The organism is Brevibacillus sp. SIMBA_040 (assembly GCF_046535075.1).
Taxonomy (GTDB): domain Bacteria; phylum Bacillota; class Bacilli; order Brevibacillales; family Brevibacillaceae; genus Brevibacillus.
Genome location: NZ_JAWRXI010000005.1, coordinates 112,875 through 228,217 on the forward strand (window position 1 = coordinate 112,875; position 115,343 = coordinate 228,217).

The 115,343-nt window shown below is 47.6% G+C and carries 116 protein-coding genes, 1 riboswitch and 1 other annotated feature (1 of these 118 only partly in view); of the genes, 91 read left to right on the plus strand and 25 right to left on the minus strand.

Features of this window, described 5'->3' with window-relative positions; translation table 11 throughout:
• The first annotated feature begins 76 nt into the window (after nucleotides 1-76).
• The 5 genes from dapD (at nucleotide 77) to SB752_RS10370 (ending at nucleotide 4,507) form a co-directional block, all read left to right on the plus strand.
• Nucleotides 77-787: a 2,3,4,5-tetrahydropyridine-2,6-dicarboxylate N-acetyltransferase gene (dapD, locus tag SB752_RS10350; protein ID WP_103107743.1), complete on the plus strand. Its 711-nt coding sequence runs from the start codon at nucleotides 77-79 to the stop codon at nucleotides 785-787.
• Between the two features lie 14 nt (nucleotides 788-801).
• On the plus strand, nucleotides 802-2,016 hold the full coding sequence (locus tag SB752_RS10355; protein WP_410715585.1) for an aspartate aminotransferase family protein: 1,215 nt from the start codon (nucleotides 802-804) through the stop codon (nucleotides 2,014-2,016).
• A gap of 3 nt (nucleotides 2,017-2,019) precedes the next feature.
• Entirely contained in the window at nucleotides 2,020-3,153 is a 1,134-nt protein-coding gene (locus SB752_RS10360; protein ID WP_410715791.1) for an N-acetyldiaminopimelate deacetylase, read from the plus strand.
• 282 nt (nucleotides 3,154-3,435) lie between these two features.
• Nucleotides 3,436-4,032 carry a hypothetical protein gene (locus SB752_RS10365; RefSeq protein WP_410715586.1) on the plus strand — a complete coding sequence of 199 codons (597 nt, stop codon included), beginning with the start codon at nucleotides 3,436-3,438 and terminating at the stop codon, nucleotides 4,030-4,032.
• A gap of 112 nt (nucleotides 4,033-4,144) precedes the next feature.
• A complete protein-coding gene (locus SB752_RS10370) occupies nucleotides 4,145-4,507 on the plus strand; it encodes a DUF4912 domain-containing protein (protein WP_213022773.1) in 363 nt (120 codons plus the stop codon).
• Between the two features lie 193 nt (nucleotides 4,508-4,700).
• Here the strand turns inward: SB752_RS10370 and SB752_RS10375 are convergent, their stop codons facing one another.
• Complete coding sequence (locus SB752_RS10375) at nucleotides 4,701-5,339, minus strand: glycoside hydrolase family 73 protein (RefSeq protein WP_410715587.1); 639 nt, start codon at nucleotides 5,337-5,339, stop codon at nucleotides 4,701-4,703.
• Between the two features lie 114 nt (nucleotides 5,340-5,453).
• Nucleotides 5,454-5,882, minus strand: coding sequence for a DUF1885 family protein (locus SB752_RS10380; protein ID WP_410715588.1), 429 nt, complete (start codon nucleotides 5,880-5,882; stop codon nucleotides 5,454-5,456).
• Nucleotides 5,883-6,061: 179 nt separating this feature from the next.
• Here SB752_RS10380 and SB752_RS10385 point away from each other — a divergent pair, with 179 nt between their 5' ends.
• The 5 genes from SB752_RS10385 (at nucleotide 6,062) to SB752_RS10405 (ending at nucleotide 10,391) form a co-directional block, all read left to right on the plus strand.
• Entirely contained in the window at nucleotides 6,062-6,586 is a 525-nt protein-coding gene (locus tag SB752_RS10385) for a MarR family winged helix-turn-helix transcriptional regulator (protein WP_049738459.1), read from the plus strand.
• Nucleotides 6,587-6,693: 107 nt separating this feature from the next.
• Nucleotides 6,694-6,993, plus strand: a complete 300-nt coding sequence (locus SB752_RS10390; RefSeq protein ID WP_410715589.1) for a DUF3055 domain-containing protein — start codon at nucleotides 6,694-6,696, stop codon at nucleotides 6,991-6,993.
• A 77-nt stretch (nucleotides 6,994-7,070) separates the two neighbouring features.
• Nucleotides 7,071-7,868, plus strand: a complete 798-nt coding sequence (locus tag SB752_RS10395; protein WP_410715590.1) for an alpha/beta hydrolase — start codon at nucleotides 7,071-7,073, stop codon at nucleotides 7,866-7,868.
• Nucleotides 7,869-8,008: 140 nt separating this feature from the next.
• The gene (locus SB752_RS10400; protein WP_103107735.1) at nucleotides 8,009-8,134 is read left to right on the plus strand and encodes a GapA-binding peptide SR1P; all 126 of its coding nucleotides are present in this window, start codon (nucleotides 8,009-8,011) and stop codon (nucleotides 8,132-8,134) included.
• Between the two features lie 109 nt (nucleotides 8,135-8,243).
• Nucleotides 8,244-10,391, plus strand: coding sequence for a hypothetical protein (locus SB752_RS10405; protein WP_410715591.1), 2,148 nt, complete (start codon nucleotides 8,244-8,246; stop codon nucleotides 10,389-10,391).
• Between the two features lie 53 nt (nucleotides 10,392-10,444).
• Here SB752_RS10405 and SB752_RS10410 read toward each other — a convergent pair whose 3' ends face one another.
• Nucleotides 10,445-12,409 (minus strand): dihydroorotate dehydrogenase, encoded by a 1,965-nt coding sequence (locus tag SB752_RS10410; protein WP_410715592.1) that lies wholly within the window; start codon nucleotides 12,407-12,409, stop codon nucleotides 10,445-10,447.
• Nucleotides 12,410-12,563: 154 nt separating this feature from the next.
• Entirely contained in the window at nucleotides 12,564-14,036 is a 1,473-nt protein-coding gene (locus SB752_RS10415) for an aminotransferase class I/II-fold pyridoxal phosphate-dependent enzyme (protein WP_410715593.1), read from the minus strand.
• Nucleotides 14,037-14,203: 167 nt separating this feature from the next.
• Between SB752_RS10415 and SB752_RS10420 the strand changes: the two genes are divergently transcribed.
• Entirely contained in the window at nucleotides 14,204-15,169 is a 966-nt protein-coding gene (locus SB752_RS10420) for an NAD(P)H-dependent flavin oxidoreductase (protein ID WP_410715594.1), read from the plus strand.
• 163 nt (nucleotides 15,170-15,332) lie between these two features.
• Here SB752_RS10420 and SB752_RS10425 read toward each other — a convergent pair whose 3' ends face one another.
• Nucleotides 15,333-15,983 carry a YktB family protein gene (locus tag SB752_RS10425; RefSeq protein WP_410715595.1) on the minus strand — a complete coding sequence of 217 codons (651 nt, stop codon included), beginning with the start codon at nucleotides 15,981-15,983 and terminating at the stop codon, nucleotides 15,333-15,335.
• A gap of 224 nt (nucleotides 15,984-16,207) precedes the next feature.
• Between SB752_RS10425 and SB752_RS10430 the strand changes: the two genes are divergently transcribed.
• From SB752_RS10430 to speD, 4 genes are all read left to right on the plus strand, one after another.
• Nucleotides 16,208-16,807, plus strand: coding sequence for a hypothetical protein (locus SB752_RS10430; protein ID WP_410715596.1), 600 nt, complete (start codon nucleotides 16,208-16,210; stop codon nucleotides 16,805-16,807).
• Between the two features lie 198 nt (nucleotides 16,808-17,005).
• Nucleotides 17,006-17,512: a DUF4446 family protein gene (locus SB752_RS10435; RefSeq protein ID WP_410715597.1), complete on the plus strand. Its 507-nt coding sequence runs from the start codon at nucleotides 17,006-17,008 to the stop codon at nucleotides 17,510-17,512.
• A 347-nt stretch (nucleotides 17,513-17,859) separates the two neighbouring features.
• Nucleotides 17,860-18,456 carry a hypothetical protein gene (locus SB752_RS10440; RefSeq protein WP_410715598.1) on the plus strand — a complete coding sequence of 199 codons (597 nt, stop codon included), beginning with the start codon at nucleotides 17,860-17,862 and terminating at the stop codon, nucleotides 18,454-18,456.
• Between the two features lie 235 nt (nucleotides 18,457-18,691).
• Nucleotides 18,692-19,096 (plus strand): adenosylmethionine decarboxylase, encoded by a 405-nt coding sequence (speD, locus tag SB752_RS10445; protein ID WP_410715599.1) that lies wholly within the window; start codon nucleotides 18,692-18,694, stop codon nucleotides 19,094-19,096.
• A gap of 84 nt (nucleotides 19,097-19,180) precedes the next feature.
• Here the strand turns inward: speD and SB752_RS10450 are convergent, their stop codons facing one another.
• Nucleotides 19,181-19,768: a YhcN/YlaJ family sporulation lipoprotein gene (locus SB752_RS10450; protein WP_410715600.1), complete on the minus strand. Its 588-nt coding sequence runs from the start codon at nucleotides 19,766-19,768 to the stop codon at nucleotides 19,181-19,183.
• Nucleotides 19,769-19,903: 135 nt separating this feature from the next.
• Here SB752_RS10450 and typA point away from each other — a divergent pair, with 135 nt between their 5' ends.
• Nucleotides 19,904-21,745: a translational GTPase TypA gene (gene typA, locus SB752_RS10455; RefSeq protein WP_410715601.1), complete on the plus strand. Its 1,842-nt coding sequence runs from the start codon at nucleotides 19,904-19,906 to the stop codon at nucleotides 21,743-21,745.
• 86 nt (nucleotides 21,746-21,831) lie between these two features.
• Here the strand turns inward: typA and SB752_RS10460 are convergent, their stop codons facing one another.
• Nucleotides 21,832-22,305, minus strand: a complete 474-nt coding sequence (locus tag SB752_RS10460) for a glutathione peroxidase (RefSeq protein WP_410715602.1) — start codon at nucleotides 22,303-22,305, stop codon at nucleotides 21,832-21,834.
• Nucleotides 22,306-22,716: 411 nt separating this feature from the next.
• On the opposite strand from SB752_RS10460, the gene SB752_RS10465 reads away from it, so the two are divergent.
• From SB752_RS10465 to SB752_RS10475, 3 genes are all read left to right on the plus strand, one after another.
• Nucleotides 22,717-23,043 carry a YlaH-like family protein gene (locus SB752_RS10465; RefSeq protein WP_213022759.1) on the plus strand — a complete coding sequence of 109 codons (327 nt, stop codon included), beginning with the start codon at nucleotides 22,717-22,719 and terminating at the stop codon, nucleotides 23,041-23,043.
• Nucleotides 23,044-23,052: 9 nt separating this feature from the next.
• The gene (locus SB752_RS10470; RefSeq protein ID WP_410715603.1) at nucleotides 23,053-23,325 is read left to right on the plus strand and encodes a hypothetical protein; all 273 of its coding nucleotides are present in this window, start codon (nucleotides 23,053-23,055) and stop codon (nucleotides 23,323-23,325) included.
• A gap of 181 nt (nucleotides 23,326-23,506) precedes the next feature.
• Nucleotides 23,507-24,895 (plus strand): hypothetical protein, encoded by a 1,389-nt coding sequence (locus SB752_RS10475; RefSeq protein WP_410715604.1) that lies wholly within the window; start codon nucleotides 23,507-23,509, stop codon nucleotides 24,893-24,895.
• 94 nt (nucleotides 24,896-24,989) lie between these two features.
• Here the strand turns inward: SB752_RS10475 and SB752_RS10480 are convergent, their stop codons facing one another.
• Complete coding sequence (locus SB752_RS10480; RefSeq protein WP_213022756.1) at nucleotides 24,990-25,319, minus strand: DUF5665 domain-containing protein; 330 nt, start codon at nucleotides 25,317-25,319, stop codon at nucleotides 24,990-24,992.
• Nucleotides 25,320-25,468: 149 nt separating this feature from the next.
• Between SB752_RS10480 and SB752_RS10485 the strand changes: the two genes are divergently transcribed.
• The 3 genes from SB752_RS10485 to SB752_RS10495 all read left to right on the plus strand — a co-directional run bounded on the left by SB752_RS10485 (nucleotide 25,469) and on the right by SB752_RS10495 (nucleotide 28,576).
• Nucleotides 25,469-25,927 carry a pyridoxamine 5'-phosphate oxidase family protein gene (locus tag SB752_RS10485; RefSeq protein ID WP_410715605.1) on the plus strand — a complete coding sequence of 153 codons (459 nt, stop codon included), beginning with the start codon at nucleotides 25,469-25,471 and terminating at the stop codon, nucleotides 25,925-25,927.
• A gap of 83 nt (nucleotides 25,928-26,010) precedes the next feature.
• Nucleotides 26,011-26,134: riboswitch (SAM riboswitch) on the plus strand.
• Between the two features lie 94 nt (nucleotides 26,135-26,228).
• Nucleotides 26,229-27,392, plus strand: a complete 1,164-nt coding sequence (locus tag SB752_RS10490) for an aminotransferase class I/II-fold pyridoxal phosphate-dependent enzyme (protein WP_410715606.1) — start codon at nucleotides 26,229-26,231, stop codon at nucleotides 27,390-27,392.
• Nucleotides 27,389-28,576: a trans-sulfuration enzyme family protein gene (locus SB752_RS10495; RefSeq protein ID WP_410715607.1), complete on the plus strand. Its 1,188-nt coding sequence runs from the start codon at nucleotides 27,389-27,391 to the stop codon at nucleotides 28,574-28,576. The genes SB752_RS10490 and SB752_RS10495 overlap by 4 nt, the downstream gene beginning before the upstream one ends.
• A 190-nt stretch (nucleotides 28,577-28,766) precedes the next feature.
• Here SB752_RS10495 and SB752_RS10500 read toward each other — a convergent pair whose 3' ends face one another.
• Nucleotides 28,767-29,387, minus strand: coding sequence for a YhcN/YlaJ family sporulation lipoprotein (locus SB752_RS10500; protein WP_410715608.1), 621 nt, complete (start codon nucleotides 29,385-29,387; stop codon nucleotides 28,767-28,769).
• A 204-nt stretch (nucleotides 29,388-29,591) separates the two neighbouring features.
• On the opposite strand from SB752_RS10500, the gene SB752_RS10505 reads away from it, so the two are divergent.
• Nucleotides 29,592-30,926, plus strand: a complete 1,335-nt coding sequence (locus SB752_RS10505) for a PhoH family protein (RefSeq protein ID WP_410715609.1) — start codon at nucleotides 29,592-29,594, stop codon at nucleotides 30,924-30,926.
• 333 nt (nucleotides 30,927-31,259) lie between these two features.
• On the opposite strand, the gene SB752_RS10510 is transcribed toward SB752_RS10505, so the two are convergent.
• Nucleotides 31,260-31,739, minus strand: a complete 480-nt coding sequence (locus SB752_RS10510) for a DinB family protein (RefSeq protein WP_410715610.1) — start codon at nucleotides 31,737-31,739, stop codon at nucleotides 31,260-31,262.
• Nucleotides 31,740-31,918: 179 nt separating this feature from the next.
• Between SB752_RS10510 and SB752_RS10515 the strand changes: the two genes are divergently transcribed.
• From SB752_RS10515 to SB752_RS10545, 7 genes are all read left to right on the plus strand, one after another.
• Nucleotides 31,919-32,365 carry a hypothetical protein gene (locus tag SB752_RS10515; protein WP_410715611.1) on the plus strand — a complete coding sequence of 149 codons (447 nt, stop codon included), beginning with the start codon at nucleotides 31,919-31,921 and terminating at the stop codon, nucleotides 32,363-32,365.
• 74 nt (nucleotides 32,366-32,439) lie between these two features.
• Nucleotides 32,440-32,976: a hypothetical protein gene (locus SB752_RS10520; RefSeq protein ID WP_410715612.1), complete on the plus strand. Its 537-nt coding sequence runs from the start codon at nucleotides 32,440-32,442 to the stop codon at nucleotides 32,974-32,976.
• 409 nt (nucleotides 32,977-33,385) lie between these two features.
• The gene (locus tag SB752_RS10525; RefSeq protein WP_410715792.1) at nucleotides 33,386-34,801 is read left to right on the plus strand and encodes an ABC transporter permease; all 1,416 of its coding nucleotides are present in this window, start codon (nucleotides 33,386-33,388) and stop codon (nucleotides 34,799-34,801) included.
• Between the two features lie 13 nt (nucleotides 34,802-34,814).
• Nucleotides 34,815-36,320: an ABC transporter permease gene (locus tag SB752_RS10530; protein WP_410715613.1), complete on the plus strand. Its 1,506-nt coding sequence runs from the start codon at nucleotides 34,815-34,817 to the stop codon at nucleotides 36,318-36,320.
• A gap of 3 nt (nucleotides 36,321-36,323) precedes the next feature.
• Nucleotides 36,324-37,307: an ABC transporter ATP-binding protein gene (locus SB752_RS10535; RefSeq protein ID WP_410715614.1), complete on the plus strand. Its 984-nt coding sequence runs from the start codon at nucleotides 36,324-36,326 to the stop codon at nucleotides 37,305-37,307.
• Nucleotides 37,304-38,287 (plus strand): ABC transporter ATP-binding protein, encoded by a 984-nt coding sequence (locus tag SB752_RS10540; protein ID WP_410715615.1) that lies wholly within the window; start codon nucleotides 37,304-37,306, stop codon nucleotides 38,285-38,287. Before SB752_RS10535 ends, SB752_RS10540 begins: the two co-directional genes overlap by 4 nt.
• A gap of 24 nt (nucleotides 38,288-38,311) precedes the next feature.
• The gene (locus SB752_RS10545) at nucleotides 38,312-40,129 is read left to right on the plus strand and encodes an ABC transporter substrate-binding protein (protein ID WP_410715616.1); all 1,818 of its coding nucleotides are present in this window, start codon (nucleotides 38,312-38,314) and stop codon (nucleotides 40,127-40,129) included.
• A gap of 77 nt (nucleotides 40,130-40,206) precedes the next feature.
• Here SB752_RS10545 and SB752_RS10550 read toward each other — a convergent pair whose 3' ends face one another.
• Nucleotides 40,207-40,710 carry a hypothetical protein gene (locus SB752_RS10550; protein ID WP_410715617.1) on the minus strand — a complete coding sequence of 168 codons (504 nt, stop codon included), beginning with the start codon at nucleotides 40,708-40,710 and terminating at the stop codon, nucleotides 40,207-40,209.
• 62 nt (nucleotides 40,711-40,772) lie between these two features.
• Between SB752_RS10550 and SB752_RS10555 the strand changes: the two genes are divergently transcribed.
• Together SB752_RS10555 and SB752_RS10560 are read left to right on the plus strand one after the other, a co-directional pair.
• Complete coding sequence (locus tag SB752_RS10555) at nucleotides 40,773-41,420, plus strand: MBL fold metallo-hydrolase (RefSeq protein WP_410715618.1); 648 nt, start codon at nucleotides 40,773-40,775, stop codon at nucleotides 41,418-41,420.
• Between the two features lie 92 nt (nucleotides 41,421-41,512).
• Entirely contained in the window at nucleotides 41,513-42,772 is a 1,260-nt protein-coding gene (locus SB752_RS10560) for a CapA family protein (RefSeq protein WP_410715619.1), read from the plus strand.
• Between the two features lie 14 nt (nucleotides 42,773-42,786).
• Here SB752_RS10560 and SB752_RS10565 read toward each other — a convergent pair whose 3' ends face one another.
• Complete coding sequence (locus SB752_RS10565) at nucleotides 42,787-43,860, minus strand: coiled-coil domain-containing protein (RefSeq protein ID WP_103107792.1); 1,074 nt, start codon at nucleotides 43,858-43,860, stop codon at nucleotides 42,787-42,789.
• Nucleotides 43,861-43,991: 131 nt separating this feature from the next.
• Between SB752_RS10565 and SB752_RS10570 the strand changes: the two genes are divergently transcribed.
• Nucleotides 43,992-45,110, plus strand: a complete 1,119-nt coding sequence (locus SB752_RS10570; RefSeq protein ID WP_410715620.1) for a class I SAM-dependent methyltransferase — start codon at nucleotides 43,992-43,994, stop codon at nucleotides 45,108-45,110.
• A gap of 50 nt (nucleotides 45,111-45,160) precedes the next feature.
• Here the strand turns inward: SB752_RS10570 and SB752_RS10575 are convergent, their stop codons facing one another.
• Both SB752_RS10575 and SB752_RS10580 read right to left on the minus strand, forming a co-directional pair.
• Nucleotides 45,161-45,427 (minus strand): DUF2626 domain-containing protein, encoded by a 267-nt coding sequence (locus SB752_RS10575; RefSeq protein ID WP_410715621.1) that lies wholly within the window; start codon nucleotides 45,425-45,427, stop codon nucleotides 45,161-45,163.
• Between the two features lie 143 nt (nucleotides 45,428-45,570).
• On the minus strand, nucleotides 45,571-46,269 hold the full coding sequence (locus tag SB752_RS10580) for a helix-turn-helix transcriptional regulator (RefSeq protein WP_410715622.1): 699 nt from the start codon (nucleotides 46,267-46,269) through the stop codon (nucleotides 45,571-45,573).
• Between the two features lie 283 nt (nucleotides 46,270-46,552).
• On the opposite strand from SB752_RS10580, the gene SB752_RS10585 reads away from it, so the two are divergent.
• From SB752_RS10585 to SB752_RS10595, 3 genes are all read left to right on the plus strand, one after another.
• Nucleotides 46,553-46,930, plus strand: a complete 378-nt coding sequence (locus tag SB752_RS10585) for a Spx/MgsR family RNA polymerase-binding regulatory protein (RefSeq protein ID WP_103107702.1) — start codon at nucleotides 46,553-46,555, stop codon at nucleotides 46,928-46,930.
• Between the two features lie 320 nt (nucleotides 46,931-47,250).
• Nucleotides 47,251-48,009 (plus strand): enoyl-CoA hydratase/isomerase family protein, encoded by a 759-nt coding sequence (locus SB752_RS10590; protein ID WP_410715623.1) that lies wholly within the window; start codon nucleotides 47,251-47,253, stop codon nucleotides 48,007-48,009.
• A 142-nt stretch (nucleotides 48,010-48,151) separates the two neighbouring features.
• Nucleotides 48,152-48,790: an RsfA family transcriptional regulator gene (locus SB752_RS10595; RefSeq protein ID WP_410715624.1), complete on the plus strand. Its 639-nt coding sequence runs from the start codon at nucleotides 48,152-48,154 to the stop codon at nucleotides 48,788-48,790.
• A gap of 73 nt (nucleotides 48,791-48,863) precedes the next feature.
• Here SB752_RS10595 and SB752_RS10600 read toward each other — a convergent pair whose 3' ends face one another.
• Entirely contained in the window at nucleotides 48,864-49,331 is a 468-nt protein-coding gene (locus SB752_RS10600; protein ID WP_289141714.1) for an N-acetyltransferase, read from the minus strand.
• Nucleotides 49,332-49,631: 300 nt separating this feature from the next.
• On the opposite strand from SB752_RS10600, the gene SB752_RS10605 reads away from it, so the two are divergent.
• The 10 genes from SB752_RS10605 to SB752_RS10650 all read left to right on the plus strand — a co-directional run bounded on the left by SB752_RS10605 (nucleotide 49,632) and on the right by SB752_RS10650 (nucleotide 59,790).
• Complete coding sequence (locus tag SB752_RS10605; RefSeq protein WP_410715625.1) at nucleotides 49,632-50,969, plus strand: acetyl-CoA carboxylase biotin carboxylase subunit; 1,338 nt, start codon at nucleotides 49,632-49,634, stop codon at nucleotides 50,967-50,969.
• Nucleotides 50,970-51,007: 38 nt separating this feature from the next.
• Nucleotides 51,008-51,220: an acetyl-CoA carboxylase biotin carboxyl carrier protein subunit gene (locus SB752_RS10610; protein ID WP_410715626.1), complete on the plus strand. Its 213-nt coding sequence runs from the start codon at nucleotides 51,008-51,010 to the stop codon at nucleotides 51,218-51,220.
• Between the two features lie 50 nt (nucleotides 51,221-51,270).
• The gene (locus SB752_RS10615; RefSeq protein ID WP_410715627.1) at nucleotides 51,271-52,170 is read left to right on the plus strand and encodes a hydroxymethylglutaryl-CoA lyase; all 900 of its coding nucleotides are present in this window, start codon (nucleotides 51,271-51,273) and stop codon (nucleotides 52,168-52,170) included.
• A 28-nt stretch (nucleotides 52,171-52,198) separates the two neighbouring features.
• Nucleotides 52,199-52,972 carry an enoyl-CoA hydratase-related protein gene (locus SB752_RS10620; RefSeq protein ID WP_410715628.1) on the plus strand — a complete coding sequence of 258 codons (774 nt, stop codon included), beginning with the start codon at nucleotides 52,199-52,201 and terminating at the stop codon, nucleotides 52,970-52,972.
• Between the two features lie 14 nt (nucleotides 52,973-52,986).
• Nucleotides 52,987-54,525, plus strand: a complete 1,539-nt coding sequence (locus SB752_RS10625) for an acyl-CoA carboxylase subunit beta (RefSeq protein WP_410715629.1) — start codon at nucleotides 52,987-52,989, stop codon at nucleotides 54,523-54,525.
• Nucleotides 54,526-54,691: 166 nt separating this feature from the next.
• Nucleotides 54,692-55,657: a ketopantoate reductase family protein gene (locus SB752_RS10630; RefSeq protein WP_410715630.1), complete on the plus strand. Its 966-nt coding sequence runs from the start codon at nucleotides 54,692-54,694 to the stop codon at nucleotides 55,655-55,657.
• A complete protein-coding gene (locus SB752_RS10635; protein ID WP_410715631.1) occupies nucleotides 55,654-56,052 on the plus strand; it encodes a DUF3397 domain-containing protein in 399 nt (132 codons plus the stop codon). Before SB752_RS10630 ends, SB752_RS10635 begins: the two co-directional genes overlap by 4 nt.
• Before the next feature lie 53 nt (nucleotides 56,053-56,105).
• Nucleotides 56,106-56,663 (plus strand): helix-turn-helix domain-containing protein, encoded by a 558-nt coding sequence (locus SB752_RS10640; RefSeq protein WP_410715632.1) that lies wholly within the window; start codon nucleotides 56,106-56,108, stop codon nucleotides 56,661-56,663.
• Between the two features lie 279 nt (nucleotides 56,664-56,942).
• Complete coding sequence (gene bshC / locus SB752_RS10645; RefSeq protein WP_410715633.1) at nucleotides 56,943-58,565, plus strand: bacillithiol biosynthesis cysteine-adding enzyme BshC; 1,623 nt, start codon at nucleotides 56,943-56,945, stop codon at nucleotides 58,563-58,565.
• 169 nt (nucleotides 58,566-58,734) lie between these two features.
• Nucleotides 58,735-59,790: an S-layer homology domain-containing protein gene (locus tag SB752_RS10650; protein ID WP_410715634.1), complete on the plus strand. Its 1,056-nt coding sequence runs from the start codon at nucleotides 58,735-58,737 to the stop codon at nucleotides 59,788-59,790.
• A 43-nt stretch (nucleotides 59,791-59,833) separates the two neighbouring features.
• On the opposite strand, the gene SB752_RS10655 is transcribed toward SB752_RS10650, so the two are convergent.
• The 3 genes from SB752_RS10655 to SB752_RS10665 form a co-directional block, all read right to left on the minus strand.
• Nucleotides 59,834-61,033 (minus strand): CynX/NimT family MFS transporter, encoded by a 1,200-nt coding sequence (locus SB752_RS10655; protein WP_410715793.1) that lies wholly within the window; start codon nucleotides 61,031-61,033, stop codon nucleotides 59,834-59,836.
• Between the two features lie 11 nt (nucleotides 61,034-61,044).
• Nucleotides 61,045-61,746, minus strand: coding sequence for a FadR/GntR family transcriptional regulator (locus SB752_RS10660; protein ID WP_410715635.1), 702 nt, complete (start codon nucleotides 61,744-61,746; stop codon nucleotides 61,045-61,047).
• A 215-nt stretch (nucleotides 61,747-61,961) separates the two neighbouring features.
• Complete coding sequence (locus tag SB752_RS10665) at nucleotides 61,962-63,248, minus strand: APC family permease (RefSeq protein WP_410715636.1); 1,287 nt, start codon at nucleotides 63,246-63,248, stop codon at nucleotides 61,962-61,964.
• A 125-nt stretch (nucleotides 63,249-63,373) separates the two neighbouring features.
• On the opposite strand from SB752_RS10665, the gene SB752_RS10670 reads away from it, so the two are divergent.
• The 34 genes from SB752_RS10670 (at nucleotide 63,374) to SB752_RS10835 (ending at nucleotide 100,536) form a co-directional block, all read left to right on the plus strand.
• A complete protein-coding gene (locus SB752_RS10670) occupies nucleotides 63,374-64,315 on the plus strand; it encodes a LysR family transcriptional regulator (protein ID WP_410715637.1) in 942 nt (313 codons plus the stop codon).
• Nucleotides 64,316-64,409: 94 nt separating this feature from the next.
• Nucleotides 64,410-65,669, plus strand: a complete 1,260-nt coding sequence (locus SB752_RS10675; protein ID WP_410715638.1) for an adenosylhomocysteinase — start codon at nucleotides 64,410-64,412, stop codon at nucleotides 65,667-65,669.
• A gap of 152 nt (nucleotides 65,670-65,821) precedes the next feature.
• Nucleotides 65,822-66,253 carry a division/cell wall cluster transcriptional repressor MraZ gene (mraZ, locus tag SB752_RS10680; RefSeq protein ID WP_410715639.1) on the plus strand — a complete coding sequence of 144 codons (432 nt, stop codon included), beginning with the start codon at nucleotides 65,822-65,824 and terminating at the stop codon, nucleotides 66,251-66,253.
• Nucleotides 66,254-66,270: 17 nt separating this feature from the next.
• Nucleotides 66,271-67,215 carry a 16S rRNA (cytosine(1402)-N(4))-methyltransferase RsmH gene (gene rsmH / locus SB752_RS10685; protein ID WP_410715640.1) on the plus strand — a complete coding sequence of 315 codons (945 nt, stop codon included), beginning with the start codon at nucleotides 66,271-66,273 and terminating at the stop codon, nucleotides 67,213-67,215.
• 36 nt (nucleotides 67,216-67,251) lie between these two features.
• The gene (gene ftsL / locus SB752_RS10690; RefSeq protein ID WP_410715641.1) at nucleotides 67,252-67,674 is read left to right on the plus strand and encodes a cell division protein FtsL; all 423 of its coding nucleotides are present in this window, start codon (nucleotides 67,252-67,254) and stop codon (nucleotides 67,672-67,674) included.
• Nucleotides 67,675-67,877: 203 nt separating this feature from the next.
• Nucleotides 67,878-70,379: a penicillin-binding protein gene (locus tag SB752_RS10695; RefSeq protein ID WP_410715794.1), complete on the plus strand. Its 2,502-nt coding sequence runs from the start codon at nucleotides 67,878-67,880 to the stop codon at nucleotides 70,377-70,379.
• Between the two features lie 63 nt (nucleotides 70,380-70,442).
• Entirely contained in the window at nucleotides 70,443-72,371 is a 1,929-nt protein-coding gene (locus tag SB752_RS10700) for a stage V sporulation protein D (protein ID WP_410715642.1), read from the plus strand.
• 120 nt (nucleotides 72,372-72,491) lie between these two features.
• Nucleotides 72,492-73,970, plus strand: a complete 1,479-nt coding sequence (locus SB752_RS10705; RefSeq protein ID WP_410715643.1) for a UDP-N-acetylmuramoyl-L-alanyl-D-glutamate--2,6-diaminopimelate ligase — start codon at nucleotides 72,492-72,494, stop codon at nucleotides 73,968-73,970.
• 44 nt (nucleotides 73,971-74,014) lie between these two features.
• Nucleotides 74,015-74,986, plus strand: coding sequence for a phospho-N-acetylmuramoyl-pentapeptide-transferase (gene mraY / locus SB752_RS10710; RefSeq protein ID WP_410715644.1), 972 nt, complete (start codon nucleotides 74,015-74,017; stop codon nucleotides 74,984-74,986).
• Nucleotides 74,983-76,347 (plus strand): UDP-N-acetylmuramoyl-L-alanine--D-glutamate ligase, encoded by a 1,365-nt coding sequence (gene murD, locus SB752_RS10715; RefSeq protein ID WP_410715645.1) that lies wholly within the window; start codon nucleotides 74,983-74,985, stop codon nucleotides 76,345-76,347. Before mraY ends, murD begins: the two co-directional genes overlap by 4 nt.
• A 66-nt stretch (nucleotides 76,348-76,413) precedes the next feature.
• On the plus strand, nucleotides 76,414-77,508 hold the full coding sequence (gene spoVE / locus SB752_RS10720) for a stage V sporulation protein E (RefSeq protein ID WP_410715646.1): 1,095 nt from the start codon (nucleotides 76,414-76,416) through the stop codon (nucleotides 77,506-77,508).
• 63 nt (nucleotides 77,509-77,571) lie between these two features.
• The gene (gene murG / locus SB752_RS10725; RefSeq protein WP_410715647.1) at nucleotides 77,572-78,675 is read left to right on the plus strand and encodes an undecaprenyldiphospho-muramoylpentapeptide beta-N-acetylglucosaminyltransferase; all 1,104 of its coding nucleotides are present in this window, start codon (nucleotides 77,572-77,574) and stop codon (nucleotides 78,673-78,675) included.
• Nucleotides 78,676-78,778: 103 nt separating this feature from the next.
• Complete coding sequence (murB, locus tag SB752_RS10730) at nucleotides 78,779-79,684, plus strand: UDP-N-acetylmuramate dehydrogenase (protein WP_410715648.1); 906 nt, start codon at nucleotides 78,779-78,781, stop codon at nucleotides 79,682-79,684.
• 15 nt (nucleotides 79,685-79,699) lie between these two features.
• The gene (gene murA / locus SB752_RS10735) at nucleotides 79,700-80,956 is read left to right on the plus strand and encodes a UDP-N-acetylglucosamine 1-carboxyvinyltransferase (protein ID WP_103107674.1); all 1,257 of its coding nucleotides are present in this window, start codon (nucleotides 79,700-79,702) and stop codon (nucleotides 80,954-80,956) included.
• Between the two features lie 154 nt (nucleotides 80,957-81,110).
• Nucleotides 81,111-81,905 (plus strand): cell division protein FtsQ/DivIB, encoded by a 795-nt coding sequence (locus SB752_RS10740; protein ID WP_410715649.1) that lies wholly within the window; start codon nucleotides 81,111-81,113, stop codon nucleotides 81,903-81,905.
• A gap of 70 nt (nucleotides 81,906-81,975) precedes the next feature.
• On the plus strand, nucleotides 81,976-82,686 hold the full coding sequence (locus tag SB752_RS10745) for a DUF881 domain-containing protein (protein ID WP_410715650.1): 711 nt from the start codon (nucleotides 81,976-81,978) through the stop codon (nucleotides 82,684-82,686).
• A gap of 19 nt (nucleotides 82,687-82,705) precedes the next feature.
• On the plus strand, nucleotides 82,706-83,452 hold the full coding sequence (locus SB752_RS10750) for a DUF881 domain-containing protein (RefSeq protein ID WP_103107671.1): 747 nt from the start codon (nucleotides 82,706-82,708) through the stop codon (nucleotides 83,450-83,452).
• Between the two features lie 2 nt (nucleotides 83,453-83,454).
• Nucleotides 83,455-83,802, plus strand: a complete 348-nt coding sequence (locus SB752_RS10755) for a small basic family protein (RefSeq protein WP_049738524.1) — start codon at nucleotides 83,455-83,457, stop codon at nucleotides 83,800-83,802.
• Between the two features lie 140 nt (nucleotides 83,803-83,942).
• Nucleotides 83,943-85,211, plus strand: coding sequence for a cell division protein FtsA (gene ftsA, locus SB752_RS10760; protein WP_410715651.1), 1,269 nt, complete (start codon nucleotides 83,943-83,945; stop codon nucleotides 85,209-85,211).
• Nucleotides 85,212-85,422: 211 nt separating this feature from the next.
• On the plus strand, nucleotides 85,423-86,571 hold the full coding sequence (ftsZ, locus tag SB752_RS10765; RefSeq protein WP_213022714.1) for a cell division protein FtsZ: 1,149 nt from the start codon (nucleotides 85,423-85,425) through the stop codon (nucleotides 86,569-86,571).
• Nucleotides 86,572-86,944: 373 nt separating this feature from the next.
• Nucleotides 86,945-87,907: a sigma-E processing peptidase SpoIIGA gene (spoIIGA, locus tag SB752_RS10770; RefSeq protein ID WP_410715652.1), complete on the plus strand. Its 963-nt coding sequence runs from the start codon at nucleotides 86,945-86,947 to the stop codon at nucleotides 87,905-87,907.
• A gap of 2 nt (nucleotides 87,908-87,909) precedes the next feature.
• Nucleotides 87,910-88,632 carry an RNA polymerase sporulation sigma factor SigE gene (sigE, locus tag SB752_RS10775; protein ID WP_049738528.1) on the plus strand — a complete coding sequence of 241 codons (723 nt, stop codon included), beginning with the start codon at nucleotides 87,910-87,912 and terminating at the stop codon, nucleotides 88,630-88,632.
• Between the two features lie 148 nt (nucleotides 88,633-88,780).
• Nucleotides 88,781-89,560 carry an RNA polymerase sporulation sigma factor SigG gene (gene sigG / locus SB752_RS10780; RefSeq protein WP_049738529.1) on the plus strand — a complete coding sequence of 260 codons (780 nt, stop codon included), beginning with the start codon at nucleotides 88,781-88,783 and terminating at the stop codon, nucleotides 89,558-89,560.
• A gap of 143 nt (nucleotides 89,561-89,703) precedes the next feature.
• The gene (locus SB752_RS10785; protein ID WP_103107663.1) at nucleotides 89,704-89,988 is read left to right on the plus strand and encodes a YlmC/YmxH family sporulation protein; all 285 of its coding nucleotides are present in this window, start codon (nucleotides 89,704-89,706) and stop codon (nucleotides 89,986-89,988) included.
• A 136-nt stretch (nucleotides 89,989-90,124) separates the two neighbouring features.
• A complete protein-coding gene (pgeF, locus tag SB752_RS10790) occupies nucleotides 90,125-90,955 on the plus strand; it encodes a peptidoglycan editing factor PgeF (protein WP_410715653.1) in 831 nt (276 codons plus the stop codon).
• 19 nt (nucleotides 90,956-90,974) lie between these two features.
• Nucleotides 90,975-91,673, plus strand: coding sequence for a YggS family pyridoxal phosphate-dependent enzyme (locus tag SB752_RS10795; RefSeq protein WP_410715654.1), 699 nt, complete (start codon nucleotides 90,975-90,977; stop codon nucleotides 91,671-91,673).
• A gap of 45 nt (nucleotides 91,674-91,718) precedes the next feature.
• Nucleotides 91,719-92,144 carry a cell division protein SepF gene (locus SB752_RS10800; RefSeq protein ID WP_410715655.1) on the plus strand — a complete coding sequence of 142 codons (426 nt, stop codon included), beginning with the start codon at nucleotides 91,719-91,721 and terminating at the stop codon, nucleotides 92,142-92,144.
• Nucleotides 92,145-92,174: 30 nt separating this feature from the next.
• Entirely contained in the window at nucleotides 92,175-92,438 is a 264-nt protein-coding gene (locus tag SB752_RS10805; protein WP_410715656.1) for a YggT family protein, read from the plus strand.
• 12 nt (nucleotides 92,439-92,450) lie between these two features.
• Nucleotides 92,451-93,224 carry a YlmH family RNA-binding protein gene (locus tag SB752_RS10810; protein ID WP_410715657.1) on the plus strand — a complete coding sequence of 258 codons (774 nt, stop codon included), beginning with the start codon at nucleotides 92,451-92,453 and terminating at the stop codon, nucleotides 93,222-93,224.
• Nucleotides 93,225-93,324: 100 nt separating this feature from the next.
• Nucleotides 93,325-93,810 (plus strand): DivIVA domain-containing protein, encoded by a 486-nt coding sequence (locus tag SB752_RS10815; RefSeq protein ID WP_103107657.1) that lies wholly within the window; start codon nucleotides 93,325-93,327, stop codon nucleotides 93,808-93,810.
• A 103-nt stretch (nucleotides 93,811-93,913) separates the two neighbouring features.
• Nucleotides 93,914-94,183 (plus strand) — a binding site (T-box leader).
• Between the two features lie 55 nt (nucleotides 94,184-94,238).
• Nucleotides 94,239-97,022, plus strand: a complete 2,784-nt coding sequence (gene ileS / locus SB752_RS10820; protein ID WP_410715658.1) for an isoleucine--tRNA ligase — start codon at nucleotides 94,239-94,241, stop codon at nucleotides 97,020-97,022.
• A gap of 209 nt (nucleotides 97,023-97,231) precedes the next feature.
• Nucleotides 97,232-97,993, plus strand: a complete 762-nt coding sequence (locus tag SB752_RS10825; protein WP_410715659.1) for a TraR/DksA C4-type zinc finger protein — start codon at nucleotides 97,232-97,234, stop codon at nucleotides 97,991-97,993.
• Nucleotides 97,994-98,013: 20 nt separating this feature from the next.
• The gene (locus SB752_RS10830) at nucleotides 98,014-99,132 is read left to right on the plus strand and encodes a mandelate racemase/muconate lactonizing enzyme family protein (protein WP_410715660.1); all 1,119 of its coding nucleotides are present in this window, start codon (nucleotides 98,014-98,016) and stop codon (nucleotides 99,130-99,132) included.
• Between the two features lie 15 nt (nucleotides 99,133-99,147).
• Nucleotides 99,148-100,536, plus strand: a complete 1,389-nt coding sequence (locus SB752_RS10835; RefSeq protein ID WP_410715661.1) for an MFS transporter — start codon at nucleotides 99,148-99,150, stop codon at nucleotides 100,534-100,536.
• Between the two features lie 90 nt (nucleotides 100,537-100,626).
• On the opposite strand, the gene SB752_RS10840 is transcribed toward SB752_RS10835, so the two are convergent.
• Nucleotides 100,627-101,100, minus strand: a complete 474-nt coding sequence (locus tag SB752_RS10840) for an NUDIX domain-containing protein (RefSeq protein WP_410715662.1) — start codon at nucleotides 101,098-101,100, stop codon at nucleotides 100,627-100,629.
• A gap of 223 nt (nucleotides 101,101-101,323) precedes the next feature.
• On the opposite strand from SB752_RS10840, the gene SB752_RS10845 reads away from it, so the two are divergent.
• The gene (locus SB752_RS10845; protein WP_410715663.1) at nucleotides 101,324-102,670 is read left to right on the plus strand and encodes an LCP family protein; all 1,347 of its coding nucleotides are present in this window, start codon (nucleotides 101,324-101,326) and stop codon (nucleotides 102,668-102,670) included.
• Nucleotides 102,671-102,769: 99 nt separating this feature from the next.
• Nucleotides 102,770-103,399 carry an Hsp20/alpha crystallin family protein gene (locus tag SB752_RS10850; RefSeq protein WP_410715664.1) on the plus strand — a complete coding sequence of 210 codons (630 nt, stop codon included), beginning with the start codon at nucleotides 102,770-102,772 and terminating at the stop codon, nucleotides 103,397-103,399.
• A 98-nt stretch (nucleotides 103,400-103,497) separates the two neighbouring features.
• Here SB752_RS10850 and SB752_RS10855 read toward each other — a convergent pair whose 3' ends face one another.
• The 5 genes from SB752_RS10855 to SB752_RS10875 form a co-directional block, all read right to left on the minus strand.
• Nucleotides 103,498-103,713: a spore germination protein gene (locus tag SB752_RS10855; RefSeq protein WP_103107649.1), complete on the minus strand. Its 216-nt coding sequence runs from the start codon at nucleotides 103,711-103,713 to the stop codon at nucleotides 103,498-103,500.
• 16 nt (nucleotides 103,714-103,729) lie between these two features.
• Nucleotides 103,730-104,116: a spore germination protein GerPE gene (locus SB752_RS10860; RefSeq protein ID WP_410715665.1), complete on the minus strand. Its 387-nt coding sequence runs from the start codon at nucleotides 104,114-104,116 to the stop codon at nucleotides 103,730-103,732.
• A gap of 196 nt (nucleotides 104,117-104,312) precedes the next feature.
• A complete protein-coding gene (gene gerPC, locus SB752_RS10865) occupies nucleotides 104,313-104,948 on the minus strand; it encodes a spore germination protein GerPC (protein ID WP_410715795.1) in 636 nt (211 codons plus the stop codon).
• Nucleotides 104,949-104,970: 22 nt separating this feature from the next.
• A complete protein-coding gene (locus SB752_RS10870; RefSeq protein ID WP_410715666.1) occupies nucleotides 104,971-105,195 on the minus strand; it encodes a spore germination protein GerPB in 225 nt (74 codons plus the stop codon).
• Nucleotides 105,192-105,443, minus strand: coding sequence for a spore germination protein (locus tag SB752_RS10875; protein WP_410715667.1), 252 nt, complete (start codon nucleotides 105,441-105,443; stop codon nucleotides 105,192-105,194). The genes SB752_RS10870 and SB752_RS10875 overlap by 4 nt, the downstream gene beginning before the upstream one ends.
• A gap of 162 nt (nucleotides 105,444-105,605) precedes the next feature.
• Here SB752_RS10875 and SB752_RS10880 point away from each other — a divergent pair, with 162 nt between their 5' ends.
• On the plus strand, nucleotides 105,606-105,821 hold the full coding sequence (locus SB752_RS10880) for a hypothetical protein (RefSeq protein WP_410715668.1): 216 nt from the start codon (nucleotides 105,606-105,608) through the stop codon (nucleotides 105,819-105,821).
• On the opposite strand, the gene shc is transcribed toward SB752_RS10880, so the two are convergent.
• Nucleotides 105,818-107,722, minus strand: coding sequence for a squalene--hopene cyclase (gene shc, locus SB752_RS10885; RefSeq protein ID WP_410715669.1), 1,905 nt, complete (start codon nucleotides 107,720-107,722; stop codon nucleotides 105,818-105,820). The genes SB752_RS10880 and shc overlap by 4 nt on opposite strands.
• 46 nt (nucleotides 107,723-107,768) lie before the next feature.
• On the opposite strand from shc, the gene SB752_RS10890 reads away from it, so the two are divergent.
• From SB752_RS10890 to SB752_RS10925, 8 genes are all read left to right on the plus strand, one after another.
• Nucleotides 107,769-108,944, plus strand: coding sequence for a DUF2515 family protein (locus tag SB752_RS10890; protein ID WP_410715670.1), 1,176 nt, complete (start codon nucleotides 107,769-107,771; stop codon nucleotides 108,942-108,944).
• A gap of 112 nt (nucleotides 108,945-109,056) precedes the next feature.
• Nucleotides 109,057-111,213, plus strand: coding sequence for a DNA topoisomerase III (locus SB752_RS10895; RefSeq protein ID WP_410715671.1), 2,157 nt, complete (start codon nucleotides 109,057-109,059; stop codon nucleotides 111,211-111,213).
• A 115-nt stretch (nucleotides 111,214-111,328) separates the two neighbouring features.
• On the plus strand, nucleotides 111,329-111,994 hold the full coding sequence (locus SB752_RS10900) for a PspA/IM30 family protein (RefSeq protein ID WP_410715672.1): 666 nt from the start codon (nucleotides 111,329-111,331) through the stop codon (nucleotides 111,992-111,994).
• A gap of 80 nt (nucleotides 111,995-112,074) precedes the next feature.
• Nucleotides 112,075-112,479, plus strand: coding sequence for a DUF350 domain-containing protein (locus SB752_RS10905; protein ID WP_410715673.1), 405 nt, complete (start codon nucleotides 112,075-112,077; stop codon nucleotides 112,477-112,479).
• A 24-nt stretch (nucleotides 112,480-112,503) separates the two neighbouring features.
• Nucleotides 112,504-113,010, plus strand: a complete 507-nt coding sequence (locus SB752_RS10910; protein ID WP_410715674.1) for a DUF4178 domain-containing protein — start codon at nucleotides 112,504-112,506, stop codon at nucleotides 113,008-113,010.
• A gap of 11 nt (nucleotides 113,011-113,021) precedes the next feature.
• On the plus strand, nucleotides 113,022-113,822 hold the full coding sequence (locus SB752_RS10915; RefSeq protein ID WP_410715675.1) for a DUF4247 domain-containing protein: 801 nt from the start codon (nucleotides 113,022-113,024) through the stop codon (nucleotides 113,820-113,822).
• Nucleotides 113,823-114,279: 457 nt separating this feature from the next.
• Nucleotides 114,280-114,927: a DUF4912 domain-containing protein gene (locus tag SB752_RS10920; protein WP_410715676.1), complete on the plus strand. Its 648-nt coding sequence runs from the start codon at nucleotides 114,280-114,282 to the stop codon at nucleotides 114,925-114,927.
• Nucleotides 114,928-114,941: 14 nt separating this feature from the next.
• A protein-coding gene (locus SB752_RS10925; protein WP_410715677.1) for a 1,4-alpha-glucan branching protein domain-containing protein crosses the window boundary here: on the plus strand, nucleotides 114,942-115,343 show its start. 2,457 nt of this gene lie beyond the right edge of the window; the window shows 402 of its 2,859 coding nt (coding positions 1-402); it begins with the start codon at nucleotides 114,942-114,944; the stop codon falls past the right edge of the window.

Here is a 115,343-nt window from a genome sequence, read left to right on the forward strand (position 1 = left end):
TATATACTTCCTGATTCAGCTAGATTACCATTCCGCTAAAACTTACAAGCTTTTCAATTAAAAGGAGGACTCACCTGTGAACATGATGGATGCAAACGAAATTATCGCGTTTATTCAAAAAAGCGAAAAGAAAACACCTGTGAAAGTATATGTGAAGGGTAATCTGGAGGGAATCGACTTCGGAGCTAGTGCAAAGGCATTCATCACGGGGGGCACAGGTGTCGTATTTGGCGAATGGAAAGAAATCGAGCCTGTACTGACTGAGAACAAGGACAAGATCGAAGACTATGTAGTTGAAAGCGATCGTCGCAATTCTGCAATCCCATTGCTTGATACCAAAGGAATTCAAGCGCGTATTGAACCAGGTGCGATCATTCGTGACCAAGTAACGATTGGCAACAATGCAGTCATCATGATGGGTGCTTCTATCAACATCGGTGCTGTTATTGGTGAGGGCACGATGATTGATATGAACGTAGTTGTAGGTGGTCGTGGAACGATCGGGAAAAACTGCCATATCGGTGCAGGCTCCGTTATTGCGGGTGTAATTGAACCGCCTTCTGCTACGCCAGTAGTCATCGAAGACGATGTTGTGATCGGTGCCAACGCAGTGGTGCTTGAGGGTGTGCGCGTAGGGAAAGGTGCTGTTGTTGCAGCTGGTGCGGTTGTCATTGAAGATGTACCGCCATACGTAGTAGTAGCAGGTACTCCAGCTCGTGTCATCAAGCAAATCGACGAAAAGACTCGCTCCAAAACAGAAATCAAACAGGAACTACGTCAGCTCTAAGGGAGTGTGTGGTCATGGATTGGCGTTCGCTTGATGAACAATACATCGTCTCCACGTACAATCGTCTTCCGATAGCAATCGCCAAAGGGGAAGGCAATTATTTGTACGATACCAATGGCAAAAAATATTTGGATTTGTTTACTGGACTCGCAGTGAATGTGCTCGGTCACTCACATCCACGTATTTTGCGCGCGCTTCATGAGCAAGGAGAGCAGTTTTTGCATATATCCAACGTCTTTCTCAACCAGCCTGCGATTCGTCTGGCGCAGCGTCTGGTGGAGCAGACAATCCCGGGTAAAGTATTTTTCACCAACTCGGGTGCGGAGGCGACTGAAGCTGCCATTAAACTGATCCATAAGTGGACAAAGACGGAGGGGGCTGGACGTGAGGGGATTGTCGTTCTCAGAAATAGTTTCCACGGACGGACCCTCGGCGCTGTTCGACTGACTAGGCAAGCCCATGTCTATCAGGATTTCCCGCAGCCTGCTTTTTCGGTTTATGAGCTGGATGCAGAGGATGCGGCTGGTCTGCGCGAACTTTGCCAAAAGGTAAAGCCTGCTGCTGTTCTGATGGAGCCGGTACTTGGTTCTGGCGGAGTAGTTCCCCTGTCGGAGACATTCCTCCAAGAAGTATCAGCCATTTGCCAGGAAGAAGGCATGCTGTTTGCGATGGACGAAATTCAGACAGGTATGGGGCGAACAGGGAAGCTGTTTGCTTATCAGCACACTGCTGTCACTCCCGACCTGATACTGTTTGCCAAAGGTGTAGGTGGAGGCTTGCCACTTGGTGGTGTGATTGCTGGTACAAAGCTTATGAACCAGTTCAAGCCGGGTGATCATGGTACAACCTTTGCTCCTTCGCCACTATCAGCTGCTTTGGGGAATGCTGTCATGGATGAGCTTCTTGATCCCGCTTTTGCAAAAGGTGTGGATGAGGTGATCGCATACCTCTGGGATCAGCTGGAGGCACTACGCGAGCGTCTGGGCGATCAGCTTCAGGCATTGCGTGGGAAAGGCATGATGGTCGGTATTCCTCTTAGTGTCTCTCCTGAAGAAGCGAGTCATTTGCAGCAGCAATTGCTGGAGGAGGGTATTCTCGTCGATGTGACGCAGAAGACTATCGTTCGCCTGCTGCCGCCACTGACCCTGACAAAAGGGGATGTAGATCGGTTTTTGGATGTTTTCGCTCATTTGCTGACAACTCTCTCAGGCATGAGGGAAGGAGCGTAAATGATGGCAACTTCCACGTTTGCGCAGATCCGTCGTGATTTGCATCAAATACCCGAGCCAGGCTTTCAAGAAGTAAAAACGCAAAAATATTTGCTTGATTATCTGGAGAAGCTCCCCCAAGAGCGGCTCCAGATCAAGCTGTGGCGTACAGGGATTCTCGTCAAAATCGCAGGTACTGCTCCAAAACGGACGATCGCTTGGCGTACAGACATGGACGGTCTGCCGATCGTAGAGGAGACATCGTATCCATTCCGATCACTGCATGAGGGCTATATGCACGCATGTGGACATGATATGCACATGGCGATTGCCCTTGGTCTTTTGACGCACTTTGTGAAAAACGCGCTAGCAGATGACCTGTTGTTCCTCTTCCAGCCTGCTGAAGAAGGTCCAGGCGGAGCTCTGCCGATGATGGAGAGCGAGGAATTTGCTAGCTGGCGTCCTGATTGCATTTTTGCCCTGCATATTGCTCCCGAATATCCAGTAGGACATATCGCTACGAAGCCTGGGATTTTATTTGCGAACACATCGGAATTGTTTATTGATTTGGTCGGCAAAGGCGGTCATGCTGCGTTTCCGCACAAGGCGAACGATATGGTGGTTGCCGGAAGTCATTTAGTGACTCAGCTACAATCCGTGATTGCACGCAATATTGATCCGCTGGACTCGGCTGTTATTACCGTTGGCAAGATCGAGGGTGGAACAAAGCAAAATATTATCGCCGAAAAAGCACGGCTGGAAGGCACGATTCGGACCTTTTCCATGGAGTCCATGGCGCTTGTCAAAAGCAGAATTGAATCGCTTGTAAAAGGTGTGGAAGCCGGCTTCGAATGCTCAGCTACGATCGATTATGGCTGTGGCTATTGTCAGGTGTATAACGATGAACAGCTGACAACAGAATTTATGGATTGGGTACGTAGTGAATGCGAGGGTGTGACTCTGGTTCATTGCAAGGAAGCAATGACAGGAGAAGACTTCGGTTACTTTTTGACAGAAATCCCCGGGTTTTTATTTTGGCTAGGTGTCAATACACCCTATGGCTTGCATCATGCAAAGATTGAACCTAGTGAGGAAGCGATCGAAGTGGCAATCGATACCGTTTCCCGTTACTTCACATGGTTTTCCAAGCAGTCATAGGTTACAAATGGGATCAGAGCGGCTTATAGAGGCCGTTCTTTTTTTTTGCACTTTTTGTTATGATCATTCCTTTTAATAGGGTCAAGGGTAGGAAGTAGTTATTAACAACCTCTGTGAATAAGTCGTTTGTCCTAGGTTGTGTGTACCTGTGGATAGTGTGGATATTGTTGAAAAAACTTGTGATTTGACCACAACTATTTGCTTGTGTAGACGTATAAAGTAGTGGGAAGAAATTTCGGACAGAACAAGCGCTGTTGCGCAAACATACAGGAGGATTAAGACATGAAAAAAGCATGGTTGTCGGCCTTGTTGGCGTTGACTGTTGCAGGCGTGGGGACTGCCACTGCCTTGGGGGAAGGTGCGATGCACATTTTTCTTAGTGGTGAACAGGTAGGTAGCAATATGCCTGCTTCCAACGCTGAATCGGTAGAGGATATCGTGAACAAGATGGGTGGGTTTGTTGAATACGATCAGCAAACAGGGAAAATGGAAATCGTGAAGCCAATCGTTAACCTGTTGATCGTCGAAGGCATTCAGCAGACACGAAACAAAAATGTTGTATTCAGCAATCCGGTAAAAGGATATAGCGATAAAAACATCCCGCGTACCTTTAACGTTTTTGTTGAGGTGGATGATGCACCGGTTGCCAAAGACCTGAGAATGCAGCTTGTATTGATCGCGCCAGATGGAAAAGAAGTAGATAAAGGGAAAGAATGGAAATACTCTACACAAAATGCAAACAGCTTTTATTTCTCAGAGCCTTTTGTTTCCACGAAGTTAGATAGCTATGGCACTTATAAAATTCAAGTCCAAATGAAATCCGATAAATTCAAGTCGTACGTGGTTGTTGGAGAAAATTCATTTACAGTTGGGCGATAAAATTATAGCTTGGATGCGTTTCCACACCACCCGTTCCCATGGTATAATAGACGGAAAAGCCAATATAATTTGGTGACAGCAAGTACATGAAAGAAAGGGACGATGGGAGCGAATGGATACAAATCCCCCGCGGTCATCCACAGACGTAGAAGGCCCGAGTATATGCATTGCTTGGAAAGATGAGCAATCCATCCAAGCAGAGTGGAAAATGACGAAGGAGTTCGAGCAGGAAGTTGAAAAGAAATTTTCGATCCCCTTTGCCGAGCTGCCATTTGTCTTACGCCTTTTCGATGTGACTGACCGCAAAGAGATCCGAGATGACGGCACTGACCTTTACACTGATTTTGATATCAACCACCGTTCTTCCGAGTGGATTTTGTACGGAGTGACGCAAGGATTGGAATATTGCGTAGATCTGGGCATTCGGATGGTGGATGGAAGGTTCTATTCGCTATCGAGATCTCAAATGATTTGATCAACGTGCTCATGGTGACGGGCTTCTATTGGTTTTTGTAGAAGCTGCTCTTCTTTGACCGTAGATGTAACTGTCTAGGTGTTCTTAAGGTTTAGCAAGATTCGTCTACACGTAAGTATCCTTACTTGAAAAAAGAAAGACTCTCCAATGGAGGGTCTTTCTCTGTTTTTACGTACGTATACGCAGTCGCTTTTTACGGGGCTTGGCGCTGTTTATCCAATAATCGTAAGGCTACAGCGAGTACGGCCCAAACCGGCATTGGTTCATCCAGCTTGCTTAGCCATTCTGGGGAGGTTAATAATCCCTCCTTCAGTGCTCTTTTTCCCAGATCCAGCTTCCATTGCGGATAAGTAGAAGGCTCCTCAGGGGTAAACTGATCATATTGTGTCAGATTGTATGTGTCGATGATACGGGTCAGCTTGGCCGCATAATCAGGATCGGTGGCGTAGCCTGCTTTGGAAAGGGCTTGTGCGGCTTCATGGGGTGTGGAGGCGGTAAGTACCTTTTTGTAAGCAGGCTTTAGTAAAAACTGCGAGTGATCATCGATGGATTGCTGGTAGTTGTAATACGCCTTGAATTCGGAAGTGCGAGGCACGATTTGACCGTTCTCGACTTCATTGCTTACGATCTTCACTGAGCCAGCGGTTCCTGTCCCTTTAATTCCAAACAAATTGTAAGAAGATCGTCCTGTGACAGAATCAACGGGTACTTTTTTACCCCAGCCAGATTCGAGGATGGCCTGTGCGATCGTAACTGAAGGAAACATGTGGTAGGTGAGGTACGACTGTCTGGCGGAGCCGGCGACCAAATCAATAAAAGCCTGTTGTTCCATGAACTCCCCACTTTCCTTGTGATTACTTCTTTCGTATTTCTATGTGAATAACGGCAAAGAGGGTATTACACGAAAAAACAGCCGATGCATGTCGGCTGCTTTGGACGAGCGTATTTATGGTTTGCGTGGTTGAAAGTACTGAATGCGATTATTAAACAGATGGAGCTCGGCTTTGAAGTCGCGAGCCAGGTAACGACAATATTCGTTTGCCTTGTTTTTATCACCGTGAGTCGCCGATTCAGGTAAAGATATTTGCACATAATGCTTTTCCTTCCCGTTCTCTTCGGTAGATCCGACTCCTACAATGATGGATTTGTACATATTTGGATCTTTTCCTTTTAACAGAAACCAGGAGTTTTTTCCTTCGGGGCGTTCCTCCACTGTATAAGGAAAAGCGGCATCTGCATAAGTCCAGCCAAGCTGCTGACCTGTTTTGGATGTCATCTCCACATATCGCGTAAACTTGGCTTTCACGTCGTCAATGCTTGCATGAGTGGCTGTAGAGCCCTCTACGAAATAGATGTAGGCCGATTGCAGTTTCACAATTGCACCCTCCCAGTACCGAAAAATATCTGCGTTTAGTGTAGCATTGCTTCCACTCTTTGGCAATGCCGGTAATTTGCCACTAAAAGTAATTGCGCGTCTTTTCTGAAAAGTGTAAAATATAACTACTATTTATATAGTCGAGGAATGAAGATCAAGGATCATGGAGGAGTATACCCATGCAGGAGGCCTCAATTAGACACGTATTCGAAGCGTTGAACACGATGCGCGCCATTGATGTTGTGAACAAAGAAGACTGGGAGAAAGCAGCGAAGGAAGCTGAGTTGGATTCCTCTGTTCAGCTAAATATTCTCTGGATCATCTATTGCTATGAAGGTGTACGCGTGACTCAAATTGCGGACTGGACCTTTTGGCACCCCTCATCTATCGTCATTCATATTAAAAAATTGATGGAGAAAGGGATGGTGACGATCGAAAAATCGGAGCTGGATGGACGTGTTGTACATGTTTATCCAACTCAAAAAGGTAAGGAAGTTCTTGAGGCAAGCCGTCGGAGTGTTCCGGATATTTTTCGTTTGACGTATGCCTTGGAGAAAATGGAGGAACGCTACAGTACAGCAGTTGTTGAATTGTTCTTTGAATGTCTCTCGTTTGTTGCTCAATCGTTGCACGGAGCAGAAAAAGTGAGATGGATTCAAGAAGGCGAGGACCGGGTGTTAAACCCCAGACATTTGATAAGTTAAAATGTGAAGGGTAGCAAAAACATGGGTTTTCGCGTATACTTATTAATACTCCGAATATTTACTCAAATAGTATTCGGAGTCTAATTCAAGACGAGGAGGGATTGCTGATGGAGCATTACGACCACTTATATGACGTTTCGGAGAACGCAAATGTACGTTTTCTCGGATTTGTATCGGAGGGCACTCGCCACGACTTCGGAATTGTATTTACGCACAAGTTTTATGGAAAGCCGTTGGTGATCTGTATGCAGACAGGGCAATCAACCCTTCTCAGTTCAGAGGACGCCATTAATCCAGGATATTTGAAAAAGATATTCCGACTGAACTCAGAAAGTGAAGCGGAGGCCCTCGCTATCTTCTTCCAAGAGCATTTACCGAGCTTGTCATTAGAAGAAAATCAGTATTAAACAGCGAGCAGAAGATTTCTTCTGCTCGTTTTTCAGTATGTGGATACGAGCTTTACGTGTAAGAGGGAGAGATTAGCATGTTCAAACATAAATGGCCTGCCCAAAATCAAAGAGGCTCGGTCGTACTCATCCATGGAACTGGAGAACATCACGGGAGATATGAGCATGTGGCGGAATATCTTACTCAACAGGGATGGACGGTTTATTCGGGGGATTTGCCTGGGTGGGGGCGTACCACAGGACCCAGAGGTCATATTGATTCTTTTTCACAGTACATAGAAACCGTTCGCATCTGGACAGAAGAAGCGCTGGAAGAAGCAAAAGGCGTGTATCCGGTGTTTATAATGGGACACAGTCTGGGAGGGCTGATCGCTACGAGGTTTGTCCAGATTTTTGAACGCCGGCCGGAACTGGCTGGGCTGATTTTAACTTCGCCATGTATGCAGCTAAGGCTTGTTGTGCCAGAGTGGAAAGCGCAGGTGGCACGCTGGTTAGATCGCGTGTGGCCGACCTTAGCCATTCCGAATGGTATTACTCCAGAGATGGTTTCGCGAGATCACATGGTGCAAGCAGCCTATAAAAGTGACCCGCTCAATTATCCAAAGGTGAGTGTTAGATGGTTTCAGGAGCTAGAGCGAGCGATGGCACATGCTTGGGAAGAGAGAGGGAGGCTGGACATTCCTGCTCTGATCTTGCAGGCGGGAGACGATACGATTATCGACGCCGATGCTGTGGAGCGCTTCGCGGTTGAAATGGGGAGCCATGTCACGTTCCAGCGTTTTCCGGGCTTGCGCCATGAGATTTTGAATGAGCCGGAACGAGATCAAGTCCTGCACCAGATAGGAGCTTGGATGGGTGAAAAGGACCGAATGTGACATACTAATTGATAAACAATGAGTAAAATTACCGTATTGACTCCCAATAGTGTGTCATATTAATATGTATATAACATCACATTACCGAGAATATGACCATCACACACTGCTATAGGCGAGTGGATGCGGAGGGAACATAAATGGGAACCATCGTGTGCCAATCTTGTGGGACGATTATCGAACATTTTGAATGTAATCAGGTGAAAACGCTTTATGCTGTTTGCAGCTGTGAATGTCGCCCCCATGAAAAACAGGAAAAAGAATAGGTTGCAAAGATATCAGGCCCAGCTTTTGGGCCTGTTTTTTTTGACAACCTTTTCAAGTTGGGTGATAATGGAGAAGTGTATAAATCGTAGCAAAAGGAGGAATAGTTTCATGAAGCGAAAACCCATCCAGGGTTTGCTGGCCGCTGCTCTTTTGGTCACTTCCCTGTGGAGCGGGACGCCGGCATTTGCATACAGTATTGGCGAAGAAGTGAATTTAAGCGGTAGTCAACCAGAAATTTCACAAGCCGGGTTCGACATAGGAAAAAATTATGCGGTATGGATTAATCAGGGTGAGAAAGCAATTACCCTATACGACCTGGCAAAAAATAAAGAAACGAAGATTGGAAATAACAACTCGACGAAAACAAAACCCAAGGTAGATGGGGATTATGTGGTTTGGATTGATTCTCGTGGTTCAGGTACAGACATATACATGTACGATATTTCCAACGAAGAAGAAACAAAAATCGCTACGGGGTCTACAAACGTAGAAGAGGTTGAAATCGCAGGCAACAATATTGTGTGGTCGGATGGTAACACTAGAAGCTCAGATATTTACTTGTATAATATTGCAACGGGCGAAGAAGAAAAGGTATCAACGAGTGGAAAAGCTATTCATCCTACGGTTAGCGAGTCGTATGTAGCTTGGGAAGACAGCCGAGATGGCAATCCTGATATTTATTACTACGACATTAAAGCAAGGGAAGAAAAAGCTGCTGTCAAAACACGAGGTAGTCAAGTTAATCCAAAAATTTTTGAAGATAAAATTGCTTATGAAAATCGAGCTTCAGATAATACTGAGATATATCTGTACACGATAAATACTGAGAGAAACAAGCAATTGACTGAAGGGTCGGATGATCAAACATCGGTACATATTCACAAGAATAAATACGTATATCTAGAGGGAAGAACTTTGATGGTTGGGGATGTAAGCAAATCAACCACCTCCGCCAAAAAAGTTGAATCCTCCGTTTTTGACGGTAACGATCCGCGTATTTTTGGAGACTATGTTCTGTATGCGAAGCGAGATAACGATAGAAAACTCCATCTATTTTTATACGACATTGATGCAAAAGAAAAGGTACCGATGAGTGCAGTAGCAGGAGAACCCAGCTCCCCAGACGGCGATGACCGCTACGTGGTGTATTTATCCGAGTCCAAAAAGTCGAATTCCGTGGTACTGTTTGATACGGAAAAATTAACGAGTAAAGTCATTAGTAAAGCGAAGGCAGATCCGATTCGACCGCTTGTGAGTGGGCGATACGTCGTTTGGTATGACAATTACGCCAAAGCCCTCGTTTCTTATGATATTCGCAAGGGTGTAGAAAAACAGCTGACTGACCAAGATGAAAAACTAGAACCAAATAAAGAAATGTATGAATTGGATGGTAAACATTTGCTCTGGCTCAATGAAGGTAGAAGAATGGAGCTTATGCTGACCGATCTTTCAACCGGAAAGCATACTAATTTGATCACTTTAAAAAATGATCCGCTTAGTATTGATATTTATGATAACTACGCTTCTTGGGTAATTGAACAAAGTAGAAATAAAGCAACGATCAGTTTGTATGAAATTGACAGAGACAGAGTATCCGATATTCGTAAAAATGTTCAAATAGAAGAAGCAAAGCTTGGAGATAATATCGTCGTTTGGAGTGAATATACTAATGGTTCAAATCCGAGCTGGGATTTGTACTATTACAATATCAAGCGTGGAAAGATTGATACTCTGACAAGATATACAGAGTTAGATCAAAAAAATCCACAGGTCTCTCATAATATGGTTTTGTTCAAGGACAATCGTTTATCACGTAATTCCAAAGATTTTTATTATGAATTGTATGATGCTGAAAGTGGATCCTACGTTGATCTCTCATGGAGTGATAAAGCAGAGGCATCCGAAGTGCGTATAGGTGGCAACCGAGTCGTCTGGATTGATGACCGAGATGATACACCACAAGTATTTACAATGGCAATTGCGAGTCCGCGCGATGATGACGATGACAACGAACCAGAAGAGCCAACAAATCCTGGTGAAACCAAAGAGTATAATTTTTCAGATTTACTGGATGATGGAACGTTGGCCCAGAAGATAAAGGGAGTTCCTTTTGAGAATTTCTTTTATGTATTTTATGCGAACACGAGCGGCGAGGTAGCGATTTCCTTAGATGAAGCGCTTGATGACTCTAGTAAACTACTAAAATACTTCCGACAGGTTCCGTTTGAAGAAATCGTGATCCGTATTAAGAAGTAGGAAAAAGGCAGACGATGGATGATCCATCTGTCTGCTTTTTTCGTGGCGATCTGCTAAACTTTTTTTGTGCATAAAAATGGTCGCGTCAATACCAGCCCAGTCAAAAACAGCAAAGCTGCGACATAAGCAGGAAACAGATGCAGAAAATCTACATATCCAACAGCAAAATGAATACCGATCCCGGACACAAACCCAGGAATCCCGGCGAGCAGCAATGTCCACCATACCCAGCTCGCTCCTCGTCGAAAGCCCCAGAGGCTAATCAGGAGGACAGCAATGCCATCAGATACGAGTGCACCGCCAAATCCCGCCCGATCATGGGCGATCAGCGGAATCAAGCGATCATTATAGGCTTGCAACGCTTCAGCAGAAGCACAGAGGAAGACCAGATCTGACGGGACAAACACGCCTGTCACGCCAATAATCGATATGATGATGCCTGCACCAGTTAACCCACATCCTATAATGACAAAAAGGAGCTGCCCCCATAAGGCATTCTTCCAGTCGCGATTATTGGTCAGATCGATTGGGAGAGGGAGTAGCTGATTGTTTACGGGCTCACGTATCGCCAGCAGAAACAGTGGAAACAGCACCAGGGCCAAAATAGCATGCAAGTAGTCAAAGTAACCATAGCCAACAAACAAAAAGAAGCTGGCAAATCCGACTGCTCCAGAAGCGAGTAAAACAGTGCGCGCCCAATGCAGGCCATTTTTCAAGCCGTGACGTGACAGCTGGAAGTAAATCACGCCGATGGAGAGCATAGTGCCAGCAAGGCTGATCCGATCGTGAGACATAAATGAAAGGAGCTGGGCGTTTACCAGTTCTAATTCTGTGGCGCGTACCCCTAAAAAACGTTCGTCATAAGGCAGCATCACGTTGGTTGCAGCAATCCACCAGGCCAGCCCGCCGCCAATCAGCATGCCGATTCCAAGTAAAATCCCCCAAACCCAGGCGGGGAAGAGCAAGTGCTTTGTGTGAGTGGGAGGGACACAAGACATCCAGTCAGGAGCTGTCTGAGCACAGCTTGCTTGCCAAATCGCCTCGTTAATTCGTTTCGGTAAGCCGGGACCTGAATAAACCAATCCGCTATGCAATTGAACAACATCTGCTCCTGCGTCTAAAAAGGCGAGGGCATCTGCAGGCTGTTGTATACCTCCTGAACCTACGATCGTGGCATCTGGCCATTTAGACCGTATTATTCTGCACATTTGTAGGGCGTGTTCAAAAGAAGGGGCACCTGTCAGGCGAGTATTATCTTGATGCACGCTTTCGATCTGATGCTTGACGCCACCTGCTATGACGAGACCGTCCAAGCCAACTGTGTGTGCTATGGTCAGTAGTCTTAACGCTTCTTGCTCTGGCAAGTCAGGTGGAATGACAAGCAGAAACGGATGATCGGTCACTCCTCTCAAAGTGGCAAGATGCTGGTGCCAGCCGTCAAGGTCCTCGTGAGGCTGATTATCGTGTGAAAACGTATCGAGTGTAAAAAAAGAGCAGTAAGGCTCCAATCGCTCAATCAATTCAGTACGTTCGGCTGTAGCATTCTGAAGACTTGCATCTTGGGGGAAGCCGAGTCTGGCTCCAATAGGAACATCGAGCTGCTGCATTTTCTGTAACCGTTCCACATATTTGTCCATTCCTGGATTGGCCACTGTTTCGGAATAATAAATCGCTTTCCTGTCTGCAGCTCGCCATACCACTTCAGGATTTGAGCAGGGCTGGAGCGTGACAGGGCCTATTTCGATGTAGCCAAAGCCAAAGCGGGAGAGTGCCTCTGTTGCTTTCAAATCTGTATCCAAGCCGGCCCCCAGTCCTACAGGGCTGGTTAGCGAAAGTTTAGCAAGAGGACGAGACAACGAAGCAGGAGGCTTCATATGACCCATGATCTCGATGATGAGCGAACCGCCAGGAATTTTGCCCAACATGCCGATGGAGGACAGTGTCAGGCTGCGTGCCTGTTTGGCAGGCAAGAGAAAGAGAAGTGGTCGAAATAACGTTTGGTACGACCAATCTGGCATAACGTTAGCACCCTTCCTATTATTTCCTAAATTCCATCTTATATGAAACCTCTATCGAGGTCTACGCATGGAAGTACGACCCCGTTTTAGCAGAAAGCAAGAAAGCTGCTGTCTCGTGTGAAGAGGCAGCAGCTTTCTTTTGCTTCCTATTGAATTATCCCGAAATAGCGGTTTGTCTTTTTACTACTTTAATCGTTTTTAATGTCTCATCCTCAGGACCTTGGACTGGCAAGCCGACTCGAATATTTTCGAGAATGTAGGCAATGTTTTCTTCTGTAATGACTTCACCAGGCAAAAAGATCGGGATTCCTGGAGGGTATACCATGATAAATTCCGTAATGACTCGACCTGCTGCTTCCACGAGAGGAATCGTTTCTGTCTCCGAATAAAAAGCATTGCGTGGTGTGGTGGAGAGCATCGGAATGTTTGGCAGTGAAATGGTTGGTTTGTCTTCAGCTTGTGCGTGGGCAAATTCAACAGACAGCTCACGTAGCGCATTGACCAAGGTTCTGATGGACTCTTCGGTGTCGCCTGCTGTGATGAAGCAGAGGATATTATAAAGATCGCTCATTTCCACTTCGATATTGTACTTATCGCGAAGCCAATTTTCGACTTCCCATCCGGTAATGCCAAGGTCACGTACGTGAATCAAAAGCTTGGTCGGGTCCATCGCAAATGTAGCAGGTGTTCCCAAAATTTCTTTGCCAACGCAGTGGATGCGTGGAATCTCATTGATCATGTCTCGTGCCTTGTTTGCCAGCTGCATGGCTTGCTGCGCGAGCAGATGTCCGTTCAGCGCCAAATGCTGGCGTGCCATATCCAATGATGCCAGGAAGATGTAGGAGGTCGAGGTCGTAGTCAGCATGCTCATGACAGTCTTTACACGATCGACATCCACTAAACCTTCACGAACGTTCAAGATGGAGGTTTGCGTCAGGGAGCCGCCCAGCTTGTGTACACTGGTTGCTGCCATATCTGCACCTGCTTGCATTGCGGATATAGGCAATTCCTCATGGAAATGAATGTGAACACCGTGAGCTTCATCCACCAGTACCGGAATCTCGTAGTTATGCGCTGTACGTACGATCTCGCGCAGGTCGCCTGCGATCCCGAAATAGGTCGGATTGATTACTAATAGGGCAGCGGCATCAGGATGGGTTTCCAGTGCTTTTTGCACGGCTTTCACTGTAATCCCATGAGAGATACCTAAGCGCTCGTCCATCGCTGGGTGGATAAAAATAGGAACGGCGCCTGCAAAAATAATGGCGGACATGATAGATTTATGCACGTTTCGTGGCACGATAATTTTGTCGCCAGGGCTGCAGGTTGCCATAATCATAGCCATGATGGCACCACTCGTCCCTTGCACTGAAAAAAATGTATGGTCAGCGCCGAAAGCCTCGGCGGCTAAAACTTGGGCTTCCTTGATCATCGCCTTCGGGTGATGCAGGTCATCCAGAGGCGCAATGTTAATGAGGTCTATCGAGAGAGCGTTCTCCCCGATGAACTCGCGAAATGCCGGATGCATACCCATACCCTTCTTATGGCCCGGAATGTGAAATTGAATCGGGTTCCGGTTGGCGTGCTCCAACAACCCGCTGAACAAAGGAGTTTTCATTTGTCTCACTTACGATCGCCTCGCTTTACTAATCCAGAATAAATAGGGAAAAAACAAACAAATTGAGTATAGCAAAATAGGGGGGGAAAGCAAGCGAATTTTTATTCAATATTGCTGTTAACAGCAGGAGTTTGGGAACACGGACGAGAAGCTTTACAAAAATGAGGTGATTAAGGATGAAAACAAGAGTAACTGAACTGCTTCAGATTGACTATCCAGTTGTTCAAGGGGGATTAGCCTATCTAGCATATGCAGATTTGGCTGCCGCGGTGTCAAATGCTGGGGGGCTCGGACAAATTACAGCGATGTCTTTGCCGTCCGCAGATGCACTAAGGGAAGAAATTCGCAAGGTTCGACTCATGACTGACAAGCCATTCGGAGTGAATTTTGCTATTGGTCAATATAATCGTCCGTATGAAGAATTGCTTGATGTCGCCATTGAAGAAGGCGTGAGAGCAATCTCTGTTACCGGAGGCAATCCTGAGCCGCTGATCCGGAGGTTGGATGGACACGATGTGAAAAAGCTGGTGCTGGTCGCCTCCGTTCGCCAAGCCCAAAAAGCAGAAGCGATTGGCGCGGATGCTGTCATGGCGGTGGGACAAGAAGGTGGCGGCCACCTGGGACGGGATGACATCGGGACGTTTGTGCTGATCCCTCGCGTAGTCGACTCGGTAAAAATTCCGGTACTGGCAAGCGGCGGTATTGGGGATGGACGAGGAATACTCGCTGCTTTCGCTCTGGGAGCTGAAGGTGTGGAGATGGGAACACGATTTATTGCCACCAAAGAATGTGTACACGCCCATGCAGCTTATAAAGAAGCCATTCTAAAAGGAACGGAGCAGGACACAGCGGTTATCAAGAAAACCTTGGGGGCGCCAGCACGAGTCGTTCGGACTCCTGGATCCGATCATATTCTCCAGCTTGAGCAAGAAGGCGCTGGCTATGAGCAATTAAAGCCGTTCATCAGCGGAGAAAATAACCGCACCTTTATTTATGACGGAGATGAACAAAAAGGATTTGGCTGGGCTGGTCAAGTCATAGGCCTGATTCAAGATGTTCCTTCTGTACAAGAGCTATTCACGCGCATGTTCACTGATTTAAGCGATACGTGGGGCCGCATCGAGCAGTACCAAAAACGATAGCATTGCTTGTTTACGGGATAGGGTTCCCTGCACGGCCATCGTTATCAAAAACAAAAGAACAGGCTGACGCTTTTCGTTAGAAAGCGGACCTGTTCTTTTGCATATATCTTAACGTATAGATAGCTACTGTGTGAATTAGCCTCGATAGAGGTTTGCAAAAAACCTATCGGGAGGCGAAATATGTACCGGAGTTGCTAAGGTTGTACAGCTTGGTCAAGACGGCAAAGGTTTCTTCCAGTCGGGTCAAGAGTGCATCCCCGTCAGTCAGTATCGGGTCACCTGAGTCAATCGTTATTCCGCACAAGAGCTCCGCTTTTTTCACATCACCCAGTCGATTTACCAGCTTCAAAACGCCTTCTTTGCCTAACTCTTGCGAAGATGTGCTGGCAGGCTGGGTATGGTCAGGAGACCAGTGAAAATAATTCGGAACCAGAGCCAAAATGTCATCCAGCTGCTTCTTCATTGCATGGCTGATGTCTGCCTTTGCGGGTGCTTCATAAATCACTGCGTACCATACGAACAGGTGAGTGCCCCACAAACCGATCTGAAAGTGCGGATGCTTTTTGTATCCCCGCTTATCAGCGGCCCAGGCAACCCATGTATCAGCAGGAGGATTGACTGTGCGACGAGCATGTTTGGCCACGTGGTAAAACATCTCGTTTTCGCAAGACACGGAAAGTAGGGGAGCAAAATGTTGGCCGAGTGCCTCCAGTTTAGGGCGAATGATGGATTTGATTGCATCCATGCGTTGATCTAATCCTTCGATGGTAAAAACGTCGAAATCTTCTTGCGTGAAACCACGGAACGCTGACATGAAACGAACACCTCTTTTTAAGACATCATCGCGCCAAAGGGAAGAAATGGGCGAAAGTCCCTGTCAAGGGAGCTTGGAATCCTCCATATGATATCATACCACGTAGGAAAAAAATACATGCCGGGATATGAATAGCAAAACCTTCGCCTGAATAATATGATATACCACTCACTCCCTTACAGCGATAATGATAACTGAGTATTCTGTTAAAGGGAGGAGCCTTGATGAATCTCGGCACTGAGTTGGAGTATTTCAATCTGGCCGTATGGTTTGACCGCAAGACGTTGCATGCGATGTTGCAGGCCCTGGTGGAAGCAGGGGTGAGCGTCAAGTGGAAGGAGTCTCCCGAGCAGTTTCACCTCCTCGTGAACACCACAGATGGTAAGTCCGCTTGGAAAATGCAGCGAGTGAATGGTTCCTACAAGTTGCATTTGGCAGGTATTCCTGTCTATGACAAACGTGTGGCCCAAGTGTTGGAGAAGTTTGTTCTGCAAGCCCAGGGGCATGCCATCATTAGAACAATCTTTGATGACAGGGTCCAACTGAAGCATATCCGGTACGGAGAAGCCGTCAGAATAGTGGAAATAAAAGGAGCTGAGAAAAAAGTGATCTACGAAAAATCCTTTAACGTGACTATGGATCAGGTAATTGCCGCTTTGAAACGCCGTGATTTGGAAGAGCGTATTCCTGTTTTGCGTCTGGAACTGGACTATGAGCTGGCTACCTTGTACGATGCGATGCAAGCAGAAGATAATACGCAAATGAAACAATCCAAAGAACGCTTAAAACAGCTCCGCCGAGAAATGCTGCTCCTGGAAGCGTAAGGTAGACTGGAGGATAACCAAAGGACGATGAGCTTAGCACATAGGCATACGGAATGAAAAAAGCGACATCTCGTACATGAGGGTGTCGCTTTTTTTGGTTTGGGAAAAGACTATGTTTGAATGGGCGACGTGACCAAGGTACAATATAAAAGGATTGAAGTGACTATGTACCCAAGTAACAGAAAGGAAGAAAATGTTTTGGAACCATTCCTATCAGAAATCTCCAATGTGGGGATTCTACTTTTGGCTGTCATCGCTTTAAATGTGGTCTTGCTCCTCGTATGCATCATGCAGTCGCTTCGGATTAGCCGGCTGCGCAAATCCATCAACCGTTTTATGACAGGAGCGGGCGGTGCAAATCTGGAGGAAGGGATGCATCGATTGCTTGACCAAGTCGATGAAGTGAAAAAGTTTCAAAATGACCAGCAATTTATTGTGAATCGTCTTTCACAACGAATCGCGGCACAGTGTGGGAAGGTCGCTGTTATCCGTTACAATGCTTTTGGTGACGTCGGAAGTGATTTGAGCTTCTCTCTGGCAATCGTAGATGATGCTCAAAACGGAGTCGTCATTACAAGCATTTTTGGACGAGAAGAATCACGCGTATACGCAAAGCCGCTAGAAGCAGGTACTTCTGCGTATCACTTGTCAGAAGAAGAGCAGGCTGCGATTCGCAAAGCGATGAATCAACAGGTTGGTGCCTAAATAGCAGTGAATTTCTTTGAAATCGCAAGCATATGTATGAATGAGAGAGTTCTTTCCTCCTCCAAGCGGTTAAAACCCGATATTGAGCCTTTTTGCGAGAATTCATCTGCTTTTTACTCAAGACTTTTGGGTGCGTTTGATGTATAATAAGAAGTGTCAAGGAAGGTTTTTTCGTTAAATACAAAAAGTAGGTGATCCGCCTTCATTACCCAAATCGATTATCGATTCCCGGGGCAAGGCCAGGTTCTACAGCGTTCGTTCGTTGACACTTAGCGTATCTCCTCTCAATTGGATCATTGTTCGGTCAAGTTTGGCCAATGCAAACCAAAAGAATTGAGGAGATATTTATGGCACAGCGTTTAGCAACCAATTACGCCAAGGCCTATTTTACGGTGAATGAAGAAGAGCTGAACCAATTCGTCTCGCTCTTCACCAACGAACACATTTCAGTCGATGTAAAAGTATGTGACAATGGTGACCGTGACGTTATTCTGACCGATAAGAACGGAGAAATTCAGTTGAGTTTCTTGCGTGTCGGAAATCGCTTCTCGTGTGACAGCTCTTATCTCATCCGGGATCGACAGCTGGCAAATGCAATGCGTAAAGCAATGAAAACGTTCCGGGGCTATGGTATTGTCCATCGGATTTATGATGGATTTACGGTCGTGTATCATTACGATCAAGGGTCTGTCGTAAGTATTCAAGAACTCTCCGGTGACGAGGAAACATCCATTTTTGAGAACTCCTCGCCTAGTATAACCAATGAATTGGAATCGCTATTCCAGCAAGTGGGAAGCGAACAGGAAATAGAGTCTCTTCGTCTGGAAACAGATCGTTGGCTGGATTTGCGGAACTGGGCAAAGCAATCGGCCCCTGAAAAGCTGTCGGCAATCGATGCTAGACTGGCTACTCTATCGCAGCGTCTATTTGAATTAGAAGTGTAAAACGAGAGAAAATGGGTGCGAAAGCAGCCCATTTTTTTATTTGTACGATATTCTTGGAAAAAAGTATTGTCAAACTAGGCCAATGCATGGTATGGTTGTTTTCGTTGGAAACAGGATTAGGAACCAGGATTCACTTTAAAGGGTGGATAACAAGAGGGAAACCGCCCCCGTTAGTGAATGACGCAGGTCCTAGCGATGTTTAACATTACACTCGTTAGGAAGGGGGAACCGAAAGATGGAATATTCGACTTTCGGAAGACACGTTGCTGTTGACACATGGGGAGTTCAGTTTGACTTGTTGAACGACGCAGAGTTTTTGAAAAAGGAAATGATTGAAGCTGCTGAGGCATGTGGTGCTACAGTATTAAGCGTACAAGCAAAGCAGTTTTCTCCTCAGGGTGCTACCGTACTGGTTCTTCTCTCGGAAAGCCACCTGTCCATTCACACGTATCCTGAGCGTGGATTCGCAGCTCTGGATTGCTACACGTGTGGTGAGACGGTTGACCCGCAAGTTGCCATTGACTATTTGGTATCCGTGCTGAAGCCGGAGAAAACCTACGCGAAGAAACTGGTTCGCGGCACAGGTGAACTGCAAGTAGTTGAGCCAGAAATCAAAGTGGCTGAATTGGCAAGTAAGTAACAAATGTAAGTATTCAAGAGGTGCGGATAGAGTCCGCACCTCTTTTACGTGGGGCATCGCACAAGTTTACAAGCTCCCCCTTGATTAACGGGTTGGGGTAAGGCCAATAGTCCCCATGTCGTGAAGCAGCTCACGAAACTCCGTGGAAGTATTCGTTACTTTATTGGTAGCGTTCGAATCCATGTAAACGTTATGAAGGCGGTTTGTGGATTCGTGATAGATGTCTGCATTGATCGCGCGTATTCGGTTGAACATATTAAAATCCGAGCTTACACGGATATTGTAGGTTGGTGCTACGGAGCGAGCCGCTGCGTGCACCTGCTGCTCAATTACGCGAGCTTGAGGTTCACCCAAATTCGAACGAACACGAATGCCGATAACAGCATCTGTCCCACTCACTGCTACCGTTGCTCGATCCACGCCTGGTACGTCATCAGCGGCTTTCGTTAGCTGCTCGGTCAAGTTTTGATTAAATCCATTGGACGTATACCCATTTTGATAGTTATGGGCATTGATTCCTTTTGCGGCGGGATTTAAACCGAGTGCGTGGGGCTGTGGAGTGGCAGGTGAATTCGGATAAGCTGCATTTTGTGTATGGGGCACTGCACACCCAGCCATGGTTGTAGAAACGGCAATAAGACCAGCAAAGCAAATAAGCCCGTTCAATTTCATGGGTAGACACCTCCATCACTTAGTATGATGAAATTGCGTCACACTACTCTGGAAGTGGCTGCCGTAAAAACTACCCATTGTGCCAAGTTTCACGACCTGTTAATATGAATGGTATGCTTAAACTAGGAGGTTCACATGAAGCGTCTTGACATACGCAACATCGCCATTATTGCCCACGTTGACCACGGGAAAACAACATTGGTTGACAAACTTTTGATTCAATCGGGCACGTTCCGCAGCAACCAGCAGGTAGAGGAGAGAATGATGGACTCCAATGACCTGGAACGCGAACGCGGAATTACCATCTTGGCTAAAACCACGTCGGTAAAATACAAAGAGTTTACAATTAACATTTTAGATACACCTGGTCATGCGGACTTCGGTGGAGAAGTTGAGCGAATCATGAGCATGGTGGACGGCGTTCTGCTGATTGTCGATGCATTTGAAGGCTGTATGCCACAAACCCGTTTCGTTTTGAAAAAAGCTTTGGAAGCAAAAGTAACCCCAATCGTTGTAGTGAACAAAGTAGACCGCGAAAATGCCCGCCCACAAGAAGTAATCAACGAAGTATACGATTTGTTCATTGACCTGGACGCAACAGAAGATCAACTGGAATTCCCAATTGTATATGCTTCTGGACTGCAAGGGATCGCTGGTATGGAGCCAGACAAGCTGGAAGGCGATCTGCGCCCACTTTTTGATACCATTATTGAACACATGCCTGCACCTGACGCAGATGAAAATGCTCCCCTTCAAATGCAAGTAACCATGCTTGATTACAACGACTTCTTGGGTCGTATCGGTATTGGTCGTATTTATCGTGGAACGATGAACCTGAACGAAATGGTTTCCGTTACCACTCGCGATGGTGAAGTAAAGAAAATGCGCATTCAAAAGCTGTTCGGTTTTTCTGGCTTGCAGCGTGTTGAACAAAAAACAGCAAAAGCTGGAGACATCGTAGCGATTGCCGGTTTGGCTGATATTAACGTAGGGGAAACGGTTTGTCATGTGGATCATCCAGATCCATTGCCGCTCCTCAAAATCGATGAGCCTACCCTGCAAATGACATTTTTGGTCAACAACAGCCCGTTTGCCGGTCGCGAAGGTAAGCATGTTACTTCCCGCAAGCTGCGCGATCGCCTGATGGCTGAACTTGAGACGGATGTATCTCTTCGTGTGGAAGAAACCGATTCACCAGATGCATTTGTTGTATCTGGACGCGGCGAATTGCATCTGTCCATCCTGGTGGAAAATATGCGCCGTGAAGGTTTTGAGCTCGGAGTATCCAAGCCAGAAGTAATCGTACGTCTCATCGACGGACAAAAAATGGAACCGGCCGAGTTTTTGGTGATTGACGTTCCAGAAGAATATACAGGTCCTGTCATGGAAACATTGGGACAACGCAAAGCGGAAATGGTAAACATGATCAATAACGGTTTTGGACAAGTTCGTTTGGAATTTATCATTCCATCCCGCGGCTTGATTGGCTACCGTACTGAATTCTTGACCATTACACGCGGATACGGCATTTTGAACCACTCGTTTGACAGCTACCGCCCACTGGTCCAAGGGCCAGTCGGAGGTCGTCACGCAGGTGTTCTGATTTCCCATGAATCCGGTACGGCAACCACATACGGCCTGATGTCCGTGGAAGACCGTGGAATCATGTTTATCCAGGCAGGTACTGAGGTATATGAAGGTATGATCGTTGGGGAGCACAACCGCGATAATGACCTGACTGTAAACGTATGTAAAGAAAAGCATGCAACCAACGTACGTTCTGCAACGAAGGATGAAACGGTTAAGATGAAAACCCCACGTCTCCTGACGCTGGAAGAAGCGTTGGAGTACTTGAATGATGACGAGCTGTGTGAAGTAACTCCTCTGTCCGTTCGTCTGCGCAAAAAGCATCTGAACAAATCAGACCGCGAGCGCTATGAAAAGCAAAGACGCTGGGAAGCACAGCCACAAGCATAATGCTTGCAAGGTATATGAAAAAGCCGCACATCCTGAAGAGGGACTGTGCGGCTTTTTGCTTACAAATAACGAAACGGCGTCTAAACTTAGAGAAGGGCTTCGATATTAGCCACGATTTCCTCGGGCTGGACGCGAGCGCCGATCCGCTTTGCAACCTTCCCGTTTTGATCGACGAGGAATTTAGCGAAGTTCCATTCAATGTCTTCATTTTCTCCGTCAGGTACGTTTGATTTGAGGAATTGATACAGAGGGTGAGTATTTGGTCCGTTTACGTCAATTTTCGCAAAGAGTGGGAAAGTAACCCCGTAGTTTCGATTACAAAAAGCGACGATTTCTTCCGCGGTGCCAGGTTCTTGGCCAGCAAATTGGTTGCAAGGGAAGCCAAGTACGACAAGACCCTTATCATGGAAACGCTCATGCAATTCCTGCAAGCCTTTGTATTGAGGGGTCAATCCGCATTGGCTCGCCGTATTTACGATGAGGAGCACTTTCCCTTTATAGTCTGCCAATGTTTTTTCTTCTCCGGAAATAGTTTTCACGGAAATATCGTACAGGCTCATTTGGTTCCCACCTTTTTCTGTAAGTGACATCATCATAACATGTCCAACTTTCGACGTGCCAGCCTGCAAGTGTCGCTGATCGTACACTTTCCAATTTTGACAGGGCAACGGCCACCTGATAAAGTAAAATGGTAGATATTGATATGCTGCACCGGGCACCAACAGAAGTGTCGCAAAAGGACTGGAAGTCAGGTCCGATAGGCGGTTGCATGGAGAGCGACTGTCTCTTCAGAAAGTGACTATTCGCTTCATTCTGGAAGATCTATACATTTTGTCATGTATATAGTGAACGGGACGAAGAAGGGGAGTGGACAGGCCCTTTTGACTATCCCGCCTTGGGTGCTCTGGTGGAATATTTACGCGGCTTGTGTAAGCAAAGATGAGTCGTGTGCTCAACAGAAAGGGGATATTATGGACTGGGTACAACTTGCTTCTACATATGTACCAGCAAATCCAGATCAGTTGTCTGCTTTTGACAGCTTTCGACTCTGGGCTGATCACAATCGGGCATGGATCTTGTTTGTTCAATTAATTCTTGTTTACTATTTGGGTTTCGCTACTCGGATTCGGATGCCGATCCTCAAGACGATTTTACTGTATGTTCTCTTGTTTGCAGGAGCACTTATTTTCGCTATTTTGGACGTACAGCTACCAGTGAAGAGTGCAATGTTGGTAGCAATCGCGATTCTGGTCATTGTCAAGCTCCGAATCAAGCCAGAGCAACCCCAAAGAAAGTGAGGCATTCACATGAAACGGGAAGACGCCCTGATTAATTGGCTGCAAATCCAAGTGGTTGCAGACGCCAGACCGACAGATCAGTCTGCACTTTCTACGGCTGCTTTTTTTCACCAACTGCTCCAAGAGGATCACTTGTGCCGTGAGCTCGGATATAAAAAAGAGGGCGGCTGGTATGTATTGTTCGGTCTAGCAGAGTCGGGGCCCTGGGAAAGTCGATACCCCGCGGAAATGGTAGAATCCTTACTAATGACTATCGAAAGCGAACCAAGGTTTAATCAATAAGTTCAAAGAAAAGCTCCTCCAGTATTGAGCCAAGCTGCTCAAATTATACTGAGAGGAGCTTTTTTCTGTAGGTACTAAGTCTTGTTTTATCTACCAATGCAACTTTTTCCAACCCTCTGGCGTCAGTAACTGTGCCCAAAGCAGCAAAATGATATTGGCAGTATAGAAGGGGGATTCACCAATGAAAAAGTATATGACCAAGCCTGTTTTAGCAGTTGTAGCTGCGGCGACCATTATCGGTGGGGTTACACCATTTTTGGCAAATGCAAGCTCAATTGCTTCGCCAAGCGCCACCAAGGTCGTTATGAACGACGAAGGCAAGCAAGTGACGCGCTACAATCTGAAAGAATTGGCACAGAACGATCCGACCACTCTGAACATGCTCCTGAAAAACCAGGCAGACCATCTGTATATCATTGTGGACAGCATTCATCTGAATACAAAGCTGCAAACGTATATGGAAGAAAACAAGGAAGAATGGGAGCGCATTTACAACCAATACTACAGCGATATTTGGCTGGAAGTGCGATTGGCTGAATCCAAAGAGGAAATTGTCAGTGTAAGCGCCCAGACAAAAGATAACAAGGTATATATTAGAGGAATTGTGACGCCAGAGGTAACCAAGGTAGTAGTTACCAAGCCGGACGGAGGTACCATCGACGTCGTACCTACAAGCGAGCACTCCTTTACCGTTACCTTTGCAGCATTAGACACGGTTACGAAAACGTACGTGACGATCAATGCCTATGAGGGCAAGGCGCTCGTTGACAGTGAAAAGGTAGAGCTTATCCCGCAGGCTGTCGAAGAAGCAGACATGATTATCCATACCGTTTCAGTACTCGATGCGAAAAAAGAAGAGCTGAAGGTTAAGGGTGTAGTGAAGCAAGGTGCAGACAAAGCCTATGTGACTTACAACGGTGAGAAAAAAGAAGCAAACGTCAAGAAGCTGTGGGATGGTGTTGGCAGCTTCTCCGTGACGTTGAAGGATGTAAAGGCAGGACCTAGCCAAGCGCTTGTCGAGCTTTACAAGGACGGCAAAAAAATCGACTCAGCATCTGTAGATGTAGAGATCGTGAATGCTCCTGTGAAAGAAGAAGCAAAAGCTTATACAATCACAGGAACAGCTGTTATTAACCCGAAATATGATAAGGTACAGATCAAAGGCGCTGTAGCAGGCTGGTCCAAAAAAGGGAAAACAAAATTAATCGTGATCGCTCCAGACGGAAAGAAGCAGGAAGTCAAGCCGAATGACAAAGGGGAATTTGATATCGAGCTGTCATTCAAAAATCGCTCCTACAGTGCAAAAACAATTCATTTTGAATTGTATCAGGATGACAAGCTTGTGAAGCAGGCAGACATTTTCCATAGTACAAAAGTAGTCGTCAAGCCGGGCGATCATGATGATGATAACGACGATGATGACAAAGATAAAAAGGACAAAAAAGACAAAAAGGAAAAAGGGAAGCAAAAAGATAATCCTCCCAATGGAAATGCGTATGGATATTGGAAGAAGCATGGCCAGGACTGGAACGATAACGATGACGATGACGATAAGGATCGTGACAAATAAGGAATTTATATGACGCTTATAAATTCCGGAACGCATGGAGACTTTCCGCTAAACGCGGTCACTCCTCATTGAGGAAGCCTCGATAGAGGTTTTCTTACGGCTTTTGATAGGATTGAACATATTCAACCAGCTGTCGAATAAAATCACCGATGATCGGGACAGAAAGAAATTGTGTCAACAGTGAGCCAAGAAGCGTGAGAACAATGGCTGTTCCGATAGTTAAACCAAGACCCCGGGCAAGACCTGCGAGGAAATTAATCCAGAGCAGCTTGCGCGGGGCTGTATAGTTTTGTATGACATCAGCCAATCGGATATCTTCTAAAAACATGGCTATTTTATGCATCCGTTCATTCAATTCGCGAACTTCGTGTAGCTCTCGTAGCATCTGATCAATTTGCGCTAGCATGCGGTCTGTAGGTGACATACGAAAAACCTCCTTATCCGTAATGGGACTTAGGTTTCTACCAGTTTAAGGGAAATGTCCTGCTAGAATCAAGGGACCGAGGTAACGTTTGCCTATCCTCATGCAGGGAGGTACAATAGGTATACAAAACTTTACAAGGAGGGATCGGAATGGCTGAAACTGTTTCCCGATCATTGTCTGAAGAATTATTTGCGCTCTTGCAACAGGAGCGTTTCATTACTTTGGGTACAATTGACCATGAATCGGGTGCACCGTCGCTCAGCTCCTTGTCTTGGACCTATGCGCCGAATGTCGAGTCGATCCGTTTTGCTGTGGACAATCGTTCGCGCATATTGATAAACATTGCGAAGGAACCACAAGTGGTACTCCATCTGATCGGGGCAGGATCTTCGTTTGCGATTAACGGAAAAGCTGTTCTCAAAACAGAGCGTTTAGAAGAGGTTCCCCTCAAGCTTGCGATGGTTGAGATCACGATTGAAACGATTCGAGACATCATGTTTTATGGTTCCCGTATTTCCGTTGAACCCCAATATGAAAAAACGTACGATAAAAATGCGGCGGCAAAGCTGGATAACCAAGTGATGACGGCTCTTAAAAACGCAAAGTAAGTATGAAAAAACCTTGTGGAAAATCTTGTTGACAACAAAGCGGACTATCCGTTAGTATTAAGCAATCAAATTGAATAGCAATCTTCTTATCCAGAGCGGCGGAGGGACTGGCCCGATGATGCCCGGCAACCAATCACCTGTATTCATGATACAGGGAGATAATGGTGCTAATTCCTGCAGAGTTATTCAAACTCTGAAAGATGAGAAGGTCTTGCTTACGGAAACGTAATCAAAGCCTTCTTTCAGAGGAAAGGGGGCTTTTTTCATGCCCCTCGAACACCATTGGAGGGAGAGAAATTAGATGCATTTGGAGACAAAATTAGTTCAGGCAGGCGTAGGAAAAGATGAAATGACTGGGGCGGTGAACTTCCCGGTATATTATGCTACCGCTTATCGCCATCCATCCTTGGGACAGAGTACCGGATACGATTATACCCGTACAGCCAATCCAACCCGCTCTGTTTTGGAGGAAACGATTGCCGAAGCAGAAGCAGGTGATGCCGGCTTCGCGTGTGCATCTGGAATGGCTGCTGTTCATACCGTTATGGGCTTGTTTTCCCAAGGTGACCACCTGATCGTATCGCTCGATTTGTACGGCGGAACCTATCGCTTGTTTGAGCAGCTGCTCTCACGGTATGGGCTGACATTTACGTATGTAGATTTGCGAGACATCCAAAAAGTAGCGGATGCGATTCGTCCGGAAACAAAAGCCATTTTTGTAGAGACGCCTACAAATCCATTGATGCAGATAACAAATATTCGAGAAGTAGTACAGCTGGCAAAGAATCACGAGCTGATGACGATTGTAGACAATACATTCATGACACCCTATTGTCAACGCCCACTCGAATTGGGAGCGGATATCGTGCTTCATAGTGCAACGAAATACTTGGGAGGACATAATGATGTTCTTGCAGGGTTAATTGTAACAAAGGGAGCGGAGTTATCTGAAAAGATGAGGTTTTTGCATAATTCCATTGGAGCTGTGCTCGGACCACAAGATAGCTGGCTTTTGGTTCGCGGAATAAAGACACTTGCTCTGCGCATGGAGCGGCATGAAGCAAATGCGTTTGCTGTAGCAGCCAAGCTCAAAGAGCACCCGGCAGTTGCTGAGGTCTTTTATCCGGGGCTTGCCGAACACCCTGGTCACGACGTGCAAAAAAGTCAAGCAAGCGGGTTTAGTGGCATGGTATCGTTTCGGGTAAGGTCGGTTGAACAGGTAGGACTGTTTTTACAAAATTTACGAATCGTATCTTTTGCAGAGAGCTTGGGCGGGGTAGAGTCGTTGTGTACATATCCTACGACACAGACACACGCGGACATTCCGCAAGAGGTACGGGAATATGTGGGGGTATGCGACAGACTATTGAGACTGTCGGTAGGGATTGAGCATCCGGATGATCTGATTGCTGATCTGACGCAAGCATTGGATGCAAGCCTTGTTGTAGGGGGGGCGCTACGATGAACTTTGCTACCAAGGTATTACATGGTACTTCGTGCTTCGATCCAATCACGGGTGCATCGTCCGTCCCGATTTATCAGGCGTCCACGTTTCATCAGGCAGATCTGGACCAACCGGGAACGTTTGATTATGCGCGCTCGGGCAATCCCACCAGAGCTGCACTTGAAGAAGCGATTGCAGGTCTGGAAGGGGGAGAACGCGGCTTTGCTTTCGCCTCCGGGATGGCTGCGATATCCAGTGTATTCATGCTGTTCTCAGCAGGTGACCATGTGGTAGTGGCAGAGGATGTATACGGGGGGACTTTTCGGTTTTTAACCAGGGTATTATCGAGAATGGGCATCTCCGTGACTTTTGTAGACGCGAGTCAAATAGAAGCAGTCCGTGCGGCGATTATACCAACTACAAAAGGGATTTATCTGGAAACACCTTCCAATCCAACGTTGAAAGTGACAGACATTGCAGCCGTATGCCGGATTGCCAAACAGCATGACGTCCTGGTCATTGTAGACAACACATTCATGACTCCATACTACCAGCGCCCTTTGGAGCTAGGTGCTGACGTTGTCATTCACAGTGCAACCAAGTTCATTGGTGGACATAGCGACGTAGTCGCCGGATTGGCTGTCACTCGTGATGCTGCGCTGGGAGAACAGCTGTACTTTATCCAGAACGGCATGGGAGCCATTCTGGGTGTGCAGGATTGTTGGCTCGTAATGCGAGGACTGAAAACGCTCAAGGCGCGACTGGATGTCAGTACAAACACAGCAGAGCAGCTGGCGAATTGGCTCGCGGCACATCCTGAAATTACGCACGTCTATTATACAGGCTTGAAGGAGCACCCTGGACACCAGGTACAAGCGAGTCAATCCAGCGGGCATGGCGCCGTGCTTTCCTTTGATGTAGGGAGCCGTGAGCGGGCAAAGGCATTGTTTGATCGGGTGAAGCTCCCGATTGTGGCTGTTAGCCTTGGAGCAGTCGAAACAATACTCTCCTATCCTGTGACCATGTCACATGCGGCGATGCCAGCAGAAGAGCGGGCAGCACGTGGAATTACCGATGGATTAATCCGTCTTTCTGCCGGCTTGGAGGACGTCAATGATTTGATTGAAGATTTGAAGCAGGCATTGGAAAATCTGCCGCCGCTCAAACAAATAGAGGAAGTAAAAGAGGCATTCTCCCGGGCTTAGCCTGAGGGGAATGCCTCTTTCTTTTTACGTATAAGAATTTATAAGCACGAGGTTTATAAATTCTGGAGCGCATGACAAGGTACCTCAGCGTCCGCTCCCGGCATTACTTCGGTGAAACTTTCCGCTAAACGCGGTCGCACCCCCTTGAGAAAGCCTCGATAGAGGTTTTCTTACAGGAGCACCCTAGACATCAAGGTGTGGTCCCACGATTAACGTTAATCTTATCATTTCCATGCGGGGTTGCTTTTCCATCCTTGTTCATCCGTTGTTCATTTGTCTTCGTAGTAGGCTCTTCCTTCTTTTGGACATTGCGCGGCAGCTGCGGAATGATGCGACCCACAATATCCGCTAGCTCTTGAGCAAATCCGGAGACAGGGTGTCCCTGGCGAATATCAGCTGACATTTCCTTCAGACGCTGCACAATGTCAATATCAGCGGTGACGATTGCATTTGCGCCCTGAGGATCTTCCTTGAGGGCTTCAGCAACGGAGTATTTGATCACTCCGACTTCTGGGCGATCGAGATGAGCATCTACATCAATCCCGACGACAGCCATTTTCCCAATCACGACAGCGGTAGCGCCATGCACTTTTTTCACGCGAGTGGCCAGCTGTACGAGACGATCAGCTGTCGCTTGAGAAGATTGATTGTATCGCGGCTCAGGGGCAGTCTGTTGTACGCGCTGTGTATGTTGCGCTTGCTGGTTGGGCTGTGGCGCAGCCTGATTCGCCGGTGGTTTATTGCTCGACATGCATGCAGTTAGCAGCAAGCAAGCACCGAGGCAGCCGATTACAATCCGTTTCACAGGCATTCTCCCTTTCCCAAAATTGCCTTCCTTGAACTTCGGAGGGCAGGGTTACAAGTATTGTGTTCCTGCCTGTCTAATTTCATTCTGCCAATGGTCCGTCTATCTGTGGGACACCGAACATAGACTTTAGTACATCACGTCGCCGCATTTGAGCATCCCTCCAAAAATTGCATAGGGTATATAAGATGGGTATTAGGAGGCGAGATTTTGAAGAAAATCTACGTACTGGACACCAACGTACTCCTGCAAGATCCACGGGCGATGTTTTCCTTCGCTGACAACGAGATTGTCATACCCGCTGTGGTGTTGGAAGAAGTCGATTCCAAGAAGAGGTACATGGATGAAATTGGCCGCAACGCTCGGTACGTATCGCGGCTTTTAGACAGCTTTCGGGAATTGGGGCACTTGCATACCGGTATCACGCTGGAGACGGGCGGATTATTCCGGGTAGAGCTGAACCACTCCTCCCTGCACAAGCTGCAAAAGCAATTTACAGAGATGACGAACGACAACCGTATTTTGGCGGTTGCCCTGAATTTGCAGGAAGAAGAGAACTTGGCCCCGCAGCCTCGTCCTGTCATTCTCGTCAGCAAGGACGCATTGATGCGGGTCAAAGCCGATGCCTTGAATATTTCCGCGGAGGATTTTCTTTCCGATCGAGTCGTCGGAGAGCATTCCAGTATTTACACAGGGTATCAAAAAATGATGGTGGCTTCCGAGATCATCAAAACGTATTACACTACAAGAAAACTGCAGTTAGCCTCCTGTTTCCCTCGTTACCGTTTTTATCCCCATCAATTTCTGGTGCTAAAAGATGAGTTAAACCCGTCCATATCGGCAATCGGCAAGGTAGACAATGATGGGAAGACATTGGAGATGCTGCTGTCAGATGATGATCCGATTTGGGGAATTCGAGCCCGCAACGTGCAGCAGCGCATGGCTACAGAATTATTACTTCGGGATGACATTCCGCTCGTCACCATGACGGGCAAGGCCGGAACAGGAAAAACCCTGCTGGCATTGGCCGCAGGTTTACTGCAAATCGAGGATCAGCAAAAATACAAAAAACTGCTGGTGGCACGTCCTATCGTTCCATTAGGAAAAGACATCGGTTATTTGCCCGGCGAAAAAGAAGAGAAGCTGCGGCCGTGGATGCAACCGATTTATGATAATTTGGAATATTTATTCAACACAAAGCGTCCTGGCGATCTGGATAAAATACTTGCGGGAATGGGGAGCTTGCAGGTAGAGGCTTTGACCTATATACGTGGACGCTCCATTCCAGGTCAATTCATCATCATCGATGAAGCGCAAAATCTGACCAAGCATGAGGTCAAAACGATTTTGACTCGAGTAGGCGACGGGTCAAAAATCGTCTTGATGGGCGACCCGGAGCAGATCGACCATCCGTATTTGGACGAAAGCAACAACGGGTTGACATACGTCGTCGAAGTGTTCAAGGACCAAAAGCTAGCCGGTCATATCCGGCTGGAAAAAGGGGAGCGCAGCGTACTCGCACAGCTCGCTGCAGATTTATTGTAAGCGAGGTGTATATATTTATAAAAAGGGTTCATACTAATTTTTGTCGAGCCCGATGATTCATGTTAAACCGGCGCAAAGCCTTGCAGGAGGCGAAGATCCGTGGATAACGATGATCAAGCAGTCGACGAAAGTCGCTATGGCGAAAACCGATTCCTTTAGATAACTTTTCTCTACTATGGAGGTTGAAGTGCTAAAGAGAATAACCGGTAGGACCCCATAAAAGCAATTGGGCTCGACAAAGGACCGCTCCCTTCTTGGGGGCGGTTTTCCGTTTTGCAAGGCTTTGGTATCAAAAAAAGAACGCGGGAGCTGTTTCCCACGTTCTGAGCTAATCTATTTGGAACCGGCTGCGATTCCTTTGCGTAATCCGGAAATACATCCCATATGCATGCCTTCATGGAATAGTGTGAAAGTCAGCATTTCGCCATAGGTGTAAATGGTGCCTTTATCGCCCAATTGAAATGGTTGTGGCAACGGCTCATTCAATCGATCTTGCAATGCTTCCTTGATGCGAGATGGCTGTTCCTTCAATTGAGCACCTAATGTCTCCAAGGAAGGAATATCCCCTTGCCAATTGGCGGGTTTGGTGGCAGGAGCGAACAAGGCACCGTAGGCTGGTGGCAGCTGTACTCCGGCAGGGCCAAATAACAGGAAATCTTGACATAGAAGGATATGTCCCAGGTTCCAGCGGATGTTATTGTGAAAATTTTCCGGAATGATATCTGCAGTTTCTTCGCCGATGCTTGCGAGTGTAGCCAGCGTCATACCACGAATCAAATCGTACTGATTCCAAATGAAAGCTTGATCTTGCATGGAAAATGACCACCTTTCCTTTATGTAGAATACCATTCTCATGTTACAGCAAAACAGGCTAGTCGGGAACAGGATGTAGTTACTTTTTAGAAAATTCGCACCAGGAATAAATGCAGCCATGTTTTCTAAGCAAGTTGTCCTCGTCTCTCCATATATATGATGATAGGGGAGGGGAAAGGATGGTCACTCTGGATTCTTCTATCGCATTTTTAATTTATATTACAGCTGTATCAAGTGCTGCCGCAGGAGTAACAGAAGCCTGCAAGTCTGTCATCCCTTTTTTATCTACGGATTATGAAGCGAGAAACGACTGCTGGGAAGATCACAATCACGCCGCGAGACTCATGCATCACAAACGATTTTTCAATCTGCTTATTTCTGTTTTAGCAGCGAGCGGAATATTTGGGATGCTCGGCTTGGATCCGGCCATGATCCTGACGGGTGCCGCTTCTGCCTATGTGGAAAACTCCTGGCAAGTCGGTACGTGGCTCTGGGGAATTGTAGCGGTTTTTGGCTCTCCGTTTTTTGCCTCTTTGTTGAAGATTTTAGAGGGCTTCAAACAAAACGTAAGCAACAATCAGCCTCCCAATCGCCCACGCCAAAAGGTAAGCGGCCCTCGAGAATAAGACTCTCCTTGCTCCTAGCTGACGGGTAAGGTAAGATAATCGGTGTATATACCGGGCTAGAGTAGGTGAGCACTATGAATAGTAGAAAAATGCTTCGCATAATGGCAATTTTCGCATTAGCCGTCATGATGCTGGTAGCTTGTTCCTCGCAGAATGGGACGGCAGACTCTTTTGATCCTGAGAATCAAAAGGAGTATGGCATCAACGGAATTTATGTAGGTCAAAACATCAAAGAAGCGATGGAGCTGCTAAAGCCAAACAAGGCTGATTTCATGGACATGGTATCAAGAGAGAGCTACACCGTTGACCAGATGGCATCGGGATCGGGTGAAGCAGTGATGGGCATGCTGCTTGTGAATCGCACCCAAGTGATCGTTAAAGTGAAAAAAGGCGTGCTTCAATCGATTATGCTAGGTGGCGTTGCACAGGAAGACGCAGACGTACTAAAGACCAATCGAGGCTTGGCGATGTACGCCAGCAGCGACGAAATGAAAAAGCTGTATGGCGATGCAGCCGGAGAAAAGGAAGTCGTGTACAAAGGCAGCAAGTACATGGCCAACTTTGGTATTGCCGATAATAAGGTTGTCTGGTTCCGATTTGATCATCTGTAATTCCAGACCGTCTTCTTTTCCGTGAAATGGAGGAAGGCGGTTTTTTTTGCTAAGTATTGACTGTTGGCGATGTTTTTTATAAAATGAGTCAAGTGCAAATAATTCATACTAAACAACTAGGTATTATGTGAATTTCTGTATGCACCCTACTTGAATAGATGGGGCTGACCCGACAACGGGAAGCAAACTGATCGAGGTTTGTTTCTTGTTGTCTTTTTTTACGTATAAGAATTTTTAAGCATGAAGCTGATAAATTCTGGAGCGCATGGAAACTTTCCGCTAAGACGCGGTCGCTCCTCCTTGAGAAAGCCTTGATAGAGGTTTTCTTATGAATTCATTTGGAGGTTGTCGTATGGCATATATCAACACGGGGCGAATTGCAGAGGAGAAGCTGAAAACAACAAGCGCTATGGGCGTTCGATACCGGATTGGCCGTACCTATGAAAAGATGTTGAAAAATCAGCTCTACAAAATACTCCTTTTCGTTTCCGGATTACCAATCAACCTGGTTGTGGCGGCTGTCTTTTTCATTCAAAGGCGATCCGATCCCTTTCTCAAATGGAGAGAGGAGACCAAGCTTCGTTTACGCAAAGAAGGAGTAGAAAACCAGCTTACTGCGGATATACGCTATGAGCTCACAACCAAATACATCTTTTTCAATAAAGAGGTAAACGAAAGCAAGCTGCAAGCAGAAACGAAAAAGCTGGCAGCGAGGGTGTTTCAAGAAGAGGTGACAAAAAAAGTCGATGACGCGATGAGAGCTGCCGGGATCAGCAAAGTTACATATGGCAGTACGTTTTCCAAGCTGATTAATCATCCGTTGTTTTTTGCAGCGTCCATGATCCCCGGAGTCTTGATGTATTTGTTCATTTACATCTATAGCAAGCCGTATTTGAAATATGTGTTTGATCGACTAGTCATGATGGTCTTTGTTATTTTTGGAGTTACCTTTCTGGTGTTTACGATTTTGTATTTATCCCCCTTGGACCCTGCGGCGAACATTTTGGGGCAAACCGCCACACCAGAACAGCTACGGCACTTTAATCAGGTTTATGGACTGGATCAGCCTTATCTCGTCCAGCTATGGAATTCCTTTAAAGGGCTCGTCACGTTTGATCTGGGCAAATCGTTTGCTGGCAATGAAATGGTATCGACAGAAATTATTCGCAAGCTGCCGATTACGCTTCAACTGACAGTGATTTCATTGATCATCGCTATTTTGATGGCGATACCGTCCGGACTTATTTCAGCGACAAGACAGTATTCTTTCTTCGATTACGGTTTTATGGTACTTGTGCTGCTCGGATTATCGATCCCTGATTTTTGGCAGGGGCTGGTCGCCATCTTGTATTTTTCAATCAAGGTACAGTGGCTCCCGGCTACTTTTAATCCGGACAACTGGTTGTCTGTCATCAATCCAGCGATCGTGTTAGGGACGGGACTGGCAGCCTCGGTTGCTCGAATGACGAGGTCCTCTACCCTTGAGGTGATTCATCAGGATTACATCGTGACAGCCAAAGCAAAAGGACTGAGTGAGAGAAAAGTCATCCTCAAGCACGCTTTGGGCAATGCGCTAATACCAATCGTTACCGTAATCGGCTTGCAATTCGGCGGTATGCTTGGCGGGGCTGCCGTAACGGAAAAAGTATTTAATATCAACGGGATCGGCAGCTACATCGTCGATAAACAATTTATCCCGGATATTCCGGGGATTTTGGCGGGTGTGATCTATGTGGCCGTGACCATTTCAATTGTGAACCTGATTGTCGATTTGCTGTACGCCTTTCTTGATCCCCGAATTCGTTCCAAAATAAGTGATTACTAAAGCAGGTGCATGGATGAGAACACACTATGAAAAACGAGCTACCAAACGCAAGCTAAAAGCTTTTCAGGAATACAAGCTTTCGAATTTTGCCGCATCGGCATCAATCGTTTTGGCCATTTTGTTTGGATTTAGTGGCTATGACCTTTTTGAGCGGACGGTATCAACACCTTTTCTTGTATTGGCAGGCATTTATCTCTTGTTCGGAATGCTACAGCTACTCGTCTCAGCAAAAATCCGAAGCGATATTTTACAGCGAAATACGATTCAAGCAACGACCAGGATCTTTGGCTTTTCGCTTATAATCGCCTTGCTGACAGGAAATATTTTTGTTGCGATTGCTGCACTCGACATCATCAAAAAAGAAAAATCAATTGAGTACATGCTAGCCATCTACATGGCGCTGACGAACTTTTGTATTATCCTGATCTCGGCATTGAATCTGTTCAAGCCATATGTTGCGGATCTGTTCCTCTTGGGCATGGGTATTCTTCTTTCGGTCAGTATACTGCACATCGCTGCCATGATACTAATCGGTCTTTTTTTGAAAAATGGCGGTGTATCTAGGAATTTGCTGCCACTTGCGTACCTGTTGATTCTGACTGCGGTCACAGGCAATGTATTCTCGCTGCTGCTAGGACTTATGTTGTTGCACAAAATCAAGCACGGCAACAAGGAAGTGCTCGTCACTTGGGTGGATATTGTCCGAAGACTGTTTCGAAACGCGATGGCGGTACTTGGTCTTCTCTTTATTACCGTTTTGCTGTCGCTATCGATTTGCAGCTATTTCACTTTTGAATATTCGCTTGCCGTAGAGAACAACTATTCAACCTTGTTGCTTTCGCCAAGCCTGGAGTATCCGTTTGGAACCGATGATTTTGGCAGATGCGTATTTTCTCGAATCGTCTTCGGTGGGCGAATTTCTCTGCTTGTGGGTATTTTGACGACGTTAATCCCAGTAATCATAGGTGGATTATTGGGTACGATATCCGGCTTTTATGGCAAGTACGTTGATAACTTCATCATGAGAGCGCTGGATATTTTATATGCGGTTCCAGGCATGCTGCTCGCCATTGCGATTGTGGCTGCCTTTGGAGCGAATACAACCAATTTGATTATCGCACTCAGCATCGGATACATCCCTACTTATGCGAGGACGATGCGGGCAACGGTACTAAGCGTGTCCAACTTCGAGTTTATCGAGGCAGCGAGAGCTTGTGGGGCAAAGGACCACGCGATCATCTTCAAGCATATCATCCCGAATTCGTTGGCGCCGATCATCGTCAAAGCGACCTTGACTATCGGGATAGCTGTCATCTCCACAAGCAGCCTCAGCTACTTGGGACTTGGTGTGGAGCCCCACATTCCGGAGTGGGGAAACATCTTGAAAATCGGAAGCGCGTATCTCGAATCGAAATCATACCTGGCCGTTTATCCAGGCATCGCAATTATTTTAATGGTGCTATCGTTTAACTTTTTTGGGGATGGACTGAGAGATGCCTTGGATCCAAAGCTGAAATAGAAGATGGGTGAGACAGTGGAAAACATACTCGAAATCAAAAATCTCCATGTCCATTACGTGACAGAAGACAGTGTAGTAAAAGCAGTGAATGGCGTGAACCTGAAGCTCCAAAAAGGAGACAGCCTAGGAATTGTCGGTGAAACGGGAGCGGGCAAAACGACAACAGCGCTTTCCTTGATCCAGCTCATTCCTGACCCGCCGGGGATCATTGTGGACGGCGAGATTTTGTACAAAGGGAAAAACTTGATCCACAACACAGAAAAAGAAAACAAGCAGCTGCGCGGCAATGGCATCTCTATGATTTTTCAGGATTCCATGACGGCACTCAACCCGATCATGCGTGTCGGTGACCAGCTGACGGAAGCAGTCATGACCCATAAAAAAGGGAGCAGGGCGGAAGCGAAAAGGCAGGTCATCGAGCTACTAGAAACCGTCGGGGTAAAAGCGGATCGTTACAGTGATTACCCGCACCAATTTTCCGGGGGGATGAAGCAGAGGGTGCTGATCACGATGGCTCTGCTATGCAATCCCGAGCTGTTGATCGCAGACGAGCCTACGACTGCTTTGGATGTAACGATTCAGGCGCAGGTGCTCGAGCTGATGAAGCAGCTGCGAGAGCAATACAGCATGTCCATGATATTGATCAGCCATGATTTGGGAGTAGTCGCCCAGACTTGCAATCGGGTAGCGATCATGTACGCGGGGGAAATCGTTGAAATTGGCACTGTTGAAGAGGTGTATACCAATCCGAAGCACCCGTATACGATTGGGCTGTTCGAATCGATACCCAAGCTGGAGGATGACCAGGAGATGCTTTATCAGATCGAAGGAAGTATGGCCAATCCCGCTGCATTGCCCACAGGCTGCTTCTTTCATCCCCGGTGCAAATACAAAATGGACATTTGCGAAACGATTTCACCAGTGATGCAGGGAGAGGCGCATCTGAGTAAATGTCATTTCCAGGTACTAGATGAGGTGAAAGCATGAGCTCACAAAATTTACTGGAGATCAAGCATGTAAAAAAGCTCTTTGCGGTTCCAAAAGGCATGCTGCATGCCGTAGATGACGTGTCATTTAGCGTGAAACAAGGGGAGACGCTCGGGATTGTCGGGGAATCCGGCTGCGGAAAGAGTACACTCGGACGCGTCATACTGCGACTTCATGAGCCGACAGCAGGCAAAATCTTATTTAAAGGAATGGACATCACAACCTTTTCGAAAGAGGAAATGCGGCAAATGAGGCAGCATATGCAGATTATTTTCCAGGACCCATATGCTTCGCTGAATCCGAGAATGACCGTTTCCCAAATTATCGAGGAACCGTTGACCTTCTTTCGCATCTACAAGTCAGACAAGGAGCGAAGGGCAAAAGTAGCCGAGCTGATGGAGTTGATTGGACTGTCGCAGAGTGCCAGCAATTCGTATCCACATGAATTTGACGGGGGACGCAGGCAGCGGATCGTCATTGCCAGAGCACTTGCGATCAACCCCAGCTTCATTGTGTGTGATGAGCCTGTCAGCGCGTTGGACGTATCTATTCAAGCACAAATCCTCAATTTGATGGTGAAGCTGCAAAAACAGCTTGGACTGACTTATATGTTCATTTCGCACGATCTGTCGGTCGTCAAGCACATCTCAGATCATGTGGGTGTCATGTATTTGGGACAGCTCATTGAGAAGGCAACGAAATCGACTTTTTTCAAGCGGCCGCTTCATCCATACAGTATGGCACTCTTGTCAGCGATCCCTTCAGTCAACGTGCTGGAGAAGAAAAACAAAATCATTTTGAAAGGGGAGATTTCATCGCCAATCAATCCACAGCAAGGCTGCCGATTCGCTCCAAGGTGTCCTTTTGCGCAGGGCATTTGCCTGGAAAAAGATCCAGAATGGAAGGAAGTCGAGGCAGAGCATTTTGTCGCATGCCATCGTGTGGAAGAGCTGGCACAAGGACTGATTCACTATCATTAATAATACGGTCAGGGAGGATTTCAGATGAAAAAGAGAGGGCTTTCCGCACTATTGCTCAGTACCTTGCTAGTGATTGGGGGTTGCGAGGTTGCTACGAAGAAGGATGTAGTCAAGGAGGATAGCAAGGAGCCGAGTGTGCAAAAGCTAGTTGAGATCGTGCTACTGACGCAGAGCAGAGACGAAACAGATGCCAACGTCATTCGCGATCAGCTATCCAAATCAGGATTTAACGTAAAGCTGAATTTGCAACCCGATTTCGGCAGCTACACGGCTCAGGAAAAGGCAGGGAACTATGACGTGGCAATATCCAGCTGGACGACAGTAACAGGCAATCCCGACTATGCGGTCAGATCGTTGTTTAAAACAGGAGGCGACTATAACAAGGGACCGATCAGCGATCCTGAGATTGACGAGCTGATTGATAAAGCAGCCTCGCAAACAGCTGAGGAGTATAAAGAGACGTATGAAAAATTGGAACAGCGCCTCGTTTTTGATAAAGCGTATATTGCTCCACTCTATGTTTCGTTAAAAAGCCAGGGCTTAAATCATAACCTGCTGAAAGAGAGCAGTGTCCGTTTGTCCAAATCCAGATCGATGGTGTGGGAAGCGGTTGATTTTGTCGATGAATCGAAGCGGGATAAGGACCCATTAATTTTGCAGCAAGCGATATCGAGCTTGACCTCGCTGGACCCGATCAAAGGCAATGATGGTTCTATCAATATGCTGAATACAAATATGTATGTCCGTTTAGTGAATCTCACCGATGATGACAAGATCACATCTGAGGGTGCCCTATCTCACAATTATGCGATTGCTGAGGGGAATTCGGACTATTACTTCCTGCTGCGCGACGACATTAGCTTCGCCAAGATCAAGGATAAGCTAGCCGTTGATTCCGGGGAGCGAGTAGGGGCAGAGGATGTTATTTTCTCCCTGAACCGCGCGAAAAACAAGGATGCAGTTCCCGACCATCGCACGTACAGCCTGCACGAGCATATTCAAAATGTCGAGCTCGTTACAGATCCAAGCGTCCTGTCCACAGTAAAACAATCCGGTGCTAGTGGTACGATCAAAGAAGCGCTTGATAAAGGATTAAAAGCGCCGATTAATGAACTTACAAGCAATAAAGCGGATGTGAACAATCAATCAGGGAAATACCAGGTAATCAAGCTTACGACGACAAAGCCATTCCCGCAGGTGTTGAACTATTTGGCGCATCAATCGGCAGGCATCGTTTCAAAGAAGCAGGTAGAGAGTATCAATACATTTGACGTGGCAAAATATGATGTGAACAAAGATATTTCCTACGGGGATCAGTCGACAGTAACAGAAGGGGCTACCTATAACAATGCACTTGCTGCAAGCGGACCGTACATCCTTTCTTATAAAAATGACTACGAAGCGGTCTTTTATAAAAACCCTGGGTATCGAAAGGGGACTGAATTCGAACCGAAAATTTCGAAGGTGGTCGTTCGCTTCATTAAAGACGCAGACAGTGCACTCGCAGCACTTCGCAGTGGCGAAATTCATGTGTACTACGGCATACCTGAAACGAAGTTTGATTTAGTGCAAAATGACAGCAAGCTCAAGCTGCAAACGCTCGAAAGCAACGGAGTAGCCTATCTTTTGTTCAACCTGGAGAACAGAGAGGTATCCAAAAGCGAAGATTTGAGAAAAGCTGTTCTGTATGCGATCAATCAGGAGGAATTGATTAAAACGTATAATGACAATAAATTCAAAGCATCCTCTACCTTGACGCCATTAGTCAAAACGGGACTGGAGCTGCAAGCAGATTCAAACAAAGTGAAGGAATACTTGAAAAAATATGCTGAGAGCAAGTAAGAAATAGCAGCTACTCAAAAACGCCTACCCCTATTGATAAGGGAGGAGGCGTTTTTCCTCTGCCAAAATGGAGAAGCTCACGATTCACAATGCAACCAGGTAAGGCTTATCTGATAAGCACGTGCGATGCCATCTGCCAGCTCTGTCAAGCTGCTGTCAATCAAGTATACAGGGGCCTCATCAGCCGTTTGGGGGATTGTTCCGAGTACATGCTCCTGCAACTGCTCAGAGGCAGCCCATCGATCTTGCTCAGAGCCAGAGCCTGTAGTAATAGTGAATAAAGCGACGTGCTCAGCGTAGATATACAGATGTTCATTTTGACTGACAAACCCGAAATCGTCCAGCTGTTTCAGTTGCGTGGATGAGGGAAGCTGCAGGAGAGGAAAAACATCGCCCAGCATCGAGGATTTCGTTAAAATGGCTTCCAGCTTTTCGCACTCTTTCTCATTCTCGACGATAAAAAGTAGTTTATCCCGGTCGAAAACATTGACATGATCACCGATTTTATGTATGACTTGAGCATAGAAGCCCGGAAGTTTGCCAGCCGGAACTTGCAGCTCCACACCGTACATATGGCGCATATACGTTTCACCTCGTACAATCGAAATTTACTCTATCGTATCAAAAAATCAGGGAGGTTCCTATGAGCGACCAACAACTTACCATTCAATCCTTTGCACTTGGAGGATTTCAAACGAATGCGTATGTCATAACGAATCCGAATACAAATGAGACGATTGTCCTCGATCCCGGGATGGAACCAGCGAGTTTGTTACAAGCACTTGCAGGAAAGCAGGTAGTAGCTATTTTGCTAACACACGCCCATCTCGACCATATCGGTGGCCTCAATCAAGTAAGAGAGCTGACAAAAGCACCTGTCTACATTCATCCGCTGGAGCAAGAGTGGTTGACCAATCCGGATTTGAACGGTTCTAGTCGCTGGAATTTGCCACAACCAATCGTCTGTGAGCGTGCCGAGCATGAGCTACGTGATGAGCAAACCCTTGAGATGGCAGGCTTTACGATTCGTGTTTTGCACACGCCAGGCCATTCACCAGGAAGCTGCTCGTTTGTAATCGGGCAGCATTGCTTTGGTGGTGACGTGCTGTTTGCCCAAAGCATTGGACGTACTGATTTACCCGGAGGAGACTACGAAACCTTGATGATGAGCATTCAGGACAAACTGTTTGAGCTGGACGACGAGACGATTGTATATCCGGGGCATGGACCTAAAACGACGATCGATCACGAAAAGACGTTTAATCCGTTTGTGACAGGGCTGTTACGCTAGTTCTTATGAGGGGATTCTTTTGAGGTAGGAAGAGGATATCGCAGATAGGTGGCGAAGAGGAAGGGGTCACAACAAAAAAGGAGCTACGAGTTATGAAGACAAAATGGTGTTTATGGGCGCTAGTTGTTGCGCTTGGGTGCACCAGTGCAGTTGGGTGTGTCCCGCCCGTTGCCAAACAGGAACAGCTCTCCACAGCTCCTGCTCAAAACGTAGTACCATCTTCAGAGCCCGCCCCATCTGCGCAGTCTAATCAGCAGGCAGCACAGGTCGTTCCTCCTTCCCGTTTTCCTGAACAGCGAATCACGGTCATGGCCGTTGGCGATATCATGGTACATCAGGAGCAAATGGACGCAGCCTGGAATCCCGCTACGAAAGCGTATGATTTCAGACCTTTTTTTACCCATGTGGAGCCGTTGTTTAAAGAAGCGGACTGGGTTATTGGGAATTTGGAAACAACCATGAGTGGAAGTGGAGTGGGATATACTGGATACCCAATGTTTAATTCGCCAGAATCACTTGCCCCGACTTTGAAAGAGGTAGGATTTACGGCTGTATCCACTGCGAATAACCACTCGCTGGATCGAAAAGAGCAGGGCGTCCTCCAGACAATCAAGTATCTGGATCAAGCCGGTATCTTGCACACAGGGACATTTGCAAGTCCCGAAGAGCGTGACGAACCATTGCTTATCCATAAAGATGGTTTTACGCTAGGGCTCGTCTCCTACACGTATGGGACAAACGGGATTCCGATTCCACAGGGCAAGGACTATCTTATTAACTTGATTTCACCGGAGATGATCAAGAGAGACATTGCAAGGGCACGGGAAAAAGGTGCCGATCTCGTTGCTGTTGCCCTTCATTTCGGGGAAGAGTATCAACGCTTCCCGAACGAGGCTCAAAAGAAGACAGCGGAGCTATGTCTCACCTATGGTGCTGATCTGATTTTAGGTGCGCATCCTCATGTCGTTCAGCCGTATGAGTGGAAAACGGTCACGCTGGAGGATGGACGCCAGCATAAAGGCTTGATTACTTACTCACTGGGTAATTTCATTTCGGCACAAAGATGGGATTACAAAGACGTTGGAGCAATTCTGAAGCTTACCTTGCACAAAAGCGAGGCGGGCGAAGCGAGCATTGAAGAGGCTGAAATGATCCCGACCTATGTTCATTTTTATCGCAAGAACGGCAAACGCAATTATGTCATTTATCCCGTACCGCAAACACTCGAAAGGCTTCAGAATAATGAGAAGTTTCCTACCTTGACAAAGGAAGCTATCAACTACATGAAGCAGCTGCAAAAAGAAATGCCTCTGCACGTAAACACGATTGTTTCCAAGAAAAAAGCCAGCTGACAAATGAGCTGGCCTTATTTCTTTCCAAATCCAAATGGAAGATTCAGTTTTAGCTGTAGTTTTAATTCCTCGTTGAGCATCGTGATTCCCTCTACTTGAATGTTCGGGGAGATCAGCTCGGGGTAGAAACCAAGATCATACGCCTTTTCCATTTCTTCGATGGTGGATGGTGGCAGGGCGAATCCGTCGAAGGCTAGCTCCGTAATGTGAAATTTCAACTGAGTAGGGGAGACGAGCTCGTATTGTCCGACGAGGCGAAGCTCCATATGGTCGTACGTACCTTCGACGATCAATTTGTTTTCTTCAAAAGAAAAGCGCGATTGCTTAAATAGCTCGTCTTTGGCAACCAAAAACTGGTTAAAATCATCCTGCTTGATGGTCAAGGTGTGTGAAAATAGACCGTCAGACTGGATGCGGTCTGGTGTAGCGAGCTCTGGAACCTGAACCATGACTTTTGCCAGCATACCGAAGAAGGTTTGGAAGGCGGGCAAGCCGCGTTTTTCCCAATCGGCAATGAGATGGTCCATGAGTGCCTCTACCGTAGTCGGGTCGTCCAGCTTTTGCACATTTTTTTCTTTTTCAGCCTGAATCGCAAGCATTTCCGCTAATTGTGTTTCGTATTTTTTGCGAGTATCCCGTAAGAGGGTTAAGCGGCCCTGCTTGTCAACCTGGAGCGCAGTCAATTTTGTACGTTCTGCTTGGTATGCTTCCAGCCGATTCATATCATGCTCGTATAAGATCTGGATAAAATCAAACATAAGCAGAAACTCATTGAAATTTTCTGCATTTAACAATAGGGTCAGAAGATTGGCACGTTCACCTGTGTAATAGGCTCTGGCCACTTCACCTGCGTGGCGCTGCATGGCTTCAATGACAAGCTTTTGGCGCTGCAGATCAAGATCAATCCGTGCGATCTCCCCGTATGTCCGCGTTTCTTCTGCCTTGATCAGCGTAAGTGTTCGTTCCAGCTCTTTTTGAGTGAAATGCTGCTGCAAGATCAGCTGCTCCAATGGAATGGACGTCTCTTCCTGAGCGAAAACGGTCAACGGACAAACAAGAAGCAACAGGATGAGCAGAAATTTGCGCATATTTTCACCTTTTGCCTTCATGATGGGAACCGTTCGAGAACCCCTTATCTCTTTATCTCTTTCACATTGTATGACTTCTTTTCGTATTATAGCCTTAATAGCTTGAATTTGGATAGCAGGAGAAGAGCCTAATGGACTTGAATACGCTGATTCGAGAGGAAATACAGAAGCAACCAGGGCAAGCCATTCCATTTTCGCGATATATGGACCTGGCTCTCTATCACCCTACCTATGGGTACTACATGTCGGACAAGCCGAAGGTCGGCAAAGACGGGGACTTTTATACAAGTGCGTCGGTACACCCTGTATTTGCTGAAACCTTGGCAGATGCCGTCATACATATGTGGCAAGCAAGTAACATGACTGCGCCGACTCTTGTAGAAATCGGTGGGGGGACAGGATCGCAATGCAGGCACATGCTGGATCGTATCCGTGACATCGTGCCAGAGCTGTACGAGACCCTGACGGTCATCATGATTGAGGCGAGTCCCTATCATCGTAAGGTCCAAAAAGAAGCGCTTGAAAATCATCCGGTTACGAAAAAGTGGTATTCATCTTTGGCAGATGCAGCACGAACGGAACAAATAGAAGGTGTTGTTTTGTCCAATGAATGGCTGGATGCTTTTCCGGTTCATATTGCCGAGAAGAAAAAGACAGGCTGGCAGGAAGTGTGGGTGACGGAGCACCAGGACCAATTTATTGAGGAATGTAGAGAGGTCACTCCTGAGCTGGGGCGGTATTTGGAAGCATTGGAGATGAAGCTACCCGCAGGAATGCGAATCGAGGTCAATCTGGAGCTGGAAAAGGCTGCGGAGGATGTTTCACGACTGCTGAAAAAAGGGTTTGTGGTTACTATCGATTACGGTGATCTGCAGGAGGATTTGTATCATCAAAGCCGTAAGCAAGGAACACTGATGTGTTATTATCGTCATCAGGCACATGGAAATCCATACATTCATATAGGAGAACAAGACATTACGACACACATCAACTTTTCAGACTGGAGCAAGTATGGCGAGAAGGTTGGACTCCGGGAGTGGGCCTACATGCGACAGGATCGTTTTTTGATGCGCAATGGGCTGCTGGAAAAGGCCGTGTCTCACATGGATACCGATCCATTCAGAAGCCCGGCAATGAAACGAAACCGCGCTATCCAGCAATTGATTGACCCTGCAGGCTTAGGGGGGAGATTTCGCGTCATGGTCCAAGCCAAGGAAGTGGACGAGAGCGTTGTTCTACGATTCCGGTAAAGGAAAGAGCTATACAAAAAAGATGCTCCGTAAAAGAGCATCTTTTTTCTTTACAAGATCATTTGCAAGAAAGCGTGTTCTTGTGATCCAACAGGCATCAAGAAGAACGTATAATACGTGAATCCTACGAAAGACACGAACATGAAGCCGAAGAAGATGTTTAAGTACGTTCTTTCAGTCAAGCTCATGTAGCTGAGTGCTACGAAGAAAGCAGTCAGACCGAAGAAGATGAGCGACATTGGGTACAAACCGCCCCAGAACGCCATCAGCGCGATTACGATGGTCCAGAAACCAAGAACGCGATACATACGATCCATTTTTGTCCCCCCTTTTTGCATAGAACGGTAAGATTTACAAGATTCCTACCCCATTATATAGGACGGGCGAATGTGTGTAAACGGTTAAGGTATGACGTATTTTTGTCACCTGACAAGCTATGACGTCTTTTTTGTCTTCCTTATCAGTATTGAATCACCGTATAGTTGCATGACCTGCATCCACCAAGCATGGACTCGTCCTCATGTAATTCAATTTTCCCCAAGTACGTTTCGAATATTCCCATCAAAAGGGCGTTGTGCATATGGCATACAGAACTTGTATATTTTTTGGCTGAATCAGAAAACGTGCAGTTGTTTACACGGAAACGTAGTACGCCATCTGATAATACCTCGATGTCGGGTTTCAATCCTTGTGCAACGACAAGGCGGTGAATCAAACTCAGCTTTTCATCCATAGTGGCCGTTTTTAACTGAATTCCGCTTTGGGCAACCGCCCGTTTTGCCATCTCTGTACCGATACGATGTCCCATATTAATCAAAGCGGCTTTACCCGCTTCGCCTAGCGAGAGCAGACTTTCAATCGCGATGTCGGCCAGCAGCTGATAGTCACGGGGTGGAAACTGTAGGCTCACGACTTGGTCAGACAGTGAGTACAATCGACTGGGTCGTCCACCTTTGCCACTTTTGTCCGTAACGGCTGTAAGCAAATGGACATCCTCCAGTTTGGTTAAATGCAGCCTTGCCACGTTAGGATGGATCGAAAAGTGGTCAGCTACTTCCTGGACAGTGATTGGGTCTTTGCTGTATGCGACGAATTGGTAAATGGAAAAACGGGTGGGGTCAGCTAAAGCACTGGTCAACTTATGCGCATCATAATCCATGCTGTTACCCCCTTCTTTAGACAAATCATAATAAGTGTATCCGATTTTCCTAAGATTGTTAAGGTTATAGTGTGCTAGAGGTACATATATAAGTAATTTTCGCCTAGTTTTTAGATTAACTACTATTGACATAGTGTTAATGACGGATTTATAATCCGAATTAAGGAAGGTTTTTTTATTAGCTAACTTTTTGCAAGTGTTTGCTTCCAACATAAGGATTCGTTTTTAGCAACACCTGTAATCGTTCAAACGAGATTGTATAGATGAGATGGAGGGGTAACCGATGGCAGTTGCTGAGCGTACACATACTCAAAAATTAACGTTTTTCACGTATCCGAGCTGCACTTCCTGTCGGAAAGCCAAAGCATGGCTGGCAGAGAACGGTGTGAATTACGAAGAGCGTCACTTGTTTAAAAATCCACCAACAGCAGAAGAGCTGCTTGATATTATCAAAATGACCTCAAATGGACTGGATGAGATTTTGTCCACGAGAAGCCAGCGTTTTAAAAACCTGGATGTGGACATTAACGACATGTCCGTAAAAGAGCTGTTGGAAATGCTGAGTGAAGAGCCACAGCTTCTCAAACGCCCGATTCTCACGGACGGCGAAAACTTGATTGTTGGCTTCAATTCATCTGCAATGAAAAATTTACTGTCGTAAAGAAGAGGGGGCTTTTGGCCTCCTCTTTTTTTCTTACTAACTCAGAAAGTATAAACGTTCCGTATCTGCACCCTGATTTAGCAAGAATAACCTTCCGCTAAAACGCGGTCGCTCTTCCTTGAGGAGGCCTCGATCAAGGTTTTCTTAACGTATAGGAATTTATAAGCGCATGCTTATGAATTCCGGAGCGCATGAAAACTTTCCGCTAAAACGCGGTCGCACTCCTTGAGGAGGCCTCGATCAAGGTTTTCTTATGATTTTGTCCCATTTGGCGGTAAAATAAAGGCAAATCAGATGGATGAAAAGGTTGGGGGGCCATAATGGAAACGTTACGAATAACCAAGCATGAGGGGATCGCTACAATTACGCTAAATCGGCCAGAGGTACATAATGCAATCAGTATGGAGTTAGTCGATGAACTGCTTGCTACCTTACAGGATTGCGCTGAAGATGAAAGCGTCAAAGTCCTCATTATTACCGGCACAGGGAGAAGCTTTGTATCGGGGGGAGACTTGAACCAGTTTATTGCAGCCAGAGGATATGAGCAGGCGCATCCACTTTTAAGCAAGGTGGGGGCATTGCTAAGTACAATTGATCAATTCACGAAGCCAGTTATCGCGATGATCAATGGGGCTGCTGTTGGCGGAGGCTGTGAATTCGCAGGAGCCTGTCATTTTCGTTTTGCCAGCGATCAGGCATTGTTTGGATTTGTTCAAATCGGCATGCATATTACGACGGGATGGGGCGGGGGAAGCCGTCTATTGGATGCATTACCCGAGTCCAAAGCATTGGCCTTGCTATTAACCGGTGAGCGCTTGTCTGCAGAGGAAGCCAAAACATTTGGATTCGTGGACGAAGTATATTCTGCGAATGATCTAGCGGAGCATGTCCTTCGTTTTGCCCGTAAGATTGCAGCACAGCCGCTCGTCGGAATAGAGGCGTATATGCGAATACTGCAGTGGAAACGAGCAGGCTTGCCACAGTCGGTGCGGATCGCTAAAGAAATTGAGCAATGCGCGGGAATATGGGGCAGTGATGCACATGTAGCAGTAGTGGAAAAGTTTCTTACAAAAAGGTAGGTACTGACCATGTAAGGTTTCTCCCGTTTAAACATTTATTTGCTTGGACATACTTTTTCTAGTAGAAAGCGATTCTACAAGAGTAGGAAAAAGCATAGGATGAACTACATCATCCTTTTTAAAGGTAACGGGAGGGACTCATATGGTAGCTTCCAGACAAGACGCATGGACCGAAGATGACGATCTAGTGTTGGCGGAAGTCACCTTGCGCCACATACGCGAGGGCGGCACGCAGCTTGCCGCATTTGAAGAAGTAGGTCAAAGGCTAGGGAGGACAGCAGCTGCTTGCGGCTTCCGGTGGAACAGCTGCGTCCGCAAGCGTTATGATGCGGCGATATCCATTGCCAAAAGCCAAAGACAACAATTGAAAAAGATGGGTCGGGTGGCTCCGGCGCAGGGCACTGCCGAAGTAGAGGTTTTTGCGTTGCCTCCTAAGCGGCAAGTACCTGTCACGCAGGAAGTGTCCAAACAAGCAGATGATGAAGAGCAGCAAATCGAATCGGTTATTCGGATGTTGGTCAACCAAAAAGAGTTGTCCCGTCGCTTGAGACAGCTGGAACAAGAGTTGGAAGGAAAAGAATTAGAAATAAAAGAATTGACAGAAGCCCATGCAAAAGCGAGACGAGAGCTGGAGCAGGTACGAGGGGTTAATGATGACTATCGTGCGCTGGTACAGATTATGGAGCGAGCTCGCAAGCTAGCCTTTTTACAAGAAGAAGATTCGTCCAAAGCGATTTTTAAAATGGATGAAAACGGGAATCTGGAGCGAGTGGAAAAGTAGAGGGCGCATTTGCTTACATAAAAAAGAAGCGGTATTTGCCGCTTCTTTTTTGTCTTTTCATATAAGTGGTGCGCTAGTCTTGCAGTCCAACGTTTTCAGGCAACCAAACGTATGGATTTTCTCCACGATCGCGCATAGGGTTGTACTTTACAGGCGTGAAGCCCATATTCAACCAAAATTGGTCAGCGCGGCAGCGCGAGTTTGTTTTGATCGGTGCACCAAAGCTTTTCGCGTGGTTAACCAGAGCTGTTCCGTAATCTTTTTTACGGTAATCAGGCAGGACTTCAAGCTTCCACAGCTCGTAATAATCCTGTGTAGGCTGGAAATAGCGGTCGTATTTCCCGTCGATTTTGTAGAGGCTCATACGTGCTACCAAAAGATCGTTGTCATAAATTCCATAAAAAGGAGATTCCGAATCGTTTTCCACGATGTTCGCCTCCAGGTCTTCCTTCATTGAAAGCTCCTCCAGGCCAAATTCGCGAAACTTCTGGAATTCCTCCAGCGTCTTGTAGTTGATTTGCAAACGTCTTACCTCAAACATAGGTTAGCCACTCCTCTCACAGCTCTTTAGCTGGCCACCTTTTGGCCACTCGTACTTATTATACACCATAAAAGATACAATCCGTAGAGTTTTTATTAAATAGGATGTTCAAATGCAATGGGGACGCGGTTATCATGAAATATTTTTGGTTTCATGGGAAAATTTAAAAATTTCAGCCTAGAACTCTTTTCAATCTCATGGCACAATAGGAAGTAGCAAAAAATACATGCCGCAAACTGGTCATCAATTTGAAAACGCTTTCGATTGTGTTCCAGGTTTGTGAAAGAGGGGAGCGTTGCCATGCTTAAGGTACTAATTGCAAACCGCGGTGAGATTGCCAGACGAATTATTCGCACCTGCAAGATGAAGGGAGTCGCTACAGTAGCAGTTTACTCTGATGCTGACAAGGACTTGCCGTACGTGAGAGAAGCGGATGAAGCTGTGCATATCGGTCCACCTCCTGTCCCACACAGCTATTTGAATGTGGAGGCAATTATTGCAGCAGCGAAGAGTACAAATGCTGATGCAATTCATCCTGGGTACGGTCTTTTATCCGAAAATGAAGCTTTTGCCCGGCGCGTTGGCGAAGAGGGCATCGTATTCATAGGACCTGCACCAAAAGTAATCGGTCAGATGGGCGACAAGCTGACTGCCCGTCATATTATGCAGGCAGCAGGCGTACCAGTAGTTCCAGGGTGCGAAGCGCCGGTCGAAACACCGGACGAAGCAGCAGAAATTGCAGCGGCGATTGGATATCCGGTCATGCTAAAGGCAAGTGCTGGGGGCGGCGGAATCGGCATGCAAATTTGTCGGGACGAGCAGGAAATGCGTCAGGCCTATCAATCAGCCAAAGGTCGTGCAAAAGCATACTTTGGTAATGACGCCATGTATGTGGAAAAATATGTGGAGCGTCCCCATCATATCGAAGTGCAGATCGCAGCGGACGAACACGGAGAAGTCATCCATCTGTTGGAGCGCGAGTGCTCGATACAGCGCCGTCATCAAAAAGTGCTGGAAGAAAGTCCATCGCCATTTCTTGATCAGGCAACACGCGAAGAGCTTTGCCAGGCAGCTGTGCTGGCAGCCAAGGCAGTTGGCTATACGGGTGTAGGTACTGTAGAGTTCATCGTTGATGAAAACAAAAACTTTTACTTTTTGGAAATGAATACGCGCCTTCAAGTAGAGCATCCAGTGACAGAAGAAATGACAGGGCTAGATCTGGTAGCGATGCAGCTTGAGATTGCAAAAGGAAACCCGCTGGGAATCGCTCAGGAAGATGTAAAAGCATTGCGACACGCAATTGAGCTGCGCGTTTATGCGGAGGATCCGTCAACCTTTTTACCTTCTCCAGGTACGATTACCCTCTACCAACCTCCGGTACAAGAGTTCGTTCGAATTGATGACGGGGTAGAAGCAGGTACACAAGTGACACCTTTTTACGACCCGATGATTGCCAAAGTGATCGTGTCCGGTGCGACTAGAGAAGAGGCCGTGCAGCGAGCAAAAGAAGCGATTGAAAAATTTCTGATTACTGGAATTAAAACGAACATTCCGTTTTTGCAAGAGGTTTTGGTGGACGAACGTTTCCGTGCTGGCGAATATACCACCTGGTTTGTGCAAGAGCGTATTTCAAAATAAACACAGAAGAAAAACAAATGAAGAGGAGTGGACATTCTATGAAACAAGTAGCAGCGACAATGGCAGGAACAGTAATTCAAGTGCTTGTACAAGCAGGAGATCAAGTAAGCGACGGGCAAGATGTAATCGTTTTGGAATCCATGAAGATGGAAGTACCAGTGCAAGCACAAGCAGCAGGCAAGGTTGTTGAGGTAAAAGTGAACATTGGCGACTTTGTCAATGATGGGGATATCATCATCGAACTAGAATAGTATTAGAATGATTACAAACTGAGCGCCCGCTAGGAAAGGAGGAGAAGCATATGAACAAGGTGCAAATCGTAGAAGTAGGGCCGCGGGACGGCCTGCAAAATGAAAAAGAGATCGTACCTGTAGCAGCTAAAATTCAGCTGATTGATAAACTTGTCGCAGCAGGTTTGAAACGCGTGGAGGCGAGCTCTTTTGTGAATCCGAAGTGGATTCCGCAGTTAGCAGATGCCGAGGAGGTCCTGCGGGGGATCGCTCGCCCAAAGGATGTGACGTTTAGTGCTCTCGTCCCCAATCTTCGCGGATTGGATCGTGCGGCAGCTTGCGGAATAACGGAAGTGGCTTTGTTCATGTCCGCCTCCGAATCACACAATCAAAAAAACATCAACAAAAGCATAGAAGAAACATTTCCAGTATTGCAGGAGGTGGCCCGCGAGGCTCAGGCTCTCGGTCTTCGCGTTCGCGGCTATGTTTCAACGGTGTTTGGATGCCCTTATGAAGGGAGAGTTCCGCTGGACAACAGTCGGCGCGTGACGAATGCGCTTCTTGAGATGGGCGTGTTCGAAGTCTCGCTCGGGGATACGATCGGTGTGGCTACGCCCAAGCAGGTCCACGAAAGAATCGGAGCGCTTGTGAAGGATGTTACGACCGAGCGCTTGGCCGGTCACTTCCATGATACCAGGGGTACGGGGCTGGCGAATGTTGTAGCTGCTCTTAGCGAAGGGCTGCGTACCTTTGATAGCTCGATTGGCGGTCTTGGAGGCTGTCCGTATGCGCCGGGAGCAGCCGGAAACATTGCCACCGAGGATTTAGTTTACATGCTGCATGGGATGGACTATGAAACGGGTGTGGATCTTGAGCGCTTGACAGAGGCTGGAGCGTTCATCCAGCAGGAATTAGGGCGTGAGCTAACCTCCAAAGTTTTGAAGGCATCTCTTTCATGCGAGTCTGTGTAGTATCGAATTTATCCTGGAGGGAAGCGGCATGACAGTTTCTTTGCATAAAGAAGGCTTGATTGGCGTACTTACTCTTGATCGGCCTGATGTTTTCAACTGCCTCAACCTGGACACCCTGATCACTTTGCGGCGCTTGATCACTGAGATCGCTCTGGACAATGAGATCCGGGTGGTTATTGTGACGGGAGCAGGCGACAAAGCGTTTTGTTCAGGGGCAGATCTGAAGGAACGTAGGACGATGCCGCAGGAGCAGGTTCAGCAATACATCAAGACCATTCGCGATACGTTTAGCGACCTGGAAAAATTGCCGAAGCCCGTCATAGCAGCGATCAACGGCTTGGCTTTGGGAGGCGGTACCGAGCTGGCACTCGCTTGCGACATCCGTGTGATGAGCGAGACAGCTCAGATGGGGCTGACGGAAACTGCGTTGGGGATCATCCCGGGTGCAGGAGGGACGCAGCGGCTCCCTCGTCTTGTTGGAAAAGGGATCGCCAAAGAGCTGATCTTTACAGCTAGGCGTGTGAAGCCTGACGAAGCTCTGGCCATCGGTTTGGTCAATCGGGTCGTTTCCCCAGATGTGCTGATAGAAACAGCGCTTCAGATGGCGCATGACATTTCTGCTAATGCACCGCTGGCTCTCGCTCAGGCGAAGTTTGCGATTGATTGTGGAATGGAAGTTGACTTGGCATCTGGTCTGCAGGTGGAGAGCAACGCCTATCAGTTGCTCGTACCAACGAAGGATCGCCTGGAAGGCTTGCAAGCATTTCAAGAAAAAAGAAAGCCGGTATATCGCGGAGAGTAAAGGGGAGGTCGCCGATGAATAAGCAGCTGGAAGAGACACTACGAGAGAAAATCGCCAAGGTCGAACAGGGGGGCGAAGCCAAATATCACGAAAAGCTGAAAGAGCAAAATAAGCTTTTTGTGCGTGATCGACTGAAGATGCTGTTTGATGACGAGTTCATGGTAGAGGATGGTCTATTTGCAAATGTCATGGCGGGCGATCTACCTGCCGATGGTGTCGTGACAGCGATTGGGAAAGTCAACGGCCAAACCGTTTGCGTAATGGCGAATGACTCGACTGTAAAAGCAGGCTCTTGGGGATCACGAACGGTTGAAAAAATCATTCGGATTCAGGAAACCGCTGAAAAAATGCGCGTGCCGCTCATTTATTTGGTTGACTCCGCAGGAGCGCGTATTACGGATCAGTTAGAAATGTTCCCGGGACGCAGAGGGGCAGGACGCATCTTTTACAATCAGGTGAAGCTCTCAGGGAAAATTCCACAGGTGTGCATCTTGTTTGGCCCATCTGCTGCAGGCGGAGCGTACATTCCTGCTTTTTGTGACATCGTGATCATGGTAGAGAAAAACGCCAGCATGTACTTGGGATCACCTCGCATGGCCGAAATGGTCATCGGTGAAAAAGTGTCCCTGGAGGAGTTGGGCGGTGCACGGATGCATTGCTCTGTCAGTGGATGCGGTGACGTACTTGCTGCAAACGAAGAAGAAGCCATTCAGTCAGCACGGACCTACCTTGGCTACTTCCCGGCGAACTATACAAGCGAGCCGCCTCAGGCCCCTGCAAAGGCACCGAGTGAGACAGCCAAGGAAATTACAAGTATTGTACCGGAGAATCAGAACGCTGCTTTTAACATGCACGATTTGATTACGGCTTTGGTCGACGACGACTCCTTTTTTGAAATCAAAAAGCTATTTGCTCAAGAGCTGGTTACTGGGCTGGCACGACTGGACGGCAAACCGGTTGGGATCATTGCCAATCAGCCGCGTGTAAAAGGTGGAGTTTTGTTCGTTGATTCCGCAGACAAGGCTGCTCGCTTCATTACACTGTGCGATGCGTTTCAAATACCGCTGCTGTTCCTCGCTGACGTACCTGGTTTCATGATCGGTACAGCAGTAGAGCGTGCGGGAATTATTCGTCATGGTGCCAAGATGATCTCGGCTATGGCAGAAGCGACAGTGCCAAAGATTTCAGTCATCGTGCGCAAGGCATACGGGGCAGGTCTGTATGCAATGGCGAGCTCGGCATTTGAACCGGATGCATGCCTCGCTCTTCCGAATGCGCAAATCGCGGTAATGGGACCCGAGGCAGCGATCAATGCCGTCTACAGCAATAAAATTCAAGCGATCGAAGACCCGCAGGAGCGCCAGGCATTCATTGCTGAGAAGCGCAAGGAGTACCAGGAAGACATCGATCTGTATTTGCTCGCCTCCAACCTGATTGTAGATGGGATTGTGCCTCCGAGTGATCTGCGCCAGGAGCTGATTGGCCGTTTCGAGGTATACAAAGGCAAACGCCAGGTTTTCTCGGATCGAAAGCATCCCGTTTATCCTGTTTAAATTACAGCGAAGACTGTCACGTATCAGGTGGCAGTCTCTTTTCTCTTCATAAGAGCAAAAAACGAGTAATTTTTCGATAATTTTGATCTTTTTTGTTCCAATCAATTGAAGAATCTCCTAAACTCTGTTATTCTAAAAATAAGTAATGATTAATGTAGGTGAACAAATGCAGTCACAGACTAAGGTGCTTCATACTGTTGTGGTTGGCGGTGGCTCAGTAGGGTTGCTGTATGCGGCAAGGCTGGCACTCGCTGGTCAAACCGTTACAGTGGTCACACGTAGTTCACTCCAGGCAAATCAGCTGACGCAAAGCGGGATTAGCTACACGCACTTAGATGGGGGAAAAACTGTTGTTCCCATCCGAGCTTGTTCCATTGAGCAGGGACTGCCTGAGGGGGACTTGTATTTGTTAACCGTCAAGCAGATAGATTTACCCGCATTATTGCCAGCGCTTCGTCTTATACACAGTACGGCACGAGTCATCGCGCTGCAAAACGGTATGGGCCATCATGAGCTTTTACATGGAATACTATCCGAGGGACGCAGCTTCTTTGCCATCAATACAGAAGGGGCAAGACGCTTGTCTAGAACGGAAGTGGTGCATACAGGGAGTGGCATTCTACGTGTCGGAACATGGGAGAGCGTGAGGGACAGTGATCCTGTCATTTGTTCTTTTGTGGAATGGGCGACGTCTATTGGCATACATGCTGTACTCGAAAAATCGATCAAGCCATATGCGTGGCGTAAGCTGATGGCCAATGCCCTGATCAATCCGTTAACCGCGCTTTTTGAAATTCCAAACGGCGCTCTTCTAGAGAATCCGCATACAGAAAAGCTGATGCGAGAGCTTTTTCAAGAAGCTCGTACTGTAGCAGAATATGCCGGACAAAAAATAGAGGAGGCGGACTGGCAGGAAATTGTCACCATATGCCGAAATACTTCCCGAAATCTTTCCTCCATGCTGCAGGATGTGAAGCGACACAGGCAAACAGAAGTGGAGTCAATCAACGGCTATATCGTGAGACAAGGTAAGGTTGCCGGGATTCCAACTCCATTACATGAAACTCTGCTTCGGGTGATCACCCTGAAGTCAGCTATGGGAATGGGGAAGGAGGGAGGCGACAGTAAATGACCGTGCTGGCAAATATCTGGGCCTATTTATGGGGTACGTTAACGGTTGTGCCATTTCTTGGATTTCCTCTCATCTATCTGATTCTATATGGGTGCAAGAGGGACAAGCGATTGGCTGGCCGTTGGGCGATAAATATCACGAATTTTTTGGTGATTCGTTCAGCCGTTTCCGCGTATGGACTCATCTGGCCAGAGGCTTTGTCCGCCTGGTGGTGGGTGACCGGTTTCTTCCTAGTGACCATCGTGTTGTTAGGGTGGATTCAGGTGAAGTGGAAAGGGAAGCTCTCCCTGCGAAAGGTTGGATTTTCCGCATGGCGTTTGTCGTTTCTCATGTTTGGACTTGTATATATAGTGCTGTTTACGACCGGAATTATCAAAACGATGGGTGTCGTGTAACGCACTGGAAATACATATCGTATTTATTCCGATAAGAAAGAAGGTTGGAACTTATGCGACTTCCCATCGAGACCATCGGACACAAGATTCGTATGATTCGGAAAGAGCGTGGCTATACACTGGAGATTATGGCTGGCAAAACTGGTTTAAGCAAAGGGTTGCTCAGTCAAGTGGAGAGAGGAATTTCACAGCCTTCACTAGATTCCCTGTGGAAAATCACCAAAGCTCTCGAGTCACCCATCATTCATTTTTTTGAAGATATTGACCAGAAACAGGTTCATGTGACTCGCTTGCAAAAGCGTAGACAGCTAGTTTTTCCAGAATCGACAGGTACGTATTCGTTGCTCTCAATGGGAGGCAGTGCCAAGCTGGGTATGCTTGAAGTACGTCTGGCCCCAGGGGAAATGGTAGTAGATAAGTTCGTTCAGACCGACGGTGAAGAGTGCTTTACTGTTATCAAAGGAACGGTGACTGCTCGATTTAATGATGAGGAGCACGTCCTGGAGACAGGTGACAGCATATCGTTTGATAGCAGTAAAACACATTCGATTGAAAATTCAGGGGAAGAAGAGGTCGTTTTGATCTGGTCTGTAACCCCTCCGCAATTTTAAAGAGAGCTTGTCCTACACTTTGACAACCCATTAAAGCGGGTTGTCTTGTTTTTTGTGGCTGTAGAGCATGGTATAATTTGCAGTGACCATGGCCCGCAAAAAGTTTCGATCGAGGCCTGTTCACCGAGGAGCGACCGCGTTTTAGCGGAAGATTTTACCGAAGTGATGCCGGAAGCAGACGCTGAGGCACCTTGTTATGCCTTCCGGAAAGTTTAGCATGGATGCTTTCGCACGGTGGAATGGTTAAACTTTCCTACATGTTAAGAAAGGTGAGCTTGCATGAGAGTTGAATGTCTTGCGCTTCCATTGGCAAATCAGCTGGCACAGGAATACCAGCAGCAAAATGCCTCTGCGCTACAGTTTTTCGCACATAATCCCTATCATATTCAGTCGTACCAGGACAGGTTGGAGTATCTTCGAGGCAGGTCTTACTCCCATCGGGAACAGCTGGCGGAGGGCTTATATACGTTTAATCAAAAAATCGGTAATCATCAAGAGGCACTACAGCGAATCGAAGCGCTGAAACGCCCTGACACGTATGTTGTGATCGGGGGACAGCAAGCAGGAGTAATGGCAGGTCCGCTCTACACGATTCACAAAGCGGTTCATTTGATTCAGACAGCCAAAAAGCTCTCGAATGAACTGCAAGCAGAGGTTGTCCCTGTGTTTTGGATCGCTGGCGAAGATCATGACATCGATGAAATTGATCATGTGTACTGGTTGACCGACAGAGAAACAAGACTACACAAAGAGCGCATGAGGCTAAATAAAAAAGGTCGCGTATCTGCGAGCAGTCTTCCTTTGGATGAGGAAGCATGTAGGCAGTTTCTAGACAGCTTTTTCCATGGGCAAACGGAGACGGGTGAGACTCATGAGATTCGTGAACTGCTCATGCAAACAGCTGCCTCCTCGCAAAACATGGCCGAGTGGTTTGCGAGGCTGATGGCCAGCATGTTTGGAAAGCACGGTCTGATTTTTGTTGAGTCCTCACTGCCATTTGTAAGGGAATTGGAGCGGCCTGTGCTTGAGCGTGTTATTGAGAAAAATGAGCAGGTTGCCGACCTGCTGTTAAAAGCAGCTGACCGAATTGCTACTGCAGGTTACCCATTGCAGCTACAGGTAGAAGAACATCAAGCCAATTTATTTCTTTATGAAGGGCAGGATCGGCTGCTTCTGGAACGTCATGGAGACCGTTTTGTAAACCGGAGGGCTTCCTACAGCAGAGAAGAGCTGTTGAAGCTTGCTGCAGACCATCCAGAGCGCTTCAGTACGAATGTAGTTTCACGAGGACTTATGCAGGAGCATCTTTTTCCTACTCTGGCCTTTATTGGCGGTCCCGGAGAAATATCGTACTGGGCGTATTATCGGGAAGTATTTGAGTTGTTCAATATGCAAATGCCGATCGTGCTACCACGGATGTCTGTGACCTTGGTAGAGGGAGCGCAGCAAAGACTGCTGGAAGGGCTCGATCTGCCCCTGGAGCAGGTACTGAGCGGTTTTGCAGACTGGAAAAGGGACTGGGAAGCAAAGCAAGAACCGCATCCCCTACAAGAGCAGTTTGCAGCTACTCGCGAACAGCTGCTAGCAATATATCAGCCGCTTGTTGATGAAGTTGTCCGATTGGATGGGGGACTACGAGGGCTGGCTGAAAAGAACACGAGAATGCTGCTGGAACAAGTTACCTTTTTAGAAGATCGCTTGGTTCGATCTCTGGAGCAGCAAGACGATGTGGAGCATGTGAGGATTAAACGGATTGAGGCTTCCTTGTTGCCTGATGGCGGATTACAGGAACGCAAGCTGTCCTTCTTCCCGTTTGCCAATAAATACGGTTTATCCCTCGTTGATCGACTCGTGGAAGCACCATTCGCTCACGATGGGACACACCAGCTCTTCTTCGTATGAGCAGGTACAGTGTACTAGGTATGGAATAGGTGAAAACAACCGGCCAATCGATTATGCGGATGGTCGGTTGTTCTTTTTTGGTAACATTTTTAGCAAACTATGCTGAAACTTTTACGACAATATCTGCGTCCTAGTAATAGAATTGCTGTAGTGAAAGGTGGTACTCGGGATGCAGAAGAAATGGCGACTAATAGGGAAAAAAACCACCGCTCTGGCACTTTCCCTGTCGTTTTTGATGACAGGAATTGCTACAGGCGGCTTACCAAAGGCTGATGCGCGTGAAGAGTGGGGCGTTTCACCTACTGTTTCCTTTACCGACATTAAAGGACATTGGGCGGCCAAAGACATCACGAATGCGGCGAAAAGTGGCATGATTCAAGGCTATCCAGATGGGACCTTCCGACCAGAGCAAACAATCACGCAAGAACAGTTTCTGACTCTGGTGGAACGAATTATTCCGAAATTTCCGGGACATGAGCCTGACGCCTTTATCCAAGAAACGTATTTAGCAGAGGCAAAGGGGCGCTGGTCTGAGAAAACATATCGTCACTTGGTTGCAGCAGGAATTATGCCGACTGGAAAACCAGCAGAAGGTCTGGATCGCTTGGAAGCAGCGCGTGTGCTTCTGGCGGCTTTGGGGCACCAATCCGAAGGGGAAAAATATCGTGGAACCAAGTCTGTCTTCTTTTCTGATCTGTCTATAGCAAATGCAGATCAAGTGATGACGGTCTATCCTGCCTACAAAATGGGGATTATGGCTGGTTACCCAGATGGAACCTTTCGCCCACAGGAAAGTATCAGCAGAGCCCAGGCTGTTGTATTACTGACGCGCTTGGATCATAAAATAGAAGAGCTGTTTCCAGGGAACGTAACCGATGATGAGAAAAAAGGGATGACGCAGGCAGTTTCTTCGTTCGTGCGAGAAGTAATGGACCAGCAGAGAATCCGACGATTTGATGACCTGCAAACCTATGTGAAAAATAAGAAGCTTCCCGTCAGCGAATCTTTTTTGCGTGAACATTTTTCATTCATGCAATACGAAGTATACGATTACATCCGCTTCCCGCGGTTTAATGAGCTGATGTATTTTGCGAAGATCGGAAATAGCAAATACAGAATGACCGTGCAATATTACGCGGGGGAGCTGGGAGGAAGCATCGACAAAACCTTCTACCTGTCCTCCCGTGATGGCAAAACGTTTCAAATGATCGGAAAAGACGAATAGAGATAAGAAAAAGGCGTGCAAATGATGCGCGCCTTTTTTCTGTTTAGACGGTTTGATTCCGTCCAGCTCCGATTCCTGCGAAGATGAGCAGTATGCTTACGATCATAAGCGTGATGATCGGTAGTGTCCACGAATGTGTCAGGTCAAAAACAAAGCCGATGAAAAGCGGGCCGAGTGCTGCCAGTAAATAGCCAACCGATTGTGCCATGCCAGACAATTCTGCCGCTTGGCGCACATTTTCGGAACGGATCACGATAAAAGTAAGGGCCAAGCTAATACTCGCACCTTGTGCCAAGCCGAGGAAAATCAGGCAAAGCATGAGTACAATCATGTTTCCATTTATAAGTAATCCGCTGCAACCAAGCAATGACAAAAGGGCAATTACGACGCTCATCAGGCGTTGATCACGAAAACGAGATGCCAGAACAGGGGCTAAAAAGCTGGCTGGCAAACTGATGACCTGCACAAGCGATAACAGCCAACCAGCGTTTGTCGAGCTAATTCCGTTCTGCTGCAAAATAGCAGGGAGCCAGGCGATAGTGCAATAAAACAGAAACGATTGCAGCCCCATAAACAACGTGACCTGCCAGGCGAGAGCTGACCGCCAGAGCCCTTTTTTGGGAGTGTTCACCTTGGTTGAGGCAGATGTATTGCCCGCTGCGCGAAGCTGAGGAAGCCAAACAGAAATGGCGATAAGAACGACAATCGCCCAAAAGCCGAGTGAGCCTTGCCAACCGAGATTGGCTCCCTGTGCAAGTGGAATGCTGACTCCCGATGCAATAGCAGCGCACATGGACATCGTTGTCGTGTAGACACTTGTCAATAGTCCTGCCTTTTGCGGGAAACGCTGCTTGACGAGCCCTGGGATAAGCACGTTACATATAGCAATTCCCGCGCCGATAAAAGCAGTTCCGACGAACAAGGTAAAAACGAATCCTGTAGATCGCAATAGGATACCCATAAGTACAGTGATCAGACCGGCAAACAAAGTGCGCTCGGTTCCCAGTCGATGTCCGATACTAGGTGCCAAAGGCGAGAGCAAGGCAAAAGCTAGCAGGGGAACGGTAGTGAGTAATCCGGACATCCCATTGGATAAGCCAAGATCTTCACGTATGGAGCCAACCAATGGTCCGACAGAAGTGATCGGGGAGCGCATCGTAAAAGTGATCAAAATAATTCCGGCTATGATGAGCATGGGATTTGGTGTGACTGGCTGAGCCTGTGATTTGGATGCTGCAGCCATGGCTTGTGAGTTCATATTTGAATACTTCCTTCCTTGATCAGCTGCGTGAGAGCTGTCTTGCTCACCTGGATCAGGCTGCTAGCGGCTTCCTCGGCGGCACTCTCGTCTTGCATCGAGATTGCCTCAACAAGAGCGATGTGGTGCTTGGACAGAGTGTCTGTCATATTTACCAGCTCCTGTGTGCCGCTAATGGAGTAATGCAGGGACTCCGACATGTTTTTATAAAGGTCAATCATGACGCCGTTGTAAGTAGCGGAAGCGATCGCCATGTGAAAATCGAGATCAGCGAGCGTGTTTGCTTCGGCGTCATGTCGAACGGCTTGCGACTGTGCCAGCTTTTCACGAATCAACGCCAAGTCCTCATCTGTTCTGCGAGCGGCGGCGAGTCTCGCTATCTCCCTTTCCAGGCCATGCCGGACCTCGAGAATTTCAATGACAGTGGAGCGTTGCAAGCGGCGCTGCATCGCTGCACCAAATTCGCTGGAAGAGAGAACGTAGGTCCCATCTCCTTGTCTGGCTTCAAGCATGCCGTTATGAATCAAGGCCTGTACGGCTTCGCGCAGAGTATTGCGACTTACCCCCAGCTGTTCTACCAGCTCCGGTTCAGGGGGAATCCGTTCTCCGACTCCCCATGAGCCTGTTTCAATACGTTGTACCAACTGGTCCACGACTTGTTTTACCAAGGAGGAACGGGTGGTTTTTTGTAATGCCATCATTAAACCTCCAAACATCCGATGATTGGGAATGTGCCTATCATATCAGAGAATTTGGCGATTGCCAATACCAATTAGTTAGGAAAGTGTATGGGGATACGTAGGACGATCTCAGGAGAGGAGATAAAAAAACTGCACAGCCACGAGTTAGAAGGCTAACAGGTGGGGTGCAGTTTTTTTAAAGCTGGCTTTATCGGTTCATTGAATGACTCTGTTTAATCTGCCTGGGTTTGTATTCTGTTTCGCTTTTGCCACAAGAAGAGAATCGCTGCAATCACGATCGGATACAGAGCGGACCAGCCAAGGAACGGATAGAGACCTACCGTGAAGACAAGAGAGATCCAGGCTGCCAGCCGTCCAACGCGGCTATCGTGCAAGAGCCGAACCCCTGCCAAACAACCGCCGATATACGTAGCAAAAAACGTAGCATTGGGCAAAACAATCAGCTCGGAAAGACCAATCAAGCCAAAATACAAGGCGCTGAGGACAACGACAAAACAGAGGGATAGGAAGAGCAGACCGCCTATCGGTGTGCGATATTTTTCATGCAGGATGCCAAACCAGCGTGGAGCTATCTTCTCTGTTGCTAGCGAGTAGGCGATCCGTGAGGCAGCTCCGACGTATGCATTGGCTGTAGCGATGCATATAAACAAGGCTGTAATGGCAACGATCCAGCCTCCGACAGGTCCAAGGGATAGCTGCACCATAATACTTAGTGACGCTGCGGAGATTCCTGCTCCATAACTGTGAGTAGCGACAGTCATGAAAGCAACCGCCAAATATAACAGAGCGACGATGCCTGCACTCCATAATACGCCGCGGATCGCATTTTTCCGCGGATCGACAAACTCTTCTGACAGGTGTGTGACCGCTTCCCAGCCGATAAAGCACCAGAACAACAGGCCAGCAGCTGAAACGACACTCATCCAGCCATTAGGCACAAAAGGAGTGAAATGGGTCAAGGACGCATGAGGCAGCGAGGCAACTACGGCAAGAATCAGGATCGTAATAATGAGGGCAACGACGATGGTTTGTACCCGAGCGGCTACGTGCAATCCGAATACATTCATTAGCACAACCGTAACTAAGATGAGAGCCGCAGCAACATAGATTTGCAGGTCTCCCCAATTCAGCAGGATAGCCAAATAGTTTGCTCCAGTCACACTGAGGATGGGAGCACCAATCGGAACGGACAAAAGGAAAAACCATCCTACGATGTTCCCGGAACTATCACCATATGCCTTCCGTACAAAAGTAGAGACCCCGCCGGAGCTTGGATAGCGAGCAGATAATAGGCCCATTGTAATCGCCATCGGTAATACAAGTACAGACATGAGCAACCAAGCGAGAATGGAGGCTGGTCCGGCTTTTTCAGCGGCTAATCCCGGAATGAGCAAAATTCCTGAACCAATAACGGCTCCAATGTACAGAGCGACGATTTGCGGTAGCCCCAGTGATTTGACCAGACCGGGTGCGTTAGCATGTGCAGAAGCTTTACTCACATAAATCCCTCTCTTTTCCAGTTCAATGACTTTGTAACCGTAGTGTAGCATAGACTTTACTATCGGAGTTATCTATAATATCTGATAAATGGAATCGGATTTTCCGATGCAAAAGGAGATGAGCGATGGATACCCGTTATTTACAAACCTTTCGTGAAGTTGCGAAATGGAATAGCTTTACACGTGCCGCGGAAGTGTTGGGTTATGCTCAATCCAGCGTAACGACGCAGATTCAAAATTTGGAGACAGAATTTGGTGTGACCTTGTTTGAGCGATGGGGGCGGAAAATCAGGCTAACACATGCAGGTGAAGTGCTTATAGGGTATAGCGAGCAGCTGCTGGCGATATTGGACGAGACCAGAGCCATTCTTTCTGAGCAAGCCGAGCTGGCTGGAACATTAACGGTTGGAACAGTAGAATCTCTCGCGGCATTTTATCTACCTCCATTTTTGCAAAAATTTCGTCAGGAGCAGCCGAGGATGCGTATATCCTTGCATCCCGGCATTTGTCAGGACCTTAGGTTAGGGGTAAAGGAAGGCAAGTATGACTTTGCTTTTGTCCTCGATTGGCTGCAGGATCATCCAGATCTAACGAACATCAATTTAGGAGAGGAAAAATTAGTTGTTGTGGCAGCGCCCACAAATCCACTGGCACAGAAGGAAACAATTGAGGCGCAAGATTTTTCCGGAGCCAACTGGATTTTTACAGAAGCGGGCTGTAGCTATCGCTCCATTTTGGAGGCTGTTCTGCGCGATGCGGGTGCGACGATTGTGACTTCGTTTGAATTTGGCAGCCTGGAGGCAATTAAGCAGTGTGTGGCGTACGACCTGGGGATCGCTCTTGTTCCTTATATTGCAGTCGCCGAGGAAGTGAAAAGCGGTGCTTTGGTTATTTTACCTTTTTCCCATCCGGATGTACGGGTTTATCGCCAGTTAGTGTATCATAAGAAGAAGTGGATGCCCCAAGCGCTACTGCGATTTTTAGAAATTTTGACAGCGGGAGCACCAGGGGGAAAAAAGGCTACTTACGAAGGAGGTACATCTGATCAAATAAATTCGGGCAGGTAGAATATGCCGTTATTAGGAAAAACAGATGATGGCAGTAACTGCGTATGATATGATAGATTCGATTGTTTTTGAGATGAAGGAGGCCCATCCATACATGAACATGATTTCTGAGAGCATTGTAAAAGACATGTCGTTGGCACACAACGGCCATTTGAAAATTGACTGGGTAAAAGAGCATATGCCAGTTCTGAACCGCATTCGCGAGCGCTTTGAAAAAGAGCAGCCGTTTGCTGGTTTGAAAGTGGCGATCTCCCTGCACTTGGAAGCAAAGACCGCTTATCTGGCAAAGGTAGTACAAGCGGGTGGCGCTGAAGTAACAATCACAGGCTCTAACCCACTCTCTACGCAAGACGACATTTGCGCTGCGCTTGTCGAAGATGGCATTCGTGTTTTCGCGAAATACAATCCAGATCCGGCAGAATATAAAGAGCACATGATCAAAACGTTGGAAACTCGCCCTGACCTGATCATCGATGACGGTGGCGACCTGGTGACGATCCTGCACAGCGAGCGTCGCGATCTGCTGTCCCAAGTACGCGGCGGTGCTGAAGAAACAACTACAGGTATCCTACGCCTGAAAGCATTGGAAAAAGAAGGCAAGCTGGAATTCCCGATGGTTGCCGTAAACGATGCATTCTGCAAATACTTGTTCGATAACCGCTATGGTACAGGCCAATCCGTATGGGATGGCATCAACCGTACTACAAACCTGGTTGTTGCAGGTAAAACCGTTGTTGTAGCTGGCTATGGCTGGTGCGGTAAAGGTGTTGCTATGCGTGCAAAAGGTCTGGGTGCGAAAGTTATCGTAACGGAAATTGACGCGATTAAAGCGGTAGAAGCATACATGGATGGCTTCGAAGTAATGCCGATGCTCGAAGCAGCAAAACGTGGTGATTACTTCGTTACTGTAACAGGTAACCGCGACGTAATTCGCAAAGAGCACTTCGAAGTGATGAAAGATGGCGCAATCTTGTCCAACGCTGGTCACTTTGATGTCGAAGTAAACAAGGTAGAGCTTAATGCATTGTCGACGTCTACGCGTATTGTGCGTAAAGATATTGAAGAATTTGTCATGGCTGATGGTCGAAAAGTGTACCTCTTGGCAGAAGGCCGTCTGGTTAACCTCGCTGCAGGTGACGGACATCCGGCAGAAATCATGGATATGACGTTTGCTCTGCAAGCTGTTTCCTTGGCTTATGTGAACGAGCAATACAAAAACATCGGAAAAAGCGTCCTGAACGTACCTTATGAGCTGGATGCAATGGTTGCAGAGTACAAATTGGAAGCTTTGCAAATGGGAATCGACAAATTGACTGACGAGCAAAAATCCTACCTCGATAGCTGGGTCGAATAGTCCCCTCGAAAACCGTCCTTTCCCGGCAAAAAAATATGCGAAAAAATCCTGCTTACAAATGCAGGATTTTTTTTTATAATAGCTTTAGGCATTCAAGTGGGGAAAAGTGGGGGGAAGTGGAGCCCTCAGGTAGGAAAGTGGGGGAACTGGGCGTGTTCATGGGGGAATTCCAGCATAGCATCGATGAAAAAGGCCGCCTGACCATACCTGCCAAATTCCGTGAAGGATTGGGAGCTTCCTTTGTTATTACCCGTGGACTGGACCAGTGCTTGTTTGCTTATCCGATGGAAGAATGGAAACAATTAGAGGAGAAGCTGAAAACTCTCCCCTTTACCAAAGCCGATGCACGTGCTTTTACGCGCTTTTTCTTTTCGGGTGCAACCGAATGTGAGTGGGACAAGCAGGGAAGGGTAAATATACCACTTAACCTGCGCGACCATGCGGGCATGCAAAAGGAATGTGTCATTATTGGCGTATCGAACCGTGTGGAGGTTTGGAGCAAAGAACGCTGGGAAGATTATTTTGCCCAGTCGGAAGGCTCGTTCGGGGAGATTGCTGAAAAACTTGTGGACTTTAATTTGTAGCAGCAAGAAGAACGGGAGTGACGATCTTGTCGTTTCATCATGTAACTGTATTGCGGGAAGAGGCTGTTACTGGGTTAAACATCCGCCCTGGTGGCATCTATGTAGATTGCACATTGGGTGGGGCCGGACACAGCAGCTTGATCGCTTCGCACCTGACAGAGGGTGGTCGATTGATCGCCATCGATCAGGATGACTGGGCACTGGACAATGCCCGTGAGAGATTGTCTTCCTTTTTGGATAGAGTAACGCTGGTTAAAAGTAATTTTCGCCATCTCAAAGACGTGATTCGCGATTTGGGACTAGCAGGTGTGGACGGAATTTTGTTTGACCTGGGTGTTTCTTCGCCGCAATTGGACGAGGGCGAGCGTGGCTTTAGTTACAATGCCGATGCACCGCTGGACATGCGTATGGACCAGCAAGCGGCGCTGTCTGCCTATGACATCATCAATGAGTGGGACGAAGAAGAGATCGCGAGTATCATCTGGCAATATGGTGAAGAAAAATTTTCCCGGCGAATTGCCCGGCAAATTGTTCAGCAGCGTCAAAAGAAGCCAATCGAGACGACGGGTGAGCTGGTGGAATTGATCAAGGAAGGAATTCCGGCAGCAGCACGGCGCACGGGCCCCCATCCTGCGAAGCGCACGTTCCAGGCGATCCGTATTGCGGTAAATGATGAGCTGGATGCTTTTAAAGAGGCTATTGTCGATGCGGTTGATGTACTGAATCCAGCAGGCAGAGTAAGCGTCATTACTTTCCACTCATTGGAAGATCGGATTTGCAAGCAGGTGTATCAGGATTTAGCAAAAGGCTGCACATGCCCGCCATCCTTTCCGATTTGTGCATGTGGGAATGAACCGATTGTAAAGGTTATTACTCGCAAGCCGATTTTACCTTCTGAGGAAGAATTGGAAGCGAATCCACGCGCACGTTCGGCAAAGCTGAGGGTAGCGGAGAAGCTGTAGGATCTTATAGAACAACGAAGAGAAGGAGAGGAAGCGATGAGCTACTACTACCGCGGAAACCTGGCTGTGGAGTTGGAACAACAGCCGCGCTCCGTAACGAAAACAACAAAGCGTACGATCCGAATCAAGCCGACCATACCGACAGGAGAGAAGCTGCTCTACCTTTTGTTTATTTCCCTGACCGTGATAGGTCTGGGATTGGTAGGCGTCCGCTACTCGCAAATTTCCCAATACAACTACGACATACAGAGTACCAAAAAAGAGAATCGTATCGTAAATGAGAAAAATACGTCATTGCAGCTGCAGATTGAGCAGCTGAGCAACGGGAATCGCATTCTGCAGGAAGCTGAGCGGCAAGGCATGACATACAATGCAAATGCTGTACATACGATAGGCCAGGCAAAAGTACAGACAAGCTCGATTCCACAGACACAAAAGAGTCAAACGACACAACGTTAACGAATGTTACTGCCGATATGTGCGGTAACATTTTTTCTTAACGTATCAGAAAGTTTAAACGCTTCACCGTGCGAAAGCGTCATTGCTTAAATTTTCTGGAACGCATAAAAACCAACCGCTAAAGCGCGGTCGCTCATCTTTTAATAGTCCTCGATAGAGGTTTTTTTAAGCGGTGAACATAGACTTAATGGAGTGAATGGATGATGGAAACGAAAAGAAGAATGAACTTGCGGATCCTGATGGTCGCTCTATGTACCATCTTGATCTTTACAGGGTTAAGCTTTCGAATCTATTGGATTCAGTCAGTCGATGCCGCCAAAATCATGGAGCATGCACAAGGACAGTGGGATCGGGAGCGGACACTGAAGCCTAAACGCGGATCTATCAAGGATCGTAACGGTGAGATCCTCGCCTACGAAGGAAAAGGGTACACTGTAAACGCAAGGCTGATAGGGCGAGATGACAAGGATACAGACGTTGTGCGAGATCCTTACTTTACTGCAACGAGTCTTGCGCCAATCTTGAATGCTCCTGTACCTGAATTAGTGAAGTTTTTGACCAAGCAATCAAAAGTGGTGGAGCTTGGCCGTTATGGACAAAAAATTACTGAGGATCAGAAGAATCGGATTTTAGCCTTGCAGTATCCAAAGCTGCCAAGTGGAGAGCAGGTAGAGAAAAATCAACTGCCGGGCATCTTTTTGGACGAAACCTCACGCCGCTTTTATCCCAACAACAGCTTTGCCTCCCACGTCATCGGGTATATGGATCTTTATGATGAGCCGAAGATGGGGATCGAGCTGCAACTAAACAATGAGCTCAAAGGAGAAAAAGGGCAGATGCAGTTCCAGAAGGACGGTGCTGGTTACCAGCTCCCTGATGGAGAGGGCCAATACATCCCTGCCAAGGATGGCTATGACGTCTATCTGACCATTGACCGCCAGATTCAGGATTACGTAGAGCAAGCGATGGACAAGGTTGTTCAGCAGTACAATCCAAAGGGGATGACGGTAGTCGTATCCGATCCGCAGACGGGTGAAATTTTGGCGATGGGAAACCGATCCCAGTTTAACCCGAATACGTATTACCAAGGAATTACGAATTATACGAACCAGGCTGTAACTACCATGTTTGAACCGGGTTCGACGTTCAAAATCATTACGCTGGCAGCCGCGATCGAAGAAGGGTTGTTCAATCCAAATGAACAATACGATTCAGGAAAATATACGATCAAGGGTCAAATTCCGATCCGTGACCACAACAATGGGAACGGTTGGGGAAGAATTAGCTTTCTGGAAGGGGTACAACGCTCCAGTAACGTTATATTTGTCAAATTGGGGTATGAGCGTTTAAAGCTAGAAAAGCTCAGAGATTACTTCAAAAAGTTCGGGATGGGTTCTCTTACTGAAATTGAACTGCCTTATGAAACAGAAGGGAACCTGATCAACCTCGAAAAGCCGAGGTCTCCACGGGACTGGGCGTCAACTACATTCGGGCAAGGGGTAACGGTAACCGCAATCCAGCAGATCGCAGCGGTAGGAGCGATTGCGAACGGTGGAGAATTGTTGAAGCCGCATATCGTCAAGGAATTGCGTGATCCACATACAGGAGCTGTAGTAAAGCGAAGCGGCCGTGATGTTGTCAGACGTGTCGTTAGCGAAGCGACCGCAAAACAGACAAGAGATATCTTGGAGACAGTAGTCACAGCCGATGCGGGAACCGGTAAGCAGTATAAAATTGACGGATACCATGTTGCAGGTAAGACCGGGACCGCACAAAAATACGATCCGAATACGGGCAAAATCATGGAAGGGCGCTATATTGCTTCCTTCATCGGATTTGCACCAAAAGACAATCCGCGACTATTGGTCTACGTTGTGATTGACGACCCGGCTACAGATGAATGGTATGGATATTGGGGAAGGACGATGATTGCACCGGCGTTTAAAAGCATTATGGAACGCAGTCTGCAATATTTGCAGCAGCAACCGGACTTGAATTCCGTGAACGCGGCCAAGGCTGCGAGCAGCAGTGCTGGCCAAAAGGCCCAATCTGTACAAGCTGCGACGCCCCTGGTAGAGGTGACGCTGCCCAAATTTGAGGGCATGTCCACCACCGCAGCTCAGCTGCGTGCCAAGCAGGACAATTTGACGGTTACTGTGATCGGTACAGGGACCAAAATTGTGGAGCAGTACCCAGCGCCTTTGGAGAAGGTAGTGACAGGCAAGCAAATCCTCTTGGTTACAGACAGGGTAAAGGGAGCGAAAATGCCTGACTTCAAGGGTAAGTCAATACGGGATGTAATGGAATTCAGTTCCTTGTTAAACATTCCTGTGCAGTCGACAGGAACAGGCTTTGTTGTGCAGCAAAGCATCCCGCCTGGAACGGTCTTGGCCGGAACGGAAAAGCTGCAGGTGACTCTGCAATCAGAGTCTGAGCCACCAGCACCTGTGCAGACGAATCCAGTAGGGACAGAAGGAGGACAGGGTGGTGTCGCCCCGCCAGGAAATACACCGCAGACCGGAATGCCAGCTGCAGGAACAACGACGCCTCAAGGGTCATCACAGCCTCAGGGCGCAACACCACCTACAGGTACGACTCCTCCAGTGACCCCGACTGGACAAGGAACAGATGCGGGGCAGGCGGTGCCATCTAACGAGTCGCCGCCAGCGGATAACCAGCAAGGACAAACGAGCACAAGCCCATAGTTCTAACCCGTCCCCCCGACGAATATGGTAAAAGGAGACAACCTATTCGAGGGGGGACTCGCTTTGCGGGTATCCAATGCAACTGTACGCCGCCGGATTTTTGTGGTTTTAATCATTGGGATTGTGCTGTATTCTGCGCTCATTACCCGTCTAGGGTACGTGCAATTAGTTGAAGGACCAGGGCTTGCTCGGATGGCAGATGAACTTTTAAACCGAGAGATTGACTTCAAGCCGAATCGAGGGCGTATTCTCGATCGAAATGGGAACGAACTCGTTTCCAATATGAGTGTGCCGACGATTGTGGCTGTACCTGCGCAAATTAAAGACCCCAAAGAGACAGCCAAACAGCTCTCTGTGATCCTGGAACAAAAAGAAGAAGACGTCTACAAAGCCATTACGAAAAGAGCCATGAGCAATAACCAGATACCCGGAGGAAAAAAGATTTCGGTCGACAAGGCTAAAAAGATACAAGAGCTGAATATGCCTGGAATCTACCTAGCTGGCGACACGAAGAGATTTTATCCGAACGGGACGATGGCTGCGCACATTTTGGGCTTCACCGGGATTGATAATCAAGGCTTGACTGGCCTGGAGAAAATTTATGACCCTTTCCTGAACGGAACGAAAGGACATATTTCGTATCCATCTGATGCCAAAGGACGTGTGATGCCAGGTGGTTCCGAAGACTATGTAGCCCCAGTCAACGGCATGGATATGTATTTAACGCTCGATTCTACCATACAGTCCTTTATTGAACGCGAGCTGGATCAAGCGGTAGTTGCCTATCAGCCAGATGATGTACTGGCGATCGCCATGAATCCAAAGACGGGTGAGATTTTGGGGATGGGCAGTCGCCCTACGTTTCAACCTGATCAATACAGGAACTACCCGATTGAGGTATACAACCGCAATTTGCCCATTTGGAAAACGTATGAGCCTGGTTCTACCTTTAAGATTGTAACCTTGGCTGCAGCGCTCAATGAGAGTGTCATTACCCTGAATGAAGGCTTCTACGATCCCGGGTTTATCAACGTTGCAGGCAAGCGATTGCGCTGCTGGAAGCGGCAGGGACACGGTCAGGAGACGATGCTTGAGGTTGTAGAGAACTCGTGTAACCCAGGCTTTGTGACGATGGGACAACGACTACAAAAAGAGCGCTTGTTTGAATACATCAAGAAATTTGGCTTTGGACAAAAGACAGGCATTGACCTCATAGGTGAAGAAAATGGCTTGTTATTCAATCTGAATCGTGTGGGTCCCGTGGAATTAGGCACGACATCATTTGGGCAGGGGGTTTCGGTTACCCCGATCCAGCAGATGGCTGCCGTGGCTGCAGCGATCAACGGTGGCAAGCTGATGAAGCCTTATGTAGCCAAAGAGTGGCGTGATGGCATTACCCATGACGTCATAGGCATGACGGTCCCGACAGAAGTACGCCAAGTCATTACGGAAGAAACGTCAGCCAAGGTCCGTTATGCACTGGAGAGTGTTGTCGCCCGGGGAACAGGTAACAAGGCCTATATTGAAGGCTATCGCGTAGGCGGAAAGACAGGTACGGCGCAAAAAGTAAAGAACGGGCGCTATATGGACGGAGAGTATATCGTTTCGTTTATTGGCTTTGCCCCAGCAGATGATCCGCAGATCCTCGTCTATTTTGCCGTCGATAATCCGAAGGCTCTCGCATTTGGTGGCTTGATCGCAGCTCCAAGCGTGAAAAGCATCATTGAGTCCTCTTTGCAGCATTTGGATGTTCCTAAGCGCAAGGACGGTATTTCCAAGGAGATTAACAAGGCACTTGGTGAAAAAGAACCGATAGAGGTGCCCAATATGGTAGGTCAAACCATGAAGGATGTCGTCACAACGTACGAAACGCTCCCTCTGGTTGTATCGGGAAAAGGAAAGTACGTCATCGCACAATCGCCTGCTGCTGGTGTAAAAATCGAAGAGGGCGGAAAAATTCGTATCCATCTTGGTGACAAATTGAACAATTAGCTATAAAATGAGATTTCGAAGGCGGAGGGAAGTAGGCTTGTCTACGGACGCTCTGTCTTTGTGCTTGTACAAATTGGTTAATTTTTGTCTATACTAGTTGGAGAATGGGGTGCCTGTTTCATGTTTCTACGGGATCTGCTCATGCCGCTGTTGCCATATCAGGTTACAGGGGATGACAGCATGGAGATTACTGGTTTGACAGCAGACTCGCGCCAGGTTAAACCCGGCTTCTTGTTTGTTTGTCTGACTGGGTATACCGTGGATGGACATACGTTTGCGGCTCAAGCGGTTAACAACGGAGCCGTTGCTGTGCTATCCGAAAAAGATCTGGACGTGCCAGCAACCATTGTCAAAGTGCCGGATACTCGGCGGGCAATGGCGATGCTGGCTGATCGTATTTTCGGTTCTCCCACACGTGAATTGAAAGTGATTGGTGTGACTGGGACTAATGGAAAGACGACCACCACTCATCTGATCGACAAGATTTTGCGTGATCAGCGCAAACAAACAGGGTTGATTGGTACGATTCACATGCGGATTGGTGATGTCACAGAAGAAGTAAAAAATACGACTCCTGATGCTTGCGACCTGCAGCGAAGCTTCCGTCGCATGTGCGATGTGAACACAGACTACGCGATAATCGAGGTGTCCTCACATGCTCTTGAGCTGGGGCGTGTACGCGGCTGCAACATCCATACTGCCGTGTTTACGAACCTGACACAGGACCATCTGGATTACCACAAAACGATGGATAACTATCGCTATGCAAAATCTCTGCTCTTTTCTCAGCTCGGGAATACGTATGATCCCGATCGCATCAAGACGGCAGTATTAAACGCAGATGACGCTGCTTCAGAGCTGTATGCGACTGTTACTTCTGCCAGAGTCATCACTTATGGAATTGATCGAGCGGCTGATGTGCGGGCTACTGATATTGAAATTACGAGCAAGGGTACTTCCTTTACAGCCCATACGTTTGCTGGCAGCGTTCGTTTTAAGCTGCGGATGATGGGGAAGTTCAATGTATATAACGCACTTGCAGCAATTGCGGTTACATTGGCTGAAGGAATCAAATTGGAGGAAATCAAAGCCAGTCTGGAAGCTGTAGCTGGTGTAAACGGTCGATTTGAGGCTGTTGAAGCAGGTCAGCCGTTTGCCGTACTGGTCGATTATTCACATACACCAGACAGCCTGGAAAACGCTCTGATGACCATAAAGGAATTTGCCAAGGGGCGGATTTTCTGCGTAGTAGGCTGCGGTGGGGATCGTGATCGTACCAAGCGCCCAATTATGGCGCAGATTGCAACAAAGTATGCGGATATGACCGTCTTAACATCAGATAATCCCCGCTCTGAGGAGCCGCAGGCGATTATCGAAGATATGCTGGCAGGCCTTACTGCAGTATCAAAAGACAGCTATACATCTGTTGTTGACAGACGTGAGGCTATTAGTCACGCAGTTTCGCTAGCAAAAGCTGAGGATGTCATCCTGATCGCAGGAAAAGGTCATGAAACGTACCAGATTATTAAATCGGAAGTATTGCCCTTCGACGATCGTGAGGTAGCACGTGAAGCGATCGCCCGGTACAACCAAGAATAAAGACAGATGCATTCAAATAGCATCGAAAGAAAGGAGGTTCGGGCATGTTCGCTGACAACGTACTCATCGTCACGATCGTCGCCGCGTTTCTCATCGCTGTACTTATCGGACCACTATTTATCCCGTTCCTTCGCCGTCTGAAGTTTGGGCAGGCAATCCGGGAAGAAGGACCAGAGTCCCATTATAAGAAGGCAGGAACCCCTACGATGGGGGGAACCATCATTCTTTTGGCACTCATTTTTACGGTACTGAAATTTGCCAATGTGGGAATGAAAGTGTATTTTTTGCTTTTGGTGACACTTGGTTACGGTTTGATCGGATTTTTGGATGACTATATTAAAATCAGAAAGAAACGCAATCTGGGTTTGACGGCAAAGCAAAAATTCGCAGGTCAAATTTTGCTCGGTGTTGGTGCCTATATTCTGTTGTACTTGATGGGACATGATACATCGCTGCATTTTCCAGGCACGGAATGGAAGCTTGAGCTTGGCTATTTTTACTTCCCGTTCCTCTTATTCCTTCTCGTGGGTACGACCAATGCTGTCAACATTACCGACGGCTTGGACGGATTGCTCGCGGGGACAGGCGCGATTGCCTTTGGCGCGTATGCGATTATTGCCTGGTTTGGACAGGATTACGATACGGCTATTTTTAGTAGCGCCGTGGTCGGTGCGGTTTTAGGGTTTCTCGTCTTCAACGCTCATCCAGCGCGCGTATTCATGGGCGATACAGGCTCATTGGGGCTGGGTGGTGCTTTGGCAGCAATCGCGATTATGACAAAAACCGAGCTGCTTTTAGCGATCATTGGTGGTGTGTTTGTTGTTGAGACGCTTTCTGTAATCATTCAGGTCATTTCTTTTAAAACGAGAGGAAAGCGGATTTTCCGCATGAGTCCTCTTCATCACCATTTCGAACTCACAGGCTGGTCTGAGTGGCGAGTCGTTGTGACTTTTTGGCTGGTGGGAATCTTTTTTGCTGGACTGGGTGTATACCTTGAGGTGGTGACAATCAGATGATGGACTATCAGGATAAACAAGTTGTCGTCTTAGGAATGGCTAAAAGCGGTGTAGCAGTGGCAAAGCTGTTACACCGCTTTGGTGCGCATGTCGTCGTCAATGACCGTAAGCCGCGCGAAGAATCGCCAGGAGCCGAAGAGCTGGAGGCGCTTGGCATCACCGTAATTTGCGGTTATCATCCGGACGATCTCGTACATTCGGGATTGTCTCTTCTAGTCAAAAACCCGGGGATACCCTATGAAGCAGCGCCGGTAGCTCGTGCGCTTGAGCTGGGGATTCCGGTAGTTACCGAGGTGGAGCTTGCGTACAAAATTGCGAAAGCACCGATCATCGGGATTACCGGCTCCAACGGAAAGACTACGACAACGACTCTAGTTGGTCTCATTTTGAAGCAGGCCAATATTTCGTCTATGGTCGGCGGAAACATTGGAACGGTATTGTGTGGGCTTGCGGAAACAGCACAGTCGGATGAATGGCTTGTAGCCGAGCTGAGCAGCTTTCAGTTGATGGGGACAAAAGAGTTCCGTCCGCATATTGGGGTCCTGTTAAATCTGTATCCGGCGCATCTGGACTACCATCACTCCATGAAAGAGTATTTAGATGCAAAGCTGAAGCTGTTTGCGAATCAGACAGAGGAGGATTTCGCCATTCTTCCCTACGATCAGTCTGAGATAGTGAATCAGTGTGGACATTTAGCTGCTCGTACATATTTCTTTAGCAAAACGCAGGAAGTGCCTAGGGGTGCTTACGTAAAAGACGGGATGATGGTGTACGCGGATGGACTGGGACATGTTGAAGACATCATAGCGGTTAAAGACATCACCGTGCCACATGTGGACAATGCGCTGGCTGCGATCCTTGTGACGCTCTTGGCGGGAGCGGACAAGCAATCGATTGTTACCGTTCTTTCTACCTTTGCGGGAGTAGAGCATAGGATGGAGTTTGTGGCATCGATTAAGGGTGTCAACTATTTTAATGATTCAAAGGCAACCAATCCGGAAGCGGCTTCCAGGGCTTTGCAGGCGTGTAAGGAGCCGGTTGTTTGGATATGCGGGGGACTTGATCGGGGAGTAGACTTTCGAGAATTGCTCCCTGTGATCTCTGGCAGGGTCAAAGCAGTAGTCGCGATCGGTGAAACGGCACCTATTTTGCTAGAACGGGCAGAAGAAGCAGGGATTAATGAGCGAATCCATGTCGATACTGTGGACAAAGCCGTTCTTGCTGCTTCGCAATTGGCACAACCGGGGGATGTGGTTTTACTGAGCCCGGCGTGTGCAAGCTGGGACATGTTTCCTTCGTTTGAGGTTAGGGGGAGCATGTTTAAGGACGGCGTGCATAGACTTAAAACAAGCCTAGCATAACGTCCCAACCGCTTCTTTGATAGAACTTATTGATCGGGACGGCGTGAGAAAGGATGACCTGGCACAATGAGCAAGGTACGCTCTGCCCCCGACTTTGTAATTATTTTTGCAACACTTTTTTTATTGGGAATTGGCATCGTGATGGTGTACAGTGCCAGTGCGATTGTGGCTCAAAAGCCGCCTTTTTCCGATCCTTACTTTTTTGCCAAGCGCCAATTGATCTTCGCGCTGCTTGGTATTACGTCCATGTACATTACGATGAACATCGACTACTGGGTTTGGAAGCAGTGGGCCAATGTAGGGTTTATCGCGAGCTTGGGTCTTCTCGTACTGGTTTTAATTATCGGGATTGAAGTGAACGGTTCAAAAAGCTGGCTCGGGTTTGGTGCATTCGGGATTCAGCCTGGTGAATTCGCCAAGCTGGGTGTTGTTGCCTTCCTGGCGAAGTGGCTGTCGGACAACCAAAAACAAGTCGTCCTGTTTCGGAAAGGGCTAGTTCCTGCATTGGGGATTCCGTTCGTCTGTTTCGCGCTAATCATGCTTCAGCCAGACTTGGGAACGGGAACTGTTTTGATCGGGACGGCTGTCATCATGATTTTTGCCTCGGGTGCGAGGGTAAGTCATTTTGTTGGTCTTGGCATGCTGGGCGTAGCCGGTTTTATTGGTTTGATTTTATCGGCTCCCTATCGGATCAGGAGGATTACCTCGTTTGTCGATCCGTGGTCCGATCCGCTTGACACAGGGTATCAAATTATCCAGTCCCTTTACGCAATAGGACCTGGAGGGCTTCTGGGCTTAGGGCTCGGTCAGAGTAGACAAAAGCATCTGTATCTCCCCGAGCCATACAATGATTTTATTTTTTCGATCGTGGCTGAGGAGCTGGGCTTCATCGGCGGGACGTTGATTCTCCTCCTGTTCCTGCTGCTATTGTGGCGGGGGATGAGGACAGCCATTACGGCCCCGGATTTATTTGGGAGTCTCCTTGCTTTAGGTATCATCGGGATGATTGCAATTCAGGTCGTTATCAATATCGGGGTTGTAACCGGTATGTTTCCCGTAACGGGAATAACGCTGCCCTTTTTAAGCTATGGTGGCTCGTCCTTGACACTAATGCTTACAGGTGTCGGAGTCTTGTTAAATATTTCGCGGTTCTCGCGATAAAAAACGCTTATGATGAAGTTAGACTAAGTGACGTAGAGGAACGTTTATGGAAGGTGTGATCGTATGCGCGTCGTCCTAACAGGCGGTGGCACAGGTGGGCATATTTATCCGGCGCTTGCGGTGGCGAGAGAAGTTTCTCGCCAACATCCGCAGGCTGCCTTTTTGTATATCGGCAGTAAGCATGGACTGGAAGCACAGCTTGTTCCACGTACAGAAATTCCGTTTCAGTCCGTCGAGATCAGTGGCCTAAAAAGAAAGCTGACTCTGGATAATTTGAAGACATTATGGAAGTTTTTTCGGGCAGTAGCAGATTCAAAAAAAATGCTGCGCGAGTTTCGTCCAGATGTCGTTATTGGCACTGGTGGCTACGTGTGCGGTCCAGTTGTTTACGCCGCAGCGAAGCTCGGAATTCCAACCATGATTCACGAGCAAAACGTAGTGCCAGGTCTCACAAACAAATTTTTGTCTCGATCGGTAACCAAGGTAGCTGTTTCGTTTTCCGAATCTCTGGCCTTTTTCCCCTCGTCCAAAACGGTGCTGACCGGAAATCCGCGTGCGACAGAGGTCATGCACGGGAATGCAGATGCGGGTCGTAGCTTTTTGGGCGTGGATGCGGGTAAAAAAATCGTATTGATTTTCGGGGGCAGCCGCGGTGCTCGGGCCATCAACGAAGCGGTGGTCGCCATGGCGTTGCAGCTGCGAAATTTTACCGATACTCATTTTGTGTATGTAACAGGGGACGTGCACTACGAGAAGATTTCTGCTGAGCTCGAGCAAATGGACGATATTTCCACGAACATTACTGTGCTTCCTTTCGTCCACAATATGCCGGATGTTTTAGCGGCAACACATATACTGGTAGGACGCGCTGGGGCCTCAACCTTGGCAGAAGTGACGGCTCTTGGGGTTCCGTCGATTTTGATTCCATCTCCTTATGTAACGAATAATCATCAGGAAAAAAATGCCCGTGGCCTGGAAAAAGCGGGAGCGGCGCAAGTCATAGTAGAGAGGGATTTGACCGGAGAGAGTCTGCTGCAAGCATTGTCTGCACTGCTTGGTGATGCAAAGCGATGGGAGCAAATGAAGAAGTCCTCTCTATCTTTAGGAATGCCTCACGCCGCGACAGAGATTGTAGGACAGCTGGCTGCGATTGCTCGCAAGAAATGATCGGATGGGCGATTGTCACGCTATCTGGGCGTATGCATAGTATAGAGCAAACACGTGAGAAGACCTAGGTCCGACCTAGCAATTGTATCAGGAGGTTCACAAGATGAAACAAATCGCAGATGAGTTGAAGAAAGCGGGAATTGAAAAAGTGTGGACTGATGAACCTCTCGCCAATCATACGACTTGGCGGATTGGGGGTCCTGCTGACTTGTTAATCCAGCCCAAGGATAAAGCATCCTTGAAAACAGCCTTGCAGATTCTGCATCGCCATGAAGTTCCTTGGAATGTAATCGGGCGCGGTTCCAACCTTCTGGTGAGGGACGGAGGGATTCGAGGAGCCGTGCTCAAGGTGGCAGAGGGACTTAGCCACTGTGAGTTCAAGGGCGAAGAGGTGTGTGTGGGTGCCGGATATTCCATGATCCGCCTGGCGGTGGAGACAGGCAAGATGGGATTAACAGGTATGGAGTTTGCAGGAGGGATTCCTGGTACAGTAGGCGGTGCCGTCTACATGAATGCTGGGGCACACGGATCTGATCTTTCACGTATTCTTATTGAAGCCGAGATCCTCTTCGAAAACGGGGAATGTAAGGTGTTGACGAACGAAGAACTGAGCTATAGCTATCGGACGTCCTTGCTGCAAAAGCAAAAAGGGATCGTGCTGGAAGCCCGGTTTCAATTGCGCGCTGGTGATCGCAAGGAGATTGCCGCAACACTCGCTGCAAACAAAGACAGACGGCGCCTAACACAGCCACTGCAAATGCCGTGTGCCGGCAGCGTGTTTCGCAATCCGCCTGGGGACCATGCAGGACGCCTGATTGAAGCAGCAGGACTCAAAGGATACCGCATTGGAGGGGCTCAGGTTTCGGAAAAACATTCTAACTTCATCGTGAATTGTGGGGGAGCCACGGCTACCGACGTCCTCACCTTGATCAACTATGTACGGAGCACGATCCTCGAGAAAAACGGGGTTGACCTGCACCCGGAAGTCCTGGTGGTGGGCGAGGGGTAACACGGAGGTGAAAGTTTGGAGACTTTTGCGATCGAAGGCGGAAGACCTCTGTCCGGTTCGCTTCGGATCCAAGGAGCTAAGAACGCTGCTCTTCCTATACTTGCAGCCGCTGTGCTGGCGGAAGGGCAATTCTATATCTATGACGTTCCCCATCTAAAAGATATTAAGGTCATGCTGGAGATCCTCACGTCGCTGGGGGCGAAAACGAAGCATGAGGACAGTTGTGTTGATCTTGATACGTCGTCTGTCTCCGTCCCGCTAATACCAGATAACCTGATGAGCCAAATGCGATCTTCTATTTTTTTGGCAGGACCTCTCTTGGCTAGATTGGGTGAGGTAACCATTTCCAGACCAGGTGGGTGCGACATAGGAGAGCGCAGAATCGATCTGCATCTATCGGGCTTAACTGCGCTCGGAGCCAAGATTGAAGAATCGGAAGGCTACATTACATTTCGGGCGAAGCAATTACGCGGGACCAATATCTTTCTTTCCTTCCCCAGTGTGGGCGCAACGGAAAACATTATGATGGCAGCAGTGCTGGCAAAAGGCACAACTCGCATATGTAATGCTGCGCGAGAGCCGGAGATTATCGATCTGCAAAACTTTTTGAATGCGATGGGTGCCCGTATCCGCGGTGCGGGTACAGACACGATAGAAATAAGCGGCGTACCCAGGCTTCGATCAGTGAGCTATCGGATTATTCCGGATCGTATTGTTACAGGAACCTACTTATTGGCAGTCGGCGTCTCGCAAGGGCATGTCGAGCTGACGAACACACTTCCTGAACATCTAACAGCATTGATTGAGGTTGCTCGTAGCTGCGGTGTTGAAATCAAGACCCGCCATGATATAATGGAAATCAAATGCACCTCGCGTCCACGTGCCTACGACCGGATCATCACCTCGCCATTTCCTGGGTTTCCCACTGATTTACAGGCGCAGCTGATGGTGTTTTTGTCACAGGCGAGGGGAACGAGTGTCATTAAAGAAACGATTTTTGAAGGAAGATTCAAACATGTGAATGAATTGGCGCGAATGGGCGCCTCCATATACGTTGATCTGGGCTCCGCTATTATACGTGGCGTTGGCAAATTGACGGCTACGAATGTGGAAGCGACGGATCTTCGAGCAGGAGCAGCTTTAGTTCTTGCGGGACTTGCAGCAGAAGGGACTACTACGGTGAATCAGATCCACCATATCGACCGGGGATATGAACGCTTGGAACAGCAATTGAGTCAACTAGGTGCCGATATTTCACGGGTGTCGATATAACCGAGGGTAGATAAGCGGCATACTGCTATGCCGCTTTCCCTGTTTTGTATAATTACATTTTTTTCCATTCTGTCAGATTTTTGTACAAGCATCAGAGGTAGTCCGTGATAATCTTGCAGGCGCAAAGCCTAGTATGAACGAGGAAGGTACGGCCATGGCGGTAATTGAGGAACGAATTCCGCAAGTCAAACAGCAACGCCCCCGAAGAAGGGGAAACCGCAAACTGGTCTTTTTGCTTCTCTTATTTTTTCTTACCGTTCTTATTATTGTTTTTATTCGATCGCCCTACAGCAAAGTACAGGAAATTCAGGTGTTCGGGAATGACATTTATTCCACAGAACAAATTATTAGGCAATCGGGCTTAACCAAGGATATGCAATTTCTCAATGTGTGGGAGAGTAGCGTACAGAGCAGCCTGAAACCTTTGGCGGGAATCAAAGAAGTAACCATTAGCCGATCCTTTCCGGGAGTGATTATGCTACATGTGACAGAAAGTAAGCGAGTCGCTTTTTGGAATGGTCAGGATGGGGCGCGTTACCCTCTATTGGAGACAGGATTCGTGCTCAAGGAAGTCAATTTTGCTGACCGTGTAGTGGACAGGCCCTTAATCAGCTACTGGCCATCTCCTGAGCTGCTTCCAAACCTTGCCAAATCACTGTCAAACCTCACTCCGTCAGTGCTCGGTGAGATTTCCGATATTACGCTGACGCCAACGATTCACGATAAACAGCGTGTTACCTTGTATATGCGAGATGGGAATGAGGTGCGCAGTGTTTTGTACAAGCTAGACAAGATGTTGAACTGGTATCCGGCGATTGCGAAGGAGCTGCCTGCGAATACAAAAGGAGTGCTCTCTTTGTTTGAGCAGCCCTGGTTTGTTCCATACGGGGCAACGGGTGAAGCCATTCCGCTGAAAAACGGAGAAGAGCAAACGCAAAAACCGCAGTAAATAGCTTGATCGAGGTATGCACGCGGAGAAGCGCTTGGACTTGCCTATATTTAAAAAGGGGAAAGCAGACATGAGTCGTCGCCGTAAGTTTCATCTTTATTTAACTGTTGTGACGTTTTGTACCGGCTTTCTGGTGGCCACCTCGATTGAAACCACGAAGCTAACGCGCAAGGAGCGAATCAATGATCAGCTGTTCCAGCAAGAAACACAGTTGAATGACCGGATTCTGTCAGAGAAAGAACAAAACAGGCATCTGGAAAATCAATTGATTGACTTGCAGCGTCAAGTTGGCAAGGTGGAGGAGGCGATGGCTGAGCGTAAATCAGAGGCAGCTGACACACTCAGCCAATTGGAAGCAGCTCGTATGCTTTCAGGAGTGGTTGCCGTTGAGGGACCAGGAATTGTCATCACCATGCAGGATAGTCAGAATGCCGCAAACAGTGCTGACATCGCCAATTACATTGTCCATGAGCAGGATGTGCGCCTCGTTGTCAATGAGCTGCGAGCAGCAGGGGCGGAAGCAATCAGCATCAACGGTCAGAGATTGGTTAGCAATTCATCGATTCGCTGTGTTGGACCTACCATTATTGTCAACGGCATCAAATCAGCTGCGCCATTTGTCGTTACTGCCATCGGGGACCCTGGTACCATGGAGAGCGCATTGAATCTTCCAGGGGGGGTGCTGCATTCCTTGCAGGACTTTGTGCAAATCGACGTAGCCAAAAAGGACCGGGTCCAATTACCTGCTTTTGTCGGTGACGCCAAAACCAAACACTCCTAATTAAAGGATGCGTTTACCTATGTTACAAAAAAGCCGTAAAATCACATTTATTCTTGCCATTATTAGTGCTATCATAGGTGTGATGTTGACTGTTCAGTTGCGAAGCAGTTTACATCCTGTGCATAAGGAATCTAGGAGCATTGCAGAGCTTCGAACGACGCTGCAAAAGGAACTGGAAAAGCATAAAAATTTGCTGGCAGACATTTCGAAGTACAATCAGTTGTATTACCAGTATGAAACCTCACTCAGCGAAGATGAAAGCATCTCCGTAATGAAAGAGGAGCTGGCACGTAATCGACGGATGGCTGGAATGGTTGGCGTAGAGGGTGAAGGTGTTGTACTGGAAGTAGTCGATGCCCATATCCCTGATGAGCACATCTTAGACGAGCACATGCCTGTACCGGTTGTAGGTGATTACACGATTGATGATGAGGATTTGCGCTGGTTGGTCAATATTTTGTTTGCCAATGGAGCACAAGCCGTCTCAATCAATGGTCATCGCTTAATATCCACTTCCGCTATTCGCAACGTAGGGGACGTGATTCAGATTGATACTAGGACAATCAAGCCTCCGTATGAAATAAAAGCATTGGGGGAACCTGACGTTCTGTTGTCAGCAATGAAGCTGGAAGGCGTGGAGGAAAACTTCCAGCTGGCAAACAAAAAAGTGCTGGCCGAAAAACGGGACAAGCTGATGATTTCCGCCAATAATGAAACACGTTCCATTCAATTTATGAAACCTGTGAAAGAAAAAGGAGATTCGTAACCATGTGGCTCCCGCTTATCGGACTGATTGTCGGTCTCGCTGTCGGCTTTTTGCTGGATTGGCGTGTGCCCCAGGAATATAGTAGCTATCTGTCCATCGCTCTTTTGGCTGGATTAGATACCATTTTTGGAGGGATTCGTTCATTCCTTGAGCGCACTTTTAACGTTCGGATTTTTATGTCCGGATTCTTTTTCAACACGCTCTTTGCAGCAGGCCTTGCTTTTATCGGGGCATTCTTGGGTATCGACCTCTACTTGGCAGCAATCGTAGCTTTTGGTGTGCGTTTGTTCAACAATTTGGCGGTCATTAGGAGAATTGTTCTATCTCGTTGGATAAATCAACAAGAATAGAACGAAGAAATGGGAAGATGGTCATTTTTTTACAAAAATTCATGATGAAAAAAAGGGAATGGTAGTCCTGTGTGGAATAAATTATGCAGGTGTTCTCATCTTAGAAAGACAAAAGACGTAGCAGGGGAGGTGTCACAGGTTTGGTAAGCAATGAACTCATCGTCAGCCTAGACATTGGAACATCCAAAGTCCGCGTCATGATCGGCGAAATCACCAACGGTTCCATCAACATCATCGGCGTCGGCCAATCGCACTCAGAAGGGATTAAGAAGGGTGTGATCGTCGACATCGACCAAACCGTGCATGCCATCCGTGAAGCAGTGGATCATGCTGAACGCATGGTTGATGTTTCGATCGAAGATGTATATGTGGGGATTACTGGAAACCACATTGAGCTGCATGAAACACAAGGGGTTGTCGCTGTATCCAGCGAAGACCGTGAGATACGAGAAGAAGACATCCAACGCGTAATTCAGGCAGCAAAGGTTGTTGCCATTCCACCAGACCGTGAAATCATCGAGGTCGTACCAAAGGAGTACATCGTTGATGGTCAAGGTGGTATAAAAGACCCTCGTGGTATGATCGGTGTCCGACTGGAAATGGAAGGAACCATCGTGACCGGTTTGAAAACGGTCGTACATAACATTGTTCGCTGTACCCAAAGAACTAATTTGCGAGTAGCAGGTATTTTCTTGCAACCACTTGCAGCTAGCACTGTCGCTCTTTCCAAGGATGACAAAAATATGGGTGTCGTTTTAGTCGACATCGGTGCGGGTTCTACCACGATCGGTGTATTCGAACAGGGAAAACTGGCAGCAACCACCGTGATCGGCATCGGTGGCGACCACATTACCAGTGACATTTCATTGGGATTGCGCACACACACGGATGTAGCAGACCGCGTTAAGACGAAAAACGGCTGCGCCTTGATTGACGAGGCATCAGAGGATGTTAAATTCAAGGTAAATCGGATTGGTAGCGAAGTAGAAAAGCAGTTTACGCAAGTGGATTTGGCCAGCATAATTGAGCCGCGTGCTGCGGAAATATTCCAACTAGTGGAGCAGGCTGTCTACAAGCTGGGATATCGCGACGAGATCGCAGGCGGTTATGTACTGACTGGTGGTACAGTGGCGATGCCAGGCATGTTGGAACTGGCAAAGGAAGAATTGGATGCTCCTGTCCGAATCGCGATTCCGGATTATATTGGAGTCCGCGATCCTGCCTACACCACTGGGGTAGGTTTGATTCAGTATGCCTTGCAGTTGATGGAGCGCCGCAGCGTTAGCGTCACCCCCTCATTCAAAGGCAACAAGGGAACCAAGAGCAGCGAGAAGCAAACCGTGTCAAAGCCAAAAGAAGGTGGCGGTTTGATGGAAAAAATGAAAAATTGGTTTAGTGAATTCATTTAAACTGTTTTCCGCAAAATGCGGTAACACACCTATGATGATGCTTCAAGAGAAAGTCTTTACCGTTGCCGCTTTTTAACACCAAATTGGCGATAATCGAGATATTTCGTTTCCCAATAAAAGTGGAGAGGATCAACGGAATGTTTCTACGCTTGTTATTAAAATTTTCGTATCCACGGAGCTTTCTTATGTTGAATTGGGGAGGACTAGCAATATGCTGGAATTTGATATGGATTTGGAATCCTTTGCACGAATTAAAGTAATCGGTTGCGGTGGAGGCGGTAGCAACGCGGTAAACCGTATGATCGCTAGCGGTGTGAAAGGGGTAGAATTTATCACCTTGAACACGGATGCACAGGCACTCCAACTGTCTAGTGCAGACATCAAGCTGCAAATTGGGGAAAAATTAACTCGTGGTCTCGGAGCAGGTGCCAATCCGGAAATCGGAAAAAAAGCTGCAGAAGAAAGCCGCGACTTGATTGAAAACGCCCTGCGTGGTGCGGACATGGTGTTCGTAACGGCTGGTATGGGTGGAGGAACTGGTACTGGTGCCGCACCAGTTGTAGCGGAAATCGCAAAAGAACTGGGTGCTCTCACCGTAGGGGTAGTTACTCGTCCGTTCTCCTTTGAGGGACGCAAGCGTTCCCAGCATGGCGAAGTAGGTATTGCAGCCTTGAAAGAAAAAGTCGATACCTTGATTGTCATTCCGAATGACCGCTTGCTGGAAATTGTAGATAAAAATACGCCTATGCTGGAAGCATTCCGTGAGGCTGACAACATTTTGCGCCAGGGTGTCCAAGGGATTTCCGACCTGATTGCGGTACCTGGACTGATCAACCTGGACTTTGCTGACGTTAAAACCATTATGACGGAGCGTGGCTCTGCTTTGATGGGGATCGGCGTAGGCAGTGGAGAAAACCGTGCAGCAGAAGCAGCTCGCCGTGCAATTTCCAGCCCACTTCTGGAAAACTCCATTGATGGTGCACGTGGTGTTCTCATGAACATCGCTGGTGGTACCAACCTCAGCTTGTATGAAGTAAATGAAGCAGCAGATATCGTTTCTTCTGCGGCTGATCCTGATGTAAACATGATCTTCGGTGCGATCATCAACGAAGATTTGAAAAACGAACTGGTTGTGACTGTAATTGCAACAGGCTTCGAGCAGGCACAGCGTGCGGCTGAGCCACCTCGCCGTCAGCAACAGCCAATTAGTACGTCTGGAAATCGCCCAACCCCAATCTCAAATACAAACAACAGTCGCCCAAAAGAAGAGGAAGACGACAAGTCCTTCTTCTCCATGAGCAACCTGGACAATTTGGATATTCCAGCATTCCTGCGCAACCGTCGACGCAACAAAAAGTAAAGTCGTTAGGCAAGGCCTTGTTCCGTAAAAGGGACAGGGCCTTTTTTATTTTGTATCGGCGAAGCAACGTGGGATGAAGGACAGAAACCAGTCTGCGAAGCCGGAGTCCCAAAAAGGGGACAAGCGAGCAAGCAATTTTGTACGAGGGGGAAAGCAGTTTTATGACAAAAAACGTTCTACAAAAAAACCAAAAAAACACCGTCAAGAATTGACAGACTTTACATACACATTGATATATACTGCATTTACTGATAGGAGGTAGTCCACGAACATACCTGTTCCGGCACAACCAAGCGTGGCATTTCTCGCATATACCCATTCTTCACGTATGCTTGCAAGCCAGGGGAGGGGAAGGACAGGAGGTGAGACAGAAGTGGTTGTGTACCTTGATATCATTCTACTCCTGAATATGGGCATTGATACCTTGTTGCTCTGGTTTACTGCTTATTTTCGCAAAGAGCGCGTGGTATGGTGGAGGATTGCGCTTGCGTCCCTTTTTGGATGCACCTATCTCGCCTTTTTCTTTTTTCCGGCGTTTTCTTCCATGTATCAATGGTCTGTGAAGCTGTTATTTTCTATCGTGATGCTGTGGATTGCCTTTGGTAACAGAAGACTGCTGGCGTTTGCGAACAACCTGATTATTTTTTACTTCGTTGCGTTTGTTTTTGGCGGAGGAGTGTTTGGGCTTCAATACTTTTTGGCTCCTCGAAGTGAAATCGTGAATGGACTGGTGGTGACTCACAACGATGGTTTTGGGATTGGATTCAAACCGACGCTCGCGATTCTCGGCATTGGTTTTGCACTGGTGTTTGTACTCGGAAAAAAGAGCTACCGTGCTATCCAGGAACCGCGCAGAATCGAAGCCTTTCTCGTCGATGTAGTTGTGACCTTGTTTGGTGAAAAAGTGATTTGCCGCGGTCTGGTCGATACCGGTAACCAGCTGCATGAACCGATTACGCGCATTCCCGTTATGATCATGGAAACGAAAATGTTAGCACATCTGCTTCCGCCGTCGCTTCTCCGACAAACCGATGAAAACGGTGGAGTGTGGGAGAAGCTGGACGGATCTTGGGAGGAGCTTCCTCCCCAGTGGCAATCTCGCGTACGTTTGATTCCATACCGAAGTGTATCAAGAGGAATGGATTTTTTGCTCGCAATCAAACCGGACCATGTTTTTGTCATGCAGAACGGTGTTCGCTATGAAACGGAAAAGGTGCTGATCGGACTCAATCCGATTCCGCTTGCAGCTGACGGGAAGTACCAGGCCATCGTCCATCCGGCCATGATGGAAACTGATATGCAAGAACCAACCTTTATTCTCAAACAGGAGGGCTAATCATGTATGTAAAACTTCGCCTACATTTACAATTGACCTGGTACCGTTTCCTGCTATGGATTGGTGCACGCGCTGAAGAAGTCTATTATATCGGCGGGAGTGAAGCATTACCTCCACCTCTGACCAGAGAAGAAGAGGAAGTGCTGCTCGGAAGGTTACCATCGGGGGATCCCGCGGTCCGAGGTATGCTGATTGAGCGAAATCTTCGTCTGGTCGTGTACATTGCTCGCAAGTTTGAGAATACTGGGATCAACATCGAGGACTTGGTCAGTATCGGGACAATAGGCTTGATTAAGGCCGTAAATACGTTTGATCCAGATAAGAACATTAAGCTCGCGACATACGCTTCTCGCTGCATCGAAAATGAAATCTTGATGTATTTGCGTAGAAACAACAAGATTCGCTCCGAAGTCTCTTTTGACGAGCCGCTGAACATCGATTGGGACGGAAATGAGCTGCTTCTCTCTGACGTGTTGGGTACGGAGAATGACACGATCTACAAAAACATCGAGGATCAAGTGGATCGCAAGCTGCTGAAAAAAGCGCTGGATAAACTTTCGGATCGGGAACGAATTATTATGGAGCTGCGTTTCGGATTGGCGGGAGAAGAAGAGAAAACACAGAAGGATGTAGCGGATCTGCTGGGCATTTCACAGTCGTATATTTCTCGTTTGGAAAAGCGAATTATAAAACGGTTGCGAAAAGAATTCAACAAAATGGTCTAACGCATATTTTCCCATCCTGAGGGGATACTGTTCCTAAACCGTGACAGATAGTGGCCCTTTTGCCATTACTTGTCGGCTACGCGTCAGTACGCGGCCTTTCAAGACAACCGGGTTAGGAACTTTTTTCTTGCTTCGAGGAGGGAAAGACGTGACGCGAAATAAAGTCGAGATCTGCGGGGTAGATACCTCCAAGCTTCCGGTATTGACTAACAAAGAAATGCGGGATTTGTTCGAGCGTTTGCAAAGCGGCGAGCTACCTGCACGTGAAAAACTGGTCAACGGAAACTTGCGCTTGGTACTCAGCGTGATCCAGCGTTTCAACAATCGCGGAGAATTTGTAGATGATTTGTTTCAAGTGGGTTGCATTGGATTGATGAAAGCGATCGATAACTTCGATCTCGGACAAAACGTAAAGTTTTCTACGTATGCTGTTCCGATGATAATTGGGGAAATACGACGCTATCTACGGGACAACAATCCGATTCGGGTATCCAGGTCCCTGCGAGATATTGCCTACAAAGCATTGCAGGTACGTGACAACCTGACTAACAAGCACTCGCGAGAGCCCACCATTACAGAGATTTCCCAGGAATTAAACGTGGCAAAGGAAGACGTCGTGTTTGCGCTTGATGCGATTCAGGATCCGGTGTCGTTGTTTGAACCGATTTATCAGGACGGCGGGGACCCTATTTATGTGATGGATCAAATCAGCGACGAAAAAAACAAGGACGTCACTTGGGTAGAGGAAATTGCCCTGCGTGAAGGGATGCAGCGTCTGGGCGACAGGGAAAAAATGATTTTGTCGATGCGCTTTTATGAGGGGAAAACCCAGATGGAGGTTGCAGAGGAAATCGGCATTTCACAAGCGCAGGTATCTCGTCTGGAAAAAGCGGCAATTGCTCATATGCAAAAGCACGTGCAATCGTAAGCTGAACTACATATTCACCCGGCGAGTTACTCCTCGTCGGGTTTTTTTGTTCAAAGTTTTCTAATCCCCACCCAGAACGAAACGGACATATTCTCACGCAGGCTCATATACTGAAAGTAACGGAGAAAAGTAGGTGAGGGAGAATGGTGAAAATCTCTGACTTCCAGACAAAAGAAGTGGTAAATATTCTGGATGGGAAACGGCTGGGCCAAATCTCAGATCTTGAGATTGACCTGCGCCATGGACGTGTGGAGGCCATCGTCATACCGGGACCAGGCAAGTTTCTCGGCTTCTTTTCTTCCGGGAACGACTACGTCATCCCTTGGCGCAATATTGTCAAAATCGGGAAAGATGTGGTGCTGGTACGAATGGAAGAGACATTGAAGGTTGAAGCGAGAACCTCTGGCGGAGATGAATACAGGGACTAGGGAAAGAAAGGCGGAAAAGCGCCTTTTTTTCACGTTTGGCAAAAGGAGCTGCACGAGCCAGCATAGCAGATAAGCCACGTTTCTCTAATCTTCGCGGCTATGGTATGATAAGCCATATGAGGAAGGTGAGATCAACATGAGAGAACCGTTTGTTATGGTAGAGGAGAAGCCATTCTTACGCTTGCTGGAGTGGGAGAGCCGCTTTCCAGGACTTTTGGTCGGGTTTACGATTCGTACGGGCGGGGAAAGTGAACAACCGTACGGGTCTTTTAATATGGGATTGCATGTGGGAGATGATCCAGGGCATGTTGTATCCAACAGACAAAAGCTTGCCAAGCAAGTAGACATGCCTTTTACCGCGTGGACGTGCGCTGATCAGGTGCATGGAAATCAGGTGTGCCAGGTGATGGCAGCCGGAGCGGGCAAAGATAGCCTGGATGACGTGATCAAGGCAACGGATGGCCTGTTTACTGGGCAAAAGGGTGTTCTGCTGACGTCCTTCTATGCAGATTGTGTGCCGTTATATTTCCTTGATCCTGCTTCTGGAGCGATTGGACTCGCTCATGCAGGCTGGAAGGGCACGGTTGGAAGAATTGCCGAGGAAATGGTCAAATCCTTGCAGCATCACTTTCTAGCCAAGCCAGAAGAGCTGCTAGTTGCAATAGGTCCTTCGATTGGCGGATGCTGCTATGAGGTGGATGACCGGATCATTACACAAGTACAAGCGAGTGCAAAAGAGTGGGAAAAAGCAGTCACAGCATCGCAAAATGGTCGCTACATGCTTGATTTGCGGCAATTGAATACGTCCATCCTGCTCGAATTGGGTATTGCTTCTGAGCAAATCATGACAACAGATTGGTGTACAAGCTGCCGCACGGACATGTTTTTCTCCCATCGAAAGGAAGCGGGCACAGCTGGCACTACTGGACGGATGGCATCGTTTATCGGCTGGAAGGATCAACTTTAATAGGAGAGGGGAACAAATCATGACGAATGAGCAACGAGCAATAAAGGATCGGCTGCAAGCCATCGAAGAAAGAATTCAGGCGGCATGTGACCGGGTGAATCGCAAGCGGGAAGAAGTGAAAATTATTGCCGTAACCAAATACATCGATGCCCAAGCGATTGGTGACCTGCTGGATGTAGGGATCATGGACATTGGGGAAAACCGCGTACAGGATGCTCTACCCAAGCATGAGCTGCATGGCGATAGAGGTACATGGCATTTTATTGGACATTTGCAAACAAACAAAGCAAAAGAAGTTGTGGGACGCTTTCCGTACATCCATTCGCTTGATCGTGTACCGCTCGCTCAGGAGCTGAACAAGCGCGGAGAAGCCGTAAATACCGTAGTGAATTGCTTTTTGCAAGTGAATATTTCTGGCGAAGAGACAAAATTTGGGCTTAGTCCCAATGATGTATTGGCTTTTTTGCGTGAAACCAGTAATATGAAACATATAAAGATCATTGGATTAATGACGATGGCGCCTGTTGTCGATAATCAAGAAGAGGCGCGTCAAGTATTCCGTGGGTTATATGAATGGAAAGAACGCATCAACGAGTTGGCGTTCCCACATGCGCATATCGAGGAGCTATCGATGGGCATGTCCAGTGACTTTGAGGTGGCAATCGAAGAAGGAGCTACATATATTCGTCTTGGCTCAGTATTAGTCAAGCCGGAATAACATGCGAATCGCACAAGACTAGCCAGCTAGAGAGGAGGAAGAAAGATGGGTGTCATGAACAAGCTGATGGGGTTTTTAGGTCTGGAGAACGAAGAATACATCGAGGAAACGGTACAAGAGGAACACGAAGACACAGATTCCTCTCATAAGAGACAGCCAGCTAGCCAAAGCCGGACAAACAATGTGGTGCCGTTTCAAGCGCGGGAAAAGGAGGGGATTCGTTTGATCCTCTGTGAGCCCCGTCACTATAGTGATGCACAAGATATCGCGGACAATCTCCGCCATCGCAGACCGGTAGTAGTCAATCTGCATCGCGTGGAAAAGGATCAAGCGAAAAGAATCATCGACTTTTTGAGCGGGACGGTCTATGCATTGAACGGTGATATCCAAAAGGTGGGAGATACTATTTTTGTATGCACCCCCGATCACGTGGACATTCAGGGAACCATCTCCAGCGTATTGGAAGAGTAGTGATTCAACGACGAAAAAAAGGGTGAGCCAATGGGTTACTTGTTGACAGTTATAAATTTTGTTTTTACCGTTTATCAATTCATGATTATTGCATACATACTGATGTCCTGGGTTCCACAAATGCGGAGTACAGGAATTGGGCAGCTATTGGAACGATTGGTTGAGCCGTATTTGGCACCGTTTCGCCGGTTTATTCCTACACTCGGTTTTATCGATATTTCCCCGATCGTAGCCTTGATTACTCTGCGTCTTGCGTACGATGGATTGTATACTATTTTGGGAAAACTGATGTAGGCGAGTGAAAACATGAGTGTATTTGATCATTTTGCAAAAGAAGAACGTCCTTTTGTAGAACGGGCGCTGGAAATGCTGACGCTGGTAGAGCGCAAGCAGGCCATGCGCCTTACTGATTTTGTGGACCCCAGACAGCTTAGCATTTTTCAGAGCCTCTCCTCGCAAGTGCAGGATGTGAGCGTTTCTGCGAGCGGAGGCTATGAAGGAGCAGAGCGCGTCAGAGTCATTCTGCACCCGGACTATCTGATCCCAGACCCTGAGGATTATCGAATCGTACTTTTGGCGATCAAAGCTGATCAGCGATTCCACGCGTTGGAGCATCGTGATGTGATGGGAGCTCTTTTGAATGCAGGGCTAAAACGAGAAAAGTTTGGCGATATGCTCACAGATGCTGACCATTGCTATTCCATCGTGCAAGAGGAAGTGGCGGATTATGTTTGCACACAGGTGACGCAAATTCATCGTACATCCGTCCAGTTCCAGCGGGTTTCGTGGGAGCAATTTCGTCCTCCAGAGCCGCGTTATACCGAAAAAACGATCACCGTTGCTTCTCCACGTATCGACGCCATTCTCGGGGAGGTACATAATTTCTCCAGAGCAAAAGCGCTTGTCCCGATTCGTGCGGGAAAGGTGAAAGTCAACTGGAAAGTCGTCGAAGACCCATCCCATCCGCTACGGACCGGAGATATGGTGTCGATGGCTGGATTTGGGCGATTTAAACTGCTTGAGACAGCGGGGCCAACTCGCAGTGGAAGAATTCGCATGATTGTTGGACTGGTTACATAAGATGCAACAGGACGCAAAAAATTGTAAAATCCGGCAGGAATCAAGGTAAATCCTGTCGAAAATAGAAAGAACGAATTATCGGGAAAAGTGGGGGGTTCATGTGCCATTAACGCCATTGGATATACATAACAAAGAATTCAGCACTGGCTTTCGCGGGTATAACATCGATGAAGTAAACGAATTTCTCGATCAGGTGATCAAGGATTTTGAACTTCTGATCAAAGAAAAAAAAGAGGCAGAAGAGCGCGTCGCGATGTTGAATGAGCGCGTCGATTACTATAAGAGTCTGGAAGAGAATTTGAGCAAATCCATACTCGTTGCCCAAGAGACTGCAGAGGATGTAAAATCCAATGCACGCAAGGAAGCGCAACTAATTTTAAAAGAAGCCGAGAAAAATGCGGATCGAATCGTCAACGAGGCTCTTGCGAAATCCCGCAAAATTGCCATCGAGATTGAGGAGCTGAAAAAACGGGCATCGGTTTACCGCATGCGTTTCCGTACATTGCTCGAAGCACAGCTCGAAATGCTCGAAAATGGCGCTTGGGATGATATCGAGCAGGCAGATTCAGCTGTGGCTGTTGAATAAATCATTGACGTTCGGTTTATGATGATACTATAATGAAAGACAAACTTTTTGGATTACAAATAAACATATGTGGCAGCTGAATACCAGCACAATCAGTTGCTTCAAGTAGACGATGAATGGGAAGAGTAGGCGATGGAGCACTGCTTAGAGAGTCGGGAACAGGTGAAAACCCGGCCAGTTGCAATCGCACGAAAATCACCCGGGAGTCCAATACCCGAAACTCTGTGATCCATCAATAACAGATGGAAGCAGGCGAGTAAGTGAGCGCGTCATTCCCGTTACGAATGAGACAAGTGGAGCGTTTTTTTGTTGGCTTTGCCAACGGATTCGCTCAATCAGGGTGGTACCACGGGAGTCTTCTCTCGTCCCTTTTACAGGGATGAGTGGAGGCTTTTATTTTTATTTATTATGTAGGAGTGAATTAGGCCATGGATTACAGCAAAACCTTATCGCTACCAAAAACAGATTTCCCGATGCGTGGCAATTTGCCGAATCGCGAGCCGCAAATGCAGGCGGCTTGGGAGGAAATGGATATTTATAAGCAAGTTCAGGAGCGGACAGCTGGACGTCCTGCCTTCATTTTGCATGATGGTCCTCCTTATGCGAATGGAGACATTCATATTGGGCATGCCCTGAACAAAATTCTCAAGGACTTCATCGTGCGCTACAAATCGATGGCAGGCTTTTGTGCCCCATACATCCCGGGCTGGGATACACATGGTCTTCCGATTGAGCAGGCAATTGTCAATGCACAAGGCCTGGATCGTCGCAGTATCGAAGTAAACGATTTCCGCAAACGATGTGAAGAGTATGCGTGGTCCTACATCGACAAGCAGCGTGATCAATTCAAGCGTCTCGGCATTCGCGGCGACTGGGAAAACCCTTATGTGACGCTGCTCCCTGAGTACGAAGCCAACCAAATTCGCGTCTTTGGCGAAATGGCGAAAAAAGGCTACATTTACAAAGGTCTGCGTTGCGTATACTGGTCTCCGTCCTCTGAAACCGCATTGGCTGATGCTGAGATCGAATACAAGGACAAGCGCTCACCTTCCATCTATGTCAGCTTCCAAGTAGTAGATGGCAAAGGCAAATTGGATACAGAAACAGGTGTAGTAATCTGGACGACCACTCCTTGGACGTTGCCTGCAAACCTGGCAATCTCCCTGCATCCTGAGCTGGAATACAGCGTAGTAAAAGTTGACGGTCGCAAATTCCTTGTCGCAAGCGGACTGCTTGAAGCCGCTAGTAAAGAAATTGGCTGGGAAAATCCGGAAGTGCTGGCTACCTATAAAGGGCAAGAGCTCGAAGGCGTGCTGACCCAGCATCCATTCTATGATCGTACGTCCCCGCTCATCCTGGGTGAACACGTAACTCTGGACGCAGGTACTGGCTGCGTACATACCGCACCAGGACACGGGGAAGACGACTTCAACGTTGGACAAAAATACAATTTGGGTGTGCTTTGCCCAGTCGATCACGAAGGAAAAATGACCAGTGAAGCTCCTGGCTTCGAAGGTTTGTTCTATGAGGATGCAAACAAAGTAATCACAGAAAAGCTGAAAGAAACCGGTGCTCTCCTGAAGCTGAGCTTCTTTACCCACTCCTATCCGCATGACTGGCGCACCAAAAAACCAGTTATTTACCGTGCGACTGAGCAGTGGTTTGCATCGATTGACGGTTTCCGTGAGCAAATGCTGGAAGCGATCAAAAATGTTAAATGGATTCCGCATTGGGGCGAAACTCGTTTGGCTAACATGATTGCCGATCGTGGCGACTGGTGCATCTCCCGTCAACGCGTATGGGGAGTACCAATTCCAATTTTCTACTGCAAGTCCTGCAACGAGCCAATCATTAACGATTTGACGATTAATCATGTTGCAGACCTGTTCCGCAAAGAAGGCTCTTCTGTCTGGTTCGCTCGCGAAGCCAATGAGCTGATCCCAGAGGGTCTGACATGCAGCAAGTGCGATTGCAAAGACTTCCGCAAAGAAACCGATATTATGGACGTTTGGTTCGACTCTGGCTCCAGCCACCAGGCTGTACTGAGAGAACGCGGACTAAGCTGGCCAGCTGATCTATACCTGGAAGGCTCTGACCAATATCGCGGATGGTTCAACTCTTCCTTGTCAACGAGTGTTGCCGTATATGGAACAGCGCCTTACAAAGGTGTATTGAGCCACGGATTCACTCTGGATGGCGAAGGACGCAAAATGTCCAAGTCGCTTGGAAATACCATCGTTCCACAACAAGTCATCAGCAGCATGGGTGCAGACATTTTGCGTCTGTGGGTAGCGTCTGTTGACTACCAGGCAGATCAACGCATTTCTGATGCGATCCTGAGTCAAATTGCAGAAGTGTATCGGAAAATCCGCAATACGTTCCGTTTCTTGCTCGGAAACCTCGATGGATTCGATCCTGCAAAAGATCGCGTAGCGTATGAACAGTTGGGCGAGCTGGATCGTTATGTGTTGGCGAAAGCTGCGAAAATGGTAAGCCGCGTGCGTAAGGCGTACGACGACTACCAGTTCCATACTGTTTTCCATGCTGTTCGTAACTTCTGCGTCATCGATCTTTCCGCTTTCTATCTTGATATTTGTAAAGACCGTCTGTATGTGGAAGCTCCTGACAGCTTGAAACGCCGCGCAGCTCAAACCGTGATGTACGATTGCCTCGTGAATCTGGTGAAGCTGGTTGCTCCACTTCTGCCACATACCTCAGATGAAGTATGGGCATTCGTGCCAGGTGTTTCTGAAATGAGTGTACAGCTGACAGATATGCCAGAAGCAGATCAACAGCATCTCAGCTTCTCTGCAGATGAAGAAAGAAAATGGGATGCTTTCCTCGAAGTCCGCGATGAAGTCCTCAAAGCGATGGAAGAAGCGCGCCGCAACAAAGTGTTTGGTAACTCAGTAGATGCCAAGCTCGCGCTCTACCCACAAACAGAGGAAGTAGCAAAGACTTTGGCAACTATGGATGATCTGGCTGACCTGTTCATCGTAGCTGATGTGGAGCTTCATGCTCATGGGGTGGCAGCTCCGGCAGAAGCAGCACAGCTGGAAGGTATTTCCGCGGTTGTTTCGGCAGCGGAAGGCGTCAAATGCGAGCGTTGCCGTGTAGTTAAACAAGATGTAGGCTCCCGTGCGTCACATGCGTCTATTTGCGGACGTTGTGCTGATATCGTAGAGGAACACTACGCTCATGTAACCGAATAAGCTTCATTCTTTGCTAACGCCTGCTGTCCTTCAATGGATGGCAGGTTTTTTCTTTTGGACAGATCAGCAGCTGCGTCAAAAAGCATGGCGTTGCAAGCTTTTCCAAGCGGTAGCTCCCGTTTTTCATGAGCCTCTGGTTTCGCGAGTTATTTACGTGGGTGCGAGACATACTACCTGTTGAGGAAACCAAATGAAGGTGGTGGCCGAGCGTGGACCAGAATAAGATCGCTAGCTTCAAGCAAAAGCTGCTTGACCAAAAAAAAGAACTAGAGGATCGTGTGCAGGACCATTATGGCATGAGAGAACCGATGACAACTTCTTTGCAGGAGTTTTCTATGTACGATAACCATCCCGCTGATATCGGTAGTGAAATGTTTGAGCGGGAAAAGGATTTGGCTTTGGACAGTCTGGACAGGGAGACGCTCAAGGAAATTGACCAAGCCTTGACCCGTATGGACGAAGGCCAATACGGAATCTGTACGGTTTGTGGAAAAGAAATTCCAGAAGAAAGACTGGAGGCGTTGCCACAGGCGCAGACGTGCAAGGAGCATGCACCAGCTCCGATGGTCAACGAGTCACGTCCGATTGAGGAAGAGTTTTTACAGCCTCCTTTTGGCCGTACGTCTTTGGATGAAAAGGAAGGGCAGAATGGCTTTGATGGTGAGGATGCGTGGCAAATTGTTGAGGCGTGGGGTACCTCGAGTACACCATTTTCCTATGTAGATAATGACAAGACCGATTACAAGGAAATGTACATCGAGAGCGATGAGCCGGATGGATTTGTGGAGGCGGTTGAAGAAATCGGCTATACCGATATCGAAGGCTATCACGGCCCTGATAGTGTTCATTTCATGCGTAGCGGCACGTATGAGGAATATATGCGCAAAGGCGAGGGGAAAGGGAATTATCTCGATTACGATGACTATGAAGAAGAACGATACGAGCGAGAAGGGCGGAACGATTTGCTGTGACAGGAGGAGTAATGCCTGATATGCAGATCGAACGAGTTGAGACGTACCCGCTCCTCCATCACCTATCCCAAGCGTACGGCGATGCGAATGGATACAAGCGTTATCGGACATCGTATCTCATACGTGTAATCACACGCTCAGGAATAGATGGGTGGGGAGAAGTGATTGATTGGCTCCCTACCTTGGATAAAGGCTTTCGTGAGCGGATTATTCCATACTTATTGGGAAAGCAAGCATCTGGGCGAATAGCGCTTGTTGATGTGATCAGCAAATGGCATCAGCGATCAGCAGCGGGAGTCAGTATGGCCTTGACCGAAATCGCTGCCAAATCGGCAGGCATGTCTGTCTGTCAACTATGGGGTGGCAGAATTCACCCCCATATTCCTGTTTATGCTTCGTTCCAGTCTTATACGGAACGCACAGACTGGATGCAGCTGTCTATACAACGAGTGCTAGAGCAAGTACAATCTGGCTTCCAACAGGTGAAAGTAAAAATCGGCGGAAAAGCATTTCAGGAAGATCAGGCTCACATCGATGCTTTGATGAAAGCATTACCGGTAAACGTGCAGGTAGCGGTAGACGCCAACCAAAGCTACGATTTGGCGACAGCAGCAAAATGGAATCCTCTTTTTGCACGCTATGGGAACTGGATGTGGCTAGAAGAGCCGATGCCCATGGAGAGAACGGGGGAATACGTGAAGCTGCGTACCTCACTATCCATCCCGCTTGCAGGGGGAGAAAATCTGGTTCGCTGTGCCCAATTTCTTCCGCTATACAAAGAGGGGGCCATCGATATCGCTCAGCCAGATTTATTGCATACAGAAGGAATCGAGGCATTTCGACTCCATCAAAATATGGCTCGAGAGTTTGGCTATCGTGTCTCGCCACATTCGTTTGACGGAAGCCTAGCCAGACTGTATACCTTGTTTGCCCAGGCGTGTCTGTTGCCCTGGTCAAAGATGGATGCTGACCAAATTGAGCCTATTGAGTGGGATGTCATGGAGAATCCATTTACGTATTTGTTTCCTGTCCATCTCGTTAATGGAAGTGTGACCATTCCAGATGGAGTCGGGATTGGTGTAGAACCAAATTGGGAGATAATTAACGCGACGCGCTGGGATGGCAGCGCCTATGCGTAGGATGGGGAGTTTCGTATGGCACAAAATGCGAAAAACCTGATAGGACTGACTGGAATTCCACTGGTGATGGTACTTGGCAACTCGATGCTAATACCTGTTTTGCCCACAATGAAAACCAAGCTGCATCTAACATCTTTGCAAACGAGCCTATTAATCACAGCCTTTTCCATTGCAGCAGGAATTGTCATTCCTCTCGCAGGCTATTTGTCAGATCGCTTCAGCAGAAAAATGGTGATTATCGTCGCACTCTCCTTATATGGGGTAGGCGGTTTGCTCGCAGGTCTTGCCGCGCTATGGGTAGACAATCCATACATGATGATTATGGGTGGGCGCGTCTTACAAGGGATTGGAGCAGCTGGTACGGCGCCGATTGCGATGGCTTTGGTTGGGGATTTATTTAACGGAGCATCTGAGAGCAGGGCACTGGGACTCATGGAAACCTCAAATGGACTTGGGAAAGTACTGAGCCCGATATTTGGTTCGTTGCTCGCGCTTATTGCCTGGTATATGGTTTTCCTGGCATTCCCGATCATTTGTGGGGTGATACTCGTCCTCTTCCTGTTTTTGACCAAAGAAAAAAAGCAGGAAAAACAGCCGTTGCCAATCAAGCAGTACGTTCACTCGATTGGAGAAGTTTTCAAGCAGCACGGCAAGTGGCTTGTGCCAGCCTTTTTTATCGGGAGCATCTGTCTGTTTACGTTGTTTGGTGTGCTGTTTTATCTGTCAGATCTACTGGAGGAGAAGTACAAAATTGATGGCGTCTTAAAAGGGGCGTTTTTAGCCATTCCGTTGCTGGTAATGAGCATAGCGGCTTATGTGACTGGGCTGATCATAAAGAAAAAGCTAAGTCTGATGCGGCTGTTTGTTATCGTGGGCATGTTTATGCTTGCGGTTTCGTACGTCCTTGCGAGCTTTGTCAAAGGGGCGTACGCACTGATCGGGATTCTCGTCATCGGCAGCTTGGGAACAGGGCTGATCCTGCCTTGTTTGAACAGCATGATTGTAGGAGCGGTTCAAAAGTCCGAGCGCGGAATGATTACCTCGTTATACAGTGGCGTCAGGTTCATCGGTGTGGCTGTAGGACCGCCGGTTTTCACATGGCTGCTCGGGATTTCTCGCACCGTCATGTTTAGCACGATTGCAGGCTTATCACTGGTGTTTGGGATTATTGCGATCTTCTTTTTAAAACCAAAGCAGGCCGAGAACCAATCCCAAGGGACCGCAGAGCAAACGCAAAAAGAGCAAGAGACACAAGCCTGGCGCCATATTTCTGAGGTGCTTGGCATCGAACCTGAGACAGTGGAAACAAAACACAGGGAGCGAGCTGTGGAAAAGTACGGCTTTGACCCGAATGATCTGATAAAACGGGTATTAACAGGAAACAAGGAAAAGGAAAAAAACTAACAGGCATCCCTGGGACCCGGACACGTGAGCTTGTATAAAGCAACGTGGAAAGGGCGGGGCATGCCTGTTTTTTTTCAAGGCGAGCAAAAATTATGTAGCAGCAAAAGGATGGCGCAACGCCTTTTCCAGTGACAGAGGGTAGACATCGTCACGGAGAATTCGGCTAAAATTGGGATTCCCTTTTAAAGCACGAGGAAGCTCATCAAAATAAAGGGCACCTGCCACATCACTGCCTGTAGGCTGTGGGTTATACGTAAGAGCCCTCGCCACATAAATATCTTTTCTCATGTCGCCGTTGATCGTATATTGTCCAATTCGTTCGAGTCCGTCCAAAATGGCGCCTGTTTCTTCATACACTTCTCGGACAGCAGCGGCCAGACTGCTCTCCCCTGGCTCGATCTTTCCCCCAGGCAATTCGATGCCTCTGGTGCGGTGGCGGGTAAATAGTAGCTTGCCGCGCAAAAAGGCAAAAATCAGGACATGGCGTGCCTCATGCCGCCTAAATTCGTCCGAGTCAAAAGTCAGCGTCACAGGCAAGCCAAAGTCATCTAAAAAAGCATACATGACCTGTTCTCCTTCACTATCGCGGTATTCGTTACTGATAGACTACCTGTTTCATTTGGCCAGCGCAAGAACCTTCCGTCAATCTCTGTGCGACTATCTCGCCATGATTCTACAAATAATCGGCAGAATGTGGTAAAATGGGACAAATGTTTTCCAGAAAAATAAAACAAATCAAAAAAGCAGAATTTGACGCCGTAACGAGAAAAGGAGTGAACCAATAGACGTGCTCTCCAAAAATGAGAAACCCCCTATTCCGTCTAAGCCAATGCGAAAGAAGAAAAAACGCGGACAACGAAGCACACGGATGTACGTGCTTTTGGCAAGTTGTCTCATGCTTTGCTTGCTGGCGATCGGAGTGGGCTATGCCCTCAGCGAAGTCGACAAAACACTTGATATCGTAACAGAAGATCCGTACAAGCTGCCTAATCAGCCTGTCGTGGAACAGCCGTATGAGGAAAAGAAATCTCTTTCTTTCGTCATCGTCGGTGTAGATACACGCAAAAATATCGGAATGCTAAACACAGACGTATTGGTCGTAGCCGTCGCAAATCCAGTCACACAAAAGCTTACGATGGTCTCATTGCCACGTGACACTCGTGTCCAGATTCCAGGTGATCCCGGGTATCACAAGGTCAACGAAGTATTTGCCCTCGGGGAAAATATAAAGAAGCAAGCAGAAAGCAAAGGACTGCCCGAGACAGAGAATGGCATGACGTTGCTCAAGAAAACATTGGATCACATGCTCGGAATTTCTGTTGGTCACTATGTTCAGCTCGATTTTGAGGGCTTTACAGCTGTGATTGACAAGCTAGGCGGGGTTAAAGTCGATGTCGATCGGGATCTCGTCTACGAGCTGCCAAAAGAGGGCGTCTACCGCAATTTGAAAAAAGGAACACAAGTACTGAATGGCGAACAAGCTCTTGGATTTGTACGTCACCGCATAGACAGGCGCGGCGAGGCTTACAATTCCAGTGACTTTGACCGAAATCGCCGCCAGCAGCAAGTGATTCGTGCAGTAGCGGACAAGGTCGTTTCTGTAGATGGCATCTCGAGCTTGACATCCGTAATGGAAGCGGTTGGCAAGCACATTAAAACAGATCTGTCCAAAGATCAGATCAAAGGTCTGGCACTTGATTTTGGCAAGCTGAACTCAGAGAATATGGTTTCGCTAGACAATGGAGCGTTCTGGAGCTCGCCATACTCGCTCTGGCCGCTTGAAAACATGCAAGCTATTCGTAGCACTCTACGCGCAGAGCTCGGCGAGAATGGAGCGGTAGCGTCTGCTCAGCTCAGTAATGCTGCCGTGGCTGAAGTAGCGAAAGCAGAGATGAAGGCGAATCCGAAGCCGTCTACGCAGTCAAAGCCTGCGACAACGGTAAAAGAGCAGCCCAAAACGGATAAGCCCGCAACGCAGAAGCCGGCAACAAAGCCTTCGACACAACCTGCGCCATCTGATATTAACGAAGTACCTGTCGATCAGCAGACACCAAGTGACATGCCGCCTCCTGATATTCTTGCACCGCCTGCACCCGTAACCGACTATACGGACAGCGCCCAAAACGGTGAATAGCAAATAGCTCACCCACCAGGGCATATGTACATATACTGATTGTGAGGTATATGGGATTGGTGTTCCTTGCCAGCAAGCAGGAGCGGAGGGTGATGGTGGTTGAAAAATTTGCGGGAGACCATGAAGCAGCTGCAAAAAACATCGGAGAATCTCTCCAGGTTGAGCATGGACCAAGAGCATCCTTGGAAAGCATTAAGCCAAATGAATCAAATCTTGGACACCAGCTTTTGGGATAATTTGGTCAAACTAAACAATCATTCGATTCAGAATCCACAGGCACAGGCAAACAAAGTTGTTCCTACCATAAAAAAAGCGAAAAACAAAGGCAGGGGCAAAGAAAGACAAACGGAGCCAGAAAGAGAAAGGCATCCCACACCGATCGTACGCGTCAATGAAACCGAATCTTTTCCGACGCTGGATATTTTTCAGACAGATAAGCTTGTCATTCTATGCTGTGAGCTTCCCGGCTTTGCGCGTGACAGCTTGGAAGTGACACTGACGGATCAGCGAGTGCTTGAGCTAAAAGGGGAAATCAAGGAGCCTGCTTATATGCGTTCCAGGGTAATGCTGGAACGGTACTATGGACCTTTCTACCGGGAAGTTGAGCTTCCTGTGCCAGTCAGCGCAAATGGAATGAAGGCCAAGTACGAGGATGGATTGCTGGAATTGATCCTGGCCAGAGATAATACCTTTCGGGAAAGAAAAACTACCTTTAAAGCAAATTTGTAGGGGGGCTGAGGCCCTCTTTTTTTTGTCTTAGAAATAAAAGGATGACTCGTCCAACTCACGGCAAAAACAGTGTTAATGAAGAGCATTAACACTGCATCTTATACGTTCCCAACGAGTGGCTGATCGACGACGCTAGGATCAAGCGTATTCGTAGAGCTGACACCATTAATTGTGTTGACCAGGTTACCAGTATTGCCTCCGCCAGAGCCGGAAAAAGTTTTGGTGGCACTTTTCGGAGAAATGTTCAGGGTGTCGCCAAAATTAACGGTTCCTGAATTGCTGTTTATATTGACTGCACCAATCACTGAGGGCAAAGGATCTCGCCTCCCACTACTTTTGGTTTTTATCCGCGTCCTTCATGATATGTCGAATATTTTTAACTCGTGTTCCCAAACAGATTGATTCGTTCGAGCCGACATGGAGGACTGACGAGGCTGCTAAAAAGTTTACCCTTACCTTGTTTACGCAAATGGCCGAGGTTTCGTGACAGGTGGTTATCTCAAGTGGCTCTGTGATAACGGGGACATCTATCGGTTCGCAAAAAACGAAATAGTCACGAAACAAAAATTCTTTTTCGTAAAAAATCGCTTTTTCGCGTTGGACGGCAAGCACGTCGGAAACAGCATCAAGCTCTTTGGAATCCCCAATTTGTATAACAGATGAGGTATCAACGGAAATGTTGGTCAAGGACTGTACATGACTGGTTCGTTTGGTCATCAGCTTTTAGCTCCTTTGCGTTGCAGAAGGACGTGGAGTAGTGACACCAACGATCAATGTTTCAGGAGGCGTCTCATAAATGGAAGTAAGAGTTACTGTTTTCGTATCCCCTATGAACAGGGAGCTTGCTGTGACGAGAGTCCCAACCTTCAAGTTTCCTACACAAACGTCCCCATTTGTAACCTGATAAAACATGCTAGGAATCGTTCCTCTCACGCGGTAAATTTTGGACGAAGGTCTCGCATGTTCGTTCAATATCGCGTTTTACTTTTTGAATCGTTTTTTGTTCCCATGCATCAATTTGCTCGGGCTCCCATTGGGTAGTGTCAAACTGGTTCAGGTAATGCCGGATACGATGATCAATCTGTTTGCGAATGTCATCCATGATAAAGCCGCGATAGGCATCGTCGAGCGGGTATCCACATTCTTCTTCGATTCTCTCCAGCACACGATAGGCTTCATTGTCGAGATAACAATGAATTTCTTTTTGGACGCGATCAAAAGAATCGGATGCGGCTTTGGGAGGTGAAGGTACATCCATCGACTGGTTGATGGAAAAATCTCCAATGTTCGGATCGGAGCCTTTTGGATTCAAACCGATGTTCAGTGTACCTTCTAATCTCTCCACTTTTAAAAGGTCGAATTTATATTCATTCTTAATCACAGAGGGAACCTGCTTTTCCTTCAGCTCATCAAGGTCCTGTTGCATTTGCTCAAGCATTTGCTTCATGGACTCCATTTTTTGGTTCTGTACATGCAAATAGTCATGTAGTTGCTGAAAATATTGCATCATCTCGGGACTCATGTACATGACGATCATCCTTCTCTTCATCAAGCATAAAGCTGCCTTCTCGCTAGCGCGTCGGCTCAACCAGTGGAACGAGGGGAATGAACTCCTCCCGATCCGTTCGGGGCACTGGCCCGACAGAAGGGGCTGGCTCTGTAAAGCAACCCGTATTGTATAGCTGGGATAAAGGCTTAATGATTCCTGCACTTCCGATTTGGCAAACCGAGGAATTGGAAATGCCATCGATCTTTAAATTGTGAATAACAATATTTTGATGAACAAAAAAGTTCATGTTTGATCTCGCCCCTTGGTCGTGGATTCAGTCATTTCCTCCACAAATACGGGCCAATTTTCTCCTCTTGATTCATTTACATAAATGACGCTCTTCGGAATCTTAAAGGACAGATTGGTTCCTGAATTAAATGATCCGCCACCTGCAAAGGTTTTGGTATAACTGACGGGTGCAATTTTTCGGACATCCCCGACGTTGAAGACACCACTAATGCTGTTGACATTAATTACTCCGACGATGGCAGGCATCTTCTCACATCCTTTTGGAGAAATTCCTTTTTGTATTCTATGTGATTGGTCAGTGGGTGTTCATACCTGTTTTTGAGACAGATCAGAAATGCTAGGCATATCATGCAGAGCATCGTGAATTGTCGATGGCTACTCAAAAGCTAAAGGGGGTTTTTTAAGACGATGAGTTTAAACATGTGCGTCAACAATAAAAAAATTGCTGTTGAAGAAATGGAGGTGGAAGAGGCGACGCAATCCTCTCTTATCTTAATTGGAGATGCGGATGTCATTACGTGCTCTTCGGTATTTGATACGCCAGCAGATTCGCTCCTCATGAACAAAGAGGTGCCAATCAGGCCCCTCGCACGAAGACCCATCCTGACCGAACCGCAAGATTAGGCTTGGTCCTTCATGTATTTATTTTGATAATGACTCAAAGCGAGAAGCGGCCAGATCCAGCGGTAGCTATGATAGGCAAAATACGTTCCGCCAGGACGCCCCCCACCAGTTGGGTAGGAAGTAGTCCAGTCATTTGTGTCGATACTGCTAATTAAAAAACGGACACCTTTTGCAAGCGCTGGGGTCGACTGCGGGAAGACAGTAATCAGGGCATCAACTGCCCACGCTGTCTGCGAGGGGGTGCTTGCTCGAAGCGGGACGTAGTGCTTCTTTTCATCACTCATGCAAGACTCCCCCCAACCCCCGTCGTCATTTTGCTGCCGGATTAGCCACTGTACCGCTTTTTGAACCGCAGGATGCGAGGGTGATACGCCAATCGCCATCATTCCGGTTATTGCCGCCCACGTGCCGTAAATGTAGGAGATGCCCCATCTTCCGTACCAAGAGCCGTCCGTTTCTTGATTTCTGAGAAGGCAGCGCAATGCTTTTTGCATGCGCGAATCGGTCAGCTGCAGACCCGCCAAAGAACCAAGGAACTCCAGCGTTCTGCCAGTCAAGTCTGCTGAGGATGGATCGGTGCTGACGGTATCCGAGCCTTCAATTGGCAATTGGCGAATCAAGGGTGAATTCGTATTTTTCTCAAAGGCTGGCCATCCTCCGTCGTCATTTTGCATCGATAATACCCAATCGAGTCCACGCTTCCAAGCAGCTTGTGCAGTCGCATCCTGCTGAGCCAAAGAATGGAGAGCACGCAGAGCGGCAGTCGAATCGTCGATGTCTGGGTTCATTGTATTGTAGTCAGAAAAGCCCCAGCCGCCGGGACTCGCACCTGGATTTCGAATTTTCCAGTCTCCGTACGTTGTTTGCTGCTTCGATAGCAGGTAGCGGTTGGCACGCTGAATAGCTGGATGCGACGGTGCTATACCACTTTGCTGCAATGTATAGGTCAAAAGAGCCGTATCCCAGACTGCGGAGGTAGCGAGCTGCAGGTGGACGCCAGCCTCCACCTTACATACGGAATCGACGAGTCCCTTCATAGCCTTGCGAATGACAGGATCGTCGGGGGAGTAGCCGCGAGCAAGCAGCGCAAAGATCATAAAATAGGTCGAGGTCGAGTAGTTGTAGAGGGTGCCATCCGGCTCGATCCGTCCAAGCATAAATTGCTCCAGACGGCGAAGGGAAAGCTCGTGCAGCTGTGCTGGCAGAAATGGAAGGCGTTGAACGTACGAGTGAATTGAGGAGAGAAATGATTGTCCTTCTCGAATAAAGCCATCAAGCATGGAATGGCGATAAATGCCAGAAGCGATAGGCGTAGTCGTATACAAATCGGACAAGTCAGGTGTGGTGGGAAGCTTGCGGACGTATTTGCGATCCGCACAAATCATGATAGGGGCGAGGTGAACGCGGGCATAACCGACAAAATCATAAAAGCTGATTGGAAAGCTGGGATGCAGCAAGGTCAACTCGACAGGCACGATAAAATGGGGTGGCCATTGATACTGACCCGTCAGTGATGTTGTAAGCTTGGTCAGCAGGTTGGCCTGCGTGAGGCCTCCTTTTTCACGGATAAAGGCGCGGGCTTGTGCCATTCTCGGATCAGTCTTTGTATAGCGTCCAGCGTACAAGAGGGCAAAATAGCAGTCAATCGTCGTCGACAAATGCCCCTCGTCTTCATCCGGATACAATTTCCACGCACCGTTTTCCTGTTGCTTCGATGCGATATGTTTCGTGAGCTGCTCAATCAAATCCTCATCATCAATCTCAAGCGTACGAAATAGGATGATCATGTGAGCGTCGGTCATGGGGGAGCTCTCCAGACAAAATCTCCAGGAGCCGTCTTGCTCCTGTCTCTTTTGCAAAAACGATTGGATGCGCTGTATGGCATGCTGCACGTCCTGCATCTCGTTCACCTCCGTAAAAATACGCTTCATCAAAGGAGGATGGAGAGTGAAAGTACCATGGTTCGTTCATCACCCGCTCCAGCCTCTGATTAAGGAGTTAAAAAAGGGGCAAGCGCTTGAAAAAAGAGGGCAGTTCCCGGAGAAGCTGCCTGAATCTGAGCAAGAAATCGTGGTGAGGATTCGGCATAAGACACAGCAGCACAATGCTGACAATATAGACAGAACCCGTGCCTATTTCGACTTTTACGAAAAGCATCCCGAAATTCACTGGGCGCTTCTGGCGCATCTTGTATCTCGCAATGCGGGCTGGAGTATGACTGATCTGCGCGGCGAATTGCTGCCACGGCTACTGTCTACCAAAGAGCAGCTGGACTTCTTTTCATTTTTGGAGCGGGGGAACTGGCTGATCTTTCATGATGCCTACCCTCAATTATTACTGTATGAGGAGAGCGTAAAGCGTCAGACCAACCTTTTTCACCTGCTTCCCCAGCTAAAGGTTTCTGCCTTTATGCAAGCGGTATGGAATGTTTTTTGGGTAAAAGGGGATCGTGAGCTGCTTGCGGTCGCTTTGATTATCAATGAGCAAAATTTTTTGGAGGAGCAAGTGATGAAAAACGCGCAGTACCGGAGCACTGTGCTGCAATCGTTGCCATTTGCACTTCAGGAGCTGCTGCAGCTGAATCAAATTTTATTTCCGTACAATCCTTACCAGGAAGCATTCGCGGCAAAAAATGAGCTTCCCCTGCGATTGATAGGACAAAACGTCTCACATTTTGCCTCTTTATCCGAGCGAATCACATTGGGGAAGAGCTTATATGCCCTGCTGTTCCGCACTGATGATTATTTGGATGGTGTGAGTAGATGGGCAAGGAAGACTCCACATTCAGGCTCGAGAAAAGACTTTTGGCCCGATCTGTTTCACGATTTGAACGAAACAGTCCCAGGAAGGAGCTATCAGCGAAAAATAGCCAGCTGTCGAATCAAGCCCGGTGCAAATCGGCTTTACTCCCCTGTTCTTCGCAACGCTTGGAAAACGATCGTGCACACCCCCCCGGCTGACATGGACTGGTATCACGGCCAAGCTGAGGTGATAAAGGTGCTCATGCTGTCAGAAGGGGCAGCGAATACAGCTGAGATGGGCGAGGTGTACTGCCAGACACTCGAGAAAATGGAGCTTGCAGTGCTTGCTCGCGGAAAAATTTTTGGTGAAAGATCGTTTTAGGAAATCATTCCCTCTTCTTTACTTGTCTGATGTAGTAAAATAGGGGAGGGAACGAATGTTTTGTATACATGGTCCCAGGCAACTTAGGTAGCAGATAGGGAGTAGAGCAGGTATGAAAGTCGTTATTGCAGAAAAACCGGACCAGGCGCTGAAGCTGGCCAGTCCGTTTTCTCATAGAAAACAGCAGGGCTATGTTGAGGTCCATCCGAATCGAATTTTTCCTAACGGAGCTTTTTTTACGTGGGCAGTAGGGCATGTTTGTGAGCTGGTTCCTCCAGAGGCATATAATCCAGCCTGGAAAAGATGGTCGCTCCCATCGCTTCCGCTCATCCCGGATTCTTTTCGCCATCAGGTCATGAAGTCGAAAGCCAAGCAATTTGCAATCATTAAACAGCTGTTGAAACGAAGTGAGGTAAAGGGCATTATCCATGCAGGCGATGCTGGACGTGAAGGCGAGCTCATCGTGCGCACCATCATCGAGATGTGTGGTGTGAAAAAGCCGATGAAGCGTCTGTGGATCTCTTCATTAACCGAGCGGGCTGTCACAGCGGGATTTGAGGCGCTGTTGGATGAGAACCAGACGCGCAATTTGTACGAAGAGGCATACAGTCGCTCCTGTGCAGATTGGCTTGTGGGAATGAACGCTTCACGGGTATATACGATCTTGTTAAAGCAAAAAGGGATCAGCGATGTGTTCTCGGCAGGTCGCGTGCAAACTCCAACGCTCGCTCTCGTGGTAAAGCGCGAAAAAGAAATAGCTGCCTTTAAGCCTGAGCCTTTTTGGGAGGTCAAAGCTACCTTTGAAGTGGACAAAAAGCGCTACGAGGGTGTGTGGCACAAAGACGGAGAGACTCGTCTGAATGATCCGGACATGGCTGCCAAAATCGCTGGATTTTGCAAAGACAAGCCTGTACAGGTAAGTGAGGTTGAAACGGAACGCAAGGAATTTTTGCCACCGTATTTGTTCAATCTGTCTGCGCTGCAGGCGACGGCCAATAAGATGTTTAAATACTCGCCACAAAAAACACTCGAAATTGCGCAAAAGCTGTATGTGAAAGGGATTCTTTCTTACCCTCGCTCGGATTCGGCGTTTGTCACAGCAGAGGAAGCCAAAACTTTTCCGGATATTTTATCCAAGCTGTCCAAGCAGTCCGAGTATCAAGCTTACTTTCCGACACCGAAAGCTTCGATTGCACAGGATAAGCGATATGTAAATCAAAAGAAAGTAACCGATCACTATGCGATCATCCCGACTGAGCAGGTACCGACAGTCTCCCAGCTTAGTGACGAAGAACGGAAAATATACGATCTCGTCGCCCGCAGGCTGATTGCCGCACACTGCGAAAGCGCCTTGTTTGATTACACGACCGTCTCTACCTTGGTCGATGCCAGAGCCACGTTTGTGAGTAAAGGAAAAGTGCAGATTCGTGCTGGCTGGCGCGAAGTGTTATTTGATGAAGAAAAAGATGACAAGGAATCGATTCTGCCGCCACTGGTCAAAGGCGAAACAGGAAAGGTACGCAAGGTAGAGGCAAAGGAAAGCAAGACACAGCCGCCCAAACGGTATACCGAAGGACAGCTTATCACCTTGATGAAAACCGCCGGAAAGCATCTGGACAATCAAGAGCTGGAGAAGGTCCTGATGAAAACCGAGGGACTAGGTACGGAAGCGACACGAGCAGGCATCATCAATATGCTCAAAGAACGCAAGTATATCGAGGTGCGCAAAAATCAGGTCTTCGCAACACAGAAAGGAACCTTGTTAATTGATGTGATCGGCGACAAAATTTTGGCTTCTCCGGAAATGACCGCACGCTGGGAACAGCGTTTAGGACAAATCGGCCTGGGCGAGGCTTCAGCCGGAGCTTTCATGGAGCAAGTAAAAAAGCTCTCCCACAAAATTGTGGAGGATGCGATGGAGCAATCAAAGGGCTGGAAGCTGGAAGAATACGATATTTCTTCGATGCCAAAGTCCAAGCAAGCATCGAAGTTTTCACTCGGCTCCAAAGTAGCTACGTGTCGCGTGTGCAAAGGTGACCTGGTAGACAAGGGAGACTTTTACGGCTGCGCGAATTACAAGACAGCGCAATGCACCGTGACGCTCTCCAAAACGATCATGGGCAAAAAAATATCCGCAGCCATGGTGAAAAAGCTGATGGATACCGGGAAAACCAATTTGATCAAAGGCTTTGTCAAAGGGAAGGAACACTTCGATGCTTATATGATGTGGGATGAGCAGGAAAAAAAGGCAAAAGTGAGCCGCGAGTAAAAATTAATCAGAAGATCATGAAACTTACTTGTGTAAGAAACGTAGAAACATGTATAGAGGGAACGGCACTCCTGGTAGTCGCTGGTCCTAGAACGTACTCAAGGAGGAAGAATCTATGTCCATTTTTAAAAGACTTCGCGATTTGACTATGTCCAATCTGTATTCACTGATTGAAAAAGCTGAAGATCCAATTAAAATGACCGATCAATATTTGCGCGATATGCAAGAAGACTTGGGAGAAGCAGAAAAAGCGGTTGCTGCCCAAATCGCACTCGAAAAGAAATTCAAAGTGCTTTACGAAGAGCAGGAAGCTTTGGTGAAAAAGCGTGAGGAGCAGGCACATGTAGCGGCACAAGCTAAAAACATCGACCTCGCGCGCCGAGCTTTGGAAGAAAAGAAAGCTGCCGAGCAGAAAATGGCCGAGTACAAAGAAGGCTACGAGAAAAACAAGCTTGCTGCAGACGGTCTGCGCGACAAGCTGACCGAAATGAAAAAACAAATTACCGAGCTGAAAAACAAGCGTGAAACATTGGTCGCTCGTGTCAATGCAGCTAAAGCGCAAAAAACGATCAATCAAGCAATGGCTGGCTTCGACGGCAACTCTGCTATGGCTGGCTTGAAGCGTATGGAAGAAAAAGCGCTGCAAATGGAAGCAGAAGCAGAAGCCAGTGGAGAGGTTTACAAAAAAGAAAGCTCCCTGGATGATGAAATTGCCAAGCTGAGCAAGGATCAGCAAGTGGATGATGAATTGGCTGCGCTGATGAAAAAATACGAGGGGTAAACCGCTTCTGGCGGTTCCCCTTTTTTTCTACGCGTGATACATGAGTTGTTGGATAACAACTTGATTCGGGGGGATACGTTTTGGAATGGATTCAGATTATGGCGATGCTCGTCTGGACGGCTGCAGGCGCCGTTTTATTAACCGTTTTGATGTGGCTTGACGCACTCTTTACGAAATATAACGACATGCAGGAAATTAAGAATGGCAATGTAGCTGTAACAACGCGGTTTGTCATGAAGCTGTTTGCGCAGGGATACATTTTATCGCAATCGATGCTCAATTCGAGAGATTTATTTGTAGCATTACTTGTTTCAGTGGTCTCATTTATCATCTTGTTCTTGGTGGAAAAAATTGTGGAGCTCATTTTGAGCAAAGCTGCTGGGATTGATCTGGAGCAGGGGACGAAACAAGGAAAAGTCGCACACGCGATGCTTGCCGGTTCCTTCCATATTGTAGGTGCCCTGATTTTGGCTGCATGTCTGTAAAGCGTGCCGGAGAGGAGTACAGAAATGAGCTTGTTTAAACGAATTCAAAATATATTTGCGAAGCATGAGCCACCAGTAGAAGAAAAGAGCATTTTGACAGTCGGACCCGGCGATGTCGTAGAGGTATCCCTGGAGACGTATCAGGTGACTGGCAAAGCAAATAACGCCAGTCGCAATGCAACCATGCTGACCTTGCAGGACGGTAATACGATTCGTTATCTTTTCATCGAAGAACGTGAGAAAACGGTCTACCATTTGTACAACGTGATTGACGGCAGATTGGAATCAGTCGAGGAAGTACCGACGACGATTGAAATGGATGATGTTACGTATCATCTGGAAGAGCAGTATACCGGACGAGTGAATGTCGTGGGCAAGGCTCCTTTCCATACATCTGGAGAGCAGTACATCTGGCAATTCCAATCCGATCAGCGTCAACTGCTGCGAATTGAATGGCAGGATGGCCGATTCATGCTATATGAAGGGGAGACTGTCCTTTCAGCTGATGTGCAGGTCTTACGCGGAACGTAGGGGGTGAGAATATGCCACAAAGTTGGATGAAATTGATCAAGCTCCTGCTCATTCCGGCGATTTTCGTTCTTGTGATGGCAACTACAGGGTGCTCCGCGGATATGAGCAATTCGTATCCATTAGAATCCGTATCAACCAAGGAAAAGGGGCAGACCTCTCGTATATACCGTGCGGAAGATAAGACGGTGCCTGAGGTGGCACAAGAGCTGGTAGATCAGAAGCAGCCTGAAGAAATCTCCAAAGAAGATACAGAGCACATGTTCCTTGTTTACAAGGACGAGATTTACCATCTTCAAAAAGATGCTGACAAACCATCAGATACGCTTATTGAGGTAGATTCCAAGGAATATGTACGTCAAAACTACGATTCATCCTTTTTACAGGGGTACCTCGTAGCGACGATAATCAATGACATATTCGACGGTATGAAAAACAACTCAAAGGGTAGCTATCGCGGCTACTCGAGCAAGGAGATTTACCAGCCTTCGACGGGCTCATATCATACCCCGACTGAAAAGGAGAAAAAGGCAGCACCACCGATTACCAAGGAAGGTTCAGGTAGTATTACCAAGCGCAGTGCTACGAAAAAGAATACGGATGGCTCTGCCGGGGCTGGCGGCGACATTTTCAAGAAACAGGTTGAACCGTCGACAGGCAGCACGGGCAAAATTATCCGCAATTCCGACAGTAGCTCATCCAAATCAAGCAGCTCGGTAACCCCTAAACGCTCCTCAATTTTTTCCTCTCCAAAAAGCAATTCACCCCCGCGAACCAAAGTCGGTGGCTCTGGACGTATCACGAAAAGAAGATAGCTTTTTACAGGCTCGAAATAGGCAAACCCGCTCTCAAGGCGGGTTTTTTGTTGCGTAGTTAAGGATTTAGGCTAAGCTTTTCGGGAAAAACGTGGTCGTTTCTCCAGGTGGATTCCTCAATCGAGGTTTTCTTCTGATCAAAATTATTTCTGTAACTTATTTTTCATAAAGCAATGAATGTATTGAGAAATGGCTTTGTAAGATGTATGGATGAGAGGCGGATGGACCGCAGTCATCATGCATGACCCTTTGTTCAGGGGGAAGGCAAGTTTATCGTCAGTGGAAGCGGTTTCCATTTATTCATTATCGAGTTTTGTTTACGGATGACGAAAACAAGATCGATTATCGACAAAAGAAGAAGGGAAGTGCCTACAACGTTCGACAGTCTTTGTTAGCGGTATTGGCTATGATGACAATGTGGCAAACAGGGAAAGAAAGCGGAAAGGAGCGCTCTACGATGTTGGATAAAATTCTCGAGCTTCGTTCACAATCCAAGTCCATCGCACAAATTGCCAAAGAATGTGGCTTAACCGTTGGACAGGTAAAATACCGTTTGCAAAAAGACAAAGCCAAACAAGATTCGGTAACAAATGCGGATTCAACTGCACCGCAGCGCCTCCTTTCGCGTGCAGAGCATGAGTGGAAGCTACCCGCATTTTATGGGCGGGATCTCGTGAAAGTAATGGCACAAGGTCCATCTGTGCTGTTTGTATACTGGGAGATTACCTGGCCGCGAATGAGAATGGTTGCCTCCTATATGCAGGTTGATTTTCGTTACATCCAAAAAGGATTGCGCATTTACGATGTTACAGACCGGTTGTTTGATGGGAAAAATGCACATGACATAAAAGATGTTCTGGTATCCGAAGAGGCGCATTCTTGGTACGTCAACCATGTTGCGCCAGGGCGAACCTATATAGTTGACTTTGGTTTGTATGAGCAGGGACGTTTTTGCCCGATTTTACGCTCAGAGCCTATCGTTACACCTCGCAATTCGCAAGCTGCCTGGGGAGAACCGTTGGTAGAGCCGGTTAAAGATTCTACCGCACCTTCCTGGTACGAAAACTTTTCCTCGTATTCCCTCTATTCCAAATCAACCAAATAAGTGAGGTGTCATCTGTGAATAACGGTTATCTCTCCCTCGTGTTGCATGCCCATCTGCCGTATGTCAGACACGGGGACCGGGACGATTACCTGGAAGAGCGATGGGTGTACGAATCGATGCTGGAGACGTACATTCCCTTGTTGCTGGTTTTTGACAGGCTCCTCGCAGACGGAATCGATTTTCGCATGACCCTTGCTGTATCTCCTACGTTGCTGTCCATGCTAGACGATGAATTAATCCAAGCGCGCTTTCGGGCGCACTTAGCCAAAACCGTCGAGCTGGCAGGAAAAGAAGTTAAACGAACTGCCCATCATTCCAAAGAACATCGCGTTGCCAAAATGTATCTGGAACGTTTCCGCACAATTGCCACCTATTGCCGAAAGCTGGATTACAAGCTGATAACCGGCCTTCGGCGC

Coding starts and splice junctions, on each gene's coding strand:
- SB752_RS10355 (WP_410715585.1), top strand. CDS start 802: ATGGATTGGCGTTCGCTTGATGAACAATACATCGTCTCCACGTACAAT.
- SB752_RS10360 (WP_410715791.1), top strand. CDS start 2,020: ATGGCAACTTCCACGTTTGCGCAGATCCGTCGTGATTTGCATCAAATA.
- SB752_RS10365 (WP_410715586.1), top strand. CDS start 3,436: ATGAAAAAAGCATGGTTGTCGGCCTTGTTGGCGTTGACTGTTGCAGGC.
- SB752_RS10370 (WP_213022773.1), top strand. CDS start 4,145: ATGGATACAAATCCCCCGCGGTCATCCACAGACGTAGAAGGCCCGAGT.
- SB752_RS10375 (WP_410715587.1), bottom strand. CDS start 5,339: ATGGAACAACAGGCTTTTATTGATTTGGTCGCCGGCTCCGCCAGACAG.
- SB752_RS10385 (WP_049738459.1), top strand. CDS start 6,062: ATGCAGGAGGCCTCAATTAGACACGTATTCGAAGCGTTGAACACGATG.
- SB752_RS10390 (WP_410715589.1), top strand. CDS start 6,694: ATGGAGCATTACGACCACTTATATGACGTTTCGGAGAACGCAAATGTA.
- SB752_RS10395 (WP_410715590.1), top strand. CDS start 7,071: ATGTTCAAACATAAATGGCCTGCCCAAAATCAAAGAGGCTCGGTCGTA.
- SB752_RS10400 (WP_103107735.1), top strand. CDS start 8,009: ATGGGAACCATCGTGTGCCAATCTTGTGGGACGATTATCGAACATTTT.
- SB752_RS10405 (WP_410715591.1), top strand. CDS start 8,244: ATGAAGCGAAAACCCATCCAGGGTTTGCTGGCCGCTGCTCTTTTGGTC.
- SB752_RS10410 (WP_410715592.1), bottom strand. CDS start 12,409: ATGCCAGATTGGTCGTACCAAACGTTATTTCGACCACTTCTCTTTCTC.
- SB752_RS10420 (WP_410715594.1), top strand. CDS start 14,204: ATGAAAACAAGAGTAACTGAACTGCTTCAGATTGACTATCCAGTTGTT.
- SB752_RS10425 (WP_410715595.1), bottom strand. CDS start 15,983: ATGTCAGCGTTCCGTGGTTTCACGCAAGAAGATTTCGACGTTTTTACC.
- SB752_RS10430 (WP_410715596.1), top strand. CDS start 16,208: ATGAATCTCGGCACTGAGTTGGAGTATTTCAATCTGGCCGTATGGTTT.
- SB752_RS10440 (WP_410715598.1), top strand. CDS start 17,860: ATGGCACAGCGTTTAGCAACCAATTACGCCAAGGCCTATTTTACGGTG.
- speD (WP_410715599.1), top strand. CDS start 18,692: ATGGAATATTCGACTTTCGGAAGACACGTTGCTGTTGACACATGGGGA.
- SB752_RS10450 (WP_410715600.1), bottom strand. CDS start 19,768: ATGAAATTGAACGGGCTTATTTGCTTTGCTGGTCTTATTGCCGTTTCT.
- typA (WP_410715601.1), top strand. CDS start 19,904: ATGAAGCGTCTTGACATACGCAACATCGCCATTATTGCCCACGTTGAC.
- SB752_RS10460 (WP_410715602.1), bottom strand. CDS start 22,305: ATGAGCCTGTACGATATTTCCGTGAAAACTATTTCCGGAGAAGAAAAA.
- SB752_RS10465 (WP_213022759.1), top strand. CDS start 22,717: ATGGACTGGGTACAACTTGCTTCTACATATGTACCAGCAAATCCAGAT.
- SB752_RS10470 (WP_410715603.1), top strand. CDS start 23,053: ATGAAACGGGAAGACGCCCTGATTAATTGGCTGCAAATCCAAGTGGTT.
- SB752_RS10475 (WP_410715604.1), top strand. CDS start 23,507: ATGAAAAAGTATATGACCAAGCCTGTTTTAGCAGTTGTAGCTGCGGCG.
- SB752_RS10480 (WP_213022756.1), bottom strand. CDS start 25,319: ATGTCACCTACAGACCGCATGCTAGCGCAAATTGATCAGATGCTACGA.
- SB752_RS10485 (WP_410715605.1), top strand. CDS start 25,469: ATGGCTGAAACTGTTTCCCGATCATTGTCTGAAGAATTATTTGCGCTC.
- SB752_RS10490 (WP_410715606.1), top strand. CDS start 26,229: ATGCATTTGGAGACAAAATTAGTTCAGGCAGGCGTAGGAAAAGATGAA.
- SB752_RS10495 (WP_410715607.1), top strand. CDS start 27,389: ATGAACTTTGCTACCAAGGTATTACATGGTACTTCGTGCTTCGATCCA.
- SB752_RS10500 (WP_410715608.1), bottom strand. CDS start 29,387: ATGCCTGTGAAACGGATTGTAATCGGCTGCCTCGGTGCTTGCTTGCTG.
- SB752_RS10510 (WP_410715610.1), bottom strand. CDS start 31,739: ATGCAAGATCAAGCTTTCATTTGGAATCAGTACGATTTGATTCGTGGT.
- SB752_RS10515 (WP_410715611.1), top strand. CDS start 31,919: ATGGTCACTCTGGATTCTTCTATCGCATTTTTAATTTATATTACAGCT.
- SB752_RS10520 (WP_410715612.1), top strand. CDS start 32,440: ATGAATAGTAGAAAAATGCTTCGCATAATGGCAATTTTCGCATTAGCC.
- SB752_RS10525 (WP_410715792.1), top strand. CDS start 33,386: ATGGGCGTTCGATACCGGATTGGCCGTACCTATGAAAAGATGTTGAAA.
- SB752_RS10530 (WP_410715613.1), top strand. CDS start 34,815: ATGAGAACACACTATGAAAAACGAGCTACCAAACGCAAGCTAAAAGCT.
- SB752_RS10535 (WP_410715614.1), top strand. CDS start 36,324: ATGGGTGAGACAGTGGAAAACATACTCGAAATCAAAAATCTCCATGTC.
- SB752_RS10540 (WP_410715615.1), top strand. CDS start 37,304: ATGAGCTCACAAAATTTACTGGAGATCAAGCATGTAAAAAAGCTCTTT.
- SB752_RS10545 (WP_410715616.1), top strand. CDS start 38,312: ATGAAAAAGAGAGGGCTTTCCGCACTATTGCTCAGTACCTTGCTAGTG.
- SB752_RS10550 (WP_410715617.1), bottom strand. CDS start 40,710: ATGCGCCATATGTACGGTGTGGAGCTGCAAGTTCCGGCTGGCAAACTT.
- SB752_RS10555 (WP_410715618.1), top strand. CDS start 40,773: ATGAGCGACCAACAACTTACCATTCAATCCTTTGCACTTGGAGGATTT.
- SB752_RS10560 (WP_410715619.1), top strand. CDS start 41,513: ATGAAGACAAAATGGTGTTTATGGGCGCTAGTTGTTGCGCTTGGGTGC.
- SB752_RS10565 (WP_103107792.1), bottom strand. CDS start 43,860: ATGCGCAAATTTCTGCTCATCCTGTTGCTTCTTGTTTGTCCGTTGACC.
- SB752_RS10570 (WP_410715620.1), top strand. CDS start 43,992: ATGGACTTGAATACGCTGATTCGAGAGGAAATACAGAAGCAACCAGGG.
- SB752_RS10575 (WP_410715621.1), bottom strand. CDS start 45,427: ATGGATCGTATGTATCGCGTTCTTGGTTTCTGGACCATCGTAATCGCG.
- SB752_RS10580 (WP_410715622.1), bottom strand. CDS start 46,269: ATGGATTATGATGCGCATAAGTTGACCAGTGCTTTAGCTGACCCCACC.
- SB752_RS10585 (WP_103107702.1), top strand. CDS start 46,553: ATGGCAGTTGCTGAGCGTACACATACTCAAAAATTAACGTTTTTCACG.
- SB752_RS10590 (WP_410715623.1), top strand. CDS start 47,251: ATGGAAACGTTACGAATAACCAAGCATGAGGGGATCGCTACAATTACG.
- SB752_RS10595 (WP_410715624.1), top strand. CDS start 48,152: ATGGTAGCTTCCAGACAAGACGCATGGACCGAAGATGACGATCTAGTG.
- SB752_RS10600 (WP_289141714.1), bottom strand. CDS start 49,331: ATGTTTGAGGTAAGACGTTTGCAAATCAACTACAAGACGCTGGAGGAA.
- SB752_RS10605 (WP_410715625.1), top strand. CDS start 49,632: ATGCTTAAGGTACTAATTGCAAACCGCGGTGAGATTGCCAGACGAATT.
- SB752_RS10610 (WP_410715626.1), top strand. CDS start 51,008: ATGAAACAAGTAGCAGCGACAATGGCAGGAACAGTAATTCAAGTGCTT.
- SB752_RS10615 (WP_410715627.1), top strand. CDS start 51,271: ATGAACAAGGTGCAAATCGTAGAAGTAGGGCCGCGGGACGGCCTGCAA.
- SB752_RS10620 (WP_410715628.1), top strand. CDS start 52,199: ATGACAGTTTCTTTGCATAAAGAAGGCTTGATTGGCGTACTTACTCTT.
- SB752_RS10625 (WP_410715629.1), top strand. CDS start 52,987: ATGAATAAGCAGCTGGAAGAGACACTACGAGAGAAAATCGCCAAGGTC.
- SB752_RS10630 (WP_410715630.1), top strand. CDS start 54,692: ATGCAGTCACAGACTAAGGTGCTTCATACTGTTGTGGTTGGCGGTGGC.
- SB752_RS10635 (WP_410715631.1), top strand. CDS start 55,654: ATGACCGTGCTGGCAAATATCTGGGCCTATTTATGGGGTACGTTAACG.
- SB752_RS10640 (WP_410715632.1), top strand. CDS start 56,106: ATGCGACTTCCCATCGAGACCATCGGACACAAGATTCGTATGATTCGG.
- bshC (WP_410715633.1), top strand. CDS start 56,943: ATGAGAGTTGAATGTCTTGCGCTTCCATTGGCAAATCAGCTGGCACAG.
- SB752_RS10650 (WP_410715634.1), top strand. CDS start 58,735: ATGCAGAAGAAATGGCGACTAATAGGGAAAAAAACCACCGCTCTGGCA.
- SB752_RS10655 (WP_410715793.1), bottom strand. CDS start 61,033: ATGGCTGCAGCATCCAAATCACAGGCTCAGCCAGTCACACCAAATCCC.
- SB752_RS10660 (WP_410715635.1), bottom strand. CDS start 61,746: ATGGCATTACAAAAAACCACCCGTTCCTCCTTGGTAAAACAAGTCGTG.
- SB752_RS10670 (WP_410715637.1), top strand. CDS start 63,374: ATGGATACCCGTTATTTACAAACCTTTCGTGAAGTTGCGAAATGGAAT.
- SB752_RS10675 (WP_410715638.1), top strand. CDS start 64,410: ATGAACATGATTTCTGAGAGCATTGTAAAAGACATGTCGTTGGCACAC.
- ftsL (WP_410715641.1), top strand. CDS start 67,252: ATGAGCTACTACTACCGCGGAAACCTGGCTGTGGAGTTGGAACAACAG.
- SB752_RS10695 (WP_410715794.1), top strand. CDS start 67,878: ATGGAAACGAAAAGAAGAATGAACTTGCGGATCCTGATGGTCGCTCTA.
- SB752_RS10705 (WP_410715643.1), top strand. CDS start 72,492: ATGTTTCTACGGGATCTGCTCATGCCGCTGTTGCCATATCAGGTTACA.
- mraY (WP_410715644.1), top strand. CDS start 74,015: ATGTTCGCTGACAACGTACTCATCGTCACGATCGTCGCCGCGTTTCTC.
- murD (WP_410715645.1), top strand. CDS start 74,983: ATGATGGACTATCAGGATAAACAAGTTGTCGTCTTAGGAATGGCTAAA.
- spoVE (WP_410715646.1), top strand. CDS start 76,414: ATGAGCAAGGTACGCTCTGCCCCCGACTTTGTAATTATTTTTGCAACA.
- murG (WP_410715647.1), top strand. CDS start 77,572: ATGCGCGTCGTCCTAACAGGCGGTGGCACAGGTGGGCATATTTATCCG.
- murB (WP_410715648.1), top strand. CDS start 78,779: ATGAAACAAATCGCAGATGAGTTGAAGAAAGCGGGAATTGAAAAAGTG.
- SB752_RS10740 (WP_410715649.1), top strand. CDS start 81,111: ATGGCGGTAATTGAGGAACGAATTCCGCAAGTCAAACAGCAACGCCCC.
- SB752_RS10745 (WP_410715650.1), top strand. CDS start 81,976: ATGAGTCGTCGCCGTAAGTTTCATCTTTATTTAACTGTTGTGACGTTT.
- SB752_RS10750 (WP_103107671.1), top strand. CDS start 82,706: ATGTTACAAAAAAGCCGTAAAATCACATTTATTCTTGCCATTATTAGT.
- SB752_RS10755 (WP_049738524.1), top strand. CDS start 83,455: ATGTGGCTCCCGCTTATCGGACTGATTGTCGGTCTCGCTGTCGGCTTT.
- ftsZ (WP_213022714.1), top strand. CDS start 85,423: ATGCTGGAATTTGATATGGATTTGGAATCCTTTGCACGAATTAAAGTA.
- sigE (WP_049738528.1), top strand. CDS start 87,910: ATGTATGTAAAACTTCGCCTACATTTACAATTGACCTGGTACCGTTTC.
- SB752_RS10785 (WP_103107663.1), top strand. CDS start 89,704: ATGGTGAAAATCTCTGACTTCCAGACAAAAGAAGTGGTAAATATTCTG.
- pgeF (WP_410715653.1), top strand. CDS start 90,125: ATGAGAGAACCGTTTGTTATGGTAGAGGAGAAGCCATTCTTACGCTTG.
- SB752_RS10795 (WP_410715654.1), top strand. CDS start 90,975: ATGACGAATGAGCAACGAGCAATAAAGGATCGGCTGCAAGCCATCGAA.
- SB752_RS10800 (WP_410715655.1), top strand. CDS start 91,719: ATGGGTGTCATGAACAAGCTGATGGGGTTTTTAGGTCTGGAGAACGAA.
- SB752_RS10805 (WP_410715656.1), top strand. CDS start 92,175: ATGGGTTACTTGTTGACAGTTATAAATTTTGTTTTTACCGTTTATCAA.
- SB752_RS10810 (WP_410715657.1), top strand. CDS start 92,451: ATGAGTGTATTTGATCATTTTGCAAAAGAAGAACGTCCTTTTGTAGAA.
- ileS (WP_410715658.1), top strand. CDS start 94,239: ATGGATTACAGCAAAACCTTATCGCTACCAAAAACAGATTTCCCGATG.
- SB752_RS10830 (WP_410715660.1), top strand. CDS start 98,014: ATGCAGATCGAACGAGTTGAGACGTACCCGCTCCTCCATCACCTATCC.
- SB752_RS10835 (WP_410715661.1), top strand. CDS start 99,148: ATGGCACAAAATGCGAAAAACCTGATAGGACTGACTGGAATTCCACTG.
- SB752_RS10840 (WP_410715662.1), bottom strand. CDS start 101,100: ATGTATGCTTTTTTAGATGACTTTGGCTTGCCTGTGACGCTGACTTTT.
- SB752_RS10860 (WP_410715665.1), bottom strand. CDS start 104,116: ATGACCAAACGAACCAGTCATGTACAGTCCTTGACCAACATTTCCGTT.
- gerPC (WP_410715795.1), bottom strand. CDS start 104,948: ATGAAGAGAAGGATGATCGTCATGTACATGAGTCCCGAGATGATGCAA.
- SB752_RS10870 (WP_410715666.1), bottom strand. CDS start 105,195: ATGAACTTTTTTGTTCATCAAAATATTGTTATTCACAATTTAAAGATC.
- SB752_RS10875 (WP_410715667.1), bottom strand. CDS start 105,443: ATGCCTGCCATCGTCGGAGTAATTAATGTCAACAGCATTAGTGGTGTC.
- SB752_RS10880 (WP_410715668.1), top strand. CDS start 105,606: ATGAGTTTAAACATGTGCGTCAACAATAAAAAAATTGCTGTTGAAGAA.
- shc (WP_410715669.1), bottom strand. CDS start 107,722: ATGCAGGACGTGCAGCATGCCATACAGCGCATCCAATCGTTTTTGCAA.
- SB752_RS10895 (WP_410715671.1), top strand. CDS start 109,057: ATGAAAGTCGTTATTGCAGAAAAACCGGACCAGGCGCTGAAGCTGGCC.
- SB752_RS10900 (WP_410715672.1), top strand. CDS start 111,329: ATGTCCATTTTTAAAAGACTTCGCGATTTGACTATGTCCAATCTGTAT.
- SB752_RS10910 (WP_410715674.1), top strand. CDS start 112,504: ATGAGCTTGTTTAAACGAATTCAAAATATATTTGCGAAGCATGAGCCA.
- SB752_RS10915 (WP_410715675.1), top strand. CDS start 113,022: ATGCCACAAAGTTGGATGAAATTGATCAAGCTCCTGCTCATTCCGGCG.
- SB752_RS10920 (WP_410715676.1), top strand. CDS start 114,280: ATGTTGGATAAAATTCTCGAGCTTCGTTCACAATCCAAGTCCATCGCA.